The organism is Streptomyces phaeoluteigriseus (assembly GCF_001896135.2).
Lineage (GTDB): Bacteria > Actinomycetota > Actinomycetes > Streptomycetales > Streptomycetaceae > Streptomyces > Streptomyces phaeoluteigriseus.
Genome location: NZ_MPOH02000016.1, coordinates 175,209 through 261,155, shown reverse-complemented (window position 1 = coordinate 261,155; position 85,947 = coordinate 175,209). Strand labels below are relative to the sequence as shown.

Sequence of the window (85,947 nt, the reverse complement as noted above, 5' to 3'; positions counted from 1 at the left end):
GCCAACTGCCGTGCCGCTCATGCTGAAAGCGCCTCCGAAGCCGGGCCGGAGTTCGCTCCCTGGCCGGCCCCCCGCCCGGCCACTACGCCATAGCCGTCGGTGAGGGCGCCAACTGCCGTTCCGGAAACGCTGATACGTCCCTCCGAAGCCGGCCGGAGTTCGCTCCCCGGCCCGGTCCCCGCCCCCTACGCCGTAGCCGCCGGTGGGGGTGCCAACTGCCGTGTCAGCCAGGTCGGTACGCCGCCCAGGAGGCGGAACAGGCGCCGTGCCTCCTCGCGCAGGCGGGACGCCTCGGGCTCGGTCTCCGCGTCCGCCAGGGACACCAGGGCCGGCGCCGTGCCCACCAGATAGCCCAACTCCTCCCGGATGCGCAGGGATTCGGCGAACCCGTGCCGGGCCTCGGCCGTGTCGCCGTCGCGCAGGGCGAGGCCCGCGAGGTGACGCCAGGTGAAGGACAGCAGCAGGGCGTCGGAGCGGGCCGCGGCGGCCGCGTGCGCGCGCCGGTACGCGGCGCGAGCGGACTGCGGGGAGCGCGTCAGGTTCTCCGCGAGCAGTCCGCGCCGGAAGTCCAGCAGGGGCCGCCCCGCCGCGTCCGGAGGGATCAGCGCGGCCGCCCGGCCGAGCGCTGCCCGGGCCTCGTCGGCCCGGTCGCGCACCCCGTGCACCGTCGCCGTGTACGCCAAGTGCCCCCGTTCACAAGCGGCGGCGCCCCGCTCCTCGTCGGTGTGGGCCAGGGCCTCCGCCGTCCGCAGCGCGTCCTCCGCCTCCTGCCAGCCCTGTTCGGTGTAGAGGCACCGCTCCACGAGGAGAGCGGCCCGCTGGACGGCCCCCGCCGCACTGTCCGGCGGAAGCAGCGCCGCCGCGTCGGCCCAGCAGGCCCGCGAGCGCAGCCGCCACACCGCGGTTTGGAGGGGATCGTCGCCAGCGGAAGTTCCATTGCCAGACATGGCGGAATACGCCACGTTGCCCTCCCCGGGGTCCTGTCCTTCGGATCAGCTCGAGGTCGCGGGGCAGACCACGCCCAGCTGCGTCGTCGTCGGTCCCCGACGCCCCGCGTCGACTCCCCGCTCCGCCGCGCAGCCGCACGCACCCGGCCCCGCTCACCGGCGTGACAAGGCACCGCCCCTCACGACCGACCTGATCCGAAGGGCAGGCCCAGCACACCGTTGAGCTATGAGTGGTGGCCGCATCTCAACACGGATCGCAGGGCCGGGCCAAGGGGGCGGGTGAAGCTTTTCACAAAGTCGGGGGAGTCGAGGGGCCCCACGGGTTTCAGCTCATCCGCAGTGCCAGGAAGAAGTCCAGCTTGTCCTCGAGCCGCGAGAGGTCACGGCCCGTCAACTGCTCGATGCGGCCGACGCGGTAGCGCAGCGTGTTGACGTGCAGGTGGAGCCGGGACGCGCAGCGGGTCCAGGAGCCGTCGCACTCCAGGAACGCCTCCAGCGTCGGGATCAGCTCGGCGCGGTGCCGGCGGTCGTACTCGCGCAGGGGGTCCAGGAGGCGGGCGGTGAAGGCGCGGCGGACGTCGTCGGGGACGAAGGGCAGCAGCAGGACGTGCGAGGCCAGCTCCTGGTGGCCCGCCGCGCACACCCGGCCCGGACGGGCGGCCGCCACCCGGCGGGCGTGCCGGGCCTCCTCCAGGGCGCCCCGCAGCCCCTCCGCGGAGTGCACCGCCGCGCTGACGCCCAACGTGACCCGGCCGTCGCCGTCGAGGCCCGCGGCAAGCGGTTCCCGCACGGAGGCCAGGAGGGCGTCGGCGAGGACGCCGGACTCCGAGCCGTCGTGCTCGCTGGAGACCGCCGGGAGCGGGACGAGGGCGATGGCCTCGTCCCCGGAGTGGGCGACGGCGATACGGTCGGAGGGCTCGGGGCCGGTGGCGTGGGGGTCGACCAGGATCTCCTCCAGGAGCGACTGGGTGACCGGGCCGCCCTCGATCTCCCCGCCGTCCCACTCGACGCGCGCCACGACCACCTGCCAGTGCGGCGCGGCCCCGAGCCCCGGCAGCAGCACCGGCGCCGCGACCCGCAGCCGGGCCGCGATCTCGGCGGGCGCCGCGCCCGTCTGGACGAGTTCGAGCACCTCCTGGGCGAGCCTTCTGCGCACCGTGCGCGCCGCGTCCCGCCGGTCCCGCTCGACCGAGATGAGCTGGGTGACGCCCTGGAGCAGGTCGAGCCGTTCCTCCGCCCAGTCCCCGGCGTCCGCCTCGACGGCGAGCAGCCAGTCCGACAGCACGCTCTCGCGCACGTCCCGCGCGGCGTGGGCGGCCTGCGGGGCGCGCCCGCTGCTGCGGATCGGGAACAGCGAGTACGTCGCACCGCCGACGAGCACCCGGTGGGGGCCCCGCCGGCCGGTGCGGACCGCCGCCAGATGCTCGGCGGCCAGCTTCGCGCACACGTCCGCCGGGAGCGCCGGCCCCGCCGCCTTCGGGCCCGCGATGAGCCGGCCCGCGGGGGAGAGCACCCACGCCCGCAGGTCCAGGTCGGAGCCGAGGAGGTCCAGGACCACGTCCGGGCCGCCGCCCGCCGGCCCCGAGGTCATCATCCGGCGGTGCCGGTCGACGACCGCCGCGAGGTCCCCGGCGCGCTCGCCGGACACCTGCCGTACGACGTGTTCGGTGATCGTCGCGAACGCCACCGACTCGTGCACCGCGAACAGCGGCAGCCGGTGCCGGGCGCAGGCCAGGACCAGATCGTCGGGCACGTCGCCCAGCTCGGCCTCACCGGCGGCGAGCGCGGCCACCCCGGCCTGCACCAGGAGCCGTACGAACGGCTCGGAGTCCGCGGCGTCCCGGCGCCAGGCCAGCCCCGTGAGCACCAGCTCACCGCCGGAGAGGTAACGGCTCGGGTCGCGCAGGTCGGTGGTCATGACCCCGCGTACCGTACGGTCCAGCTCGTCCTGGCCGCCGAGCAGCCGCAGGCCCAGCGCGTCGGTGTCCAGCAGTGCGCGCAGCCGCATTCTCGTCGCCGCCGTTCTTTGTCCGGAAATCTACGATGAAGGGTGAGGGGTCGCGGGGCGAGCGGGCCCCGGCGAAGGGCTCCCGGCCCTCATGAGCACCCTCACGAGCGGCATTCTCAGATTGCCGGGTCGTTTCCCACGTTTCCACGGGAGAACCGGGAGGTTACCGATGACCTCCGTTCATACGAATCTACAAGATGACCGCCCCGACCAGCCAACTCCTTCATGCTTTCCGTGACTGACCCGGGTGGAGTACGGCGCTGTGTACTGACCACGATCCGCGTGAACAGCACATGAACGAGCCCGGACCGCCGCACCCGATCTGGCTCGAACCGAACGACTCACGAGACCAAGAAGAGAGCCGGTCATGGACTTCCTTCGCCCCGCCAGCTGGCAGGAGGCGCTCGCCGCGAAGGCCGAGCACCCCACCGCCGTGCCGATCGCGGGTGGCACCGATGTGATGGTCGAGATCAACTTCGACCACCGGCGGCCCGAGTACCTCCTCGACCTTGGCCGCGTCGGCGACCTGTACGAGTGGGAGGCCGGCGAGGACTCCGTGCGGCTCGGTGCCTCCGTCCCCTACACCAAGATCATGGAGAACCTGCGGTCCGAGCTGCCCGGCCTGGCCCTCGCCTCGCACACCGTGGCCTCCCCGCAGATCCGCAACCGCGGTGGCGTCGGCGGCAACCTCGGCACCGCCTCCCCGGCGGGCGACGCCCACCCCGCTCTGCTCGCCGCGGGCGCCGAGGTCGAGGTCGAGTCGGTGCGCGGCTCCCGCCGTATCCCCATCGACGACTTCTACACCGGCGTGAAGCGCAACGCGCTCGCCGCCGACGAGCTGATCCGCGCCGTCCACATCAAGAAGGCCGACGGCCCCCAGCAGTACTCCAAGGTCGGCACCCGCAACGCCATGGTGATCGCGGTCTGCGCCTTCGGGCTGGCCCTGCACCCCGAGACCCGTACCGTCCGCACCGGCATCGGCTCGGCCGCGCCGACCCCCGTCCGGGCGAGGACCGCGGAGGAGTTCCTGAACGCCGCACTGGACGAAGGCGGATTCTGGGACAACGGGAAAATCATCACCCCGTCGGTCGCCAAGCAGTTCGCCGACCTGTGCGCCGCCGCCTGCAACCCGATCGACGACGTCCGGGGCACCGCGAGCTACCGCCGCCACGCGGTCGGCGTGATGGCCCGCCGGACCCTGACCTGGACCTGGGAGTCGTACCGCGGCACCCGCCGTACCACCGAGGGAGCTGCGTGATGCGCGTCAACTTCACCGTCAACGGACGCCCGCAGGAGGCCGACGACGTGTGGGAGGGCGAGTCCCTGCTGTACGTGCTGCGCGAGCGGCTCGGTCTGCCCGGCTCCAAGAACGCCTGCGAGCAGGGCGAGTGCGGCTCCTGCACCGTCCGTCTCGACGGCGTGCCGGTGTGCTCCTGCCTGGTCGCCGCCGGCCAGGCCGAGGGCCGCGAGGTCGTCACCGTCGAAGGGCTCGCGGAGTTCGCCAGGCAGCGCTCCTGCGGAACCGGCGCCTGCGGTGGCCACTCCGAGGGCACCCCGGACAGCACGTCCGCCGGCGCGTCGGACGGCACGCCGGAGGGCGCCCCGCTCGACGAGGCCGGGGAACGGGCCGCGCGGCCGCAGGACTCCCACACCGGCGAGGGCACCGAACTCTCCCCGGTCCAGCAGGCGTTCATCGACGCGGGCGCCGTCCAGTGCGGCTTCTGCACCCCCGGACTGCTGGTCGCCGCCGACGAGATGCTGGAGCGCAACCCGAACCCGACCGACGCGGACATCCGCGAGGCGCTCTCGGGCAACCTGTGCCGCTGCACCGGTTACGAGAAGATCATGGACGCGGTCCGCCTGGCGGCCGCCCGGCAGGGAGAGGTGGTCTGAGGTGTCCGGACCCTCCAACAGCACGATGTCCTCCCCCAGCGGCACCCCCACCAAGATCACCCAGGGTGCGCACACCAGGGGCGGCGTCGGCGAGTCCACGCTCCGCCCGGACGGCACCCTCAAGGTCACCGGCGAGTTCGCGTACTCGTCCGACATGTGGCACGAGGACATGCTCTGGGGCCAGATCCTGCGCTCCACCGTCGCGCACGCCGAGATCGTCTCCATCGACACCGCCGAGGCCCTCGCCCTGCCGGGCGTGTACGCCGTCATGACGTACGACGACCTGCCGACGGAGGTGCGCAACTACGGCCTGGAGATCCAGGACACCCCCGTCCTCGCCCACGGCAAGGTCCGCCACCACGGCGAGCCGGTCGCGATCGTCGCCGCCGACCACCCGGAGACCGCCCGCCGCGCCGCCGCGAAGATCAGGGTCGAGTACCGCGAACTGCCCGTCATCACCGACGAGGCCTCCGCGACCGCCCCCGACGCGATCCACGTCCACGAGGGCCGCGACGACCACCACGCCGGCCACGTCGCCCACCCGAACATCGTCCACCGCCAGCCGATCATCCGCGGCGACGTGGCCAAGGCCGCCGAGAAGGCCGACGTCGTGGTCCGGGGCGAGTACTACTTCGGCATGCAGGACCAGGCCTTCCTCGGCCCCGAGTCCGGCCTCGCCGTGCCCGAGGAGGACGGCGGCGTCCACCTCTACATCGCCACCCAGTGGCTCCACTCCGACCTGCGCCAGATCGCGCCCGTCCTCGGCCTGCCCGAGGACAAGGTACGGATGACCCTCTCCGGTGTCGGCGGCGCCTTCGGCGGCCGCGAGGACCTGTCCATGCAGATCCACGCCTGCCTGCTGGCCCTGCGCACCGGGAAGCCCGTCAAGATCGTCTACAACCGTTTCGAGTCCTTCTTCGGACACGTCCACCGCCACCCGGCCCGCCTGTACTACGAGCACGGTGCGACCAAGGACGGCAAGCTCACCCACGTGAAGTGCCGCATCGTCCTCGACGGCGGCGCGTACGCCTCCGCCTCCCCGGCCGTCGTCGGCAACGCGGCCTCCCTCGGCGTCGGCCCGTACGTCGTCGACGACGTGGAGGTCGAGGCCGTCGCCCTCTACACCAACAACCCGCCCTGCGGCGCGATGCGCGGCTTCGGCGCGGTCCAGGCGTGCTTCGCCTACGAGGCGCAGATGGACAAGGTGGCCCACCGACTGGGCCTGGACCCGGTGGAGTTCCGGCAGCTCAACGCCATGGAACAGGGCACGGTCATGCCGACCGGCCAGCCCGTCGACTCCCCGGCCCCGGTCGCCGAACTCCTGCGCCGCGTCAAGGCGATGCCCCTGCCGCCGGAGCGTCAGTGGGAGTCCAGCGAGGGCGCGGACGTACGGCAGCTGCCCGGCGGTCTGTCCAACACGACGCACGGCGAAGGCGTCGTCCGGGGAATCGGTTACGCGGTCGGCATCAAGAACGTCGGCTTCTCCGAGGGCTTCGACGACTACTCGACCGCCCGGGTGCGGATGGAGGTCGTCGGCGGCGAGCCGGTGGCCACCGTGCACACCGCGATGGCGGAGGTCGGCCAGGGCGGGGTCACCGTCCACGCGCAGATCGCCCGCACCGAGCTGGGCGTCGCCCAGGTCACCATCCACCCGGCCAACACGGAGGTGGGCAGCGCCGGTTCCACCTCGGCCTCACGGCAGACGTACGTCACCGGTGGCGCCGTGAAGAACTCCTGCGAGCTGGTCCGGGAGAGGGTGCTGGAGATCGGGCGCCGCAAGTTCGGCTCCTACCACCCGGCCTGGGCCACCGCCGAACTGCTGCTGGAGGACGGCAAGGTCGTCACCGACGGCGGCGAGGTGCTCGCCGACCTGGTGGACGTCCTCGGCGACGAGGCCGTGGAGGTCGAGGCGGAGTGGCGGCACCGGCCCACCGAACCCTTCGACCTGCGCACCGGCCAGGGCTTCGGCCATGTGCAGTACTCCTTCGCCGCCCACCGCGCGGTCGTCGAGGTCGACACCGAACTGGGCATGGTCAAGGTCGTCGAACTGGCCTGTGCCCAGGACGTCGGCAAGGCCCTCAACCCGCTGTCCGTCCTCGGCCAGATCCAGGGCGGTACCGTCCAGGGCCTGGGCATCGCGGTGATGGAGGAGATCATCGTCGATCCGAAGACCGCGAAGGTGCGCAACCCGTCCTTCACGGACTACCTGATCCCGACCATCCTCGACACGCCGACCATCCCGGTCGACGTCCTCGAACTCGCCGACGACCACGCCCCGTACGGGCTGCGCGGCATCGGCGAGGCTCCCACCCTGTCCTCGACCCCGGCGGTGCTCGCGGCGATCCGGGCCGCCACCGGGCTGGAGCTGAACAGGACACCGGTCCGCCCCGAACACCTCACCGGAACAGCCCCCTCCACGGACTGAACCGGCAAGTCCGCCCGGGGGACGCCGAGTTCGTCCCCCGGGCCCCGAACTGTTCGTCCTGGGCCGTCCCCCGGGTCGTGCACATCCCAAATCCCGCGACCGCCGACGGCAACCGCGGGTGTCCCTGTGAACCTTGGGAGACGGCACCATGACCCAGCAGTCACTGGAGCCCAGGACCACAGCCGAAGACGCGGGCGAGGGAACCCGCGTCCCGGCCGGCAGGTCCTGGCTCGACCGGTACTTTCACATATCCCGGCGAGGATCGACCGTCACGCGTGAAGTGCGCGGCGGCGTCACCACCTTCATGGCGATGGCTTACATCCTCCTGCTCAACCCCCTGATCCTGTCCGGCAAGGACGTGTCGGGGGCCACCCTCGGCCAGCAGGCCCTGATCACCGCGACCGCGTTCGCGGCGGCCCTCAGCACCCTGCTGATGGGCTTCGCCGGCAAGGTGCCCCTCGCGCTCGCCGCCGGCCTCTCCGTCTCCGGCGTCCTCGCCTCCCAGGTCGCCCCGCAGATGACCTGGCCGCAGGCGATGGGCATGTGCGTGATCTACGGCGTGGTCATCATGCTGCTGGTCGTCACCGGCCTGCGCGAGATGATCATGAACTCGATCCCGCTCGCCCTCAAGCACGCGATCACCATGGGCATCGGCCTGTTCGTCGCCCTGATCGGCTTCTACAAGGCCGGCTTCGTGCACCGGGGCGAGGCGACCCCCGTCTCGCTCGGCCCGGCCGGCGAACTGGCCGGCTGGCCCGTGCTCCTGTTCGCCGTCACCCTCCTCGCCATCTTCATGCTCCAGGCCCGCGGCATCCCCGGCGCCATCCTGATCGGCATCGCCGGCGGCACCGTACTCGCCGTGCTCCTCAACGCACTGGACGTCATCGACCCGGACCAGTGGGCGAGCGGCGCCCCCGAACTGCACGGCAGCGCCGTCTCGATGCCGGACTTCTCGCTCTTCGGCCAGGTCGAGTTCGGCGGCTGGGGCGAGGTCGGCGCCATGACCGTCGGCATGATCGTGTTCACGCTCGTGCTCGCCGGGTTCTTCGACGCGATGGCCACCATCATCGGCGTCGGCACCGAGGCGAAACTCGCCGACGAGCAGGGCCGGATGCCGGGCCTGTCCAAGGCGCTGTTCGTCGACGGCGCCGGCGGCGCGATCGGCGGCGTCGCGGGCGCCTCCGGCCAGACCGTGTTCGTCGAGTCGGCGACCGGTGTCGGCGAGGGCGCCCGGACCGGCCTCTCCTCGGTCGTCACCGGCCTGTTCTTCGCCGCCTGCCTGTTCTTCACGCCGCTGACGGCGATCGTGCCGGGCGAGGTCGCCGCCGCTGCCCTGGTGGTCATCGGCGCCATGATGATGATGAACGCCCGCCATGTCGACTGGTCGGACCGGACCACCGCCGTCCCGGTCTTCCTCACCGTCGTGATCATGCCGTTCACCTACTCCATCACCGCGGGCGTCGCGGCCGGCGTCATCTCGTACGTGGCCATCAGGACCGCCCAGGGCAAGGCCAGGGAGATCGGCGCCTTCATGTGGGGGCTGACGGTGATCTTCCTGGTGTACTTCGCCCTCAACCCCATCGAGAGCTGGCTGGGCGTCCACTAGCCGCTCCCGACCGCCCTCCGCACGACCGCAGTGAAGGAGACCGAGACATGCTGGACATCGCCGAGGAGCTGAACCGGTGGGTCGAGCAGGGCCGTGACTTCGCCGTCGCCACCGTGGTGGCCGTCGGCGGCAGCGCGCCCCGCCGGCCGGGCGCGCCCTCGCGGTGGACGCCGACGGCACGGCGATCGGCTCGGTCTCCGGCGGCTGTGTGGAGGGCGCGGTGTACGACTTGTGCCAACAGGCGCTCACCGACGGCGAGCCGGTCCTCGAACGCTTCGGCTACAGCGACGACGACGCCTTCGCCGTCGGACTGACCTGCGGCGGCGTCATCGACATCCTCGTCACCCCGGTACGGGCCGGTGACCCGGTCCGCCCGGTCGTCACGGCCGGCCTGCGGGCCGCGGCGTCCGGCACGGCGGCGGCGCTGGCCCGTGTCGTGAGCGGCCCGGCCCCACTCGTCGGCCGCGCCCTGCTCGTGCGCCCCGACGCTCCTACGACGGCGGCTTCGGAGCCCATCCGGAACTGGACCGCACGGTGGCCGCCGAGGCGGGCGCGTTCCTCGACGCGGGCCGCACCGGCACCCTGGAGATCGGCGAGCAGGGCTCCCGGTGCGGGACCCCGCTCACCGTCCTCGTCGAGGCCTCGGTGCCGCCGCCCCGCATGATCGTCTTCGGCGCGATCGACTTCGCCTCGGCGCTGGTGCGGATCGGTGGGTTCCTCGGCTACCGCGTCACGGTGTGCGACGCCCGCCCGGTGTTCGCCACCCGTGACCGCTTCCCCGAGGCCGACGAGATCGTCGTCGACTGGCCGCACCGGTACCTGGAGCGCACGGAGGTGGACGCGCGGACGGTGCTGTGCGTCCTCACCCACGACGCCAAGTTCGACGTCCCGCTGCTCAGGCTCGCCCTGCGGCTGCCGGTCGCCTACGTCGGCGCCATGGGCTCGCGCCGCACCCACCTCGACCGCAACGAGCGGCTCCGCGAGGTCGGCGTCACCGAAGCGGAGCTGGCCAGGCTGCGGTCACCCATCGGCCTCGACCTGGGTGCCCGTACGCCCGAGGAGACCGCCCTGTCCATCGCCGCGGAGATCGTCGCCGGCCGGCGTGGCGGCAGCGGGGTCCCGCTGACCGGGGCGCACACCCCGATCCATCACGACCCGGCGTCGGTGCCGGCCGGGAGGGTCGGCTCGGTCGCCTGAGCACGGACCGCCGGCCGAGCCCGTGGGTCAACCGGTGTCCCGATCGCCGCCCGGCGGACCACCGGCTGGTCCGGCCAGGCGAACGCGTAGTACGGGTCGCCCGACTCGCTCAGCCGCACGAAGCGCAGCAGCTCGCGCACGATGCCCGCGCCACCCGCACCCCAGCCGGTCCGTGGCTCGAGGACACCCGGGTCGGACCGGTGCTCGACGTTGGACCAGCGGGCGCCGTCGGTGTCGCGGGTCGCCCGGCTCACCAGGTCGGCGACCAGGACCCGCGCGAACTCCGGCGAGTCGTCCTGCTCGGCGATCCGGTCGCAGGCCAGGGCGAGCACCCCCGCCGTGCCGCAGCAGCGGCCCTGGTTGTCCCAGAAGCCGGGGCGCAGCCGGCTCGGCAGACCGGAGTGCGTGACGGTGCGCCAGCAGCGGTCGGCGAGATCCTGCCAGGCCGGCTCGGCGAGGACGTCCCGCAGCAGCCGGAAGACCTGGGCGTCCCCGGCCGGCCCGTGGCACCAGCCGTAGCTGTACCGCTCGATCAGATCGGGCCGGTACTGCGGGTCGGAGTGCGGGACCAGGAAGCCGGTTGCGCCCGCTTCGTCGCGGGCCACCACATCCGCGGCCCCGGCCGCCGCCAGCTCCACCAGGTCCGCGCGGCCGGTCGCCGCGCCGACCGCGGCCAGCCCGTACACGATCCCGAGCGTGCCGTGCGAGATGTGGTGCAGCCGCGCCTCGATGCCGGGCCGGTGCGCCCACCGCACGCCCGCCGCGGTCTCCTCGGCCGTCCGCAGATACGGCTCCAGCGCCCGTACGGCCAGTTCGGCGTCGCCCGCCGCGAGCGCGCCGAGGCCGATTCCCGCGTTGCCGCCCATCAGCTCGAACAGCTCGCCCCAGCGCGTCCCGTCGAACCGTGACCGCACCCGGACCAGGGCCCGGTCGGCGGCGGCCCCGGCCGCGCCGTCGCCCAGCTCGCGGTGGACGGCCCGCAGGACGAGGGCGATCCCGGTGCGCCCGAAGTACAGCGAGTCGTCCTCGCAGGTGTCGGCGGCCACCGTGAGCGTGCGTGCCGCGCGCAGGGCGGCGTCGCCGTAGGCGTCGTCCCCGAAGTGCCGTCGCGCCTCCAGCAGCGTCGGCACGATCCCGGCGGTCCCGGTGTACAGGTCCGTCCCGACCGCCTGGCCGGAAGGGGCGGCGGGCCATCCGAGTCCTCCGCCGTCCGTCTTCCGGGCGACCCCGAGGAGCCATCGCAGCCCGTCCACGGCCAGCGCCTCGACCTCTTCCGCCCGCACGTCCACGCCCGTCATGGAGTCACCCTGCCATGACCGCCGGGGGCTGCCCAGGGGGCCCCGGGGGCGCGGGCGGCGGCACGGGACGGGCGGCCGCGCCCCGCGCGCTTCCCAGCGGGTCGTAGGGGTCAGGAGTGGCGCGGGGGAGGGGGCAGGGGGACGGGAGGGCAGAGGGTGGCGTCAGGGCCGGCGCAGCAGGCGGTTGGCCGCCCGGCCGAACACCGTGCGGGCCACGGGGCGTACGAGCGGATCGAAGAGGGACGGCACGAAGCGCGGCCGGAGTTCCTCGCGCCAGATGACCCGGGTCCGGCCGCCGGGGCCGGGGCGGACCTCGATCTCCGCCCAGCCCCGGACCGTGCGGCCGCGCTTCTCCAGCCGGCACAGGCCCGGTCCGCCGTCGTCGTCCGGCGGACACCAGACGGTGACCTCCATGCGGTCGTCGAAGGCGAACGGCCCGATCCCGGACCGGGCCACGAACACGGTGCCCTCCCGGGTGGGCCCGGGAGTGACCACGGTGACGCGGGTCAGCGGGACCACGTCGCCGTGCCGGGTCCACTCGGTGAGCCGGCGCCAGGCCTCGTCGAGGGGGAGCGGTGCCGTGCGTGCGAACTGGAAGGTGACCACGTAGTGATCGTAGGGAGTTCCGTCGGCCGGGCGGCACGTTCCCCGGCGGCTCACACAGTTGGCTCAGTCCGGGACGGCGACGACCGCGTACGGGAAGCGTTCCCGCGACGTCCTCGGTCCGGTCAGCGGTAGACCTTTCCTGGCTCCGCCTTTCCCGGCGCGAGGAGTTGAGGCACGGTCACGAAGACGTAGCCGCGTTCCTTCAGCGCGTCGATGATGCCGGGCACCGCGGGCACGGTCCCCGCGTAGATGTCGTGCAGCAGGATGATGCCGTCCCGCTCGGTCCGGGCCAGGACGCGGCGCTGGATGAGCGCGGGGTCCTCGGTCGTGTAGTCCTTGGCGGTCACGGTCCACAGCACCTCCGCGAGGCCCAGCTCCCGGCAGACCTCGTGCACGGTGTCGTCCGTACGGCCCTGGGGCGGGCGCATCAGGGTGGGCCGGCGGCCGGTGAGGCGCTCTATCTCCCGGTTGGGGCGCTCCAGTTCCTCGCGTATCTCCGGCGGTTCCAGCTCGGTGAGGATCTTGTGGTCCCAGGTGTGGCTGGCGACCTCGTGGCCCTCGTCGGCCATGCGTGCGACGAGTTGCGGGTACTTCTCGATGTGGCCCTTGCCGAGGAGGAAGAAGGTCGCGGGGACCTGCTTCTCCTTCAGGATGTCCAGCAGCCGGGGCGAGTTCTCGCTCGGCCCCGCGTCGAAGGTGAGCGCCACGCACTTCGCCTCACGGCAGTCGACGGTGCCGAAGCGGGCCGCCTGGGCGGTGGGCGCGGGCTCGGCGCGGACGGCGCTCGGCGCGGTGGCGTCGAGTCCCGCACAGCCCGTCAGGGCCAGGGCCAGGCAAGCGGCGGCGACACCGGCCCCGGCCGTACGGAACGGGATCCCCGTTTTCTTCATCTTCTTGGTCAGAGAAGGCATGCCGGGACTATACACAGAGCGTATAGCGGGTGACCTGGGATTATTCCTGGGTTCACGCGCGAAAAGGCGTGCGCCCGGACGGAGGTGCCGTCCGGGCGCACGTGGTGGATCCCGGGGGGGGGGGGCAGACAGGGTTGCCTCACTGGGCGTAGAACGTCGCGTCCGCGCGGTCCGTCGCCGTGCTCGGCACCTGTACGTACAGCAGGTGTTCGTAGTGCCGGAGGTAGCGGCCCGGGTAGTTGTACGACTCGTACGACACTCCCGCCGCGTCGGACAGGCCCGCGCGCCGGCCGAAGGTGGCGTCGGCGGCGAACCGGGCGGTGCCGTCGTTCTTCTCCACCCACGCCTCGAAGTTCTTGTGCCGCAGGTAGTAGCCGGGGAAGTTGGCCGACTCCAGGGACACCGTGCCGCTGCCGGCGAGGCCGGGCACGACCCGGAACTGCGAGTCCGCGAGCGGGCTCACGTTCGCCTCGACGCGGGCACGGTACTCCCAGTGCCGGATGAAGCGGTCCGGGAGGTTGTACGAGGAGAAGCGCTGCGGGGTGACCCCGTCGGCGACCGGGATGCCGAAGTCGGGGGTGCCGTCGGCCTTCCAGTACAGCTTCTGCACGCGGGTGCGGCGGTTGGGGTCGTTCAGCGGGTCGCCGGTGATGTCCTTGTAGCTGCGGTCGTGGTAGACGAGGACGTCGGACTTGCCGTCCTCGGAGACGGTGAACGAGTTGTGTCCGGGCCCGTACTGCGAGGTCGCGGCGCTGGACCTGAACACCGGCTGCGAACTCTTCGACCACGACGCCGCACTGGTGAGGTCGGCCGTCGCGGAGGCGGTCAGCAGACCGAGGCAGTAGTTGGCGTCGGTGGCGCTCGCCGAGTAGCTCATGAAGACCTTGCCGCCGCGCTGGATGACGGCCGGCCCCTCGTTGACCTTGAAGCCGACGGTCTCCCAGGACAGGGTGGGCTGCGAGATCTCCGCCGGAGTGCCGGTGATCGTCCAGGGGTTGGCCATCTTCGCGATGAACAGGCTGGTGTTGTTCTCCTCGGCCGGGTTGCGCTGCGCCCAGGAGAGGTAGCGCACGCCGTTCACGACGAACGTGGTGGCGTCCAGGGAGAAGCTCTCCCAGGTGGTCCTGATCTGCCCCTTCTCGGCCCAGGTCGCGGTGAGCGGGTTGCTGCCGGTGCCCTCCAGGACGTACATCCGGATCGCCCAGACGTCGTTGGTGGCGCCGGCCGCGAAGTAGACGTACCACTTGCCGTCGATGAAGTGGATCTCCGGGGCCCAGATGTGGGCGCCCATGACCCCGCTGGCGTGCTTGGTCCAGATCGTGGTCTCCGGAGCTGTCGACAGGCCCTGGATGGTCGTCGCCCGGCGCAGCACGATGCGGTCGTACTCGGGGACCGTGGCGGTGAAGTAGTAGTAACCGTCCGTGTGCTTGAAGATGTGCGGGTCGGCGCGCTTCTCCGCGATCGGGTTCGTGTAGGTCACGGCGGGGGAGGCGGGCACGGCGGCCTGTGCGGTGCCGGCGGGGCCCGCGAAGCAGGTGGCCGCCAGGGCCACCAGCACGGCCGTGATCAGGCGTAGGGCATTGCGTCTCAAGGGTGCACTCCGGATCGCTGGGGGCGGGGGCGGGGGCGAGGTCGGGGAGGCTGGAGGACAGGTCGTGGGCGCGAGCCGCCGCTACCGGCGGGTGTCGGTCAGCCGGGTCCACTGCCGTACGTCGGCGCCGTTCGCGGTATCGCGGTCCGCGACCTTGCCGCTGTTCTCGGCGAGAGGCGAGAGGCGCGAGAGGGCACGCCGACGGAGCATCCGAGGCATACAGACCGTCCCTTGTCCGTGATTTCGAACACAGTTCGTAACTTCGGCCAGAAGATAGGGCGCGGACCTGGCCCCGTCAATGGTTTCGGCAAGCGGTCGCCGGAGGGCCGCGGAGACCGCGGCCGGGGAAGTCGATCTATTGCGGTGCCCGGCGGGCGATGGGGCGCCGAGCGGTAAACCGGTCGGTGTCAGGGTGCTGGCGACCGGGTTAGCCTCTCCCCATGAGCACCGACGCGAAGCCCACCTCCCGCGACCGGCTGTTGGAGGCCACCGCCGCCCTCGCCTACGCGCAAGGAGTCGGGATCGGCGTCGAGGCCCTCTGCAAGGCGGCCGGGGTGTCCAAGCGCTCGATGTACCAGCTCTTCGGGAGCAAGGACGAGTTGCTGGCGGCGAGCCTGGACCGGCGTGCCGCGGCCTACGCGGACCTGCTGTTTCCCGCCGCCGGGGACGGTCGGACGCCGCGCGAGCGCATCCTCCACGTCTTCGAGCGGGTGGAGGAGCAGGCGCATCTGCCCGGGTTCCACGGGTGCCCCTACCTCGCCGTCCAGGTCGAGCTGAAGGACGCCGAGCACCCCGCCAGCAGGGTCGCCCGGCGCATCAAGGGCGAGCTGACGGAGTTCTTCCGGGCCGAGGCGGAACGGGGCGGCGCGGCCGATCCCACCCTGCTGGCACGCCAGTTGACCCTCCTCTTCGACGGAGCGAGCGCCCGCGCGGGCATCCGCGCCGACGACCTCTCCGGGCTGATCCTGCCGACGGTGGCCACGCTGCTGGACGCCGGGGATGTGGAGTGATCCCGCAGGCGTCGCGTGGCGGGCCGCCCCGGTGGCGTCCGGCTCCCACGATGCGTCACCGTTTCGACCGGTGACGTGCTTGCGGGCGCCGGGTATCCTCGGTGATCGAGAGGCCCTGGTGGGTGACCGATCCGCAGTGCACGTCCGGACCCCGGAGGATGATATGGCGCACGAAGAGAACACCCAGGACGCCGCCGAGACGGCCCGTCGCGCCCGGTTCGGCGCGCTGCCGGAGCGGATCACCCCGGCCGAGATGGTCGAGGAGAAGCCGGCGAGCACCGTCGACCCGGCACGGAACAACTTCAACGACGACGAATGGCTCGTCCGCATGGGCGCCTTCTGAGCCCAGGAGCCCTCAGCCGGCGGTGATCTGCCGCGTCCCCTTCTTGCGGGCGCGGTAGGCGGCCGCCTTCACCCGGTTCCCGCACGCCTCCATGCCGCACCACTGACGGCGAGCCCCGCGGGACCGGTCCAGGTGGACGCGGGTGCATTCGGGATTGCCGCACTCCTTCAGCAGGGCCGCGTCCGCCCCGCCGAGCAGCTCCACGGCATGGCGTGCCACCGTGGCCAGCGCCTCGGCGGGCGTCGCCTCCGTCCACCGCCCGGACGCGGTGAGCTGCGGGGTCGCGGAGGGCCTGCCGGCCGCGCCGTTCACGACGGCCAGGGCCTCGTCGCCGTACGGCTCGCCGCGCAGCCGGGCCGTGACCAGCGCGTACACGGCCTCCCGTACCCGGACCGCCTGCTCGACGTCACTCTCCCGGCAGCCCGGCGACAGGCCGTCCACGATCCCCGCCGCGAGGTACCAGGCGTCCAGCCGCTCCGGCGACGTCAGCATCTCGAACCGCAGGGTGCGGCGGGCGCGGAGGGTGGCGGCGAGGTCGAGTGCGGGATTTCCGCACAGGAAGACATGGTCCGCGTTCATCGTCACCATACTGACGGGTGACGCAGTGGGCCGCAACGCGTTGTGCGACCGTTCACCCGAACTCGCGAGTCTTCGGCTGAACGTTCATATGCGGCGATTCTCCCGTTCCGGGAACGGCGCGCACCCTTCTCGCGGATCATGGACGGGCCGAAAGGGACGAGACGGCAAGGGTTTCCGTCGGCCACGCCGCCCGCTCCCCGCCACACCAGGAGTCCGCATGACCACACCGCGCATCGACCTCGTCCACCCCGGGGACCTCGTGCCCGCGGACCTCGCGTTGTGGAACGACCTGCGCACCACGACCGCGACCGCCGCGAACCCCTTCATGAGCGCCGAGTTCACCCAGGCCGTCGGCCGGGTCCGGCCCGACACCCGGGTGGCCGTCCTGCGCCGGGGGAGCCGGCCCGTCGGCTACTTCCCCCACCAGCGCGGACGCTGGGGCAGCGGCCGGGCGGTCGGGCTCGGTGTCTCCGACTGCCAGGGCGCCGTACTCGAGCCCGACGTCCACCTGGAGGCGCAGCACCTGATGCGCGCCTGCTCCCTCAACGCCTGGGAGTTCAACCATCTCGAAAGCGGTCAGCATCTGTTCCTGCCGTACGCCACCGCGCAGTTCGCCTCACCCGTCATCGACCTCACCCACGGATTCGAGGGGTACGAGCGGCATCTGCGCGAACACGCGCGAGGCTTCCTCAAGACGACGAGGGCGCAGGAACGCCGGATGGTCCGCCACCTCGGCCCGCTGCGCTTCGTCCACGACGAACGCGACCCCGCCGCCCTGCGCGCCCTCATCGCCTGGAAGTCCGCCCACTACCGGCGCACCGGCCGCCGCGACCCCTTCGCCCAGCCGTGGATCACCCGGCTCGTCGACCTCCTCGCCGGCACCGCGGCACCCGACTGCTCCGGCATCCTCTCGGTGCTCTACGCCGCCGACCGGCCCGTCGCCGCCCACTTCGGCCTGCGCTCGCGCACCGTCTTCTCCTGCTGGTTCCCCTCATACGACCGCACTCTCGCCACCTACTCGCCCGGCCGCGTCCTCTACCTGCGCATGATCGAGGCCGCCGCCGCGTCCGGCGTCCACCTCTTCGACTTCGGCCGGGGCGAGGCGGCGTACAAGAACTCCTTCAAGACCGGCGACCTCCTGGTCCACGAAGGGGCGCTGCGCACGAGCGGTCCGGGGGCCGCCCTGCACTGGCTCCGCCGCGAACCCGTACGCGCGGCACACCGGCTGGTCCGCGACCACCCCGCCCTGAAACAGGCGGCACTGCGCACCCTGCACGCGGTGGGCACGGCACGCGGACGCTGACCTTCGGACCTCGTACCGACCCCGGACCCGCTCCCTGGGCGTGGCACGCGTGGCGGGGCGGCGCCGACGGTGTTTTGCTGGCCGTCCGCGAGCTGATCCGGAGGCTGACATGACGGTGGGCCGGCTGGGACTCGTCGTGCACGGGGGGCGCCCGGAGGCCGGGGAGGCTGCCCGGGTCGTACGCGCGTGGTGCGCGGAGCACGCCGTGTCCTGCACGGACATCGACGTGTGGCGGGACGGCGGGCGGCACAGCGCGCGGGAGGAGGTCGAGGCCGCCGGGAATCCCGACCTCGTCGTCACCCTCGGCGGCGACGGCACGTTCCTGCGCGGCGCCCGGCTGGCCGCCGAGAACGACGCCCTCGTCCTCGGCGTCGACCTGGGTCGCGTGGGCTTCCTGACGGAGGTGCCCGTCACCGCGGTGCGCACGGCCCTGGACGCCGTACGGGAGGACCGGCTCACCGTGGAGAGCCGGTTGCTGCTGACGCTGCGCGCCTCGCGCCGGCTGGAGGTGCCCGCGGAGATGGAGGCGCTGCTGAGGTACGGGCGCGGGCCGCTGCTGCCGCCGCCCCGGGTGCGCGAGGACTGCGAGGTCGACGACGACTGGGGCATCCCCCTGCACGTCTTCGCACTGAACGACATCGTGCTGGAGAAGCTGTCGCGGGACCGCCAGGTGTCGGTCGCGTCTACGTCGCCGGACGGCTGCTGGCGTCCTACTCCGCCGACGCCCTGCTGGTGGCGACACCGACGGGCTCGACCGCCTACAGCTTCGCCGCCGGCGGCCCCGTCGTCTCGCCGCGCGCCGAGGCCCTGGTCTTCACCCCGGTCGCCCCGCACATGACGTTCGACCGCTCGGTGGTGACGGCCCCGGACGAGCCCGTGGGACTGCGCGTCCTCGAACGGTCGGGCCGGGCCGCCGTCAGCATCGACGGCCAGCTGCGCGGCGTCCTCGACCCGGGCGACTGGATCGGCATCTACGCGGCGCCGCGCCGGCTGCGGGCGGTCCGGCTCGGGCCGACGGACTTCTACGGCCGCCTGCGCGAGCGGATGAACCTCACCGACGCCCCGGCCGCGGTCGCCGACGGAACCGCCGCCCCGCTGTGGTCGGTGCGGACACCCCCGCCCGGCGACATGGCCCACCTCATGCTGCCGACGCCCCGCCGGAGGCGTCGCCGGAGTGGTAGCGGTGCGGGATTCGGGTGACGGCCCCAGCAGGAGTCGTGGCGGTGCGGGATTCGGGTGACGGCCGTCGCCGGAGTGGTGGTGGTGCGGGATTCGGGTGACGGACCCCGCAGGAGCCGTAGCGTCCGGGACCCGGTGCGGGACGCCGAACGGCGGCCTCCGGGCCAGGCCGGAGACCTCGGTGCGGCCGGCGCTGAACCCGCCGAGGACACCGCGGCATGTCCGCGCGGTCAGAGCCAGTCCCGCCGAGGGCACCGCGGCATGTCCGCGCGGTCAGAGCCAGTCCCGCCGCTTGAAGATCACGTACAGGCTGACGCAGACCACCCCCATCAGGCCGATCGCGAAGGGGTAACCGAAGTGCCAGCCCAGCTCCGGCATGTCGTCGAAGTTCATGCCGTAGATGGTGCCGACGAGGGTCGGTGCGAACAGGATCGCCGCCCATGACGAGATCTTCTTGATCTCCTCGTTCTGCTCGAACCCCGCCTCCGCCAACGCCCGCATCTCGGCGTTCTGTTGCTGTGTCACCAGGGTGGCGTTGACCGTGAGGATCTCGCTGAGGGCCTGGCGGAAGCCGTCGACGCGTTCGCTGGTGTGGGTGACGTGGTCGGCGACGTCCCGCAGGTAGCGCTGGAGCTCCTCGTCGGTGCCGTACTTGGAGAAGCCGGCCATCAGACCGTGCAGCATGCCGACCAGGGGCCGGGTGGCGCGCTGGAACTCGACCATCTCGCGGGAGAGTTCGTAGATGCGGCGGGAGGCGTCGGGATCGCCGCGGAAGACCTCGGTCTCGATCTCGTCGATGTCGTTCTGGACGCCCGACACGACCGGGAGATAGCCGTCGACCACCGCGTCCAGAATCGCGTACAGAACCGCTTCCGGGCCGAGTTTCAGCAACTCGGGGGAGTCCTCCATGCGACGGCGGACCGCGGAGAGGTCGGGGGCGGCACCGTGCCGCACGGTGATGACGAAGTCCGGGCCGACGAAGACGTGCAACTCGCCGAAATCGATCTCTTCGGGGGCGTCCAGGTAGCGGGCGGCCCGCAGGACCACGAACAGGGTGTCGCCGTAACGCTCCAGCTTGGGTCGCTGGTGGGCCTCCTTCGCGTCCTCCACGGCGAGTGGATGCAGGTCGAACTCGGCGGCCAAGGCGTGCAGTTCGGCTTCCGTGGGGCGGGCCAGGCCGATCCACGCCATGCCCTCCGGGTGCTTGCGCAGCTCCCGGAAGGTGTCGGCGAGGGTGGCGGGGGCCAGGACGCGGACGCCGTCGCGGTAGAGCACCGCCTGCACGACACTGGCGACCTCGGCAGGCGCCCTCGACGCCGGACCGGCCGGGTCCGGCGGGCTGTCGGCCGCCGCCGGCGGTGGCGGAACCGCCGCGCTGCGGCGCCAGACGGACTTCCTGAGGTTCTTCGCGGAGGGACGAACGCGTCGCTGGGGCATCGAGGGCCTCTCGGGTCGAGGCGATGTCTGCGTGATCCGGGATCGGGGGCTGGGACCTGTGATCCGGGACCTGTGATCCGGGACCCCTGAACCGGGACCCCTGAACCGGGGATCCGAGATCCATGGCTCCGTGATCCGTGATCACCGGCCGGGAATCACGGGTCAGGATAACGGAGCCGGACATACGGGGCGTGCCGGGGTCCCCCATATAGGCCAGGAGCTGGCCTCGATCCCCGCTACCGTCCTCGTATGAGGAAGACGACGACGTCCACCGCCCCCGCCCCTCTGCTCGGCGCTCGCGCCCTCAACCGGGCCACCCTCGACCGCCAGCTCCTCCTGCGCCGGTCCGCGCTGTCGGCGAAGGCCGCGGTGGAGCACCTCGTCGGTCTTCAGGCCCAGAACGTGAAACCGCCGTACTTCGCCCTCGCCGCCCGTCTCGACGGATTCGCACCGGAGCAGTTGTCGGCGCTCATGGCCGACCGCGAGGTCGTCCGCATCGTGACCATGCGCTCGACCATCCACACGCACACCGCGGCGGACTGCCTCACCCTGCGGCCGCTCGTGCAGCCCGCCCGCGACCGGGAGCTGACGATCTTCCGCAAAGGGCTACCGGGAGTCGACCTGGACCGGTTGGCCGCCCTCGCCCGTGACCTCGTCGAGGCCGAGCCGCGCACCATGAAACAGTTGCGGGAGGCGCTTTCCGCCAAGTGGCCGGACGCCGATCCGCAGGCCCTCGCGATCGCCGCCCGCTGCAAACTGCCGCTGGTCCAGGTCACCCCGCGCGGGTTGTGGGGAAGAAGCGGGCAGGTCGTGCTCACCACCGCCGAGCACTGGCTGGGCCGCCCCGCACAACCGGCCCCCGCACCCGACGCCGTCGTCGCGCGCTACCTCGCCGCCTTCGGTCCGGCCTCGGTCAAGGACATGCAGACCTGGTCCGGACTGACCCGGCTGCGCGAGGCCTTCGAACGGCTCCGCCCGCGGCTCGTCACCTTCCGCGACGACAACGGCGTCGAACTCTTCGACCTGCCCGACGCCCCGCGCCCGGACCCGGACACCCCGGCCCCGCCGCGCTTCCTGCCCGAGTTCGACAACTTGCTGCTCTCCCACGCCGACCGCGCCCGGGTCGTCCCACCCGAGCACCGGGGCCGTTCCTGGCAGGGCAACCAGGCCTACTGCACGCTCCTCGTCGACGGCTTCCTCGCCGGGGTGTGGAAGCTGGACGCGGACGCCCTCGTCGTCGAGCCGTTCGCCCCGCTCGGCAAGGAGCGGCGACAGGAGGTGGCGGCCGAGGGGGAGCGGCTGCTGAAGGCGATGTACGGGGAGTCGTCGTCGTACGACATCCGTTTCGGCACGGTGCTGCGGTAGTCCGGCGGTCCGGTGGTCCGGTGGTCCGGCGGTCCGGTAGCGGTCCGGTAGCTGTCCGGGGGACCGGGCCAGGACATGGAGAGGGGGCGCTGCGGGCCGCTCGTGGAGGCTCGCAGCGCCCCCCGGTCTTTCACCTGAGGGGTGCTCAGGGGTTCTTCGGGGTCACGCGGTGACCCGGACTACGAGTTCACCTGCGCGGTCACGAGGCTGGAGAAGGTGGTCAGCCGGGTGTAGACACCCGGGTAACCGGCTTCCGCGCAGCCCTCGCCCCATGAAGTGATGCCTGCCAGGACGCCCCCGATGAGCAGGGGACCGCCGCTGTCGCCCTGGCAGGTGTCCACGCCGCCGGACGTGTATCCGGCGCAGACCATGTCGCTCGCGACGAAGTCGGAGCCGTAGCTGCTCGCGCAGCTGGAGTTGGACACGATCGGCACGGTCGCGGTGCGCAGCTGGTTGGAGGAGCTGCCGCTCGCGGAGGTCGTGCCCCAGCCGAGCACCCGGGCGGTGGTGCCGGCCGCGTACAGGCTGGTCTGGGAGGAGGTGACGTACGACGCCTTGGTGTAGGGCATCGACGTCGACAGGGTCAGGACGGCCACGTCGTCGCCGTTGGTGGCGTCGGTGTAGTCCGGGTGGACCCAGATCCTGCTGACCCGGCTGACCGTGCCGTTCGTGCCGTTGAGGTAGGTCCGGCCACCGACGACCCGCACACTGCTGGTCGTTTCACCGACCATGCAGTGGGCGGCGGTGACCACCTTGGTCGCCGACACGAGCGTGCCGCCGCAGAACTGGTTCTGCGAGGCGTCCGTGATCTGCATCATGAACGGGTACGCGGTCGTCGTGGTCGTCGTGCCACCGACGATCGGCTGGGGCGCCGCGACAGCGGTGGGGGCGCTGAGCAGCGCGGTCGCGACCGCGGCGGCCGAGGCCGCGACGAGGGCCGCGGCCTTTCTGGCACGGGTGATCCCGAACATCGATCTCCTTGCTGAGGGAGCTGCCGGTGGGGGGTCGCGCGGGTGTGGGGGGTTGCACGGGAGTCGTGGGACCGACCCCCGTGTGCCCGGCGAGCGGCACGTCCCCTACGCTAGGACCGGGTGCACCCCGGTCCCAATGAGGGACTCCCCTAAGGGAGTTGGGGAGGGAAAACCCTCGGTCGCCCCGGTAACCGGCGCCCCCGGAAGCCGCTCACCGGTCCCGCGCGATCCGGGAGCCCGCGGACATCGGGCCCGCGCGGTCAGTGAGTCCACGGACACCGGGCCCGCGCGGTCCAGGAACCCGCGGACATCGGGCCCGCCCGGTCAGTGAACCCGCGCGGCCCTCACTTCGCGTGGCGCCCCGCCGCCAGCCGGACGATGTCCACCCGTGAGCGGATCCCCAGCTTGCGGTAGACCCGGGTCAGGGTCGCCTCCACCGTCTTGACGCTGATGAACAGGCGCGCGGCGATCTCCCGGTTGGTGGCGCCCTCCATCACCAGCGCGGCCACCTGGCGCTCCATCGACGCCAGCCCCTCCAGCGCGTCGAACGCGGGAACCGGCGCGGGCACGGCGGCCGTACCGGCCGGCTCCTCCGCGGCGGCCGCCTCGACCTGCCGCAGCCACGGCAGCGCCCGGCACCGCCGGAACAACCGCGCCGCCTCGTCGTACGACGTCGGACCCGGCCGCCGGGTGCGCAGCCGGGCCATCGCGAACGCCGCCCGCGCCTCCTCCAGCCCGTATCCCAGCTTGGCGAACCGGTCCTGAACGGACGTCAGACGGACCAGCGCACCGTCCTGGTCGCCCTGCGCGGCCCGCACCAGCGCCTCCGCCCGGTCCAGCACCGCCAGGATGCTCTCCCGGCCCAGCCGCAGCGCGTGCGCGCGCGTGACGTCGATGAGTTCCTGCGCCTCACCCGGCTCGCCCACCCGGACCAGCGCCTCGGCGAGGTCGCCCTGCCAGCGGCCGCGGGCCGGGTCGTTGATGCCGAGGCCCACCTCCAGCTCCCGCACCCGGCGTAGCGACGCCACCGCGCCCGCGGCGTCCCCGGCGACCGACTGGGCGTGACCCAGGGCTGCCAGGGCCCGCGACAGGTACATCTGGTCGCCGTCCTCCTCGGCGCGCCCGGTGGCCTCCCGGGCCAGCTCCAGCGCCCGGCCCACCTCACCGCCGGACGCCTCGGCGAGGGAGGTGAGCATCGCGGAGGCGCCCAGGCCGATACCCGAGTCGCGGGCCAGCCGCAGGCTCTCGCGGGCCAGGTCCAGGGCGCGCCCGCAGTGCCCGGAGCGCAGTTCGGTCTCGGCGAGGAAGCGCTGGAAGTGCACCTCGCTCTCGACCATCCCGCGCCGGCGCGCCTCGCGGAGCAACGCCGTGATCGTCGAACGGGCCTCGGGCAGCTGATCGCTCATCAGCAGCCAGCGGAACCTGGCCATGCCCGTCCCGTTGTGATGGCACGCCACATACGGGTCCTGAGGCTCCCGCAGCGCCCGCTTGATCGTCGCGGGCGCGTCCGGGTGGCCCATGAGCGTCTCCGTCGAGGCCTGGAGGGCCAGCGCCATCAGCTCGTTGCGCCGGTCCCCGCCGCGCGCGGCCAGCTTCGCGGCGTGCGCGGCCTGCTCGCGGGCCTCCGCGAAATCCCCCTGTACGACCAGTCCGCGCCAGGCCAGCTGGTAGTGGACCTGCGCGAGCAGCACGGGATCGTCGCCCGCGTCGGCGAGCACCTGCGGATAGACGGCGTCGACGTCACCGAGCGCCTGCCCGGCCGCCTCGATCACCACCATCCAGGCCCGCACCCGCTCGGCCGGCGCCGTCGCCCGGGTCAGCACCTCGCGGGCGATGTCCCGGGCGAGGTCCACCTCGCCGGCGATGATCGCGTCCTCGGCGGCCTCCAGCCGCCGCTCGTCCGGGGCCGGCCGCCGTCCGCGGGGGTGTGCCGGGCCGCGAGCAGCCCGAGCGAGGCGGCCACCGAGGGCGCGCCCCCGGTCCCGGGCCAGCGCGGCGGCCTCGGCGAGCCGGGCGGCCACCTCCGGATCGGTGCCGCTCGTCGACAGCGCGAGGTGCCGGGCCCGCTCGATCGGGTCGGACGCCGCCGTGGACAGCGCGGTGTGCGCGGCCCGTCGCTCCTGCGCCGGCGCCTCCGCGTACAGCGCCGCCGAGATCAACGGATGCGCGAACCGTACGGCCGGCCCCTCGGGCTCCGTCGCCAGCAGCCCGAGCGCGGCCGCCTGGGCGGTCTCCGCCTCGGCGTTCTCCCGGCCGGCGGCGTGCAGCAGCGCCAGCGTGGGACGGGCGCCCGCGCTGGCCACGAGCAGGGTGCGGCGAGCCTCGTCGGACAGCAGGTCGAGGCGGCTGAGCACCAGGGCGCGCAGCGAGGTCGGCACCGGCAGCGGCTCGCCGGGACGCGGCGGGGTCGGGTTCTCGCCGAGGGCACGGCCCAGCTCCAGGGCGAACAGGGGGTTGCCGCCGCTGGTGCGGTGGATCTCGCGGACCGTCGAACGGGGCAGGTCGGTGTAGCCCCGGTGGTCGAGCAGGGTGGACACCTGGGCGGGGGAGAGCGGGTTCAGCCGGACGGCGAGGGTGTCGGGCGGGGACGCGCGTAGCTGACGGTCGTACTCCTGTCCCTCGTCCGGACCGCACAAAGCAGCTGCACGGGGGTGTCGCCCAGGCGGCGGGCGGCGAAGCCGAGGAGTTCGGCGCTGGCCGAGTCGAGCCACTGCATGTCGTCGGCGACGAGCAGCACGGGCCTGGTGGCGGCGAGGGCGCGCAGCGCCGAGAGCACCGCCAGGCGCAGGGCCAGGCCGTCGCGCTGCAGAGTCGATTCGCCACGGCCGGTCAGCGCCGACTCCAGCGCGGTGCGCTGGGCGGAGGGCAGCTTGTCGCCACCTCGTCGAGGACCAGGCCGAACAGGTCGGCCAGGGCCAGGAAGGGCAGGTGGCTTTCGGACTCGGTGGCCGAGCAGCGCAGGACGGTGCGTGCCGCGTCGCCGTATTCCACGGCCAATGCCCGCAGCACGGTCGATTTTCCTATTCCGGCCGGGCCGTGCAGCAGCACACTGCCGCCGCGCGTGAGCTGCTCATGGGCGGACGTGAACAGCTCGTCCCTGCCGATGACCAGGTCGGGGCGGCATCTGGCAGGCTCCTTGAAGTCCCGTCGCACGGTCACCGCTCCCTCCGAGTGTCGTGTCCGGACCAAATTCTAGGCAACGTCTCTTTGAAATCCGGAAGGACGGCGTCGTGAGGGAGATAACAACTGGGGCATACGGAAATTCATCGAGGTGACGTTTGAATGAACAGTCATCGTCCCGGGCCCTCCCTGGCTTGATCCGTACGCTCCCTCACGGCCTCCACCGCACCTCGTGTTCCGCCGTTTCACGCCATCGGCACGGCGCCGCGACGGCAACCGTCTCCGCCGACAGGAACCGCTTCCTGTGGCAGCGGCCGTTTCCTGGCGCGGCAACCCTGTCCCAGGGAGCAACCTAGTCGCCCGGCACCGGTTCCGGACCCCGAGCGAGCAGCCTGCCCACGGCAGCAACCTTTCCGTACGGCGTCCACCCCGCGCTACGGCAGCGACCGGTCCCTTCGGCAGCAGCCCTGCCGCGCTCGCGGCAACCCGTTCCCACGGCAGCAGCCCCGTGCGCGGCCACTCGTTCCCACGGCAGCGGCCCTGCCCTGCTGCGGCCGCTCTTTGCCCGGGCGGCAGCCCTGCTCCTCCGACCGCTGCCCGTTCCTACGCCGGCCCCTCCGCACTACGGCAGCAACCCCGTCCTGCGTGCGGCGACCACCGCCTCCCCGCGGGTGTGGGCGCCCAGTTTCCGCATCGCCGATCCGAGGTAGCCCTTGACCGTCTCCGGGCGCAGTCCCAGCCGCTCGGCGGCCATCGCGTTGGTCGCGCCCGCCGCCACGCACGCCAGGACGTCCAGCTCACGGGGCGCCAGGGCGACCGCCGGCAGCGGCGTGCCCCGGGTGAGCAGCCCGCAGGCCTGGAGGAGCTCCGCGCGCAGCCGCGGGTCGGCGATGCGCGGGGCGAGGGCACGCAGGGCCGCGTGGGCCTCCCGTACCTGCTCCCAGCCGGCCGCCGACCCGCCCCGCGGCTCGGGGCGGGCCGCCGTCAGCAGGTCCCGGGCCTCGTCCTCGACCGCCAGCGTCTGCTCTACGTCCCGTGCCACGTCGACGGCCGCGTTCAGGGTGCGGTCGCCCAGCGGCTGGGCCGTGCGCAGGGCGCCGTACAGGACACCGCGCACCCGGCGGCGTACGACCACCGGGATCGCGAGGACCGAGCGCAGCCCCTCCGCGGCGACCGCCGTGTCGTACTCGTGGCTGATCTGCCGGGAGAGGGAGTAGTCGGTCACGGCGCACGGTCGGGCCAGCGCGACCGCTTTCCCGCCGAGGCCGTTGCCCGAGGTCACCGCGAGTCCGCGCAGTGCCGGTGTGGCCACGCCGTTCAGTTCGCTGATGCGCATCCGCCGGCGCCCCGGCTCGACCAGCCCGCCGAAGGCGACCGGCAGCCCCGTCGCCCGCCGCAGCCGCGCCAGCGCACCGCGCATCTCCATCGCCCCGGCCGTGTCCACCGCTGTCACCTGCCCGCCCTTCTCCGCGGCGGTTCGCCGCGGTGACCCCCGTTCGGGGGTGGTGAGACCCGCATCACGGATTACACGATGGCAGAGAGCCGCCCGGCAATGGCCCGGCAACCAGGAGGACAGATGACGACGGCGACGGCGACGGAGCAGTTCCGCAGGGCACGGGACTTCCTGCTGGCCCACCGAGAGGATTACGAGGCCGCTTACGACGGTTTCGACTGGCCGCGGCCCGCGCACTTCAACTGGGCCCTCGACTGGTTCGACGTCATCGCGGACGGCAACGACCGCATCGCGCTGCACATCGTCGAGGAGGACGGCTCCGAGGTCCGCCTCACCTTCGCCGAGCTGTCCGAGCGGTCCGACCGGGTCGCCAACCTGCTGCGCGAGCGGGGAGTCGGTGCCGAGGACCGGATCCTCGTCATGCTCGGCAACCAGGCCGAACTGTGGGAGACGGCCCTCGCCGCGATCAAGCTGCGCGCGGTCGTCATCCCGGCGACCCCGCTGCTCGGCCCCGCCGACCTGCGCGACCGCGTCGAGCGCGGCCGGGTCGGCCACGTCGTGGTGCGCGCCGAGGACGCTGGCAAGTTCGACGACGTGCCCGGCGGCTACACGCGCCTCGCCGTCGGCGGCGTGCCCGAGGGCTGGCAGCGCTACGAGGACGCGTACACCGCCTCCGCCGAGTTCCTGCCCGACGGGCCCACCCTCGCCGACGACCCGCTGATGCTGTACTTCACCTCCGGTACGACGGCCCGCCCCAAGCTCGTCGAGCACACGCACGTGTCGTATCCGATCGGGCACCTGTCGACCATGTACTGGATCGGCCTCCAACCCGGTGACGTGCATCTGAACATCTCCTCACCCGGCTGGGCCAAGCACGCCTGGTCGAACCTCTTCGCCCCGTGGAACGCCGAGGCAACCGTCTTCATCCACAACTACACGCGCTTCGACCCGACCCGGCTGATGGCGGAGATGGACCGCGCGGGCGTGACGACCTTCTGCGCCCCGCCGACCGTGTGGCGCATGCTCATCCAGGCCGACCTCATCCAGCTGCGCACCCCGCCGCGCGAGGCGGTCGCCGCGGGGGAGCCGCTCAACCCCGAGGTCATCGAGCAGGTCCGGCGGGCCTGGGGCGTGACCATCCGGGACGGCTTCGGCCAGACGGAGACGGCCGTGCAGATCGCCAACAGCCCCGGCCAGCCGCTGAAGACCGGCTCGATGGGCCGCCCGAGCCCCGGCTACCGCGTCGAACTGCTCGACCCGGTGTCCGGCGCGCCCGGCGTCACGGAGGGCGAGATCGCGCTCGACCTGTCTGTCCGGCCGGTCGGCCTGATGACCGGTTATCACGGCGACGCCGACCGGACGGCGGAGTCGATGGCGGGCGGCTACTACCGCACCGGCGACATCGGGGAACGCGACGAGAACGGCTACGTCACCTACGTCGGGCGCGGCGACGACGTCTTCAAGGCCTCCGACTACAAGATCAGCCCCTTCGAGCTGGAGAGCGCGCTGCTGGAGCACGAGGCGGTGGCCGAGGCGGCCGTCGTGCCCGCCCCGGACGAGCTGCGGCTGGCCGTGCCCAAGGCGTACGTCGTCCTGGCCGAGGGCTGGGAACCCGGTCCCGGCACCGCGAAGGCGCTGTTCGAACACTCCCGGGAGGTCCTGGCGCCCTACAAGCGCATCCGGCGCCTGGAGTTCGCGCCGCTGCCCAAGACCGTCTCCGGCAAGATCCGCCGCATCGAGCTGCGCGAGGCGACGGCCGCGGGCTCGGCGGACGAGTACCGCGAGGAGGACTTCCGGTGACCGAAACGTCGTACGGCCATGGGTCGTACAGCCATGGCACGAGCACCACGGCGCTGCTCGGCGACACGATCGGCGGCAACCTGGACCGGGCCGTCGCCGCCTGGCCCGAGCGTGAGGCGCTGGTCGACGTGCCCTCCGGCCGGCGCTGGACCTACGCGCGGTTCTCGGCGGACGTCGACCGGCTGGCCTGCGCGCTGCTGGCGAGCGGGGTCGGCAAGGGGGACCGGGTGGGTGTCTGGGCGGTCAACTGCCCCGAGTGGGTGCTCGTCCAGTACGCCACCGCCCGCATCGGGGCGATCATGGTGAACATCAACCCGGCGTACCGCACGCACGAGGTGGAGTACGTCCTCAACCAGGCCGGCGTCTCCCTGCTGTTCGCCTCCGTCAGTCACCGGACCAGCGACTACCGGGCGATGACCGAGCAAGTGCGGGACAGTTGCCCGCGGTTGAGGGAGTCGGTGTTCTTCGGCGATCAGAGCTGGGAGGCGCTGCTGGGCCGCGCGTCCGAGGTCGGTGCCGAGGAACTGCTCGCCAGGGCGGGCGAGCTGTCCTGCGACGACCCCGTCAACATCCAGTACACCTCGGGTACCACGGGCTTCCCCAAGGGGGCGACCCTCTCCCACCACAACATTCTGAACAACGGTTACTTCGTCGGGGAGCTGCTCGCCTACAGCGAGCAGGACCGGATCTGCATCCCGGTGCCCTTCTACCACTGTTTCGGCATGGTGATGGGAAATCTCGCGGCCACCTCGCACGGCGCCTGCATGGTGATCCCGGCGCCGTCCTTCGACCCGAAGGCGACCCTGGACGCCGTCCAGGCGGAGCGGTGCACCTCCCTGTACGGCGTCCCGACCATGTTCATCGCGGAGCTGAACCTGCCCGACTTCGCGACCTACGACCTCTCGTCGCTTCGCACCGGCATCATGGCGGGCTCGCCCTGCCCGGTCGAGGTGATGAAAAGGGTGGTCGCCGAGATGCACATGGCCGAGGTCTCCATCTGCTACGGCATGACCGAGACGTCCCCGGTCTCCCTGCAGACCCGCCGCGACGACGACCTGGAGCACCGCACCGGCACGGTCGGCCGGGTGCTGCCGCACATCGAGGTCAAGGTCGTCGATCCGGCCACCGGTGTGACCCAGCCGCGCGGCGCCGCCGGCGAGCTGTGCACCCGCGGATACAGCGTGATGCTCGGCTACTGGGACGAGGCCGAGAAGACCGCCGAGGCCATCGACCCCGGCCGTTGGATGCACACCGGCGACCTGGCGCACATGCGCGAGGACGGCTATGTCGAGATCGTCGGCCGTATCAAGGACATGATCATCCGCGGCGGCGAGAACATCTACCCGCGCGAGATCGAGGAGTTCCTCTACGGCCACCCGAAGATCAGGGACGTCCAGGTCGTCGGCGTACCGCACGAGGCGTACGGCGAGGAGGTCCTGGCCTGTGTGATCCCGCACGACGTCGCCGCGCCGCCGACCCTGGAGGAGGTGCGCGCCTACTGCGAGGGCAGGCTGGCGCACTACAAGGTGCCGAGCCGGCTCCAGGTGCTGGACGCCTTCCCGATGACGGTCTCGGGCAAGGTGCGCAAGGTGGAACTGCGGCAGAGGTACGGCAGGTAGGCCGGCGTTCCGGTGGCGCGGCGGTCGGCTCAGGCGCCCGGGGAGTCGAGCCGCTCGGCCGCCGCGTTCACGGGCTGGGGTGTGCCCGTGAGATCCAGGACGAAGAGGGGGACGGCGAGGGAGTCTGCGCGGGCGCGTGCGTCGGCGGTGTAGCCGGCGAGGGAGAAGTACACGCAGTCCGCGGAGTCCGTCATCGCCGTCAGCCACAGGCACTCCACGTCCCGCAGCGACGCCGGGTGCACGCTCGGATCGACATGCGCCAGCAGCCCTCGCGCGGCGAGCCCGATGCCGGAGGTGGGCCGCTGGTCCGCCCGCCGGATGTCCTGGTGCCCGAGCCACCGCAGATACAACGCGGTCGCCGTGACGGCGTCTCGGGCGGTGCGGATGGCGATGGGACGGAACGGGACCCGGGAGGGCGGGGGAGTGTCCGGGCAGGGCCCGGTGTCCGAGGGTGCCGCCTCGGCGTCCTCGGTCGGCCGCCCCGTCTCCCCTGTTTCCCGCGCTTGCGCCCTCTCGGTTCCGGCGTCCTCGGCTCCCGTCCACGTCCCCGCCGCTCCCGGCGCCGTTCCCGTTTCCGCGGCCCCGGCCCCCGCTTCCCCGACGGCTCCTTCTGCCGCTGCGGTCACCGGGATGCGCAGGACCGCTCCGCAGGCACAGCCCAGTTCCGGGCGGGGCCATTGGTCGTGGCGGCCGCAGGACGGGCAGCGGACGGTGATCCACTCCTCCTCCCACGCCCGGTGCGCGACGGCCGTCGGGGCCGCGTGGTGGTCGAGGCGGGGCGCGATCGGGGTGCCGCACGCGCAGGGGTAACAGGGGGCGGTGTAGCGGCGCTCGCGCCGGCAGGCCGGGCAGCGCACCCGCACGCTCTCGGGCATGCGCCCATCGTCCTCCAGTGAGCCCCCGCTTGTCCGTCTCTTGACGGGGTTCTCCCACCCCCTTAGATTGATTCCAGATAGTAGAAAACATTTTCCGCGATACGGAATACTCTCCGGCGGGGATGGTGTCGAAGTGCTCACCGCGGGGCGCGACGGGAGTACGCATCCGACAGCTCAAGCAGCTGAAGCAGTCGAAGCAGGAGTACTCGATGGCTCGTATGACCGCTGCCCGTGCGGCAGTTGAGATCCTCAGGCGTGAGGGCGTCACCGCCGCGTTCGGTGTCCCCGGCGCGGCGATCAACCCCTTCTACGCGGCCCTCAAGGCCTCCGGTGGCATCGCCCACACGCTGGCCCGGCACGTGGAGGGTGCCTCCCACATGGCCGAGGGATACACCCGGACCCGTCCGGGCAACATCGGCGTCTGCATCGGCACCTCGGGCCCGGCCGGCACCGACATGATCACCGGCCTGTACTCCGCGATCGGCGACTCGATCCCGATCCTGTGCATCACGGGCCAGGCCCCGACCGCGGTGATCCACAAGGAGGACTTCCAGGCCGTCGACATCGCGTCGATCGCCAAGCCGGTCACCAAGATGGCGGTCACCGTGCTGGAGGCCGCCCAGGTCCCCGGAGTGTTCCAGCAGGCGTTCCACCTCATGCGCTCCGGCCGTCCGGGCCCGGTGCTGATCGACCTGCCGATCGACGTGCAGCTCACCGAGATCGAGTTCGACCCGGACACCTACGAGCCGCTGCCCGTCTACAAGCCGGCCGCGACCCGCGCCCAGGTCGAGAAGGCGATCGGGATGCTCAACGCCTCCGAGCGCCCGCTGATCGTCGCGGGGGGCGGTGTCATCAACGCCGACGCCTGCGAACTCCTCGTCGATTTTGCCGAGTTGACCGGCATCCCGGTCGTGCCGACCCTGATGGGCTGGGGCGCCCTGCCCGACGACCACGAGCTGAACGCCGGCATGGTGGGCCTCCAGACCTCGCACCGCTACGGCAACGCGACCTTCCTGGAATCCGACTTCGTCCTCGGCATCGGCAACCGGTGGGCCAACCGGCACACCGGAAAGCTCGATGTCTACACGGCAGGACGGAAGTTCGTCCACGTCGACGTCGAGCCCACCCAGATCGGCAAGATCTTCGCGCCGGACTTCGGCATCGCCTCGGACGCCAGGGCCGCCCTGGAGCTGTTCGTCGAGGTGGCCCGGGAGGTGAAGGCGACGGGCGCGCTGCCCGACCGTTCCGCGTGGGCGGCCGCCGCGCAGGAGAGGAAGGCCACCCTCCAGCGCCGTACGCACTTCGACGACATCCCGATCAAGCCGCAGCGCGTCTACGAGGAGATGAACAAGGCCTTCGGCCCGGAGACGCGTTACGTGAGCACCATCGGCCTGTCGCAGATCGCCGGTGCCCAGATGCTGCACGTCTACCGGCCGCGTCACTGGATCAACTGCGGTCAGGCCGGCCCGCTCGGCTGGACCGTCCCGGCCGCGCTCGGCGTCGCCAAGGCCGACCCGGAGGCGTCCGTCGTGGCCCTCTCCGGGGACTACGACTTCCAGTTCATGATCGAGGAACTGGCGGTCGGCGCGCAGCACAGAATCCCGTACGTCCATGTCCTGGTCAACAACTCCTACCTGGGCCTGATCCGCCAGGCGCAGCGCGGGTTCGACATGGACTTCGAGGTCAAGCTGGAGTTCGAGAACATCAACTCGCCCGAGTTGGGCGTCTACGGCGTCGACCACGTCAAGGTCGCCGAGGGCCTCGGCTGCAAGGCGATCCGGGTGACCGACCCCGGCGAGTTGGGCGCGGCCTTCGAGCAGGCCAAGAAGCTCGCCTCCGAGTTCCAGGTCCCGGTGGTCGTCGAGGCGATCCTGGAGCGCGTCACCAACATCTCCATGAGCGGCACCAACGACATCGGCAACGTCGTGGAGTTCGAGGAGATCGCCACGGAGGAGTGGCACGCGCCGACGGCGGTCAGGACGCTCAAGGTCTGACGCGCCGAGAATCGCCGGGAACGCCGGGGAGCAAGGAGAAACACCGAGAACACGGCGACGCGGCTGGACGCGGCGCAGGACGAGAGGGGCGGCCCGCCCGGAGGGATGGGCCGCCCCTTCGTCACGCCGATCGGTCCGAGCCGTCTCCGTCGCCCCGCCCCCGCACGAGTAGGCCGTCCCCCGCCCGAATCGCCGCCTCGTGGAACGCGAACAGAAGCCCTGCCCCGTTGCCTCGGCCCGCGTGCCCGACCCGCCCGCGGCGCGAACCGCGGGACGAGGGCGAGGACGAGGACGTGCAGGGCCGGCTCCCGGTTCGCCCCTGCGGGGCCACCGCCATCGACGTGTCGCACTCGGACAGGCTCTTGCGGCCTGTGGCGTCCGCGTCGCCTGGCGACACCAGGAGGGAGCGCTCGACGGTCAGGACGTCCAGCGCCCGGCGGGCGGTCCGGGTACGGCGGGGCGGAGGGCCCGCAGCAGGCCCGCGGCCCGTCGTCCGGCGCGCAGCTCGGCGAGGGCGGCATGGTCGTCGGTGCGGTCCCGCGCCCGGGGCGGTCCGGCGGGTCGGGCGAGTGCCGTGCGGACCACCGCTGGTGAGCGGCGGAAGAGGAGGCGGCGGGAGAAGAGGCGGGAGAGGCAGGAAGGCGGAGAACTGGGGAGGCGGGGCCTGCCCGGCAGCCTCGGAGGACGCTTCCGAGGTCCGCAGTCCGCCGGGCCGGCCCGCCTCGAGGGCGCCCCGCAGACGCAGGGCGACCACGGCCACCGTGACGGCGGCGCGGGGTTCTCCCCGCAGCAGCGCGACCTCGTCCGGCCGGAGCCGGATCGAGGTTCCCGCGCTCGGAGCGACCCCTGGGGCGGGACCCGCCGCCCCCGTGCCGGCGGGCCCCGCATGACCACAATGTGCCCTCGCCCGGCCTCGGTTGAAGCCTTTGAACCATGTTCAGAGGTTGATTTGAGGTTGTCGTACCCGGCCTACGCCTCGTTCGTACCCCGGCCTACGCCTCCTGTTGTCCGTGGTGCTCCGACAGTCCCGGCCAGTCGTCGGGGCCGCCGCCCTGCCAATCGATGAGATCACCCTCCTCCACCTCGACGCGGTCCAGGTCGGCGAGGCGGAGGATCTCGACGACATCGTCGAGATGCGTGGCGATCCCCAGGGTGGCGTCGCCCGAGGTGACCCGGCGGGAGCCGTCCAGGGCCGGCGGGTGGACCACGATGTGCGGGTGCTGCGTCGGATTGCCCATGCCCTCAGATTCCTGCGGGCGGGACCCGTCCGCACGCCGGGGGGCGAACCGGGCGGGTCGGCGGTCCGCCGTCCCCGCCATGCGCGGGTATGCCCGCTGCCCGCTGCCCGCACAACGCAGCGCGCTCCCCGGCGGGACCGGGCACGGTCTCGCCGGGGAGCACGGGGAGCACGGGGAGAATGGGGAGCACGGGGAGGGTGGGGAGGGTGTTCGGAAGGGATTCGGAAGGGACTCGGAAGGGACTCGGAAGGGACAGGGACCGCGGCGGATGCGACGGAGCCGGGGCGTCCTCCCTCAGGTCGAGAGGAGCGCCACGTTTCCTTCACCACCGCACTGGCTCGCACGCCGCCGCGGCTCCTGTCCCCTCGCCCGTTCCGCACCGCGATCACCCCTCATCCGGATCACCGGTGCGGACGGGCCGCGCCCTGGACCATGACGTGACGTCAGGTGGAGGGCGCGAGACGGGACTTCGGTCCTCGCGCAGGCGCTGACCGAATCCTCCACGCGCTTGCCGGGTGCGGGGTCGCGGCGTGGAGGGGGCTGGATTCCGGCGGCGCCGTCGCCTGGGCGCGACAGGACAGATGTCAGCGGCGGCGCCGCCCGGAAGTCTGGGGAGGTGTTACAGCTGGGCGCCGGAAAGCCGTTCCACGGCGCGCAGCAGCGCCGAGTGGTCCAGGCCGCCGTCGCCCTGAGCGCGCAGGCTCGCGACGAGTTGCGCGACCACGGCGCCGACCGGCAGGGCCGCGCCGACGGTGCGGGCGGCGTCCGTGACGATGCCCATGTCCTTGTGGTGCAGGTCGATGCGGAAGCCCGGGCCGAAGTCGCGGTTCAGGAAGTTGTCCTTCTTGCGCGTCAGTACGGTCGACCCCGCCAGACCACCGTTGAGGACGTCCAGTGCGGCCTTGAGGTCCACGCCCGACTTCTCCAGGAAGACCACGGCCTCGGCGCACGCCTGGATGTTCACGGCGACGATCAGCTGGTTCGCCGCCTTCACCGTCTGGCCCGAGCCGTGCGGCCCACACAGCACGATGGTCCGGCCGAGCGCCTCGAAGACCGGCTCGGCCTGGTCGAAGTCGGCCTGCTCGCCGCCGACCATGATGGACAGGACGGCCTCGACCGCCCCGGCCTCACCGCCGGACACCGGCGCGTCCAGGACGCGGATGTCCTTGTCCTTCGCCGCCCTGGCCAGGTCGACCGAGGTCTGCGGAGTGATGGAGGACATGTCGATCAGCAGCGTGCCGGGGCGCGCGTTCTCCAGGATGCCCTCGGGGCCGTAGGCGATGGCCTCGACCTGCGGGGAGGCCGGGACCATGGTGATCACCACGTCGGCGTCGCGGACGGCCTCGGCGATCGAGCCGGCGGAGTGGCCGCCCGCGGCGGTCAGCCGGTCCAGCTTCTCCCGCTCCAGCGTGTAACCGGTTACCTCGTAACCCGCCTTGATCAGGTTCTCGGACATGGGGGAGCCCATGATGCCGAGACCGATCCAGGCGATCTTGGGGAGGTTGCTCATGATGGGGTGCCTCTCGGTACGGGGATGTTCAGCGTGCGGCGCGGGCCCGGGTCCTGCCTGGCACTCACTACCGGGGCAGCCAGTCGAAGGCCTCCGCGCTCGGACGGTCGCCCGGCTTGTACTCCAGGCCCACCCAGCCCTCGTAACCGGCCTTGCCGAGCCGGTCCAGCAGGTCCTCCAGGGGCAGTGAGCCGGTGCCCGGCGCGCCGCGGCCCGGGTTGTCGGCGATCTGGACATGACCGGTCCTGGACGCGTACCGGTCGATCACCGAGGGGAGGTCCTCGCCGTTCATCGACAGGTGGTAGAGGTCCATCAGGAACCGGGCGTTGCCGAGACCGGTCGCCGCGTTCACCCTGTCGACGACGCCCACGGCGGCCGGGGCCGACACCAGCGGATACCGCGGCGACTCGGGCCGGTTCAGCGCCTCGACCAGCAGGATCGCGCCGATCCGGTCGGCGGCCCGCGCCGCGAGCACCAGGTTCTCCAGCGCGAGCGCGTCCTGGTCGGCCGGGTCCACGCCGTCCACGCGGTTGCCGTAGAGCGCGTTGAGCGCCGTACAGCCGAGGGACTGCGCGAAGCCGGCGGCCACGTCGATGTTGGCGCGGAACCTCTCCGACTCCGCGCCCGGGATCGACAGGGCGCCGCGGTCGGGGCCGGGCAGCTGTCCGGCGTAGAAGTTCAGGCCGGTGAGCCGGACGCCGGCGTGCTCGACGGCCGCCTTCAGCGCGTCCAGTTCGGACTGCTCCGGGGTGGGGGAGTCGACCCAGGGCCACCACAGCTCGACCGCGGTGAAGCCGGCCGCGGCGGCGGCAGCGGGGCGCTCCAGGAGCGGGAGTTCCGTGAAGAGGATCGACAGGTTGACGTTGAAGCGCTGCTCTGCGAATCCCATGGGGTCCGGCGCTCCCTTCTGTGGCTGGCTTCCGCATCGGCCTTCCGCAGCGGCCATGTATTCCGTATTGCGGAAGTTAGTTTCTGCTTATTGGAAGATTGCCGTCGGGGATCGTGGCTTGTCAAGAGGTGCGGCGGAGACGGAACCCCGGAGCCCCCCTGACCGACCCGCCGGTCGGTTAAGGTCGGGGTCCGGAGCCGCCCCGATGGTCCGTTCGTGTGCCGAGGGGGCGCGCCCGGACCGCCCTCCTCGGTGAGGTCAGGTGCGAAACGCGCAGGTCAGGCAGGTCGGAAAGGTATGGGGCGCGATGCGACTGAGGGTTGAGTTCACCACCGAGCCCTTCGATCTCGACGAGGCACCCGCGCACGCGCTGGTCGCCCGCGAGGTCGTCGAGGCCGCCGACCTGGACGCGGTGGACGTGGGCCCCTTCGGCAACACCGTGGAGGGTGGCGCCGACGCCGTCCTGGGTGCGGTCGACGCCCTGCTCCGCAGGACCCTGGAAGCTGGTGCCACCCGGATCTCCCTCCAGGTCAACGTCCTCGGGGAGGGCGAATGACCGGGTCGGGGCAGGAGTCCTTCATCGCCGCCGTGAAACCCCTGGTCGACGCCATGGGCGGGGAGCTGGTCCCGCCGGACGAGGCCGGTCCCGACGACGTCGTGCTGTCCTGGGAGGGCGCCGACGCCGTCGCCGTACGGCTGCCGCAGCTCGCCGACTCCCTCGATCACATCCTGGCCGCGATGGAGCGGAAGAAGGGCAAACCCCTCGCCGACCTGGACCGCAAGGCGAAGCAGGAGGTCGTGCGGATACTGGAGGTGCGCGGCGCGTTCTCGGTGCGGCACGGCGTGGAGACCGTGGCGAGCGCTCTCGGAGTGAGCCGTTTCACCGTTTACAACTACCTCAACCGCGAGAAGGGGAGCTGAGCGGGCGTCCGTGACCCCGCGGGGGGCTCCGGGTTTCGTTACCCGGAATTTTCAACAAAGTGTTGACTGGTTGTCGTGGGTAGGCGTTAGCTGGCCGCAGTCCGATCAGCACGAAGGCCGTTCACGGCCACGGAGGCTCCCGTGACGTCGACTTCCCCGCCCCCGGGACTGGCCCGGTTCAACGCCCTCGAAGAGTCCGCGGCCCGCGCCGCACTCCACGAGGCCTGCGCCTCCACCACCTGGGCGAAGCACCTCCTCGCGGCCCGCCCCTACGCCACCGCCGACGACCTCTACGCCGCCAGTGACGCCGCCACGGCCGACCTGACCGCCGCGGACCTGGACGAGGCGATGGCCGGTCACCCGCCCATCGGCCGTCCCAGGCCGGGTGACCCGACCTCCGCCCGCGAGCAGCGTGGCATGGCCGGGGCCTCCGAGGAGCTGAAGGCGCAGATGCTCGAACTGAACCTGGCCTATCAGGAGAGGTTCGGCCACGTGTTCCTGATCTGCGCCACCGGCCGGACCGGCGAGCAGATGCGCGACGCCCTACGGGAACGGCTCGCGAACGCGCCGGAACGGGAACGGGAGATCGTCCGCGTCGAGCTGGGCAAGATCAACCGCATCCGCCTGGCGCGACTCGTCGAAAACGGTGTCGACGAATGAGCCGGCCTCGGCCGACCACCAGGTGAGCGAGGGCGACCGAGCGACTGAACCGACCGAGGGACGACCGAGGACGATCGAGCCGCCCGAGGACGTCCGACCCGACCGAGCCGACCGAAGAGGACGCCCGTAACCATGAGCACCAGCACCACCGCCTCCGTGTCCACGCACATCCTGGACACCAGCGTCGGCCGCCCCGCCGAGGGTGTCGCCGTCCACCTCTCGGCCCGCGCCGGCCGGGACGCGGACTGGCAGGCGCTCGGCGGTTCCGCGACCGACACGGACGGCCGGTGCAAGGACCTGCCGGCCCTGCCGGAGGGAACCACCCACGTACGGCTCGACTTCGCCGTGGAGCCGTATCTCGAGAAGACCGCGAAGAAACAAGCCGATGCGCAGCAGGACGCCCCCGCGAATCGGGACAGCGGACCGGGCGTGTTCTTCCCGGAGGTGGCGATCACGTTCGCCGTCGTGCCGGGCGAGCACTACCACGTGCCGCTGCTGCTCAACCCGTTCGGCTACTCCGTTTACCGAGGGAGCTAGCTAGATGCCCACCTTTCTGGGACAGAACCAGTACGGCAAGGCCGAGAACCGAGTCGTCAAGATCACGCGGGACGGCGCCACCCACCACATCAAGGACCTCAACGTCTCGGTGTCGCTGAGCGGTGACATGGACGAGGTCCACTACTCCGGCTCGAACGCCAACGTCCTGCCGACCGACACCACCAAGAACACGGTGTACGCGTTCGCCAAGGAGCACGGCATCGAGTCCGCCGAGCAGTTCGGCATCCACCTCGCCCGCCACTTCGTCACCTCGCAGGAGCCCATCCACCGGGCCCGCATCCGCATCGAGGAGTACGCCTGGGAGCGGATCGAGACCTCCGGCGCCGGCGCGAGGGCGGGCGCCGAAGAGGCCAAGCACTCCTTCGTCCGCCAGGGCCAGGAGACCCGGCTCACCCAGATCACCTACGACGGTGAGTCCTGGGAGGTCGTCTCCGGGCTGAAGGACCTGGTCGTGATGAACTCGACGGACTCCGAGTTCTGGGGATACGTCAAGGACAAGTACACGACGCTCCCCGAGGCCTACGACCGCATCCTCGCCACCCAGGTGTCCGCCCGCTGGCGGTTCAACTGGACCGATGACGCGCGGGAGATGCCCAACTGGGAGGAGTCCTACGAGCAGACGAAGAAGCACCTGCTCCAGGCCTTCGCCGAGACGTACTCCCTCTCGCTCCAGCAGACGCTGTTCCAGATGGGTTCGCGGATCATCGACCACCGCGGCGAGATCGACGAGGTCCGTTTCTCCCTTCCGAACAAGCACCACTTCCTCGTGGACCTGGAGCCGTTCGGGCTGAAGAACGACACCGCCGACGGGGCCGTGTACTTCGCGGCCGACCGGCCCTACGGCCTGATCGAGGGGACCGTCCTGCGGGACGGCTGTGAGGCCCGCATACCGGTGGACCTCAGCAACCTCTGACGTATCCGATTCACCGCGGCACCCGTGACCGGGGGGAACAGGAACGGATGGCGAACGGGAACGGACGGCGAACGGGAACGGATGGGGAAACGGTCGCTACGCCCCTTTCCGCACCCGTACCCGTACCCGCACCCGCACCCGTCCCGCCCGGTCACGGCACTCAAAGCTCCCGGGGTCCTGCCGTGCCCTCTCCCTCTCAGCGCAAAGGACGAACCATGGCAGCAGACCGGCGCATCGTCATCGAGAACTGTGCGATCGCGACCGTCGACGCCCACGACACCGAGCATGCGAGCGGGTACGTCGTCATCGCCGGCCATCGCATCGAGTCGGTCGGCGCGGGCCCGGCCCCGGCGGGTCTGGAGAACGTCGCCCGCCGTATCGACGCCACCGGGCACCTCGTCACTCCCGGTCTGGTCAACACCCACCACCACTTCTACCAGTGGATCACCCGCGGCCTGGCCACGGACCACAACCTGTTCGACTGGCTGGTCGCGCTCTACCCCACCTGGGCCCGCATCGACGAGCCGATGGTCCGCGCCGCCGCGCAGGGTTCCCTCGCGATGATGGCGCGCGGTGGCGTCACCACCGCCATGGACCACCACTACGTCTTCCCGCACGGTTCCGGCGACCTGTCCGGCGCGATCATCGGGGCCGCCCGTGACATGGGCGTGCGCTTCACCCTGGCCCGGGGCTCCATGGACCGCAGCGAGAAGGACGGCGGACTGCCCCCGGACTTCGCCGTGGAGACCCTGGAGGGTGCCCTCGCCGCCACCGAGGAGACCGTACGGCAGCACCACGACGCCTCCTTCGACGCGATGACCCAGGTCGCCGTCGCCCCCTGCTCGCCCTTCTCCGTCAGCACCGAACTGCTCCGCCAGGGAGCTGAGTTGGCCCGCCGGCTCGGCGTACGCCTGCACACGCACGGCTCGGAGACGGTCGAGGAGGAGAAGTTCTGCCACGAGCTGTTCGGCATGGGCCCGACCGACTACTTCGAGTCCACGGGCTGGCTGGGCGAGGACGTGTGGATGGCGCACTGCGTCCACATGAACGACTCCGACATCGACGCCTTCGCCCGCACGAGGACCGGTGTCGCACACTGCCCGTCCTCCAACGCCCGGCTCGCGGCGGGGATCGCGCGGGTGCCGGACATGCTCGCGGCCGGTGTCCCGGTCGGCCTCGGCGTCGACGGCACGGCGTCCAACGAGTCCGGCGAACTCCACACCGAGCTGCGCAACGCCCTCCTGATCAACCGCCTCGGCGCTCACCGCGAGGCCGCCCTGAACGCCCGCCAGGCGCTGCGCCTCGGCACGTTCGGCGGCGCCCAGGTCCTCGGCCGGGCGAGCCAGATCGGCTCGCTGGAGCCGGGCAAGCTCGCCGACCTGGTGCTGTGGAGGATGGACACCCTCGCCCACGCCTCCATCGCCGACCCGGTGACCGCGCTGGTCCTCGGCGCGGCGGCCCCGGTCACCGCCTCCTTCGTGAACGGCCGTCAGATCGTCGAGGACGGCCGGCTGCTCACCGCCGACGAGGACGCGATCGCCCGCGCGACCCGCGAAGAGGCCCGGCGCCTGGCGCGGATCGCCGCCCAGGGCTGACCCGTTGAGACTCCGGCCGGGAGGGACGGCTCCCGGCCGGTGGCCCTGGACCCGAGAGGGTCCACGGCGGCCGTGACCGGGGCGCGCGCGGACGCGCGCGCCCCGGAGCGGTCACCCCTGCCGTTGCCCGCGGTCTCCCACCGCTTCCCGCAGTCGAGCCGCTCCGCTGTTTCCAGCCGTCCCCACCGTTACGAGCGTTCCCGACATTCCCAGCATTTCGAGCGTTCCCAGCGTTTCCCCGGTCCCGCACGACCGTGCACCACCTCCATGAAACCCACGCCAGAGCTGCCGTGTAACCGACCGGAGGAGAGCCGCCGTGTCCACGCAACCACCCGCCTCGACAGCCGAATCAGCCGCTCCGCCCATCCACCCCGTGGACGAGAGACTGCCCGCCCTGAAAATGGCGACAAGCGGTCTCCAGCACGTTGCCGCCATGTACGCCGGAGTCGTCGCCCCGCCGCTGATCGTCGGCGCGGCCGTCGGTCTGACCGCCACCGAACTCACCTTCCTCACCGGCGCCTGTCTCTTCACCGCGGGCCTGGCCACCTTCCTCCAGACACTGGGCATCTGGAAGATCGGCGCCCGCCTGCCCTTCGTCAACGGCGTCACCTTCGCCGGTGTCGCCCCCATGACGGCGATCGTCGCCTCCACCGAGGACAAGTCCGACGCGCTGCCCGTCATCTTCGGCGCGGTGATCGTGGCGGGACTGCTGGGCTTCCTCGCGGCCCCGATCTTCTGCAAGGCGGTCCGCTTCTTCCCGCCTGTCGTCACCGGCACCGTGATCACCCTCATAGGCGTCTCCCTGCTGCCGGTCGCCTTCGGCTGGGCGCAGGGCCCGAACCCGGCGGGGAGCGACTACGGCTCGGCCACGAACCTCACGCTCGCGGGCGTCACCCTGCTGCTCGTCCTGCTCCTGCGCCGCTTCACCCGGGGCTTCGTCAAGCAGATCGCCGTGCTGCTCGGCCTGGTCGCCGGAACACTCGTCGCGATCCCGTTCGGCGTCACCGACTTCGGGCCCGTCGCCGCCGCGGACGTGGTCGGCTTCCCGACCCCCTTCCACTTCGGCGCCCCGCAGTTCCAGCTCGCGGCCATCCTGTCGATGTGCGTGGTGATGGTGGTGTCGATGACCGAGTCGACCGCCGACATGCTGGCGCTGGGCGAGATCGTCGACCGTCCGGCGGACGAGAAGACGATCGCGGCGGGTCTGCGGGCAGACACCCTCGGCTCGGCGCTCAGTCCCGTCTTCAACGGTTTCATGTGCAGTGCCTTCGCCCAGAACATCGGCCTGGTCGCGATGACCCGGATCCGCAGCCGGTACGTCGTCGCGTCCGGCGGCGCCTTCCTGGTCCTCATGGGCCTGTGCCCGATGGCAGCCTCGCTGATCGCCGTCGTGCCGCGCCCGGTGCTCGGCGGGGCGGGCGTCGTGCTGTTCGGCTCTGTCGCGGCAAGCGGTATCCAGACCCTCGTCCGGGCCGGCCTGGAGAAGGACAACAACGTCCTGATCGTCGCCGTGTCCCTCGCCGTCGGCATCATCCCGATCACCGCGCCGGGTTTCTACCACGCCTTCCCGGAGACGGCACGGATCGTCCTGGACTCGGGCATCTCCACGGGCTGCGTGGCGGCCGTCCTGCTCAACCTCGTCTTCAACCACCTCGGCAGGTCCGCCGACGCCCAGGACGTGACACATCCGATGGAGGCGGGCGAGGAGATCACCGGGGCGACCCGGGCCCCTGCCACGCCATGAGGTGAGCGAACAACTCCGCCTGCTCGACGGCGTCGTCCAGCGCGTGATGGGTGTGACGGCGCCTCGGCAGCAGTTCCGCCGGCATGGAACGCTTGGCCACCGCCCGCAGCGGCACCCCGGCCTTCGCGGCGTACAGCGTCTTCATGTCCAGGCACCCCGAGTGCCCGAAGGGGCTCTCACCGGTGAAGCGGATCAGATACCAGTAGAGGAACGTCCAGTCGTACGACGCCGGGTAGCCGCACATCACCGGCTGCGCGCCCTCGCTCACCTCGCGCACCCAGCGGGTGAACTGGCCCAGTGCCAGGGCGGGATCGAGCCCCTCGGTGCGCAGGCGCTCACGGTCGAGGCCGCTGACGGCGAGCGCCTCCGGGACGAAGTCGTCGCTGACGGGACACAGTTCGCGGTAGAAGGTCCGCGCCTCGGGGTCGGCCGCTGTGAACCCGTCGGCGTCCTGCACCCCGGCGACGGCCGCGCCCAGACTGAGCATCGAGTAGGGGCCGGGGATCGGGCCGTCGGCCTCGATGTCCACGGAGATGTAGAGGCTGGGTCTGCTGCGTCGAACGGCCATGGGACGCGAGCATCGCAGGTCGGGTGCGGCCCGCGCATCCGCATTCCGAGCGAGGGGCGGCCCGCACACCCGTTCCCGGGTCCCCGACCCCGACTCCGACCCCGACCGGCGGCAGCCTCCCCGCCCCCTCGGCCCCCTCCCGCCTCCGAACGGTTCAGCGGGATGTGTGACGGGACGGCCGGTCCGGTCGACGCCGGGCGGCGCGGCCGGCCTTGACCGGCCCGGGCTCCGCAGGCCGGGTCAGCCCCCGTCCTGCCGCTGTGACGTCCGCAGCACCGCCGCCGCCAGTGCCAGGGCCGCCGCCGCGATCACCGTCGCCACCCGGAAGGCCAGCTGGTAGCCCCCGGCCGTGGCCGTGAGGGGGGCGGTGCCCGTGGCGAGGAGGGTGTCGGTGTGCTGGGCCGCCAGGGTGGACAACACCGCCAGGCCCAGGGACCCGCCCACCACCTGGGTGGTGTTGAAGAGACCGGAGGCCAGCCCGGTGTCCTCCTCCCGGGCCCCCGACATCGCGAGGCCGGTCAGCGCGGGCATCGCGGCGGCGAAACCGGCCGCCAGCAGCAGCATCGGCGGGAGGACGTCCGTCGCGTACGAGCCGTCGGCCGGGGCGCGGCCCAGCAGCGCCATCCCCGCGGTGATCAGGACCAGACCGGACAGCAGCACGCGGTACGCGCCGAAGCGGGCGATCGTCCGGGCGGACAGGCCGAGCATCAGCAGGCCGATCGCGACCGGTGCCGGAAGGAAGGCCGTACCGGTGGCCAACTCGCCGTATCCGAGAACGCGTTGCAGGTACAGGGCGCCGATGAACTGGAAGCCGTACATCGTGGCGATCATCAGGATCTGGACGGCGTTCGCGCCGCTGTGGAGCCGGGAGCCGAACAGTCGCAGGCGCAGCAGGGGGCGGGCGGTGCGGGCCTGGCGCAGGACGAAGCCGACGAACAGGCGGCGGCGAGCAGGGCCAGAAGCGCGGTGGCGGTGGCGTCGCGGTCGCGGCGCCGACGATGACGTACACGGTGAGCATGAGCGCGCCGGTCACCAGAGCGGCACCGGGGTAGTCGGCGCCCCTGCCGAGGCCGGCGCCGGGGTCCGGGGCGAGGATGCGCACGGCGGCGAAACAGGCGAGCACGCCGATCGGCAGGTTGATGAGGAAGATCCAGTGCCAGGTGAGGAGTTGGGTCAGCGCCCCGCCGAGGAAGGTGCCGAGCGCACCGCCCGCCGCGCCCACGGCACTGAACACCGCGATGGCGCGGGCTCGTTCGCGCGGCTCGGGGAACAGGGCGACCAGCATGCCGAGGACGACGGCCGAGGTCATGGCCCCGCCCACGCCCTGCAGGGCACGGGCCGCGATGAGCACGCTCTGCCCGGTGGCCACCCCGCACAGCACGGAGGCCGCGGTGAACACCGCCAGGCCCGCTGTGAACATCCGCTTGCGGCCCACCAGGTCGCCCAGCCGCCCGGCCAGCAGGAGCAGGCCGCCGAAGGGGATCAGGTAGGCGTTGACGACCCAGGCCAGGCCCGGACCGCTGAAGCCGAGGTCGCTCTGGACGGCGGGCATCGCCACGGTGACGATGTTGCCGTCCAGGATGGTCATCAGCGTGCCGGCGCACAGGACGACGAGGGACGCCCGGCGGGAGTACGTCCGGGGGTGTGACATCCGGTCCGGTGTCCGGTCCGGTGTCCGGTTCGGTGGGTCGACCGTGGTGGACATGGTCTGTCGGCCTCCGCAATCTCCGTAGGAACGATGCGTGCCCTTGGTGCACGTCTTGTAACGGAGGCCATCGTGAGTGACTCTGGAGGGAGCCGTAAGGAGGCAGTCGGATGTCCCGGAGGAACACCGGTGTTACCCCTCAGGTGGTGAACGCGCACGCGTGCCCGGTGCGCGAGGTTCTTGACAGGGTCTCGGGCAAATGGAGCGTGCAGATCCTCGTCGCGGCCGCGCACGGCCCGATCCGCTTCACCGAACTGGAGCGCGGCATCGAGGGCATCAGCCGTCGCATGCTGACCCTCACCCTGCGCAACCTCGAGCGCGACGGACTCGTCACCCGCACCGTGCACCCGACGGTGCCGCCGAAGGTGGAGTACGAACTGACACCGGTGGCGCGCGAGTTGCACGAGACCCTGTTGCGCCTGACCGGCTGGGCGGAGCGCAACAGGGTCTACATCGCCGAGTCCCGCGCAGCCTACGACAACGAGCACGACCGGGAGTCGGCCGAGGCTTAGGGCCTGTCGTTCGGATCACGCCACAGACGCACCGCGCTGGACAGCACCGTTGAATTCCTGCGGCCTGAGCCAAACGACAGGCCCCAGGCCCCCTGGGAGAGCTTCCGGTCAGAGCCCGAACAGGCCCGGATCGGTGGCCAGTTGCTTGAAGTGGTCCTGGGGGTCGGCGACCATCCGGCGTGCCCGCAGATCCAGCAGGCCGCCCACCGCGGAGAGTTCGGCCGCGACCGTGCCGTCCGTCTTGCGGATGGTCTGCTCGATGCGGAACGTCTTGCCGCCGCCCCACTCGAAGGCGCACGTCACATCGACCTCGTCGCCCGCGAGCAGCTCCCGCTTGTAGCGGATGGTGGTCTCCAGAGCGACCGGTCCGACGCCCCGGCCGATCAGCCCGGCCTGGGTGATGCCCGCGGCCCGGAGCAGCGACCAGCGCGCGTGCTCGGCGTAGTTGATGTACACGCTCTGGTTGAGATGGCCCTGCACGTCGGTCTCGTATCCGCGCACGGTGACCCGCACGGAAAACGGCTCGCTCACGGCTTCCCCTTCTCGTCGACGAGCACGGTCGATGCCCTCTCCACCGATCTTGGCACGCCCTCACACCCGGCGTGGGGAAGCCAGCAGATAGCGCGTTCTGCTCCGGGGATCGGTGTGTTCGCTCGCCTGCCAGCCCGCCTTCTCCAGGGTCACCGCGCAGGCGCCCAGCGTCCCGTCGTCCGGCCCGCGCACGGCGACCGCGTCCGGCTGAGGAGTGGCGCGCACCCGATAGCCGTCGCTGGCGGGCTCGCCTGCGTCCGGCCCGGCCGGCCGGTGTCCGGCCGCCTCCAGGGCGAGCGCGGCGGCCTGCACCAGATGCGTACGCTCCCACCCGCAGGGCCGGTCCACCGCCCCGTCAGGGTTGGTCATCCGGCGCAGCTCCAGCAGGCCCTGCCAGGCACTGCGCACCTCCCGCATCCGCGACGGCCCTCCGTCCGGCGGCTGCTCCTCCCCGCCGACCCGTGCGGTGAACACGCCGGTCGGCGCGCGCGGGGCATCGACCGCGGCGGCGGGACCGGCCTCGGGCTCCGCCTCGCGTATCCGGTGCCCGGCCGGGGTGAGGAAGTGGTCGTGCGGCGGACGCGGATGCCGGAAGGCGAGGCCCCGCTCGAGCAGCGCGGCGAGCTGGGACTCCGTGCCCCGCAGTCGCCCGGTGACGGGATCGGCGGTGTCGATCACACGGCGCTGGGCGGCGGTCGGCGGTCGTGTCACGGCGTACTCCCTCCGGGCGGCGGTACGGCTGTCCCACCGCTACGAAGGCTACGGCCAGGCACTGACAGCCGGCCCCCCCGCCGACGCTCCCGCCCGCCGCTCAGGCCCCCGGCCGGATGTTCCACCCCGCGATCACATGGCGGCCGTGCTCCGTGCCCAGTCGGCCGAGCGTCCCGGTCGCCAGTTGGAACAGCGCCCCGGCCGACGGTGGCAGACCGAGCCTGCGCGCCGTGAGCACCCGCAGGAAGTGCCCGTGCGCCACCAGCACCACGCACCCCTCCGTGTTGGCGAGCGCCGCGTCCACCTTCGCCAGCATCCGGTCGGCCCGCTCCCCCACCTGCTCCGGCGTCTCCCCGGGATGCTCCGGCGGGCCGGGCGTGACTCCGTCCGTGAACAGGAACCAGCCCGGCCGCTCCCGCTGGATCTCGACGGTCGTGACGCCCTCGTACCCGCCGTAGTCCCACTCCTGGAGGTCCGCCTCGACCCGCACCTCGTGCAACCCGATCAGTTCGGCCGTCTCCCGCGCCCGCTGGAGCGGACTGGAGAACGCGGCGCCGATCCGGTGCGACCGGATGAGCGGCACCAGCCGCCGCGCCTCCTCCCGGCCGTGCTCGGTGAGCGGGACGTCGGTCAGTCCGGTGTGCCGGCCGGAGCGCGACCACGCGGTCTCTCCGTGCCGGACCAGGAAAAGATCACCCATGCAGCAAGAGTCGCACAGGCGTCCGCCGACGCCCGCGGTGCGGGGCGCCGGTCCGTCCCTTTTCACGGCTGAGCTGCGGGCCGGTACGGCGCGTGGGATCCGCGTTCCCGGACCGGTGATCGACCCCCCGTCCGTGACCCGACGGGCGGCTCGTCGCCTACGTGACACGGGGCGCCCTGCGGGTCGTGGGCGTACGTCCGCGACCCGCCGCGTACGAGACGGACGCGGCCCCCTCCTACGCGCCGCAGGCGCGGTGGGTGCCGCGGTGGTTCCCGGAGTCCCGTCCGCGGATGGCGCGCCGGCGCGGGCCGAGCCGCCTCGGTTCGTGCGGGGACGGCCGTATGCCGCGGACGCGAGCGGCACGACCGCGCCGCTCATGCCCGAACTCGCGGCGGACGCGGTACGGCACGGCCGGGAGCGGGGCCGTGACTTCCGGCTCCGTCCGATGCCGTGCCCGGCGGACGCCACGCTCCGCGTCGACGTGACGGACGCCCGCCCCGGCGAAGGCCCACCGCCCACCGCCCACCGGCCTCCGGCGCGCCTCAGCCGCCCGCGCCCGACGCGGAGTCCGGCCGGGGGCCTCCTCGTCGAGGCGCCGGCCACCCACCACTGGGTGACGACGGGCGGCGGCCCGTCCACCAGGGCGGTGTGGTGCGGGGTCGACCTCGGCCGACGGCCCGACAGGTTGTTCCCTACTGTCGGTAACCGCTCAGGAAACGCCCGATCCGCCCGATCGCCGCCTCCAGGTCCTCCGCGTGCGGGAGGGTGAGGATGCGGAAGTGGTCCGGGGTCGGCCAGTTGAAACCGGTTCCCTGGACGACCTGGATCTTCTCGCGCAGCAGCAGGTCCAGGACGAACTTCTCGTCGTCATGGAGGGGATGGACCTTGGGGTCGATGCGCGGGAACGCGTACAACGCGCCCTTGGGCTTCACGCAGGAGACGCCGGGGATCTCGTTGAGCTTCTCCCAGGCGATGTCACGCTGGTCGCGCAGTCTGCCGCCCGGCGCGGTCAGTTCGCGGATGGACTGGCGGCCACCGAGCGCGGCCTGGATGGCGTACTGGGCGGGCGCGTTGGCGCACAGGCGCATGGAGGCCAGCATGGTGAGGCCCTCCAGGTAGTCCCGCGCGTGCTGCCTGGGACCGGTCACCACGAGCCAGCCCGAGCGGAAACCCGCCACCCGGTACGTCTTGGAGAGGCCGCAGAAGGTCAGGACGACCAGGTCGGGGGCGAGCGCGGCGGCCGAGTGGTGCACGGCGTCGTCGTAGAGGATCTGGTCGTAGATCTCGTCGGCGAAGACCATCAGGCCGTGGCGGCGGGCCAGGTCGAGGATGCCCTCGATGATCTCCTTGGGGTAGACCGCGCCGGTGGGGTTGTTCGGGTTGATGATGACGACGGCCTTGGTGCGGTCGGTGATCTTGGACGCCATGTCGTCCAGGTCCGGGTACCAGTCGGCCTGCTCGTCGCAGAGGTAGTGGACCGCCTTGCCGCCCGCGAGCGTGGTGACGGCCGTCCACAGCGGGAAGTCGGGGGCCGGGATGAGGATCTCGTCGCCGTCCTCGATCAGCGCCTGTACGGCCATGGAGACCAGCTCCGAGACGCCGTTGCCGAGCCACACGTCGTCGACGTCGACCTCCAGGCCCCGGTCCTGGTAGCGCTGGGCGACCGCCCGGCGGGCCGTGAGGACGCCACGCGAGTCCGTGTAGCCGTGGGCCCGCGGGAGCATCCGGATCATGTCCTGGAGGATCTCCTCCGGCGCCTCGAAGCCGAAGAGTGCGGGGTTGCCCGTGTTGAGGCGCAGCACGCTGTGCCCCGCCGCCTCCAGTGCGTTGGCGTGCTCGATCACCGGGCCGCGGATCTCGTAACAGACCTCGCTGAGCTTGTTCGACTGCCGGAACTCCATGCGCCCCTCCGGTATCTGGTGTTACTTGGTTTTACCAAGTTCGAGCTTGGAAAGTCCAACGACATGTCTAGACTGCGTCGCATGCCACCTCGCCGAAGCTACGACCAGTACTGTTCCGCCGCCCGCGCCCTCGACACCGTCGGCGACCGCTGGACCCTGCTGATCGTCCGGGAGCTGCTCGCCGGCCCGCGCCGCTACACCGACCTGCACGCCGACCTGCCGGGCGTCAGCACGGACGTACTCGCCTCGCGACTCAAGGACATGGAGCGCGACGGGCTCGCCACCCGGCGCCGGCTGCCGCCGCCCGGCGCGGCCAACGTCTACGAACTCACCGGGCGCGGCCGTGCGTTGCTGCCCGTGCTCCAGGCGCTCGGTGCGTGGGGGCAGGCGGAACTGGGGGAGCGCGGGCCCACCGACGCGATCCGCGCACACTGGTTCGCGCTGCCCCTGCTGCGCGCCCTGGAGGGCGAGGGACTCGTCGAAGTCCGCCTGGACGAGGGCCACTTCCACCTCTTCGTCGGCACGGACGAAGGGCCCGTGTACGGCCACGGCGCGGCCCCCGGCGAACCCGACGCCCTGCTCGTCATGGACACCGCCACCTGTACGGCCGTGGCCCAGGGTGTGCTGAGCCTGCTCGACGCCGTGCGCGCCGGACGCGTCGAGGTGAGCGGCGAGGGCACCCTCGCCAAGGGGCTGCGGGAGGCCTGAGAACGCGGAAGGCCCGCACGGGGCGGGCCTTCCGCGTGGACGTCAGACGCCCGGCGGTACGTTTCTCGGCCGTCCCGGACCGCGGGTCAGGGCGTACCCGCCGATCCCGGCGAGCGCGGCCAGCACGCCGCCGATCCCGGTCCACACCCAGCGGTCGACCACCAGCCGGACGACCAGCCGTCGTCCGGCTCGATGCTCGACAGCACGGCGGAGGCCGACGGGTCGTCCTCGTCGTCCGCCGACGACTTCACGGCGACGCCCGGCACCAGGGGCTCGGCCAGCGAGCCGTCCACGGCCGCCGAACCGCCGATGTCCTTGGAGTCGACGCGCAGTTCGGCGCCGACCGGCAGACCGAGGTCGGCCGTCTTCAGACCGACGACCGTCAGACGGACGTAGTACGTGCCGGGCAGCGGGTCGTCGGCCCACGGCTCCGACCAGGCGCGGACCGTGCGCAGGACGCAGGCCAGCTCCAGCGAGGCGGTGCCGGGCGCGGCGGTGCGGGTCTGCGCGCCGTACTGGCAGGACTGGCGGCGCCGCAGACCGTCGTACACGTCGACCTGCCAGGTCTGCCCCGTGTGCTCCTCGGGCAGCTTCACCTTCGCCGTCACGGTGGGCCGTTGGCCCGCGTCGGCCGGGAACGACCAGTACAGGTAGTCGCCCGCGGAGCCGCTCGCGGTGGCCGTCCGCCCCTGGTCGACCTCCGTCGCCGTACGGAACGACGTGCCGGCCGTCGTGGGCGCCGAACCGTCCTCCGACGGGCTCGCGGACGGGGTGGAGTCGGCGGCGGCCGGGGTGGCCGCCAGGCCGAGCGCCAACAGGGTCGTGCTCAGAACACGGGTGATACGCATCAGTTGGTCCTCCAGACCGCGACACGCCAGCGTGACAGCCAGCCCCACAGGACGCCCGCGAGGAAGCCGGCCAGCACCAGGGCGCCGAGCAGCCACCAGCCGCGGCCGAGACCGAACGAGGCCACGTCGCTCGCCTGCGACGGCCCGTCGACCACGTCCACGGTCAGCTCCAGCGGCATGCCCGGCGTGGTCTTCACACCGGCCGCCGCCGAATAGGAGTTGGTCACCTGCACGCACACCGTCTCGGCGGGCGCTTCGTCGTCGTCGCTCTCCGCCTTCGGGTAGCGCAGACCGGTCGAGATGACGTCGGTACGGCCGTTCCCGGCCGCCTCGCCGCGCACGATCTCCCGGCCGTGCACCGTCACCGCCCGCACCAGCAACCCGTAGTCGGGGTTCATCGCCCGGTCCGCCGAGACGCTCACCGAGGCCCGCAACTCCTTGCCCGGGTCCAGGTCCACGCGGTACCAGCGCTCCTGGCCGAACTCCTCACGGTCGGTGTAGAGGCCCGACTTCAGCGTCGGCGCCTTCGCGCAGGAGTCCGCGCCCCGGGTGGCGACCGGCGTCACCACGGGGTCGGCCGCGCGGTCCACCAACTGGTTGACCTTGTCGGTGAGTTCGTCGGTGTGCTCCACCGAGGTGTAGGTGCCGCCCGTGGCCTCGGCGATGCAGCTGAGCTGCTGGCGCATCTTCACGTTCGGCACCAGGCCGAGGGTGTCGATGGTCAGGCCGATGCCCTTGGCCGCTATCTCGCGGGCCACCTCGCACGGGTCGAGCGGGGCGCAGGTGTCCTCGCCGTCGCTGATCAGGACGATCCGCTTGGAGCCGGTGCCCCCGTCGAGGTCCTCGGCCGCCTTCAGCAGGGCCGGTCCGATAGGGGTCCAGCCGGTGGGCGTGAGCGTGGCCACCGCGGCCTTGGCCTCGGTACGGTCCAGCGGGCCGACCGGGTAGAGCTGGGCGGTGTCCTTGCAGCCGGTCTTCTGGTCGTCGCCGGGGTAGTTGGCCCCGAGGGTGCGGATGCCGAGCCGGACCTCCTCGGGGGTCGCGTCCAGCACCTCGTTGAACGCCTGCTTGGCCGCGGCCATCCGCGACCCGCCGTCGATGTCCTTCGCCCGCATGGAACCGCTGACGTCGAGAACCAGGTTGACCTTGGGCGCATTGGCTGTGGTCTCGTCGGCGACCGCCCCGGCCGGGAACGCGAGCCCGGCCGTGAGCGCGGCGAGCAGGGCGCACAAGCCCGCCGCCAGCCGTTGTGTTCTGATCATCGGCGGATCCTATTGATCAGAGGTGTCCGGCTTCAAAACGTGATCAGAAAGCCCGGGTGACCAAAGGGTTGGGCAGCCGCGCCCACCGGTCCCCGGACCCGCCGGGCGACAGCCGCATCAGCGTCAGCGCCTTCACCGGCACCGGCTCCCCGCGCAGCGCCCGCAGGTCCCCCGTGTCCGGCACCTCCGGTACGGCCGCCGCCAGCGCCGTGCCCAGCGCCTCCCCGCTGCCCGCGGTGGCCGCCAGCGCGCCCGCCACCAGCGAGCCGAACAGTTTGCCGCGCAGCGCCGTCACGTCGTCGGTCAGGATCCGGGCCGGCAGCTCGGGCGCCGCCAGGCCGTGCCGGGCCAGGCGCGCCGGGCTGACCCGGATGTCGGCGAGGTCGCGGTAGACGAGCCGCACCGGTGCCCCCGACGCCGACAGCACGACCAGCAGGTTCTGGCCGTGCGCCTCCAACGCCACGCCCTGCTCCAGCAGCCGCAGCCCCACGGTGAGCGCGAGACGCGCGAAGTCGGCCAACCAGGCCGGTGAGGACGTCAGTTCGGTGGTGGCGAGGGCGGCCACCGGGACGACGTGCTCGCCGGGGCCCGCGTACACGGCGGGGGACTCCCGCAACACGGCCGCGAGATCGGGGGAGTCGGCCGTGACCGCGCCCAGTGAGCGGGTCATGTGCAGCAGGCCGTCCGTGCGTTCCGCCAGGCTCTCCGCGAACTCCGACAGGGCCGAGGAGGCGGCGACCGAGCCCACCGAGATGTCCCGCACCGACGACGTCAGCCGGGCGCTCAACGCCGTCTTCACGTGCGGGCCGTCCGGCACCGCGAGCGTGCGCAGCGACATCAGCGGATGCGCCGCGAGCCCCTCCACACACGACCGCTTCAGTACGTGCACCGCCTGCCACGGATGCACCGGAATCAACAGCAGCCGCCCCTCGCGCAGTTCGGCGGGCCACCCGCCCGAGACGAGACACTCGTCGGCCGGGACGGGCAGCAGACCCAGCCGCACCGCCGGCGGCCGGTGCTCCGGCCCGTAGGCCAGCTGTTCGGCCACCGAGAAACCTGGCCGGGAACGACAGTTGGGGTGGTACGGGTGCCCGTCGACCACCCGCTGCTCCCACTCCCAGTCGTGCGCGGGCCATCCTCCGACGCCGCCGGTGCCGGGATCCCCGGGTTGCTGTCCGGCCCGGGACAGCGCCAACGACGCCGTACTGTGCGCAAGTTCGCCGGCGAGGCCCCCGCCGTACGGCACGGCCAGGTCCGTCATCAGCCGCGCGGGATCGTCGTACGCCGTCCCGGCCAGGTCCACGGACGTCACGTAGGCGGCGGTCGCGTACGGGTCGGCGTGCGGGCCGTGCAGCCGGCGGCCGTCGGCGAGGTGCAGCGTCAGGCCGTCCCGGGCCGCCGCCCGGCGCACGACCCACGGCAGCGGCGTCGTGGGCGAGGGCCCGCCACAGACGGGTCAGCACGGCCGCGCGGGCGCCGGACAGCTCGGCCGCGAACCGCGCGGCGAGCGCGGGGCGCACGGCGGCGAGGTCGGCGGCCAGCTCGGCCTCGGCGGTGGGGGGACGGTGCACGGGAGGGCTCCTCGGGTACGGGTCGGGTACGGCTCGGGTGGGCGCAGGGCGTCACGGACGGGTCGTGACCACAGCGATACTGATCGTCTCCGCCCGCAAGAACCGTAGGGAACGAGTGGAACGCGTGGTTCTCATCCCCCCACCCGCCGGGTCGGCGTCGCCCGCCGAGCCCGATGCGGCCCCCGGGTCCGACGCGTCGGCCGACGTCACCGGACGCCGCGCCGACGCAACCGGTCGCCGAGCCGACGCCGCGGCGCCGGGCGCGATCGCCGCACGCGCCGACGCCCTCGCCACCGCGCCGCTGCTCAACTGCCTGCTGCGGGAGGTGGCCGAACCGGAAGCGGCCGAACCGGAAGCGGCCGAACCCGAAGCGGCCGCACCCGAGGCGGTCGAACCCGAAGTGGCCGAACCGGTCGCGGCTGAACCCGAGGCGGTCGAACCGGAAATGGCCGAACGGCAAGGGCACGAACCGGAAGTCGCCGTACGGCAGATGGCCGAACCGCGCTCCCGGCGCGGCGCCCGGCAGGTGCACCGGCTGCCCTCCGGCCGTCTGCTCCGCGTGCGCGGCACCCGGCGGCCGGCCGAGCCCGAGGTGCGCGCCGACGGCGCCTGGCACCGCCTCGACCACCGCGGCCTCGTCGACCTGGTCGCCACGGAACTGCGCCACCACACCGGCCTCGCCAACCCCGAGCTGCCCGCCGAGATGCTCGACAGCCGGGACGCGGTGGCCGCCCTCCTCGCCGCACGCGCGCGTGCCACCCCGCCGGAGGACCCCTACCTGCGCTCCGAGCAGTCCCTTCTCACCGGCCACCCCCACCACCCCGCCCCCAAGACGCGCGGCGGCGGCCCGCCCGGCGGCTGGCTGCCGTACGCGCCCGAGGCGTACGCCCGCTTCCCGCTGGTCCTGCTGGGGCTGCGCGAGGACACGGTGGTGGAGGACGGTGACACCGCCGCGCTGGACGCCCTCGGCGAGGCCCCGCCCGGCTACCGGCTGCTGCCCGCCCACCCCTGGCAGCTCGACCTGGCCCGCACCGCGCTCGCCCCCGCCTTCGCCGACGGCCGTCTGGTCCGGCTCGGCACGACGCCCTTCGACACCTGGCCCACGGCCGCCGTGCGCACGCTGTACGCACCCGGGCCGGACCTGTTCCTCAAGTTCAGCCTCGACGTGCGCATCACCAACGACATCCGCCGGCTCTGGCGCCACGACCTGCTGAGGCTCCGCCGGACCGACGCGGCGGCCACGCGGGCCCTCGCGGCGGTCGGCGGCCCCGCCGCCTGGCTCAGCGACCGCGGGTACCGCACCGCCGGCTTCGCCTTCGAGGAACTCGCCGTGGTGGTCCGCGACGGGCTGCACACGCACGTCACGCCCGGAGCGACCCCGTTGCTCGCCGCGGGCCTCGTGGAGGGCTTCGAGGGCAGCCCGCTCGCCGGCACGGCCGACCCGGCTCACTGGTGGGAGGCGTACCTGGCGGCCGTCGTCCCCCCGGCGCTGGCCGCGTTCGCCGACCACGGCGTCGTGCTGGAGGCCCACCTGCAGAACACCCTCGTCGCCGTCGACAGCGCCGGACGGCCCGTGCAGGCCCTGTTCCGGGACGCCGAGGGCGTCAAGCTGCTGCCCGGGACGGAGCGCGCCGCGGGCTGGGAGCGGCTTGTGTACTGCCTGGTCGTGAACCACCTCACCGAGGTCGCCGCCGCCCTGGCCGACCACCATCCCGGTCTCGATCCCTGGCCCGCCGCCCGCCGCGAGCTGGCCCGTCACGACCTCCCCGAGGTCCACGCCCTCCTCGCGGCGCCCACCCTGCCCGGCAAGACCAACCTCCTGCTGCGCTGGACGGGCGCGGACGGTGCCGAGGCCCGCTACCTGCCCCTGCCCAACCCCCTGGCCGGCAGCTGACCTGAACTACGCTGGCCGGTGTGCTGCGCGACGTGACTGCTGTTCGATACGTGACCCCGCTGAGGTCAGGCGGCTCCGTGCCCGCGGTCGTCGAGGCCGACGACCTGGGGACGTACGTCGTCAAGTTCACCGGCTCCGCGCAGGGCCGCAAGGCGCTGGTCGCCGAGGTGATCGTGGGGGAGCTGGCACGGGCCCTGGGGCTGCGCTTCCCCGAGCTGGTCCTGGTCCACTTCGACCCGGCGATCGCCGACGGCGAGCCCCACCAGGAGGTCCGCGATCTGCACGCCGCCAGCCACGGCGTCAACCTCGGCATGGACCACCTACCGGGCGCCCGGGACTTCACCCCCCGACATCGCCGAGGTCTTCCCGGTGGACCCCCTCGAAGCCGGCCGCATCGTCTGGCTCGACGCCCTCACCGTCAACGTCGACCGGACCGTCCACAGTTCCAACCTGATGGTGTGGCCCACGCTCGGCACCGTGCCGCCGCGTCTGTGGCTCATCGACCACGGCGCCGCCCTCGTCTTCCACCACCGCTGGGACGGCTCCGACCCGGCGAAGAGGTACGACTTCCGTCACCACGCCCTCGGCCGCCACGCCCCCGACGTACGGGCCGCCGACGCCGAACTGGCGCCCAGGCTCACCGAGGAGCTGCTGCGGGCGATCGTCGCGCAGGTGCCGGACGCCTGGCTCCTGGACGAACCCGCCTTCACCAGCGCCGACGAGGCCAGGACGGCGTACGTGAACCACCTGCACGCGCGCGTGCGGACGTCCGCGGCCTGGCTGCCCACGGACTTCCCCACCCGCGACGAACTCGCCGCCGAAGAGGCCCGGCGGGCCGCGAAGACCCGGCAAGGACGGCCCGACTGGCTGAAGCGGGTCCCCGACCTGCACGGCAAGCCGGCCGCGGAACAGGATTGGTCAGTACACCTCGGATGACGGACACACGGCTTGACGGAAGCGGCCCGCGGCGGGTCGAGATCGAGTACTGCACCCAGTGCCGCTGGCTGCCCCGCGCCGCCTGGCTGGCGCAGGAGCTGCTCACCACCTTCGAGGCGGAGCTGACCGAACTCGCCCTCAGGCCGGGCAAGGGCGGCGTCTTCGTGGTCCGGGTGAACGACGAGGTCGTCTGGGACCGCCGCGAGCAGGGCTTCCCGGAGCCGACCGCGGTCAAGCGGCTCGTCCGCGACCGAGTGGCCCCGGGAAAGTCCCTGGGCCACTCGGACAAGCCGGAATGAGCCTTCTCGGGGGTCAGCCCGTGAGCTGCTCGTAGGCCGGGAGGGTGAGGAAGTCGGCGTAGTCCTCGTCCAGGGCGACCGTCAGCAGCAGGTCGTGGGCCTGCTGCCAGTGGCCGGCCGCGAAGGCCTCCTCGCCGATCTCCGACCGGACGGCGGCGAGTTCGGCGGCGGCGACCTCGCGGGCCAGCTCCGGGGTCACCCTCACCGTCGTACCGTCGCGTTCGACCTCGACGCCCGCGTTGATCCACTGCCAGATCTGCGAGCGCGAGATCTCGGCCGTGGCCGCGTCCTCCATCAGGTTGAAGATGCGACCGCGCCCAGCCCGCGCAGCCACGCCTCGATGTAACGGATGCCGACCTGCACGGCGTTGACGAGACCGGCGTACGTCGGCCGCGCCTCCAGCGAGTCGACGGCGAGCAGGTCGGCCGCCTTGACGTCGACGTCCTCGCGCAGCCGGTCCTTCTGGTGGGGCCTGTCGCCGAGGACTCGGTCGAAGGACTCCATGGCGATCGGCACCAGGTCGGGGTGGGCGACCCAGGAACCGTCGAAACCGTCGGCGGCCTCCCGGTCCTTGTCGGCCCGCACCTTCTCGAAGGCGACCCTGTTGACCTCGGGGTCGCGGCGCGAGGGGATGAAGGCAGCCATGCCGCCGATGGCGTGGGCGCCGCGCTTGTGACAGGTCCGCACGAGGAGTTCGGTGTACGCGCGCATGAACGGGGCGGTCATCGTCACCGCGTTGCGGTCCGGCAGTACGAACCTGGCGCCGCCGTCCCGGAAGTTCTTCACGATGGAGAACAGGTAGTCCCAGCGGCCCGCGTTCAACCCGGAGGCGTGGTCGCGGAGTTCGTAGAGGATCTCCTCCATCTCGTACGCGGCGGTGATCGTCTCGATCAGGACGGTCGCGCGCACGCTGCCCTGCGGGATGCCGACCTGGTCCTGCGCGAACACGAACACGTCGTTCCACAGGCGGGCTTCGAGGTGCGACTCGGTCTTCGGGAGGTAGAAGTACGGTCCCTTGCCGAGGTCGAGCAGCCGCCGGGCGTTGTGGAAGAAGTACAGGCCGAAGTCGACGAGGGCGCCGGGGACCGCCCGGCCGTCGACCTGGAGGTGGCGTTCGTCCAGGTGCCAGCCGCGCGGACGCATGACGACGGTCGCCAGCTCCTCGGCCGGGCGCAGGGCGTACGACTTGCCGGACCCCGGGTCGGTGAAGTCGATGTTCCCGCCGTACGCGTCGATCAGGTTGAGCTGGCCGACGACGACGTTCTCCCAGGTCGGCGCGGAGGCGTCCTCGAAGTCGGCGAGCCAGACCCGCGCGCCCGAGTTGAGGGCGTTGATGGTCATCTTGCGGTCGGTGGGGCCGGTGATCTCGACCCGGCGGTCGTCGAGCGCGGCGGGTGCGGGGGCGACCCTCCAGGAGTCGTCGGCGCGGATCGCGGCGGTCTCCGGAAGGAAGTCGAGCGTGGAGGTGCGGGCGATCTCGGCGCGGCGCTCCGCACGGCGGGCGAGGAGTTCGTCACGGCGGGGCGTGAACCGCCGGTGCAGCTCGGCCACGAAGGCGAGGGCCGCGTCGGTGAGGACCTCCTCCTGCCGGGGCAGGGGCTCGGCGTCGACGACGGCCGCCGGGGACGGCACGGATGCGGACATGAGCTGTCACTTCCTTCAGCGAGCGTGGCACCGGGTGCCGGACGACCCGGGTGGGGCGGGGAGCGCTCGGAGAGCGACCGAACGCTTCTGAGCAGTGGATTCTACTTTCCTCATCGTGGAAGTTCAATGGTTTGTTGATGTCGAGATTCTCCGGGTCGAGGGAAGGTGGCTCTCCGTGCCACCTCGTTCACTCCAGGTGGACCAGGTCGTCCACCGTGTCGATGTCGTACGGCCGGGCCACGTCCCCGCACTCCACCAGCCGGATCTCCTCCTCGTGCGCCTTCAGGTAGTCGCGTGCTCCCCGGTCGCCGGTCGCGGTCGCCGCGACACCGGCCCAGTGGGCCGCCCCGAGCAGTACCGGGTGCCCGCGCCTGCCGTCGTAGGCGGCGGACGCCAGCGACTCCTCGTCCTCGTACGCGGCGCGCACCCGCGCCAGCGCCCGACCGCCGATGCCCGGCTGGTCGACCAGCGAGACCAGCGCGGCCCGCGCCCCCGTCCCGGCCAGCGAGTCCAGACCGGCCCGCAGCGAGCCGCCCATGCCCCGCTCCCACTCCACATTCACCACCGGCACGCATCCGTCGAGCCGCGCCGACTCCCGTACGGCGTCGGCGGCGGCCCCCAGGACCACGTGCACGCGCGTGCAGCCGGCCGCGCGCAGGGCCTCCACCGCGTGTTCGACGAGCGGGCGCCCCCGGTGCGTCAACAGCGCCTTGGGGCGTCCGCCGAGGCGCCGCCCCCCGCCCGCGGCGAGGAGCAGTCCGGCGACCTGGTCTTCCGTGTGCGTCATGTGTTCTGCATACCTGACGGGGTGGCGGCCGGGCGGTGTCGCAGGGCTGAATTTCGTTCCCCGGTGTGGCGGAGCGGGTGCCGGGTGGCGTTTACTGGCCCGCGTCCTCACGGCGCCCGACCACCGTCACGGGGACGCTGCGTACGTACGCACGAGGGATGTGCGAGGGGGGAGAGCTGTGTTGCGGAGCTTGGGGCAGAGGCCGGTGACCGGCAGCGACGAGGATCCGAGGGTGGCGGAACTGCGGACCGCGGTGTCCCGGCTGCGCCGCGAACTCGCCGCGCACCCGGCCGAGTTCCCGGACCGGGGCATCGCCGAGGACGAACTCGCCGCGCTCGCCGCGATGGCGGCCCACGGCATCCCGGAGATCCCCCGGCTGCGCCGCTCCCTGCTGCTGATCGCGGGCGCGATCGGCTCGGTGAGCGCGCTGGCGCGAGGGGTGTCGGACGTGCGCAGCGCGGTGGAGCTGTTCGGGGAGTCGCCACGGAGGTGATGGACCGTCAGCCGTGCGCGGGCGGGGGTGCGGGCGTGGCCCGGCTCAGACGCTCGTACCGGCCGGGTTCGACAGGACCTCGGACAGTTCCAGGGCCACCTGCTGGAGCACCGGGACGATCTTCCCGGTGGCGGACTCGGTGACACGGCCCGCCGGGCCGGAGATCGAGATGGCCGCCGCGGTGGGGGAGTCGGGCACCGGGACCGCGAGGCAGCGCACGCCGATCTCCTGCTCGTTGTCGTCGACCGCGTAACCGGCCTCGCGGACCTCGTCCAGGGCCGCCAGGAAGCCCTCCGGGGTGGTGATCGTCCTGTCCGTCGCGGCCGGCATGCCGGTGCGGGCGAGCAGCGCGCGCACCTCGGTGTCCGGGAAGCCCGCGAGGAGGGCCTTGCCCACGCCCGTGGAGTGCGGCAGAACCCGACGCCGACCTCGGTGAACATCCGCATCGAGTGCTTCGACGGCACCTGCGCCACGTACACGATCTCGTCGCCGTCCAGGAGTGCCATGTTCGCCGTCTCGCCGGTCTCCTCGACCAAGCGGGCCAGGTAGGGGCGGGCCCAGGTGCCGAGCAGTCGGGCGGAGGACTCGCCGAGGCGGATCAGCCGCGGACCGAGCGCGTAGCGGCGGTTGGACTGCTGGCGGACGTATCCGCAGGCGACCAGGGTGCGCATCAGGCGGTGGATCGTCGGCAGCGGAAGCCCGCTGCTCGCGGACAGTTCGCTGAGGCCGACCTCCCCGCCCGCGTCCGCCATCCGCTCCAGCAGGTCGAAGGCGCGCTCGAGGGACTGGACCCCGCCGCTGCCGGACTTGGCGGAGTCGGTGGTGCTGGCGCTGGACGTCGGCACGGGCGCGTTCCTTTCCAAACTGGCGGGAAGGGCTGAAGCCTACCCGCGGTCGGTCGACTCCCCGCTGGTGCGTAGCTACGTTCTGCTTGCCGGAATAATAATTCCGTCTTGTGGAAACGTGCAGAGTGGCGGCCGTGGGTGCACTGTGGAGAGGTGGGCCCTTGACGGCGCGGTGGCCGGGAGTGAAGACTCCTTCAACAGAACGTTGAATTCTGTTACGGGGAGGTTGCGCGGAAGTGCGCCCCGGAGCGCGTCCCCGGCCGCCTCCGTCCCCCGGAAGCAAACGGCGGCAGAGAGGGGTTCGGGTGTCCGACGCTGAACTGGTGCTGCGCTCGACGCGCGTCATCACTCCGGAAGGGACCCGCGCCGCCTCGGTCGCGGTGTCCGCCGGCACCATCACGGCCGTACTTCCGTACGACGCCGCCCTACCGTCCGGCGCCCGCCTGGAGGACCTCGGCGACGACGCCCTGCTGCCCGGCCTCGTGGACACGCACGTGCACGTCAACGATCCAGGACGCACCGAGTGGGAGGGCTTCTGGACCGCCACGCGCGCGGCGGCCGCCGGCGGCATCACCACCCTCGTCGACATGCCGCTCAACTCCCTCCCGCCGACCACGACGGCCGACCACCTCCGCACCAAGCGGCGGGTGGCCGCCGACAAGGCGCACATAGACGTCGGCTTCTGGGGCGGCGCCCTGCCCGACAACGTCAAGGATCTGCGCCCACTGCACGAAGCCGGCGTCTTCGGCTTCAAGGCCTTCCTCTCCCCGTCCGGCGTGGACGAGTTCCCCCACCTCGACCAGGACCACCTCGCCCGGTCCCTGGCCGAGATCGCCGGATTCGACGGCCTGCTCATCGTGCACGCCGAGGACCCGCACCACCTCGAATCCGCCCCCCAGCGGGGTGGGCCCAAGTACGCCGACTTCCTCGCCAGCCGCCCGCGCGACGCCGAGGACACCGCCGTCGCGAGCGTGATCGCCCAGGCGAGACGCCTCCACGCGCGCGTGCACGTCCTGCACCTCTCCTCCAGCGACGCGCTCCCGCTGATCGCCGCCGCCAAGGCCGAGGGCGTACGCGTCACGGCCGAGACCTGCCCGCACTACCTCACCCTCACCGCCGAGGAAGTGCCCGACGGCGCCAGCGAGTTCAAGTGCTGCCCGCCCATCCGCGAGGCCGCCAACCAGGACCTCCTGTGGCAGGCGCTGGCCGACGGCACCATCGACTGCGTGGTCACCGACCACTCCCCGTCCACCGCCGACCTCAAGACCGGCGACTTCGCCACCGCCTGGGGCGGCATCTCCGGCCTGCAACTCAGCCTCGCCGCCGTCTGGACGGAGGCCCGCGCGCGGGGCCACGGCCTGGAGGACGTCGTCCGCTGGATGTCGACGCGCACGGCGGCACTCGTCGGCCTCGACCGCAAGGGCGCCATCGAAGCGGGCCGGGACGCCGACTTCGCGGTCCTCGCACCCGACGAGACCTTCACCGTCGACCCTGCCGCCCTCCAGCACCGCAACCGGGTCACCGCCTACGCCGGCAAAACCCTGCACGGCGTCGTGAAGTCCACCTGGCTGCGCGGCGAACGCATCGTCGCCCACGGCGAGTTCACCTCCCCCAGGGGCCGGCTCCTCACCCGCGCCCACTGACCCACCCCGCACCCGCCCGCACGCGGCCGACTCCCGAAAGGAACCCCTGATCACCGTGACGGCGCAGCATCAGTCTTCGTTGGCCGGCTTCACCGGCGACGCGAACCCCTACGGCGGCGGCGACCCATACGCGGACTACCGCACCGCCGACTTCCCCTTCACCTCGTACGCCAACCTCGCCGACCGGCAGCTCGGCGCCGCCGTCATCGCCGCCAACGACGAGTTCTTCGCCCAGCGGGAGAACCTGCTGCTGCCCGGACCGGCCGAGTTCGACCCCGAGCACTTCGGGCACAAGGGCAAGATCATGGACGGCTGGGAGACCCGCCGCCGCCGGGGCGTCTCCGCCGACCACCCGTGGCCGACGGCCGACGACCACGACTGGGCGCTCGTCCGGCTCGGCGCGCCCGGCGTGATCCGCGGCGTCGTCGTCGACACGGCCCACTTCCGCGGCAACTACCCGCAGGCGGTGTCGGTCGAGGGCACCTCGGTACCGGGCTCGCCGTCGCCCGAGGCCCTCCTCGGGGACGACGTGAAGTGGACGACGCTCGTCCCGCGGACCCCCGTCGGCGGCCACGCGGCGAACGGCTTCGCCGTCTCCGTCGAACAGCGCTTCACGCACCTGCGGGTCAACCAGCACCCCGACGGCGGCATCGCCCGGCTCCGCGTGTACGGCGAGGTCGTCCCGGAACCCGAGTGGCTGGCCGTCCTCGGCACCTTCGACGTCGTCGCCCTGGAGAACGGCGGCCTGGCCGAGGACGCCTCCAACCTCTTCTACTCGCCGGCCGGCAACACCATCCAGCCGGGCCGCTCCCGCAAGATGGACGACGGCTGGGAGACGCGGCGGCGCCGGGACCGGGGCAACGACTGGATCCGGTACCGGCTGGCGGCCCAGGCCGAGATCCGGGCGCTGGAGATCGACACCGCGTACCTGAAGGGCAACAGCGCGGGGTGGGCGGCGGTGTCCGTGCGGGACGGTGAGGAGGGGGAGTGGCGGGAGATCCTGCCGCGCACGCGCCTCCAGCCGGACACCAACCATCGCTTCGCGCTGGCCGCCCCGGCGGTGGGTACCCACGCGCGCGTGGACATCTACCCGGACGGGGGCATCTCGCGGCTGCGGCTCATCGGCTCCCTGACGGAGGCCGGCGCGGGCGCCCTCCGGGCGAGGCACCAGGAACTGGGCGGCTGAACCGGGTTCCGGCCCCGGCCCCGGGGCTCCGCCCCCGGACCCTGGTCCACGCCCACACCGCCCGACCCGGTGGGACGAAAGGCGGGGCCGAGAGCGGGGTCCGAGGGCCCTGCCTCCGGCTCGGGCTATGGGCCCTGCTTCTGGCTCGCGCCGTGGACGGGGTCTCTGGGGTCGGGCTGTGGGCCCTGCCCTCGGCTCGGGCTGTGGGCCCTGCGTCCGGCTCGCGGCGTGGACGGGGTCTCCGGCTCACGCCGCGGGCGGGGCCTCCGGCTCACGCCGCGGAGGCCTCCCGCTCACGCCGCGGAGGCCTCCGCTCACGCCGAGGGCCCTGCGTCGAGGGCCCTGCGTCCGGCTCACGCCGCGGGCGGGGCCTCCCGCTCACGCCGCGGAGGCCTCCCGCTCACGCCGAGGGCCCTGCGTCCGGCTCACGCCGCGGCGGGGCCTCCGGCTGGGGCTGCGGGCCCTGCCTCCGGCTCACGCCGAGGGCCCTGCCCCCGGCTCACGCCGAGGGCGGCCTCCCGCTCACGCCGCGTGGCCGCCGTCCACCGCGTACTCCGCCCCCGTCACGTACGTGGCGCCTGCCAGGTACGCCACCATCGACGCCACCTCGTCCCCCGTCCCGAACCGCCCCAGCGCGGTCAGCGCCGCCTGACCCGCCGCGTACGGCCCGTCCGCCGGATTCATGTCCGTGTCGATCGGCCCGGGATGGACGAGGTTCGCCGTGATCCCCCGCGGCCCCAAATCCCTCGCGAGCCCTTTCGTCAGCCCGACCAGCGCCGACTTGCTCAGCGCGTACAGCGTCCCCCCGGGCCCCGGCACCCGCTGGACCATGCAGCTGCCGACGGTGATGATCCGCCCCCCGGCGCCCATCCGCCCGGCGGCCGCCTGGGAGGTGAGGAAGACGCCCCGCACGTTCACCGCGAGCACCCGGTCCACGTCCGCGAGCGACAGGTCCTCCAGCGGCCCGAGCACCCCGATCCCCGCGTTGTTCACCAGCACGTCGAGCCCGCCCAGCGCGTCCGCCGCCGCACCGACCGCCCCCGCCGCCTCGGAGGCGTCCGCGGAGTCCGCGCGCAGGGCCACCGCACGGCGTCCCAGGGCCTCGACGGCCCGTACCACCTCCTCGGCCGCCTCCTTGCCGTTCACGTACGTCAGGGCCACGTCCGCGCCCTCCCGCGCCAGCCGTACCGCCGTCGCCGCACCGATGCCGCGGCTGCCGCCGGTCACCAGGGCCACCTTGCCGTTCAGGGTCTTGTCCGAAGTCGTCATGGGTCCATCCCAGCGCCACACGCCCAGGCGCGCTGGCGGCGAACGGACGCCGACCTCGGCGATGAGTCGCGGGGCGGGACGGTGTCCGGCCTGATGACAGGGGACCTCACCCCGAGCACCAGCAATGGAGGGCACCCGTCATGGGCAAGCTCGTCCGCACCGGTTTCGTCACCCTCGACGGCGTCCACCAGGCGCCCGGCGGCCCCCACGAGGACCCCCGCGCCGGCTTCGGGCAGGGCGGCTGGAGCGTGCCCTACGGCGACGAGGACTTCGGCCGGTTCGTCACCGAGGTCTTCGACCGCGCCGGCGCCTTCCTTCTGGGGCGGCGCACCTACGACATCTTCGCCTCCTACTGGCCGAAGGTGACCGACCCCGCCGACTTCTCGCGGCTGAACTCCCTGCCGAAGTACGTGGCCGGTTCCGCGCCGCTCGCCGACCCGGTCTGGCCGGGTGCCACCGCGGTCCACGGCCGCGGCAGGTTAACTCCCGGAAAACTCAGCAGACTTGGCGGGAAATTCTGAGAGTTGTCATTGACATGCCATCATCTACGCGCGTCATCATGGAGCCATGAGATTCCCCCCACGAATCACTCGCATCGGCGCCGCCGCCCTCCTGTCCGCCCTCCTCGTCGGCGGCACCGTCTCCGCCGGATCGGCGAACGCGGCGGCGACCGCGGTCGGCAGCATCTGCTACAGCGACCTGCCCTCGCAGGCGTACACCACGCTGCGGCTCATCGACCAGGGCGGCCCGTTCCCGTACTCGCAGGACGGATCCGTCTTCCAGAACCGGGAAGGCATCCTGCCCTCGAAGTCCTCGGGCTACTACCACGAGTACACGGTCAAGACACCGGGCTCCTCCACGCGCGGCGCGCGTCGCATCGTGACCGGACAGCAGACCGAAGAGGACTACTACACCGCCGACCACTACGCGAGCTTCGACCTGGAGAGCCGGAAGCCCGGCTGAGCGCGGGCCGGGCCCCGGCCGGTGGCGCCGTTCCTCGGTGACCCGTTCCCCGGCGACCGGTTCGGCCGCCGGAGCCGGCTCAGCAGTCGTGGTCGACCGCGGCGGCGAACAGGGCGAACGCGAGCACCAGGAGCGCGACGCTCGCGTAGACCTCGTAGCCGTCGAGGACACCGAGCCGCTGCACGAGTCCCCAGTCCAGGTCGGTGAACTCGTGCACCAGGCCGGCGACGCCCTGCACCAGGGCGATGAATCCGAGTACCTCCAGAAGCTGCTTCATACCCCGGACCCTCGCCCCGCGGTCCCCCCACACACATCGGCCGCGGGGCGAGACGCTCGCGACGGAAGGCTCTCGTCGGCGGTGCGCAGTACACCGTCGGTCGGCGGCGGTGCGACTTTCGTCGGTGTCCGTCCGGCGCAGGTCGCCGATCCCGGCCGAGGAAGGGTGAGGCGGCCCCGAGCTGCGTAGATTTGTCGACCATGAGGGGTGACGACCGGCCGACGCCGGCACCGGAGGCAGCGATCTTCCCGACGCGGCGATGGCTGCTGCCGTCCGCCGTGGCCGCGGAAGCGGACCCGGACGCCGTACGGCCGGGCAAGGCGCCCCGTCGCACCGCGCGCGACTGGCTCGTCGACTTCACCTGTTTCGTGCTGGCCGTCGTCCTCGGCCTGGTGGTGGCCGACACGCTCACCGAGCAGGAGAACCTCCCGCACTCCCTCGTCGTCGCCGACCAGCTGCTGGGCGCGCTGGCCTGCGCCGCCGTGTGGCTGCGCCGTCGCTGGCCCTTCGGCCTCGCCGCCGCGACGATCCCCCTCGCCTTCCTCTCCACGACCTCGGCCGGCGCCTGCACGATCGCCCTCTTCACCCTCGCCGTGCACCGGCCCTTCCGGTACGTCGCCTGGGTCGGCGGTCTCCAGCTCGCCGTGATCCCGCTGCTGGTGTGGGCCCGCCCGGACCCCGACCTGGAGTACGGGCCGGCCGTGGTGTGGACCGTGCTGATCACCGTCGCGGTGATCGGCTGGGGCATGCTCGTGCGCTCCAGGCGGCAGCTCATGCTGAGCCTGCGCGACCGGGCCCGGCGCGCGGAGACGGAGGCCCGGCTGCGGGCCGAGCAGGCGCAGCGGCTGGCCCGTGAGGCCATCGCCCGGGAGATGCACGACGTGCTCGCCCACCGGCTCACCCTGCTCAGCGTGCACGCCGGCGCGCTGGAGTTCCGGCCGGACGCGCCCCGCGAGGAGATCGTGCGCGCGGCCGGGGTCATCCGGGAGAGCGCCCACGAGGCCCTCCAGGACCTGCGGGAGATCATCGGCGTGCTCAGGGCCGGCGAACACGACGACGCGGGCCGACCGCAGCCGACCCTGGCCGCCCTGGACGCGCTGGTCGCCGAGTCCCGCGAGGCGGGCATGAAGGTCACCCTCGACCAGCGCGTCAGCGACCCGGGTGCCGTGCCCGCCTCCGTCGGCCGCACCGCCTACCGCATCACCCAGGAGTGCCTCACCAACACCCGCAAGCACGCGCCGGGCGCGGAGGCCGCCGTCGTGGTGGTCGGCGCTCCCGGAGAGGGCCTCACGGTGACCGTCCGCAACCCCGCCCCGGAGGGCGACGTCCCGCCCGTCCCCGGCTCCGGCCAGGGCCTGATCGGCCTCACCGAACGCGCGGCCCTCACCGGCGGCCGCCTGGAGCACGGGCCGCGGGAGGACGGCGGCTTCGAGGTACGGGCCTGGCTGCCGTGGCCCCTGACCACGTGACGGCGGCCACGGCGACCGCCGACCGCCGATTGCCGACCGCCGACCGCCGAGGGCCAACTCCCCGGCGCCGAGCGTGATTACGTGGGGCCCATGACTGCGATCAGACTCCTCCTCGTCGACGACGACCCCCTGGTACGAGCCGGTCTGTCCCTCATGATGGGCGGCGCCGAGGACATCGAGATCGTCGGTGAGGCCGCCGACGGCGGCGAGGTCGAGGCGCTGGTCGACCGCACCCGCCCCGACGTCGTCCTGATGGACATCCGGATGCCGTCGGTGGACGGCCTGACCGCCACCCGGCGGCTGCGTGCCCGTGAGGACGCCCCACAGGTCGTCGTCCTCACCACCTTCCACGCCGACGAGCACGTGCTGCGCGCCCTGCGCGCGGGCGCCGCCGGGTTCGTCCTCAAGGACACCCCGCCCGCCCGGATCGTCGAGGCGGTACGCCGGGTCGCGGCCGGCGACCCCGTCCTGTCGCCCACCGTCACCCGCCAGTTGATGGCCCACGTGGCCGGCACCGCCGCCGACGACCGCCGGGCACGCGCGCGTGCCCGGATCGCTGTCCTGGGCGAACGGGAACGCGAGGTCACGGTCGCCGTCGGGCGCGGCCTGTCCAACGCCGAGATCGCCGCCGCACTGTTCATGAGTGTCGCCACCGTCAAGACCCACGTCTCCCGTGTCCTGGCCAAGCTCGACCTCAACAACCGGGTGCAGATCGCCCTGCTGGCGTACGACGCGGGACTGCTGGAGGACGAGGACTGAACCGCGATCCGCCCGGCGGAGTGGGCACTCGGGAGCCGCCCCGGCCGTTGGAGCGGTGACGGGAGGGGACGGCATGACGGTGGAGACGATCGACCTGGCGGAGTTCGGCGAGGGGTTCCGACGCGACCCGCATCCGGTGTACGCGCATCTCAGGCGGCGCGGCCCGATCCACAAGGTGCGGCTGCCCGAGCCCGACGCCCGCCACGAGACCTGGCTCGTCGTGGGACACGAGGAGGCGCGCGCCGCGCTCGCCGACCCCCGGCTCGCCAAGGACGGCAGCCGGATCGGCGTGACCTTCCTCGACGAGGAGCTGATCGGCAAGTACCTCCTGACCGCCGACCCGCCCCAGCACACGCGCCTGCGCGCGCTCGTCTCCCGCGCCTTCACCATGCGCCGCGTGGAGGAACTGCGCCCGAGGATCCAGCGGATCACCGACGACCTGCTCGACGCGATGCTCCCGCACGGCCGCGCCGACCTCGTGGACTCCCTCGCCTACCCGCTGCCGATCACCGTCATCTGCGAGCTGCTCGGCATCCCCGAGATCGACCGCACGGAGTTCCGCAAGCTGTCCACCGAGGCCGTCGCCCCCTCCAGCGGGGCCGAGGAGTACGACGCCTTCGTCAGGCTCGCCGAGTACCTCACGGAGCTGATCGAGGACAAGCGCGCCGCCGGACCCGCCGACGACCTGCTCAGCGACCTCATCCGCACCACCGCCGAGGACGGTGACCGCCTCTCGCCCGGCGAGCTGCGCGGCATGGCGTTCGTCCTGCTCATCGCCGGCCACGAGACGACGGTCAACCTCATCACCAACGCCGTCCACGCCCTCCTCGCACACCCCGGCCAACTCGCCGACCTGCGTGTCGACATGACCCTCCTCGACGGCGCGATCGAGGAGACCCTGCGCTACGAGGGCCCGGTGGAGAACGCCACCTTTCGCTTCGCCGCCGAGCCCCTGGTGATCGCCGGCACATCCGTCGCCCAGGGCGACGGCGTGATGATCGGCCTCACCGCCGCCGACCGCGACGGCGCCCGCTACCCGGCCCCGGACCGCTTCGACATACGCCGCGACACCCGCGGCCACCTAGCCTTCGGCCACGGCCTCCACTACTGCCTGGGCGCTCCCCTGGCCCGCCTGGAGGCCCGCACCGCCCTGCGCTCCCTCCTCGAGCGTGCCCCCGGACTCGCCCTGGACGGCCCACCCGGCGAGTGGCTGCCGGGCATGCTGATGCGGGGCGTGCGGAGCCTGCCGGTGCGCTGGTAGCCGGCGGAAGGGAGCGGACCCCACGAGGAGCGCTCCGGCCTGCCGCGACCCGCTCCCGGCCTGCCGCGACCCGCCCGGTCGGGGAGCGCCCTGACGTCACCGCCGGCCGTCCGGCCGTTTCGACCCGCCCCCGCCGCCCCGCCGCCCCCGCCGGCACGGGACAGCGGGCCTTCGGCCGGATGATCGGCGCAGGGGAGTGGGCGAGGGCGCCGCGGCCTCGGGCCCGGCGCTCCTACGGCCCCTACGTCCCTACATCCCCTACGACGTCCCTACGCCCCCGGCGTCCCCGTCGCCTCCGGTGCCGCAGGGATCTCCGCCAGCGACACGGCCCTGCGCTCCCGTCGGGACACCTCGCAGGCCTCGGCGATCCGGAGGGCCTGGAGGGCCTCGCGGCCGTCGCAGGGGTTGGGCCGTCCGCCCCGTACGACATCGACGAAGGCGATCAGCTCCGCCTCGTACGCGGGCCCGAAGCGCTCCAGGAACCCGGTCCACGGTTTGTCGGCGGCCGGGGGACCCGTCGGCTCGGTGGAGGCGATCGGTGTGCGGTCGTCGAGTCCCACCACGACCTGGTCGAGTTCCCCGGCCAGCTCCATGCGGACGTCGTACCCGGCGCCGTTCAGCCGTGTCGCCGTGGCCGTGGCGAGGGTGCCGTCGTCGAGGGTGAGGACCGCGGCCGCGGTGTCGACATCGCCCGCGGCGCGGAACATCGCGGGCCCGGCGTCCGACCCGGCGGCGTACACCTCCGCCACCTCGCGGCCGGTCACCCAGCGCAGTGCGTCGAAGTCGTGGATCAGCGCGTCCCGGAACAGGCCGCCGGACACCGGCAGCCACGCGGCGGGCGGCGGCGACTGGTCGGAGGTCACCGCGCGCACGGTGTGCAGCCGCCCGAGCCGCCCCGAGCGCACCGCCTCCCGGGCGCCCGTGTACCCGGCGTCGAAGCGGCGCTGGAACCCCATCTGGAGGGTCGTTCCGGCTGCCTCGACCTCGGCGATCGCCGCCAGGGTGCCCGCCAGGTCCAGGGCTATGGGCTTCTCGCAGAACACCGGGAGCCCGGAGCGTGCCGCCCGGCCGATGAGTTCGGCGTGCGCCGAGGTCGCGGTGGTGATCACCACCGCGTCCACGCCCCACCGGAAGATCTCGTCGACCCCGGGGGCGGCCGTCTCGCCCAGCCGCAGCGCCAGATCCGCGGCCCGCGCGGGTTCCGCGTCCGTCAGGATGAGGGATCCGACCTCGCGGTGACGGCTGAGTGTGTTCGCATGAATGGTGCCGATGCGGCCCGTCCCGATGACCCCGATGCGCATGGAATCAAGGTGACCTCGCAGGCCGCACCCTGTCAATGCGTTTGTCCGGACAATCGGACTACACGACTTCCCGTCAACCGGCCACGGAGCTACGCTCGGCCCCGTGCCGAAACCAGAGGTGGACCCGACCGTGCAGCTCGAACTCCGTGTGGACCGAAGCTCTCCGGTGCCGTTGTACTTCCAGCTGTCCCAGCAACTGGAGGCGGCGATCGAGCACGGGGCGCTCACCCCCGGCAGCCTGCTGGGCAACGAGATCGAGCTGGCGGCCCGGCTCGGCCTGTCCCGCCCCACCGTCCGCCAGGCGATCCAGTCCCTCGTGGACAAGGGCCTGCTGGTCCGCCGCCGGGGTGTCGGGACCCAGGTCGTGCACAGCCAGGTCAAGCGCCCCCTGGAACTGAGCAGCCTCTACGACGACCTGGAGGCGGCGGGCCAGCGCCCCGCGACGACGGTCCTGATCAACACCGTCGTCCCCGCGTCCGCCGAGGTCGCGGCCGCACTCGCGGTCGCCGAGGGCAGCGAGGTGCACCGCGTGGAGCGGCTGCGGCTCGCGCACGGGGAGCCGATGGCGTACCTCTCCAACCACCTGCCGTCCGGCCTGCTGGACCTGGACACCGCCCAACTGGAGGCCACGGGCCTGTACCGGATGATGCGGTCGGCCGGAATCACCCTGCACAGCGCCCGCCAGTCCATCGGCGCCCGCGCCGCCACCGCCGCCGAGGCCGAGCGCCTCGCCGAGCCGGAGGGCGCCCCGCTGCTCACCATGCAGCGCACGACGTTCGACGACACGGGCCGCGCGGTCGAGTTCGGCGACCACATCTACCGCCCGGCCCGCTACTCCTTCGAGTTCCAGCTGCTCGTGCGGCCGTAGCACCCCTCCCGGGGAGCCGCCCTGGTCGCAATGTCCGGACAATGCGACCGACTCGCGATCCCCGGCCACGAGACGCATGATCCCCGTGTTCGATACTGGGGCGTTTGCGTCCGGTGAGAGAACGCCGGACGCGCGCGTACGTCGGAACACGGCAAGAAGGGCACGGCCTCGTGGCACGTTCTGGGACCTGGACAGGGATCGCCTTGGCGGGGGTGCTCTGCGTCTCCCTCGCGGGATGCAGCAGTACCGGGGGAAAGCGTGCCGAGGACGCCCGTGAGGCCGCGGCCGCGCAGGGCAGGGCAGCGGTGAACACCCCCCGCTGGACCTTCGCGATGATCACCCACTCGGGCGATGGCGACACCTTCTGGGACATCGTCCAGAGCGGCGCGAAGCAGGCCGCCGTCAAGGACAACATCAACTTCCTGTACTCCCACGACGACGAGGCCCAGCAGCAGGCGCAACTCGTCGACGCGGCGATCGACAAGCGGGTCGACGGCATCATCGTCACCCTCGCCAAGCCCGACGCGATGAAGGCCGCCCTCGCCCGCGCCCGCAAGGCCGGCATCCCCGTGATCACGGTGAACTCCGGCTCGCCGAGTCGAAGGCGTTCGGCGCGCTCACCCACATCGGCCAGGACGAGACGATCGCCGGCGAGGCCGTCGGCGAGGAGCTGAACCAGCGCGGGAAGAAGAAGGCGATCTGCGTCCTTCACGAGCAGGGCAACGTCGGCCACGAGCAGCGCTGCGACGGCGTCGCCAAGACCTTCGCCGGCCCGGTGTCCGACCTCTACGTCACCGGCACCAGCATGCCCGACGTGCAGTCCGCGATCGAGGCCAAGCTCCAGGCCGACCCGTCGATCGACGCCGTCGTCACCCTCGGCGCGCCGTACGCCGACACCGCCGTGAAGGCCAGGGAGGGCGCCGGCAGCAAGGCCGAGATCGACACCTTCGACCTCAACGCCAAGGTCGCCGCCGGTCTGGCGGACGACTCCCTCGGCTTCGCCGTCGACCAGCAGCCGTACCTCCAGGGCTACCAGGCCGTCGACCTGCTGTGGCTGTACAAGTACAACGGCGACGTCCTCGGCGGCGGCAAGCCCGTCCTGACCGGCCCGCAGATCATCACCGAGGACCAGGCGGACGAGCTGGCCGAGTACACCGAGCGGGGCACCCGATGAGCACGCTCGCCCCGGACGAGCGGCTGCTCCGGGTCTCTCCGCTGCGCAAGCTCCTCGGCCGCCCCGAGCTGGGCTCGGTCGTCGGCGCGCTCGCGGTGTTCGTCTTCTTCGCCTTCGCCGCCGACAGCTTCCTGCGCGCGAGCAGCCTCAGCACGGTCCTGTACGCCTCCTCGACGATCGGCATCATGGCCGTCCCGGTCGCGCTGCTGATGATCGGCGGCGAGTTCGACCTCTCGGCCGGCGTGATGGTCACGTCCTCGGCGCTGGTGTCGTCGATGTTCAGTTACCAGATGACGGCGAACGTCTGGGTCGGCGTCGGCGTCTCGCTCCTGGTCACCCTGGCCATCGGCGCCTTCAACGGCTTCATGCTGACCCGCACGAAGCTGCCCAGCTTCATCATCACGCTCGGCACCTTCCTGATGCTGACCGGCATGAACCTCGGCTTCACCAAGCTGATCGACGGCACCGTCTCGACGAAGACCATCGCCGACATGGAGGGCTTCCCCGCCGCCAGGGACGTCTTCGCGTCCACCCTGACCGTCGGCGACGTCAACTTCAAGATCACGATCCTGTGGTGGTTCGGCCTGGTCGCGGTGGCCTCCTGGATCCTCCTGCGCACCCGCGCCGGCAACTGGATCTTCGCCGTCGGCGGCAACCAGGACGCGGCCCGCGCGGTCGGCGTCCCCGTCGCGAAGACCAAGATCGGCCTCTACATGGGCGTCGCGTTCGGCGCCTGGATCTCGGGCCAGCACCTGCTGTTCTCGTACGACGTCGTCCAGTCCGGCGAGGGCGTCGGCAACGAGCTGATCTACATCATCGCGGCCGTCATCGGCGGCTGCCTGATCACCGGCGGCTACGGCAGCGCGGCCGGATCGGCGGTGGGCGCGCTGATCTTCGGCATGACGAGCAAGGGCATCGTCTTCGCCGAGTGGAACCCCGACTGGTTCAAGTTCTTCCTCGGAGCGATGCTGCTCCTCGCGACCCTGCTCAACGCCTGGGTCCGCAAGCGCGCGGAGGCCACCACATGACGCCGGCGACGACCCCGACCGACAGCCGTACGCCGCTCGTGGAGCTGTCCGGCGTCAGCAAGCACTACGGCAACGTCCGCGCCCTCGAAGGGGTCTCCCTGGAGGTCCACGGGGGCGAGATCACCTGCGTCCTCGGCGACAACGGCGCGGGCAAGTCCACCCTCATCAAGATCATCGCCGGGCTGCACGGGCACGACGCCGGCACCCTGAGCCTCGACGGCGAGGAGACCCGGCTGTCCTCCCCGCGCGAGGCCCTGGACCGCGGTATCGCCACCGTCTACCAGGACCTGGCCGTCGTCCCGCTGATGCCGGTCTGGCGCAACTTCTTCCTCGGCTCGGAACCCCGCAAGGGCACCGGCCCCCTCAAGCGCATGGACGTCGATCTCATGCGCCGCACCACCCACGCCGAACTCCTGCGCATGGGCATCGACCTGCGCGACGTCGACCAGCCCATCGGCACCCTCTCCGGCGGCGAACGCCAGTGCGTGGCCATCGCCCGCGCGGTGTACTTCGGCGCCAAGGTCCTGGTCCTCGACGAGCCCACGGCCGCGCTGGGCGTCAAGCAGTCCGGCGTGGTCCTGAAGTACGTGGCCGCCGCCCGCGACCAGGGCCTGGGTGTCGTACTGATCACCCACAACCCCCACCACGCCTACCTGGTCGGCGACCGGTTCGTCCTCCTGAAGAGGGGCACGATGGTGGGCAACCACGCCCGCGATGAGACGACCCTCGACGACCTCACCCGGCAGATGGCGGGCGGAAGCGACCTGGACGATCTGCGGCACGAGCTGGAACGCGCCCCGTAGGAGGACGGGGCCGGGTCCACGTGCGGCTCCGCCGCGGGCGCGCGCAAAGCCGACGACGGGCCTGCGGCCGGCAACCGGCCCGGCCCGACCCCGAGTCTCCCGCGTTCGGTATCCGGTCCGGTCCTCGGGCTTCCCGCGTTCGGCAACCGGCCCGACCCCCGGGCCTCCCGCGTCCGGCAACCGGTCCGGCTCCCTGGCCTCCCGCGTTCGGCACCGCGGGTACCCGTGCGGCAGAATCGGCCGTGATGAGCACCTACCGCGACCTCACCGCCCCCATCGGCTCCCGCCGAGCCACCGCGCTGCGCACGGCCGGCACCCGCGAGCGCCGTTCCCACCTGACCGCACCCCGGGTGCCCACGGTCGGGATCGACATCGGCGGCACCAAGGTCATGGCGGGCGTCGTCGACGCGGACGGCAACATCCTGGAGAAGCTCCGCACCGAGACCCCGGACAAGTCCAAGAGCCCCAAGGTCGTCGAGGACACGATCGTCGAACTGGTCCTGGACCTGTCCGACCGGCACGATGTGCACGCGGTCGGTATCGGCGCGGCCGGCTGGGTCGACGCCGACCGCAACCGCGTCCTGTTCGCCCCCCACCTGTCCTGGCGCAACGAGCCGCTGCGCGACCGCATCGCCGACCGCCTCGCGGTGCCCGTCCTCGTCGACAACGACGCCAACACCGCCGCCTGGGCGGAGTGGCGCTTCGGCGCCGGCCGCGGCGAGGACCACCTCGTCATGATCACCCTCGGGACCGGCATCGGCGGCGCCATCCTGGAGGACGGCCAGGTCAAGCGCGGCAAGTACGGCGTCGCGGGCGAGTTCGGCCATATGCAGGTCGTGCCCGGCGGCCACCGCTGCCCGTGCGGCAACCGCGGCTGCTGGGAGCAGTACAGCTCCGGCAACGCGCTGGTCAGAGAGGCGCGCGAACTGGCCGCGGCGGACTCCCCGGTGGCGTACGGGATCATCGAGCATGTCAAGGGCAACATCGGCGACATCACCGGCCCGATGATCACCGAACTGGCCCGCGAGGGCGACGCCATGTGCACCGAGCTGCTCCAGGACATCGGCCAGTGGCTCGGCGTCGGCATCGCCAACCTGGCCGCCGCCCTCGACCCGTCCTGCTTCGTGATCGGCGGCGGCGTCTCGGCCGCCGACGATCTGCTCATCGGCCCGCGCGGGACGCGTTCAAGCGGCAGCTCACCGGGCGCGGCTACCGCCCCGAGGCCCGGATCGTCCGCGCCCAGCTCGGCCCCGAGGCCGGCATGGTCGGCGCCGCCGACCTGGCCCGCCTGGTCGCCCGCCGCTTCCGGCGCGCCAAGCGCCGCCGCGTGGAGCGCTTCGAGCGCTACGAACGGTTCGCCGAGGCCGCCCGCCGCGCCACCCGGGACACCGCATGACGGCCGCCCCGCCCCACCGCTCCGCGTCCTCGGACGGGCCGTCCCGCCCGCCCGAGACCCGCGGCCACGTGATCCGCCGCCGCGCGCTCACCCTGCTGATCATCGGTCTGCTCATCGGCGTCCCGGCCGGCTACCTGGTGATCTCCGCCAACCAGAGCCGCGACAGCGGTAAGGACAAGGAGGCGAAGTACTCGGCGACCGGCCTCACCGAGGCCTGGCCCTCCAAGGTCCAGCAGCGCCTCTACCAGGTGCCGGTCCCGCACCCGGCGAACAAGGTCGCCTACTACGAGACGAACAACTGGCGCACCAGCCGTCTCTACGTCCAGTTCCAGACCACCCACGAGGGACTGGACGCCTTCCTCGCCGCACTCGGCTACAGCCGGTCCGACCTGAAGAAGGACGACATCACCATCAGCGAGCGCGACCGGTCCATCACCGGCTGGAAGTTCTCCGGACCGGGCTCCCGGCCCGGCGACTACTACGGCTTCGTCCGCAGGCAGAAGGCCCCCCAGCCCACCCAGGACGTGGTGGTGAACACCGGGAACGCCATCTACCCGATGGTGTACGTCGTCTCGCGCACCGTCCCCTAGGGCACCGGCCCCAGCCCCCGCGCGCCCCGTCGTCCACGCGGGGCCGGCGGCCCGGAGCCGATTGTCAGACCCCGCCCGTAGAGTCGAAGACGACTGATCCGACACGCGGGCGGGAGGTGGACACAGCGCATGAGGGAAACGACCGCGGTCGCCGGGCACCCGGCGGAGCCGATCGGCGCGCGCCTCGCCGCCGTCTTCCTGCCCGCGCCCCTCCCGCGCGAGGGGCGGATCGCCTTCTGGGACCCCGACGACGGCCCGCTGCCCGACCCCGCGCCCGCCGGCCGCACCGAGCTGACCGAGCTGACCGTCGTCCGCCGCCACGGGACCTCGGTCCGCCGCCGGCAGACCCCCGCCCTGTCGCTGCCCGTCGAGGCGGCCCTCCCGTTCCTGGTGCGCGCCCGGCACGACCCCGCAGCCCACCCCGCGACCGCCTGCTGGGGCGCCGCCGCCCTGCACGCCCTGCGGCTCGCCGCCCGCGGCCGGCTGCTGCCCGGCCTCACCCCGGCAGGCCATGACGCCTGGCGGCCGGCCCGCTCGAACCGGAGGACATCGCGCACCTGCGCGCGGTCGCCGCCGCCCTGCCCTGCGAGGGCCATGCCGTGCCGCTGCCCGGCCCCGGCCCGCTCCGGCTGCCGCAGCCCGAGGCGCTGATGCGCTCCTTCCTGGACGCCGTCGCCGACACCCTGCCCCGCACCCCGGCCGCACCCCACGCCTCCGGAAAGCCCTTCGCCGACCGCCGGCCGCAGCGGCCTGCCGCGCCCGCGACTGGGCGGCCGAGGTCGCCGCCGGCATGGACGCGGGCGTGCGGATCTCCCTGCGCCTCGACCTGTCGGCGTACGACCTGTTCGACGACGGCGGTGAGGGAGCCCGCCGCGCCGGTGCCGCCGTCGTCCAGGTCCACAGCCTCGCCGACCCGACCCTGGTGACCGACGCGGCTGCCCTGTGGGCGGGTCGGGCGGACGCCGCCTTCGGGGCCCGCGCCCGCGTGGACGCGGCCCTCGCCGTCCGGCGTGCCGCCCGCGTCTGGGCCCCCCTCGCCCGCCTCGCCGACCAGGACGCACCCGACGTCCTGGCCCTGTCCGAGGACGAGCTGAACGACCTCCTCGGCGTGGCCGCGACCCGCCTCGCGGCGGCCGGGGTCGCCGTGCACTGGCCGCGCGACCTCGCCCAGGACCTCAGCGCGACCGCCGTCGTACGGCCCGCTCCCGGCTCCGCGACGGACGGCACCGGCTTCTTCGAGAGCGAGGACCTGCTCCAGTTCCGCTGGCAGCTGGCCCTCGGTGGCGACCCCCTCAGCGAGGCCGAGATGGACACCCTCGCCGAGGCACACCGACCCGTCGTCCGGCTGCGTGACCAGTGGGTCCTCGTCGATCCGGCCCTCGTCCGCAAGGCCCGCAAACGCGAACTGGGCCTGCTGGACCCGGTGGACGCCCTGTCCGTCGCCCTCACCGGCACCGCCGACGTCGACGGCGAGACCGTCGAGGCGGTTCCCGTCGGCGCCCTGGCCACCCTGCGCGACCGCCTCACCGCCGGCATCCGACCCGCCGAGCCGCCCGCCGGCCTCGACGCCACCCTGCGCGACTACCAGCTGCGCGGCCTGGCCTGGCTCGACCTCATGACCTCCCTCGGCCTCGGCGGCTGCCTCGCCGACGACATGGGCCTCGGCAAGACGGTCACCCTCATCGCCCTCCACCTGCGCCGGGCCCGCCCCGAACCCACCCTGGTGGTCTGCCCCGCCTCCCTCCTCGGCAACTGGCAGCGGGAGATCAACCGCTTCGCCCCCGGCGTCCCCGTCCGCCGCTTCCACGGCGCCGACCGCAGCCTGGACGGCCTCACCGGCGGCTTCGTCCTCACCACCTACGGCACCATGCGTTCGGCCGCCACCACCCTGGCCCGGCAGCCCTGGGGCATGGTCGTCGCCGACGAGGCCCAGCACGTCAAGAACCCCTTCTCGGCGACCGCGAAGGCCCTGCGCACCATTCCCGCACCCGCGCGCGTGGCGCTCACCGGCACCCCCGTCGAGAACAACCTCTCCGAGCTGTGGGCCCTCCTCGACTGGACGACCCCCGGCCTGCTCGGCCCCCTGAAGGCCTTCCGCGCCCGCCACGCGCGCGCCGTGGAGAACGGCGAGGACGAGGAGGCCGTCCAGCGCCTCGCCCGCCTGGTCCGCCCCTTCCTGCTGCGCCGCAAGAAGTCCGACCCCGGCATCGTCCCCGAGCTGCCGCCCAAGACCGAGACCGACCACCCGGTCCCGCTCACCCGCGAACAGGCCGCGCTGTACGAGGCGGTGGTGCGCGAGTCGCTGGACGTCATCGAGACGGCGAACGGCATCGCCCGCCGCGGCCTGGTCCTCAAGCTGCTCGGCGCGCTCAAGCAGATCTGCGACCACCCGGCGCTGTACCTCAAGGAGCAGGCCCCCGCCACGGGTGACGCCCTTGCCGCCCGCTCCGGCAAACTCGCCCTGCTGGACGAGTTGTTGGACACCCTGCTGGCCGAGGACGGCTCGGCCCTGGTCTTCACCCAGTACGTCGGCATGGCCCGGCTGATCGCCGCCCACCTCGCCGGCCGCGCGATCCCGGTGGACCTCCTGCACGGCGGCACACCGGTGCCCGAGCGCGAGCGCATGGTGGACCGTTTCCAGGACGGCGCCACCCCCGTCCTGGTCCTGTCGCTCAAGGCGGCCGGCACCGGCCTGAACCTCACCCGCGCGGGCCATGTCGTCCACTTCGACCGCTGGTGGAACCCGGCCGTGGAGGAACAGGCCACCGACCGCGCCTACCGCATCGGCCAGACCCAGCCCGTCCAGGTCCACCGCCTCATCACCGAGGGCACCATCGAGGACCGCATCGCCGAGATGCTCCAGGTCAAGCGCGCCCTCGCCGACGCGATCCTCGGCTCCGGCGAGTCGGCCCTCACCGAACTGACGGACCGTGAACTGTCCGACCTGGTCAGGCTGCGGAGGGAGGCGTGATGGCGGAGGACGAGCAGGACATCAGCCCGGCCGAGGCGGTCCGCCGCGCCCTGCGGGCCGCCCGGGAGCGGTCGGAGGAACCGACGCCGGCCCCGGCACCCGCGGAACCTTCGGCGCTGCCCCAGGACCAGCCTCAGGAGGTCCCCCCGGAGTCCGACGGCACCTCGTCCCGGCCGGCCGACGCCGCGCGCGCGGCCCTGCGGCGTACGACGGAGGTGCCCCGGGCCCAGGAGGAGGACCCGCCGACCGACGTACCCGCGGCGGCGGACGTCCCTGGGGCAGGCGACGTACCTCCGGCACCGGACGAGCCGGGCACGTCCGGCGTGCGGCCGTCCGGCGTGCGGCCGGGGGACGTGGCCCGGGAGGCCCTGCGCGCGGCCCGTGCACAGGCGCGGCAGACCCCGTCGGAGTCCGGGGAGCCTGGAGACGGCAGGAGCACACGCCGGACCTCGCGCGCGAGCGCCCGCCCCGTGGCGTCCGGGAGCGCCGGCCGTCCGGGCGCCCGTGTCGCCGACGCCCGCGTGCGGGACGTACGGACCTTCCTCGCGGACGCCTTCCGGATGCCACCGGAGACCGACACCGCCGACGCCGCCGAGCCCGCCGACGCCGCCGAGCCCGCGGAGCGTGAGGCCACAGCGCCCCAACCCGCCGCGCCCGAGCCCGCCCCCGCTGCCCGCTCCATGGCGGCCCCCGCGCGCGACGGCGATCACCGCCGCACCTACCCGGCCTTCCCGCCCCGGCCGGCCGACGCGGGCGACACCACCGACACCACCGACGCCACCGAGCGCGAGGCCACAGCGCCCGAACCCACCGCGCCCGAGCCCGCCCCGGCCGCCCGCTCCATGGCCGCCCCCACCCGCGACGGCGATCACCGCCGCACCTACCCCGCCTTCCCGCCCCGGCCGGCCGACGCGGGCGGCGGCTTCGCCGAGACCTGGTGGGGCAACGCCTGGGTCACGGCGCTGGAAGAGGGCGCCCTGGACGCCAAGCGGCTCGCGCGCGGGCGGGGCTACGCCGAGCAGGGACACGTGGACGCCATCACCGTCACCCCTGGCCTCGTCCTGGCGTACGTGCAGGGCAGCCGCGCCCGGCCGTACCGCGTCCAGGTACGACTGCGCACACTCGGCGACGAGGACTGGGAGCGATTCCTGGACGCCGCGGTCGAGCGGCCGGGGCACATCGCCGCGCTGCTCGACAAGGAGCTGCCGGAGTCCCTCGCCGACTGCGGCGTGCCGCTCCTGCCCGGTCCCGGCGACCTCGCCCCCCAATGCAGCTGTCCCGACCACGGACATCCCTGCAAGCACGTGGCGGCCCTCTGCTACCAGACCGCGCGGCTCCTCGACGCCGACCCGTTCGTCCTGCTCCTGCTGCGCGGCCGGGGCGAACGCGAGCTGCTCGACACGCTGTCCCGCCGCAACGCCGCACGGGCCGCCCGCGCCGCCCAGGACCAGGAACCGGAACCCGTCCCCGGCATCCGCGCCACCGACGCCCTCGCCGCACGCCGGCTCCCGCCGCTGCCGGCACCCCTGCCCGCCCCCCAGCACCCCGAACAGCCGCCCGCCTACCCCTCCGTGCCGAACGGCCCCGATTCTTTCGCCCTCGACCAGCTGGCCTCCGACGCCGCCGTCCGCGCCCACGCGCTGCTCACCACCGGCCACGACGAGATCGGCGGACTGACCCTGTGGCAGGACGCGTACGGCTCGCCGCCGCCCGCCCCGGCTCCGGGCTCACCGCCACCAGCCGCACCCTCTACGCCTCCCTCGCCACCGCCGTCGGCCGCACCCCGGCCGAACTGGCCCGCGCGGTCGCCGCCTGGCGGCAGGGCGGCCAGGACGGACTCGCCGTCCTGGAGGACCTCTGGGACCCGCCCGCCGGCCGCTTCGACCGCGCCCGCCCCCTCCTGCGCGCCGCCGACCTCCCCGCCTTCCGCCCCTGGCGCAACCACCTCACCCACCCCCGCGGCCACGTCCAGCTCCGCTTCGGCCGCGACGGCTTGTGGTACCCCTACGAATCGGAGCCCGGCCACGACGACTGGTGGCCCCGCGGCACGCCCGACACCGACCCGGTGGGCGCCCTGACGGGCCTGGGCAGCTCGGCCGACGACCTGTGAGGCACCGCGCCCTCGTCGGCCGCACGACCGCCGTGAGGCCGGGAGGGCACGCCTCAGTCTCTGCGCGCCAGGTAGACGGTGTTGGTCGCGGTGCCGCTCTGGAGCGGGTTGTCGAACTCGACGACGTGGGCCTCGACCGCCGCGAAGACGCCCGCGAGCGTGCCGGTGAACGGCTCGTCCGGCGGATCGTTGGACCACAGGGCGAAGACGCCCTCGGGGTGCAGGTGTTCGGCGAGGGCACGAAGCCCTTCCGGGCGGTACAGGGCGGCGTGGCGCGGGTTGAGCACGTGCCGCGGCGAATGGTCGATGTCCAGCAGGATCGCGTGGAAGCGGCGCCCCGGTGACCGCGGGTCCAGGCCCGCCGGGCTGCCGGCCGCCTCGAAGAAGTCCGCGTGCACCAGGCGGCAGCGCGGATCGCCGGTCAGCGTGGCGCCCAGGGGCACGAGATGACGCTCGTGCCAGTCGATGACCTCGGCGAGCGCGTCCACCACGATCAGTGAGCGCACCCGGGGGTCCTCCAGAGCTGCCCGCGCGGTGTACCCGAGGCCGAGCCCGCCCACCGCGACGTCCAGCTCGGCGCCGCCGGGCAGCCGCGCCAGCCCCAGCTCCGTCAGCGCGATCTCGCCGGCCGTGAAGAGGCTGGACATCAGGAACTCGTCGCCCAGCTTCACCTCGTACACGTCCTCGGCGAACCCCGGATACCTGCGCCGCCGCAGACTGATGTCCCCCAGCGGCGTCGGGCGCCAGTCGATCTCGTCGAAGCGCGCGCTCATCGGTGTTTCCTCGTCTCTGTCCCGGCCGCCGGCCATGGGCCGGCGGCCGGGCGGGTTCGGCCGGATCCGGGTCAGGCGTCGATGATGACGGGGATGATGAGAGGCTTGCGGCGGTGGGTGCGGAAAGCCCAGTTGGCCACGGCACGGGCGATCAGCTGTTCGAGCTGGCGCGCGTCGCCGACGCCCTCCTCGGCGGCGGTGGCCAGGGTCTTCTCGATGACGGGGATGACGGATTCGAACGTGGTCTCGTCATGGACGAAGCCGCGGGCCAGGAAGTCGGGCGCCTCGGCCAGCGCGCCGGTGTCGGCGTCGACGAGGGCCACGACGGTGACCACGCCCTCCTCGGCCAGGGTGAGACGGTCCTTGAGGGACGCCTCGGTGACGCCGCCGACCTCCGTGCCGTCCACGTACACGTTGCCCGCGGGCACCTTGCCGGTGATGGACGCGCGCCCGTCGACGAGGTCGACGACGACACCGTCCTCGGCGATGACGACCCGCTCGGGGTCGATGCCCGTACGGATGGCGAGGTCGCCGTTGGCCCGCAGGTGGCGGAACTCGCCGTGGACCGGCATGACGTTGCGCGGCTTGACGATGTTGTAGCAGTAGACGAGTTCGCCGGCGCTGGCGTGCCCGGAGACGTGCACCTTGGCGTTGCCCTTGTGGACGACGTGGGCACCCCACCGGGTCAGTCCGTTGATCACCCGGTAGATGGCGTTCTCGTTGCCGGGGATCAGCGAGCTGGCGAGCAGTACGGTGTCGCCCTCGCCGATGCGGATCATGTGGTCGCGGTTGGCCATCCGGGACAGCGCGGCCATCGGCTCGCCCTGGGAACCGGTGCACACCAGTGTGATCCGGTGGTCGGGGAGCTTCTCCAGCTCCCTGGTCGTCACGACCAGACCGGACGGGACCTTGAGATATCCCAGCTCACGGGCGATGCCCATGTTGCGGACCATCGAGCGGCCGACGAAGGCGACCTTGCGGCCGTGCTGGTGGGCGGCGTCCAGGACCTGCTGGATGCGGTGCACATGGCTGGCGAAGCTGGAGACGATGACCCGGCGCGGCGCCGTACGCATCACCTGCTCGATCGCCGGGTTCAGCTCGCGTTCCGACGTGGTGAAGCCGGGCACCTCGGCGTTGGTGGAGTCGGTGAGGAACAGGTCCACGCCCTCCTCGCCGAGCCGTGCGAAGGCACGCAGGTCGGTGATGCGGTCGTCGAGGGGGAACTGGTCCATCTTGAAGTCGCCGGTGTGCAGCACCAGTCCGGCTCCGGTACGGATCGCCACGGCGAGACCGTCCGGGATGGAGTGGTTGACCGCGACGAACTCGCACTCGAAGGGGCCGAACTTCCGCCGGTCGTCCTCCTTCACCCGAACCGTGCGCGGCCGGATGCCGTGCTCCTTGAGCTTGGCCTCCAGGAACGCCAGCGTCAGCTTCGACCCGACGACGGGAATGTCGGACCGCTCGCGCAGCAGGTAGGGCACGCCCCCGATGTGGTCCTCGTGCCCGTGGGTCAGGACGACGGCCACGATGTCGTCGAGGCGGTCCCTGATCGAGGTGAAGTCGGGAAGGATCACGTCCACCCCGGGCTGCGTCTCCTCGGGGAACAGCACGCCGCAGTCCACGATGAGCAGTTTGCCGGCGTACTCGAAGACGGTCATGTTGCGGCCGATCTCGCCCAGGCCGCCCAGGGCAACGACCCTCAAGCCTCCTGCGGGCAGCGGCGGGGGGGATTTAAGGCCAGGATGCGGATGACTCATACCTTGACGTTACCGGAGAGCCGAGCCCGTGACGTGACCGCGCCACTGTGGCCGCTCGCCCACCCCCCGGTGAGGGACCGACGCGGTGTCGGCGCTGGTCAGGCCCGGGACCGCGGCAGGGGCGGGCAACGGCCCTTACGCCGTGCCCCTCGCCGGGCCGATCACCTCGCCGATCGCCCGTGCCGGGCCGGACACCGCAGCCGGTCGTGGAAGAAGTTCGCGAGGCCGTCACAACCTGGGACCACCTGCACGGGGTTGGCCCCCGCCCGTGAGAACTCGTGGCATGCGAGACCGTGCAGGGCGTGAGTGAGACACCGACGAACACCCCGCGACACCGCTTCGACGGGCCGGAAGACGCACCACTTCTGATCCGTGAGGCCCCCCGTCGACCTGCTCCTGCGAGGGTCTTGCGCAGACGGGGACCGCGTCCGCACGCCGACGGCAACCGAGGTACGGGCATGCGCGCATGGTCTCGTCCGGCGGGTTCCAGGAAGGAACCCCCGAGACGGCGACCGCCATGAAGAAGAAGCACAGTGACCGACGAAGATCCTCGTTCGGAGGGAGGTTTCGGAGGGAGGCAGCGGCTCAGCGAGAACGCTGGAACTGCCGGGCGAACTCATTTGGCTGAGCGGGGTGACCACGTCGACCACGGCCGCGCACACGCCGGTCGCCGGTCGCCGCCTGACGTCGCCGCCGCGCCGACGGCGGGAGCTGGAGTCAGGAGCCGGCACGGCCGGGTTCGGAGAAGAGGTTTGTTCGGGCGCGATTGGTTCAGACGATGATCTGACACAGCCTTTATATGACGAAGCGGAGACGCACCATGGGCATCATCGCGTGGATCATCATCGGCCTGCTCGCCGGCGCCATCGCCAAGGC

61 protein-coding genes and 14 pseudogenes are annotated in these 85,947 nt (G+C 72.6%); 41 read left to right on the top strand and 34 right to left on the bottom strand.

Features of this window, described 5'->3' with window-relative positions; translation table 11 throughout:
• Positions 1-185: 185 nt before the first annotated feature.
• On the bottom strand, positions 186-962 hold the full coding sequence (locus BM536_RS25890; protein ID WP_073497320.1) for a hypothetical protein: 777 nt from the start codon (positions 960-962) through the stop codon (positions 186-188).
• A gap of 310 nt (positions 963-1,272) precedes the next feature.
• Positions 1,273-2,955 (bottom strand): PucR family transcriptional regulator, encoded by a 1,683-nt coding sequence (locus tag BM536_RS25885; protein WP_094103570.1) that lies wholly within the window; start codon positions 2,953-2,955, stop codon positions 1,273-1,275.
• Between the two features lie 367 nt (positions 2,956-3,322).
• Between BM536_RS25885 and BM536_RS25875 the strand changes: the two genes are divergently transcribed.
• From BM536_RS25875 to BM536_RS25855, 5 genes and pseudogenes are all read left to right on the top strand, one after another.
• The gene (locus tag BM536_RS25875) at positions 3,323-4,213 is read left to right on the top strand and encodes an FAD binding domain-containing protein (protein WP_073497322.1); all 891 of its coding nucleotides are present in this window, start codon (positions 3,323-3,325) and stop codon (positions 4,211-4,213) included.
• Complete coding sequence (locus BM536_RS25870; protein WP_073497324.1) at positions 4,213-4,848, top strand: (2Fe-2S)-binding protein; 636 nt, start codon at positions 4,213-4,215, stop codon at positions 4,846-4,848. The genes BM536_RS25875 and BM536_RS25870 overlap by 1 nt, the downstream gene beginning before the upstream one ends.
• 25 nt (positions 4,849-4,873) lie before the next feature.
• Positions 4,874-7,273, top strand: coding sequence for a xanthine dehydrogenase family protein molybdopterin-binding subunit (locus BM536_RS25865; RefSeq protein WP_073497338.1), 2,400 nt, complete (start codon positions 4,874-4,876; stop codon positions 7,271-7,273).
• 148 nt (positions 7,274-7,421) lie between these two features.
• Positions 7,422-8,879 (top strand): NCS2 family permease, encoded by a 1,458-nt coding sequence (locus BM536_RS25860; protein WP_073497326.1) that lies wholly within the window; start codon positions 7,422-7,424, stop codon positions 8,877-8,879.
• Between the two features lie 47 nt (positions 8,880-8,926).
• A pseudogene (locus BM536_RS25855) lies at positions 8,927-10,076 on the top strand (XdhC family protein).
• Here the strand turns inward: BM536_RS25855 and BM536_RS25850 are convergent.
• The 5 genes from BM536_RS25850 to BM536_RS44045 form a co-directional block, all read right to left on the bottom strand.
• The gene (locus BM536_RS25850; RefSeq protein WP_094103569.1) at positions 10,028-11,374 is read right to left on the bottom strand and encodes a lanthionine synthetase LanC family protein; all 1,347 of its coding nucleotides are present in this window, start codon (positions 11,372-11,374) and stop codon (positions 10,028-10,030) included. The pseudogene BM536_RS25855 and the gene BM536_RS25850 overlap by 49 nt on opposite strands.
• Before the next feature lie 162 nt (positions 11,375-11,536).
• A complete protein-coding gene (locus BM536_RS25845; RefSeq protein ID WP_073497328.1) occupies positions 11,537-11,980 on the bottom strand; it encodes an SRPBCC family protein in 444 nt (147 codons plus the stop codon).
• 122 nt (positions 11,981-12,102) lie between these two features.
• Entirely contained in the window at positions 12,103-12,870 is a 768-nt protein-coding gene (locus BM536_RS25840) for a polysaccharide deacetylase family protein (protein WP_073497339.1), read from the bottom strand.
• A 160-nt stretch (positions 12,871-13,030) separates the two neighbouring features.
• Positions 13,031-14,482, bottom strand: coding sequence for a family 43 glycosylhydrolase (locus BM536_RS25835; RefSeq protein WP_079275165.1), 1,452 nt, complete (start codon positions 14,480-14,482; stop codon positions 13,031-13,033).
• 81 nt (positions 14,483-14,563) lie between these two features.
• On the bottom strand, positions 14,564-14,692 hold the full coding sequence (locus BM536_RS44045) for a hypothetical protein (RefSeq protein ID WP_281258591.1): 129 nt from the start codon (positions 14,690-14,692) through the stop codon (positions 14,564-14,566).
• Positions 14,693-14,922: 230 nt separating this feature from the next.
• Between BM536_RS44045 and BM536_RS25830 the strand changes: the two genes are divergently transcribed.
• Both BM536_RS25830 and BM536_RS25825 read left to right on the top strand, forming a co-directional pair.
• Positions 14,923-15,492, top strand: a complete 570-nt coding sequence (locus BM536_RS25830) for a TetR/AcrR family transcriptional regulator (RefSeq protein WP_073497332.1) — start codon at positions 14,923-14,925, stop codon at positions 15,490-15,492.
• Positions 15,493-15,655: 163 nt separating this feature from the next.
• Positions 15,656-15,835, top strand: coding sequence for a hypothetical protein (locus BM536_RS25825; protein ID WP_073497334.1), 180 nt, complete (start codon positions 15,656-15,658; stop codon positions 15,833-15,835).
• Positions 15,836-15,847: 12 nt separating this feature from the next.
• On the opposite strand, the gene BM536_RS25820 is transcribed toward BM536_RS25825, so the two are convergent.
• On the bottom strand, positions 15,848-16,414 hold the full coding sequence (locus tag BM536_RS25820) for a CGNR zinc finger domain-containing protein (RefSeq protein ID WP_073497342.1): 567 nt from the start codon (positions 16,412-16,414) through the stop codon (positions 15,848-15,850).
• 217 nt (positions 16,415-16,631) lie between these two features.
• On the opposite strand from BM536_RS25820, the gene BM536_RS25815 reads away from it, so the two are divergent.
• Both BM536_RS25815 and BM536_RS25810 read left to right on the top strand, forming a co-directional pair.
• Positions 16,632-17,717 carry a GNAT family N-acetyltransferase gene (locus BM536_RS25815; protein ID WP_073497336.1) on the top strand — a complete coding sequence of 362 codons (1,086 nt, stop codon included), beginning with the start codon at positions 16,632-16,634 and terminating at the stop codon, positions 17,715-17,717.
• 109 nt (positions 17,718-17,826) lie between these two features.
• Positions 17,827-18,917: pseudogene (locus BM536_RS25810) on the top strand (NAD(+)/NADH kinase).
• A gap of 252 nt (positions 18,918-19,169) precedes the next feature.
• Here BM536_RS25810 and BM536_RS25805 read toward each other — a convergent pair.
• A complete protein-coding gene (locus tag BM536_RS25805; RefSeq protein WP_073499738.1) occupies positions 19,170-20,333 on the bottom strand; it encodes a magnesium and cobalt transport protein CorA in 1,164 nt (387 codons plus the stop codon).
• A gap of 249 nt (positions 20,334-20,582) precedes the next feature.
• Here BM536_RS25805 and BM536_RS25800 point away from each other — a divergent pair, with 249 nt between their 5' ends.
• A complete protein-coding gene (locus tag BM536_RS25800; RefSeq protein ID WP_094103568.1) occupies positions 20,583-21,698 on the top strand; it encodes a winged helix DNA-binding domain-containing protein in 1,116 nt (371 codons plus the stop codon).
• A gap of 179 nt (positions 21,699-21,877) precedes the next feature.
• Here BM536_RS25800 and BM536_RS25795 read toward each other — a convergent pair whose 3' ends face one another.
• From BM536_RS25795 to BM536_RS25780, 3 genes and pseudogenes are all read right to left on the bottom strand, one after another.
• The gene (locus BM536_RS25795; protein WP_073499741.1) at positions 21,878-22,669 is read right to left on the bottom strand and encodes a S1 family peptidase; all 792 of its coding nucleotides are present in this window, start codon (positions 22,667-22,669) and stop codon (positions 21,878-21,880) included.
• Positions 22,670-23,013: 344 nt separating this feature from the next.
• Positions 23,014-25,828, bottom strand: a pseudogene (locus tag BM536_RS25785) (helix-turn-helix transcriptional regulator).
• Positions 25,829-26,411: 583 nt separating this feature from the next.
• Entirely contained in the window at positions 26,412-27,215 is an 804-nt protein-coding gene (locus tag BM536_RS25780; RefSeq protein ID WP_094103642.1) for a helix-turn-helix transcriptional regulator, read from the bottom strand.
• Between the two features lie 150 nt (positions 27,216-27,365).
• Between BM536_RS25780 and BM536_RS25775 the strand changes: the two genes are divergently transcribed.
• Together BM536_RS25775 and BM536_RS25770 are read left to right on the top strand one after the other, a co-directional pair.
• Positions 27,366-29,042 (top strand): AMP-binding protein, encoded by a 1,677-nt coding sequence (locus BM536_RS25775; protein ID WP_094103567.1) that lies wholly within the window; start codon positions 27,366-27,368, stop codon positions 29,040-29,042.
• Entirely contained in the window at positions 29,039-30,661 is a 1,623-nt protein-coding gene (locus BM536_RS25770) for an AMP-binding protein (protein ID WP_094103566.1), read from the top strand. The genes BM536_RS25775 and BM536_RS25770 overlap by 4 nt, the downstream gene beginning before the upstream one ends.
• A gap of 29 nt (positions 30,662-30,690) precedes the next feature.
• Here BM536_RS25770 and BM536_RS25765 read toward each other — a convergent pair whose 3' ends face one another.
• The gene (locus BM536_RS25765; RefSeq protein ID WP_073498954.1) at positions 30,691-31,536 is read right to left on the bottom strand and encodes a hypothetical protein; all 846 of its coding nucleotides are present in this window, start codon (positions 31,534-31,536) and stop codon (positions 30,691-30,693) included.
• Between the two features lie 209 nt (positions 31,537-31,745).
• Between BM536_RS25765 and gcl the strand changes: the two genes are divergently transcribed.
• Complete coding sequence (gcl, locus tag BM536_RS25760; protein ID WP_073498955.1) at positions 31,746-33,530, top strand: glyoxylate carboligase; 1,785 nt, start codon at positions 31,746-31,748, stop codon at positions 33,528-33,530.
• Between the two features lie 417 nt (positions 33,531-33,947).
• On the opposite strand, the gene BM536_RS40840 is transcribed toward gcl, so the two are convergent.
• The 4 genes from BM536_RS40840 to BM536_RS25740 all read right to left on the bottom strand — a co-directional run bounded on the left by BM536_RS40840 (position 33,948) and on the right by BM536_RS25740 (position 37,167).
• Positions 33,948-34,115: a hypothetical protein gene (locus BM536_RS40840; RefSeq protein ID WP_158086541.1), complete on the bottom strand. Its 168-nt coding sequence runs from the start codon at positions 34,113-34,115 to the stop codon at positions 33,948-33,950.
• A gap of 407 nt (positions 34,116-34,522) precedes the next feature.
• Positions 34,523-34,768, bottom strand: a complete 246-nt coding sequence (locus tag BM536_RS25750) for a hypothetical protein (RefSeq protein ID WP_073498953.1) — start codon at positions 34,766-34,768, stop codon at positions 34,523-34,525.
• A 619-nt stretch (positions 34,769-35,387) separates the two neighbouring features.
• Positions 35,388-36,278 (bottom strand): 2-hydroxy-3-oxopropionate reductase, encoded by an 891-nt coding sequence (locus BM536_RS25745; RefSeq protein WP_073498399.1) that lies wholly within the window; start codon positions 36,276-36,278, stop codon positions 35,388-35,390.
• Between the two features lie 67 nt (positions 36,279-36,345).
• Complete coding sequence (locus tag BM536_RS25740; RefSeq protein ID WP_094103564.1) at positions 36,346-37,167, bottom strand: TIM barrel protein; 822 nt, start codon at positions 37,165-37,167, stop codon at positions 36,346-36,348.
• Positions 37,168-37,474: 307 nt separating this feature from the next.
• Here BM536_RS25740 and BM536_RS25735 point away from each other — a divergent pair, with 307 nt between their 5' ends.
• From BM536_RS25735 to BM536_RS25705, 7 genes are all read left to right on the top strand, one after another.
• Complete coding sequence (locus tag BM536_RS25735; protein ID WP_073498401.1) at positions 37,475-37,723, top strand: YkoF family thiamine-binding protein; 249 nt, start codon at positions 37,475-37,477, stop codon at positions 37,721-37,723.
• The gene (locus BM536_RS25730) at positions 37,720-38,088 is read left to right on the top strand and encodes a helix-turn-helix domain-containing protein (RefSeq protein ID WP_073498403.1); all 369 of its coding nucleotides are present in this window, start codon (positions 37,720-37,722) and stop codon (positions 38,086-38,088) included. The genes BM536_RS25735 and BM536_RS25730 overlap by 4 nt, the downstream gene beginning before the upstream one ends.
• Positions 38,089-38,229: 141 nt before the next feature.
• Positions 38,230-38,748 (top strand): 2-oxo-4-hydroxy-4-carboxy-5-ureidoimidazoline decarboxylase, encoded by a 519-nt coding sequence (uraD, locus tag BM536_RS41875; protein WP_073498405.1) that lies wholly within the window; start codon positions 38,230-38,232, stop codon positions 38,746-38,748.
• Positions 38,749-38,880: 132 nt separating this feature from the next.
• Positions 38,881-39,285 (top strand): hydroxyisourate hydrolase, encoded by a 405-nt coding sequence (gene uraH / locus BM536_RS41870; RefSeq protein ID WP_073498406.1) that lies wholly within the window; start codon positions 38,881-38,883, stop codon positions 39,283-39,285.
• 4 nt (positions 39,286-39,289) lie between these two features.
• Complete coding sequence (gene pucL / locus BM536_RS25715) at positions 39,290-40,219, top strand: factor-independent urate hydroxylase (protein WP_073498408.1); 930 nt, start codon at positions 39,290-39,292, stop codon at positions 40,217-40,219.
• A 215-nt stretch (positions 40,220-40,434) separates the two neighbouring features.
• Positions 40,435-41,814: an 8-oxoguanine deaminase gene (locus tag BM536_RS25710; RefSeq protein WP_073498410.1), complete on the top strand. Its 1,380-nt coding sequence runs from the start codon at positions 40,435-40,437 to the stop codon at positions 41,812-41,814.
• A gap of 400 nt (positions 41,815-42,214) precedes the next feature.
• Complete coding sequence (locus BM536_RS25705) at positions 42,215-43,558, top strand: nucleobase:cation symporter-2 family protein (RefSeq protein ID WP_073498412.1); 1,344 nt, start codon at positions 42,215-42,217, stop codon at positions 43,556-43,558.
• Here BM536_RS25705 and BM536_RS25700 read toward each other — a convergent pair.
• Both BM536_RS25700 and BM536_RS25695 read right to left on the bottom strand, forming a co-directional pair.
• The gene (locus tag BM536_RS25700) at positions 43,524-44,126 is read right to left on the bottom strand and encodes a 3'-5' exonuclease (RefSeq protein ID WP_073498414.1); all 603 of its coding nucleotides are present in this window, start codon (positions 44,124-44,126) and stop codon (positions 43,524-43,526) included. The genes BM536_RS25705 and BM536_RS25700 overlap by 35 nt on opposite strands.
• Positions 44,127-44,366: 240 nt before the next feature.
• Positions 44,367-45,714 (bottom strand): annotated as a pseudogene (locus BM536_RS25695) (MFS transporter).
• A gap of 227 nt (positions 45,715-45,941) precedes the next feature.
• On the opposite strand from BM536_RS25695, the gene BM536_RS25690 reads away from it, so the two are divergent.
• Positions 45,942-46,343, top strand: a complete 402-nt coding sequence (locus BM536_RS25690; protein WP_073498416.1) for a winged helix-turn-helix transcriptional regulator — start codon at positions 45,942-45,944, stop codon at positions 46,341-46,343.
• Between the two features lie 108 nt (positions 46,344-46,451).
• Here BM536_RS25690 and BM536_RS25685 read toward each other — a convergent pair whose 3' ends face one another.
• From BM536_RS25685 to BM536_RS25665, 4 genes are all read right to left on the bottom strand, one after another.
• Entirely contained in the window at positions 46,452-46,874 is a 423-nt protein-coding gene (locus BM536_RS25685; RefSeq protein WP_073498418.1) for an acyl-CoA thioesterase, read from the bottom strand.
• 60 nt (positions 46,875-46,934) lie between these two features.
• Complete coding sequence (locus tag BM536_RS25680) at positions 46,935-47,585, bottom strand: hypothetical protein (protein WP_094103562.1); 651 nt, start codon at positions 47,583-47,585, stop codon at positions 46,935-46,937.
• 100 nt (positions 47,586-47,685) lie between these two features.
• A complete protein-coding gene (locus tag BM536_RS25675; RefSeq protein ID WP_073500227.1) occupies positions 47,686-48,285 on the bottom strand; it encodes a histidine phosphatase family protein in 600 nt (199 codons plus the stop codon).
• A gap of 692 nt (positions 48,286-48,977) precedes the next feature.
• Positions 48,978-50,186 (bottom strand): pyridoxal phosphate-dependent aminotransferase, encoded by a 1,209-nt coding sequence (locus BM536_RS25665; RefSeq protein ID WP_073499375.1) that lies wholly within the window; start codon positions 50,184-50,186, stop codon positions 48,978-48,980.
• Positions 50,187-50,267: 81 nt separating this feature from the next.
• On the opposite strand from BM536_RS25665, the gene BM536_RS25660 reads away from it, so the two are divergent.
• On the top strand, positions 50,268-50,894 hold the full coding sequence (locus BM536_RS25660; RefSeq protein ID WP_073499376.1) for a winged helix-turn-helix transcriptional regulator: 627 nt from the start codon (positions 50,268-50,270) through the stop codon (positions 50,892-50,894).
• Positions 50,895-50,936: 42 nt separating this feature from the next.
• On the opposite strand, the pseudogene BM536_RS25655 reads toward BM536_RS25660, so the two are convergent.
• The 3 genes and pseudogenes from BM536_RS25655 to BM536_RS25645 all read right to left on the bottom strand — a co-directional run bounded on the left by BM536_RS25655 (position 50,937) and on the right by BM536_RS25645 (position 54,575).
• Positions 50,937-51,742: pseudogene (locus BM536_RS25655) on the bottom strand (hypothetical protein).
• Positions 51,742-53,004, bottom strand: coding sequence for a VWA domain-containing protein (locus tag BM536_RS25650; protein WP_073499378.1), 1,263 nt, complete (start codon positions 53,002-53,004; stop codon positions 51,742-51,744). The pseudogene BM536_RS25655 and the gene BM536_RS25650 overlap by 1 nt, the downstream one beginning before the upstream one ends.
• A gap of 43 nt (positions 53,005-53,047) precedes the next feature.
• Positions 53,048-54,575: pseudogene (locus tag BM536_RS25645) on the bottom strand (IucA/IucC family protein).
• A gap of 64 nt (positions 54,576-54,639) precedes the next feature.
• Between BM536_RS25645 and BM536_RS25640 the strand changes: the two are divergent.
• The 3 genes and pseudogenes from BM536_RS25640 (at position 54,640) to BM536_RS25630 (ending at position 57,704) form a co-directional block, all read left to right on the top strand.
• Positions 54,640-56,469: an IucA/IucC family protein gene (locus BM536_RS25640; protein WP_425444680.1), complete on the top strand. Its 1,830-nt coding sequence runs from the start codon at positions 54,640-54,642 to the stop codon at positions 56,467-56,469.
• Positions 56,470-56,489: 20 nt separating this feature from the next.
• A pseudogene (locus BM536_RS25635) lies at positions 56,490-57,405 on the top strand (HipA family kinase).
• Complete coding sequence (locus tag BM536_RS25630; RefSeq protein WP_073497871.1) at positions 57,402-57,704, top strand: Rdx family protein; 303 nt, start codon at positions 57,402-57,404, stop codon at positions 57,702-57,704. Before BM536_RS25635 ends, BM536_RS25630 begins: the two are co-directional and overlap by 4 nt.
• 13 nt (positions 57,705-57,717) lie before the next feature.
• Here BM536_RS25630 and aceB read toward each other — a convergent pair.
• Positions 57,718-59,348: pseudogene (gene aceB / locus BM536_RS25625) on the bottom strand (malate synthase A).
• Positions 59,349-59,535: 187 nt separating this feature from the next.
• Positions 59,536-60,135: a nucleotidyltransferase family protein gene (locus BM536_RS25620; RefSeq protein WP_073497875.1), complete on the bottom strand. Its 600-nt coding sequence runs from the start codon at positions 60,133-60,135 to the stop codon at positions 59,536-59,538.
• Positions 60,136-60,340: 205 nt separating this feature from the next.
• Between BM536_RS25620 and BM536_RS25615 the strand changes: the two genes are divergently transcribed.
• Positions 60,341-60,628 (top strand): DUF5955 family protein, encoded by a 288-nt coding sequence (locus BM536_RS25615; protein WP_245873770.1) that lies wholly within the window; start codon positions 60,341-60,343, stop codon positions 60,626-60,628.
• Between the two features lie 45 nt (positions 60,629-60,673).
• On the opposite strand, the pseudogene BM536_RS25610 reads toward BM536_RS25615, so the two are convergent.
• Positions 60,674-61,380: pseudogene (locus BM536_RS25610) on the bottom strand (IclR family transcriptional regulator).
• A gap of 398 nt (positions 61,381-61,778) precedes the next feature.
• Here BM536_RS25610 and allB point away from each other — a divergent pair.
• Both allB and alc read left to right on the top strand, forming a co-directional pair.
• Positions 61,779-63,116 (top strand): allantoinase AllB, encoded by a 1,338-nt coding sequence (allB, locus tag BM536_RS25605; RefSeq protein WP_073497881.1) that lies wholly within the window; start codon positions 61,779-61,781, stop codon positions 63,114-63,116.
• Positions 63,117-63,171: 55 nt separating this feature from the next.
• On the top strand, positions 63,172-64,302 hold the full coding sequence (gene alc, locus BM536_RS25600) for an allantoicase (protein ID WP_073497883.1): 1,131 nt from the start codon (positions 63,172-63,174) through the stop codon (positions 64,300-64,302).
• Positions 64,303-64,824: 522 nt separating this feature from the next.
• Here the strand turns inward: alc and BM536_RS25595 are convergent.
• Complete coding sequence (locus tag BM536_RS25595) at positions 64,825-65,571, bottom strand: SDR family oxidoreductase (RefSeq protein ID WP_094103560.1); 747 nt, start codon at positions 65,569-65,571, stop codon at positions 64,825-64,827.
• A gap of 140 nt (positions 65,572-65,711) precedes the next feature.
• Here BM536_RS25595 and BM536_RS25590 point away from each other — a divergent pair.
• Positions 65,712-66,041 (top strand): annotated as a pseudogene (locus BM536_RS25590) (dihydrofolate reductase family protein); the annotation flags it as partial.
• Positions 66,042-66,138: 97 nt separating this feature from the next.
• On the top strand, positions 66,139-66,534 hold the full coding sequence (locus BM536_RS25585; protein WP_073497885.1) for a guanyl-specific ribonuclease: 396 nt from the start codon (positions 66,139-66,141) through the stop codon (positions 66,532-66,534).
• A gap of 79 nt (positions 66,535-66,613) precedes the next feature.
• On the opposite strand, the gene BM536_RS25580 is transcribed toward BM536_RS25585, so the two are convergent.
• Positions 66,614-66,811: a hypothetical protein gene (locus BM536_RS25580; RefSeq protein ID WP_073497887.1), complete on the bottom strand. Its 198-nt coding sequence runs from the start codon at positions 66,809-66,811 to the stop codon at positions 66,614-66,616.
• Between the two features lie 200 nt (positions 66,812-67,011).
• On the opposite strand from BM536_RS25580, the gene BM536_RS25575 reads away from it, so the two are divergent.
• The 3 genes from BM536_RS25575 (at position 67,012) to BM536_RS25565 (ending at position 70,300) form a co-directional block, all read left to right on the top strand.
• Complete coding sequence (locus tag BM536_RS25575) at positions 67,012-68,280, top strand: histidine kinase (RefSeq protein ID WP_094103640.1); 1,269 nt, start codon at positions 67,012-67,014, stop codon at positions 68,278-68,280.
• A 90-nt stretch (positions 68,281-68,370) separates the two neighbouring features.
• Complete coding sequence (locus tag BM536_RS25570; protein ID WP_094103559.1) at positions 68,371-69,039, top strand: response regulator; 669 nt, start codon at positions 68,371-68,373, stop codon at positions 69,037-69,039.
• 73 nt (positions 69,040-69,112) lie between these two features.
• Positions 69,113-70,300 (top strand): cytochrome P450 family protein, encoded by a 1,188-nt coding sequence (locus tag BM536_RS25565; protein ID WP_094103558.1) that lies wholly within the window; start codon positions 69,113-69,115, stop codon positions 70,298-70,300.
• A 269-nt stretch (positions 70,301-70,569) separates the two neighbouring features.
• On the opposite strand, the gene BM536_RS25560 is transcribed toward BM536_RS25565, so the two are convergent.
• Positions 70,570-71,601: a Gfo/Idh/MocA family protein gene (locus BM536_RS25560; RefSeq protein WP_073497903.1), complete on the bottom strand. Its 1,032-nt coding sequence runs from the start codon at positions 71,599-71,601 to the stop codon at positions 70,570-70,572.
• A 130-nt stretch (positions 71,602-71,731) separates the two neighbouring features.
• Here BM536_RS25560 and BM536_RS25555 point away from each other — a divergent pair, with 130 nt between their 5' ends.
• The 8 genes and pseudogenes from BM536_RS25555 to BM536_RS25520 all read left to right on the top strand — a co-directional run bounded on the left by BM536_RS25555 (position 71,732) and on the right by BM536_RS25520 (position 82,541).
• The gene (locus BM536_RS25555) at positions 71,732-72,469 is read left to right on the top strand and encodes a GntR family transcriptional regulator (RefSeq protein ID WP_094103639.1); all 738 of its coding nucleotides are present in this window, start codon (positions 71,732-71,734) and stop codon (positions 72,467-72,469) included.
• Between the two features lie 170 nt (positions 72,470-72,639).
• A pseudogene (locus BM536_RS25550) lies at positions 72,640-73,643 on the top strand (sugar ABC transporter substrate-binding protein).
• Positions 73,640-74,671: an ABC transporter permease gene (locus tag BM536_RS25545; protein WP_073497898.1), complete on the top strand. Its 1,032-nt coding sequence runs from the start codon at positions 73,640-73,642 to the stop codon at positions 74,669-74,671. The pseudogene BM536_RS25550 and the gene BM536_RS25545 overlap by 4 nt, the downstream one beginning before the upstream one ends.
• Complete coding sequence (locus BM536_RS25540) at positions 74,668-75,474, top strand: ATP-binding cassette domain-containing protein (RefSeq protein WP_073497896.1); 807 nt, start codon at positions 74,668-74,670, stop codon at positions 75,472-75,474. The genes BM536_RS25545 and BM536_RS25540 overlap by 4 nt, the downstream gene beginning before the upstream one ends.
• 245 nt (positions 75,475-75,719) lie before the next feature.
• A pseudogene (locus tag BM536_RS25535) lies at positions 75,720-76,870 on the top strand (ROK family glucokinase).
• On the top strand, positions 76,867-77,460 hold the full coding sequence (locus BM536_RS25530; RefSeq protein ID WP_094103557.1) for a sugar kinase: 594 nt from the start codon (positions 76,867-76,869) through the stop codon (positions 77,458-77,460). The pseudogene BM536_RS25535 and the gene BM536_RS25530 overlap by 4 nt, the downstream one beginning before the upstream one ends.
• A gap of 129 nt (positions 77,461-77,589) precedes the next feature.
• Positions 77,590-80,431: pseudogene (locus tag BM536_RS25525) on the top strand (DEAD/DEAH box helicase).
• Between the two features lie 842 nt (positions 80,432-81,273).
• Positions 81,274-82,541 (top strand): annotated as a pseudogene (locus tag BM536_RS25520) (SWIM zinc finger family protein).
• Between the two features lie 53 nt (positions 82,542-82,594).
• Here the strand turns inward: BM536_RS25520 and BM536_RS25515 are convergent.
• Both BM536_RS25515 and BM536_RS25510 read right to left on the bottom strand, forming a co-directional pair.
• The gene (locus tag BM536_RS25515; protein ID WP_094103556.1) at positions 82,595-83,314 is read right to left on the bottom strand and encodes a polyamine aminopropyltransferase; all 720 of its coding nucleotides are present in this window, start codon (positions 83,312-83,314) and stop codon (positions 82,595-82,597) included.
• 71 nt (positions 83,315-83,385) lie between these two features.
• Positions 83,386-85,071: a ribonuclease J gene (locus tag BM536_RS25510; protein ID WP_073497889.1), complete on the bottom strand. Its 1,686-nt coding sequence runs from the start codon at positions 85,069-85,071 to the stop codon at positions 83,386-83,388.
• Between the last annotated feature and the right edge of the window lie 876 nt (positions 85,072-85,947).

Bases quoted from the DNA above. Each gene is read 5' to 3' on its own strand.
- BM536_RS25745 (WP_073498399.1), bottom strand. From the start codon at position 36,278: ATGAGCAACCTCCCCAAGATCGCCTGGATCGGTCTCGGCATCATGGGC.
- BM536_RS44045 (WP_281258591.1), bottom strand. From the start codon at position 14,692: ATGCTCCGTCGGCGTGCCCTCTCGCGCCTCTCGCCTCTCGCCGAGAAC.
- BM536_RS25795 (WP_073499741.1), bottom strand. From the start codon at position 22,669: ATGTTCGGGATCACCCGTGCCAGAAAGGCCGCGGCCCTCGTCGCGGCC.
- uraH (WP_073498406.1), top strand. From the start codon at position 38,881: ATGAGCACCAGCACCACCGCCTCCGTGTCCACGCACATCCTGGACACC.
- BM536_RS25830 (WP_073497332.1), top strand. From the start codon at position 14,923: ATGAGCACCGACGCGAAGCCCACCTCCCGCGACCGGCTGTTGGAGGCC.
- BM536_RS25570 (WP_094103559.1), top strand. From the start codon at position 68,371: ATGACTGCGATCAGACTCCTCCTCGTCGACGACGACCCCCTGGTACGA.
- BM536_RS25750 (WP_073498953.1), bottom strand. From the start codon at position 34,768: ATGGGCAATCCGACGCAGCACCCGCACATCGTGGTCCACCCGCCGGCC.
- BM536_RS25735 (WP_073498401.1), top strand. From the start codon at position 37,475: ATGCGACTGAGGGTTGAGTTCACCACCGAGCCCTTCGATCTCGACGAG.
- BM536_RS25595 (WP_094103560.1), bottom strand. From the start codon at position 65,571: ATGACGACTTCGGACAAGACCCTGAACGGCAAGGTGGCCCTGGTGACC.
- BM536_RS25650 (WP_073499378.1), bottom strand. From the start codon at position 53,004: ATGATCAGAACACAACGGCTGGCGGCGGGCTTGTGCGCCCTGCTCGCC.
- BM536_RS25620 (WP_073497875.1), bottom strand. From the start codon at position 60,135: ATGACGCACACGGAAGACCAGGTCGCCGGACTGCTCCTCGCCGCGGGC.
- BM536_RS25530 (WP_094103557.1), top strand. From the start codon at position 76,867: ATGACGGCCGCCCCGCCCCACCGCTCCGCGTCCTCGGACGGGCCGTCC.
- BM536_RS25865 (WP_073497338.1), top strand. From the start codon at position 4,874: ATGTCCTCCCCCAGCGGCACCCCCACCAAGATCACCCAGGGTGCGCAC.
- BM536_RS25545 (WP_073497898.1), top strand. From the start codon at position 73,640: ATGAGCACGCTCGCCCCGGACGAGCGGCTGCTCCGGGTCTCTCCGCTG.
- BM536_RS25870 (WP_073497324.1), top strand. From the start codon at position 4,213: ATGCGCGTCAACTTCACCGTCAACGGACGCCCGCAGGAGGCCGACGAC.
- BM536_RS25875 (WP_073497322.1), top strand. From the start codon at position 3,323: ATGGACTTCCTTCGCCCCGCCAGCTGGCAGGAGGCGCTCGCCGCGAAG.
- BM536_RS25660 (WP_073499376.1), top strand. From the start codon at position 50,268: ATGCCACCTCGCCGAAGCTACGACCAGTACTGTTCCGCCGCCCGCGCC.
- BM536_RS25580 (WP_073497887.1), bottom strand. From the start codon at position 66,811: ATGAAGCAGCTTCTGGAGGTACTCGGATTCATCGCCCTGGTGCAGGGC.
- BM536_RS25705 (WP_073498412.1), top strand. From the start codon at position 42,215: ATGGCGACAAGCGGTCTCCAGCACGTTGCCGCCATGTACGCCGGAGTC.
- BM536_RS25540 (WP_073497896.1), top strand. From the start codon at position 74,668: ATGACGCCGGCGACGACCCCGACCGACAGCCGTACGCCGCTCGTGGAG.
- BM536_RS25515 (WP_094103556.1), bottom strand. From the start codon at position 83,314: ATGAGCGCGCGCTTCGACGAGATCGACTGGCGCCCGACGCCGCTGGGG.
- BM536_RS25665 (WP_073499375.1), bottom strand. From the start codon at position 50,186: ATGGAGTTCCGGCAGTCGAACAAGCTCAGCGAGGTCTGTTACGAGATC.
- BM536_RS25560 (WP_073497903.1), bottom strand. From the start codon at position 71,601: ATGCGCATCGGGGTCATCGGGACGGGCCGCATCGGCACCATTCATGCG.
- BM536_RS25740 (WP_094103564.1), bottom strand. From the start codon at position 37,167: ATGGGATTCGCAGAGCAGCGCTTCAACGTCAACCTGTCGATCCTCTTC.
- BM536_RS25675 (WP_073500227.1), bottom strand. From the start codon at position 48,285: ATGGGTGATCTTTTCCTGGTCCGGCACGGAGAGACCGCGTGGTCGCGC.
- BM536_RS25700 (WP_073498414.1), bottom strand. From the start codon at position 44,126: ATGGCCGTTCGACGCAGCAGACCCAGCCTCTACATCTCCGTGGACATC.
- BM536_RS25585 (WP_073497885.1), top strand. From the start codon at position 66,139: ATGAGATTCCCCCCACGAATCACTCGCATCGGCGCCGCCGCCCTCCTG.
- BM536_RS25815 (WP_073497336.1), top strand. From the start codon at position 16,632: ATGACCACACCGCGCATCGACCTCGTCCACCCCGGGGACCTCGTGCCC.
- BM536_RS25775 (WP_094103567.1), top strand. From the start codon at position 27,366: ATGACGACGGCGACGGCGACGGAGCAGTTCCGCAGGGCACGGGACTTC.
- BM536_RS25630 (WP_073497871.1), top strand. From the start codon at position 57,402: ATGACGGACACACGGCTTGACGGAAGCGGCCCGCGGCGGGTCGAGATC.
- pucL (WP_073498408.1), top strand. From the start codon at position 39,290: ATGCCCACCTTTCTGGGACAGAACCAGTACGGCAAGGCCGAGAACCGA.
- BM536_RS25565 (WP_094103558.1), top strand. From the start codon at position 69,113: ATGACGGTGGAGACGATCGACCTGGCGGAGTTCGGCGAGGGGTTCCGA.
- BM536_RS25690 (WP_073498416.1), top strand. From the start codon at position 45,942: ATGTCCCGGAGGAACACCGGTGTTACCCCTCAGGTGGTGAACGCGCAC.
- BM536_RS25710 (WP_073498410.1), top strand. From the start codon at position 40,435: ATGGCAGCAGACCGGCGCATCGTCATCGAGAACTGTGCGATCGCGACC.
- BM536_RS25730 (WP_073498403.1), top strand. From the start codon at position 37,720: ATGACCGGGTCGGGGCAGGAGTCCTTCATCGCCGCCGTGAAACCCCTG.
- BM536_RS25840 (WP_073497339.1), bottom strand. From the start codon at position 12,870: ATGAAGAAAACGGGGATCCCGTTCCGTACGGCCGGGGCCGGTGTCGCC.
- BM536_RS25860 (WP_073497326.1), top strand. From the start codon at position 7,422: ATGACCCAGCAGTCACTGGAGCCCAGGACCACAGCCGAAGACGCGGGC.
- BM536_RS25850 (WP_094103569.1), bottom strand. From the start codon at position 11,374: ATGACGGGCGTGGACGTGCGGGCGGAAGAGGTCGAGGCGCTGGCCGTG.
- BM536_RS25885 (WP_094103570.1), bottom strand. From the start codon at position 2,955: ATGCGGCTGCGCGCACTGCTGGACACCGACGCGCTGGGCCTGCGGCTG.
- BM536_RS25765 (WP_073498954.1), bottom strand. From the start codon at position 31,536: ATGCCCGAGAGCGTGCGGGTGCGCTGCCCGGCCTGCCGGCGCGAGCGC.
- BM536_RS25820 (WP_073497342.1), bottom strand. From the start codon at position 16,414: ATGAACGCGGACCATGTCTTCCTGTGCGGAAATCCCGCACTCGACCTC.
- BM536_RS25510 (WP_073497889.1), bottom strand. From the start codon at position 85,071: ATGAGTCATCCGCATCCTGGCCTTAAATCCCCCCCGCCGCTGCCCGCA.
- BM536_RS25805 (WP_073499738.1), bottom strand. From the start codon at position 20,333: ATGCCCCAGCGACGCGTTCGTCCCTCCGCGAAGAACCTCAGGAAGTCC.
- BM536_RS25575 (WP_094103640.1), top strand. From the start codon at position 67,012: ATGAGGGGTGACGACCGGCCGACGCCGGCACCGGAGGCAGCGATCTTC.
- BM536_RS25800 (WP_094103568.1), top strand. From the start codon at position 20,583: ATGAGGAAGACGACGACGTCCACCGCCCCCGCCCCTCTGCTCGGCGCT.
- BM536_RS25780 (WP_094103642.1), bottom strand. From the start codon at position 27,215: ATGGAGATGCGCGGTGCGCTGGCGCGGCTGCGGCGGGCGACGGGGCTG.
- gcl (WP_073498955.1), top strand. From the start codon at position 31,746: ATGGCTCGTATGACCGCTGCCCGTGCGGCAGTTGAGATCCTCAGGCGT.
- BM536_RS25825 (WP_073497334.1), top strand. From the start codon at position 15,656: ATGGCGCACGAAGAGAACACCCAGGACGCCGCCGAGACGGCCCGTCGC.